This is a genomic window from Bacillus paramycoides, from assembly GCF_038971285.1.
Taxonomy (GTDB): Bacteria; Bacillota; Bacilli; order Bacillales; family Bacillaceae_G; genus Bacillus_A.
Genome location: NZ_CP152429.1, coordinates 1 through 115343, shown reverse-complemented (window position 1 = coordinate 115343; position 115343 = coordinate 1). Strand labels below are relative to the sequence as shown.

Sequence of the window (115343 nt, the reverse complement as noted above, 5' to 3'; positions counted from 1 at the left end):
AAACAACTCTTATACTCTTATTAATTTATTGTATTAATTATTTAATATCAATAGGTTATGAGTATTTATTTACTCGTGTACAACAAAATGTAGTTAATGAAATTCGATTATCTATGATAAGTAATATTATAGATGCGCCTCTTTCTTATATTAATCAGAAGGAGAAAGGTTACATTCTTAGCAGAATTGCTGAGTCTGGTAATGTAAGTGCATTATTTTCTCCAAATTTATTAAGGGTTTTTTCAGGTATATTCGATTTTTTCTTTGCTTTATTTATAATGTTTAATTTAAGTGTTAAACTTACAGGTATCATAGTAATTATTATTCCGATATATTTTTTGATATCCAAACATTCATCTAAAATGATATCGAAAAGTACCACAAAAGTATACGAGTCATCGGCAGTATTAAACGCAGAAATGTATGAAACCTTAAATGGAATAGAGGATATAAAATTATTAAACGGTAAAAATATACAAACTAATAAGATTAAAGGTAAATTAAATAATGTAATTAAAAGTGCCCTAAAACAAAGTTTACATTTTATTTTCTTTATGCAAAATTTAATATTAACAAATAACCTTGTTACAGTAATAGTATTACTAGTATCAGGTATTTTAATTTTACAAAATCAGCTTACTATAGGGGTGTATACTTCGTTTTCAATTTATATGGCTAAACTTCTTGCGACTACTCAAGCTTTAGGCAGCTTAGATATAACTCTAAAACCTGTGTGTATTAGTATTAAAAGAATTAAAGAATTCTTCAATTTAGATGGTGATAATACACTGGGTACAAATATAATGAAAGAATCAATTAATTCAATAGAATTTAAAGATGTTTGTTTTAAATATAATGAAAACAGTGATTTGATATTTGATCATTTAAATGTAAAAATTGAAAAGGGTGACAAGTTATTAATTGATGGTATAAATGGATCAGGAAAATCTACCTTTATAAAATTATTAACAGGTTTATATCAACCTAAAAGTGGAAAGATATTGATTAATAATATGGACTATAATCTAATACATAAAAAAAGTGTTAGAGATAGAATAGGTATAGTATCACAAAATATATTTTTGTTTAAAGGAACTATATTAGAAAACATATTATATGGCCAAACAAATAAAACGAAAGAAGATGTAGTTAAGTTAATGAAAAGATATCATTTAACATCACATCTTAATAGATTTGAGAATGGATTAGATACTATAATTGTACAAGATGGTTCCAGTGTTTCAGGAGGCCAAGCACAATTTATAGCCTTTTTAAGGGCTATCCTCACAAAAAGGGATATTATAATATTAGATGAAGCAGCTTCTAATTTACATATTGATACAAGAAATCTTATGTATGAGATACTTCAAAAATACAATCTTTGTAATATATTAATTATGATTTCACATCAGCAAGATGGCTTGTATTTTCTCAATAAAACATTAGAACTTACACATGAAAATAAAAAGAATGTTGCGAGTAGTAGTATACTTTAATCGTCATGCCTTCATAGAAGGGAGCATCCTACTTATGCCAAAAATGAAACTTATTAATTTTGATACATATAGAAATTCAATAGTTTTATTTGAGAACACTGGCGAGATTTTATCAGTGTCAGCTCATTTTCAATTTTTTGAAGGAAGTGAAAGCTATATTCAAGGTTTTATTGATAATGAACAAGTTATTCACTTTAAATCTAATAATCCTGGTCCGACTATCTCTATATATCGATTTACGCCTAAGAATATTACCAAATTAATTATATCAAGCGAAAATAGAACACATGGAATGGTCACATTGTATACTTCAGATGTATAGCTAATATTTAAATTTTATCATTTTAGCCAAGAAGATTTCTTCCTCAAGGAGCGTGAAGGGTCATAGGCCAGTGAGTAGGTGGGAGATGAATTGGCTTCGAACAAGGGATGGCAGGAAGCCATCTTAATTGTTCGACATACAGAAAGTGTAACTTCACTATCTATCGAGTGTGTGTTTGGTGCATAATAGTTATATACCGGAATGGAGGTGAATGAAATGATGATTAATAAAGCCTATAAGTTTCGTATTTATCCAAATCAAGCACAAGCAATTCTAATCAACAAAACGATTGGTTGTTCTCGCTTTGTATTCAATCATTTTCTATCCTTATGGGATTACGCATACAAAGAGACAGGAAAAGGCTTGACCTATGGTACATGCTCTGCCAAACTCCCTGCCATGAAGAAAGAGTTTGTTTGGCTAAAGGAAGTGGATAGTATTGCGATTCAGTCGTCTGTTCGCAACCTTGCCGATGCCTATACGCGCTTTTTCAAAAAACAAAATAGCGCACCGCGCTTTAAATCTAAGAAGAACAACGTACAATCTTATACCACAAAACAAATGAAAACATTGCCGTTGTAGGGAACAAAATAAAGTTGCCGAAACTAGGCATTGTTCGATTTGCCAAAAGTCGCGAAGTAGAGGGACGTATTGTAAATGCGACTGTTAGACGGAACCCTTCTGGCAGATATGTTGTGTCAATATTAGTTGAAGCAGAAGTACAAGAACTTCCGAAAACACATTCTTACATTGGAATAGATGTAGGACTAAAAGATTTCGCTATTTTGTCAGATGGAACACCCTATAAAAATCCGAAGTTTTTCCGATCATTAGAAGATAAGTTGGCGAAAGCACAGCATGTTCTTTCTAGAAGAATGAAAGGATCTTCTTGGTGGAATAAACAACGAGTCAAGGTAGCTAGAATTCATGAATACATATCAAATGCTAGAAAAGATTACTTGGACAAAATCTCAACCGAAATCATCAAAAACCACGATGGTATCGGTATAGAGGATTTGCAAGTATCGAATATGTTAAAGAATCATAAGTTAGCAAAAGCAATTAGTGAGGTATCTTGGTCACAGTTTCGAACCATGTTGGAATATAAAGCAAAATGGTATGGCAAACAAGTCATTGTCGTATCGAAAACATTTGCTTCCAGCCAATTATGTTCTTGTTGTGGATATCAAAATAAAGACGTTAAAAATCTAAACTTACGTGAATGGGAATGTCCTTCTTGTCGTACACACCATGATAGGGATATTAACGCAAGTATCAATTTAAAGAATGAAGCGGTAAGGCTTCTAACCGCAAGGACTGCGGGGTTAGCCTAATCAATTAGAGTTCGATAGAACTCTTTACTTAGGAATCCCTCACTTCTAAACGAAGTGAAAGTGGGGGTAGTTCAATTATCGTAAAACTTTGGGTTGCGAAGTATTTTTGCTCAAACCTTATTTCAAAGCTGCAATAATATCATAAAAATCTATAATTTATTATATAAAAATATTAAGAATAATGGTATGATGAAAATAACAAAATACTTCTAAAACTATCTTGCAAAAGGACACGCCTACGCATACATATGCCATAGGTGTGTCCTTTTTCGTTCCCTGTAAATTTCCGGAAAAGAGGAGTAAGGTAATTTGTCTATGAGTCACATACTAATAACAAATATATCTTTGTGGAAAATGGGGAGTCAAAAGAAGAATAAGGGGCGTAAAGTATCAACGTGTCTAAATGTAAAAAGTAATCATTTAGGGCTATGTTTAACGGATATTCAAGGGGGATTCAGATGTGATCATAAAGAAGTGAGCCCGGCAAATAGTTCATTTTATATTAAGTATAGATGTGCGATACAAGCTTGATTTAGGAGGAGAATATAGCATGAAATCTTGGTTTAAGGTTATTTGTATTGCATCATTCATACTTCAAATGACTGCATGCAACAGTTCGAAATTTGTAAATGGTTCGAAACCTGACCAAACGGTACAAAAGGGAGTACAACAGCACGTAGAAGGGAAATATATTGTTGATATTCCAGAAGTTTATATGAAGAAACTAAATGGTTTAGAAATGGTCAAAGGAAAGGTAGTGCACATAAAGGATGGAGATACGATAGACGTGAGCATAAATGGGCAGACACAGACGGTAAGATTGCACGTATTAGATACCCGAGAGTCCGTATCACAGAAGATTCCACCACAAAAGATGGGGAAGGAAGCATCATTATTTATAAAGAAACAATTAAAAGGAAAAAGCGTAACATTGGTCTATGATCGGGGACCAAAAGAGGACAAGTATGGCAGGAAATTGGCATATGTATTTTGTGAAGGGATACATATCAACGAATTAATGGTCAAATCAGTATATGGTATTGTAGCTTACAGTTCAAAACCTAGCACTTCACTGCCGCAAATGCTAGAAAGCGAAAAAGATGCAAAGGCGTCAAAAACTGGTTTGTGGAGCATAAAAGGGTTTGTGGATGAAGAGAAACATCATTATAACCGTAATGATGCGGCTTAGCCCCCTAATCCATTGCAATATAAATATTCGTACAAAATGGAGGTTTTTTGAATGAATGAAAACAAAAGAAATATGCTCTTATCCTTTATTATTTCAATTTTATTTATTTTCGCGAGTCTATTACCTTTTAGTAGTAATGAATATGTGTATGTTATCTTCAAAATTGGTGCTGCAGCTGGTGTAATAAATATTGTTATGATGAGCGTCTTCTTGTATTTTCAAATCAAAAAACGGGACATTTATTAAATTAGTAAAGTGAGATTTAATAGTTTTCCATACCTTTTCTTTTTAATAAGGGTATGGAAAACCAAAAAGGAGTGTGAAAGATGAGTCAAGTACCTGGATTTTTGAAGTTTGTTTTAACGAAAGAAAGACGGTATGTATATTTAGCGGTAGCAAAAATGAAAAACAAAAGGGTGAATACACATGTTGTATATAGATTTGGCCCGCTAGCAAAAGCGTTAGAAGCTATGTATGTAACGCGTGATGATTTTGAAAATCTTTTCCCTTTAGAATTAAAAGAGAAGGGTTATGACTGGGAAGGTATCAAAGATTGGATACTGCCTACTAAAACAGGGTAACCGAAACACGGAAATAAACCAGTCATATATTAGCAAATGTTTTGCATTTTTAAAAACAGGTGAGGTGAAAATAAGATGTCGATCATTCAAAAGTATCACATTGCAATTGCTTGGACGATAGCTACTAGTGCAATGCTTATAAGTTTAATTTTTAGTGAATGGATGAAGCTGCCTCCATGTGATTTGTGCTGGTATCAAAGGATGGCTATGTATCCATTAGTATTAATATTGGGTATAGGAATGTATAGAAAAGATTCTAATGTAAGCACGTATGCATTTCCATTTGCGTGTATCGGTTTAATGTTATCTGTATATCAAATTACAATTCAAGCGTTTCCTAATAGTGAGATGCAGATTTGTTCAGTAGGAGTTTCTTGCACAAAAGATTACTTAAATTTATTCGGTTTCATCTCGATACCTATGCTATCTTTTGTTGGGTTTTTAGCTATCATAATACTTCTATATATTAAATCTGATAGGGAGACAAAAGAACACACAATATAGTGGTTATGAACAATGTGCTCAAGCAAACACAACATATTTAAAAATAGATAATTAAAATAAAAAATAATTATAAAAGGAGAATTTAAAATGACAACAATGCAAGTAAGTGATGACATGTACAAAATCCCAGAGGCGGATGTAGAATTATTAAAGATTATGGCCCATCCAGTTAGATTACAGATCGTGAAAGAACTAGAACGTCGCAAAGTTTGTAATGTAACAGAGTTAACAGATCTATTAAAAGTACCGCAATCAACCGTATCTCAGCATTTATCTAAGATGCGTGGCAAGATTTTACACTCGGAAAGAAAAGGGTTAGAGATGTACTATCATGTTGCGAATTCCAAAGCATGCCAGATTGTTAGTGTACTAGATTTATAATTAGCTCAAACTAAATAGCAGATTATGAGATTAAAAATAAAATAAGGGCAGCCTGATCAGGCTGCCCTTATTTTATTTGTGATTTTGCATATATTTTTGCACATTTAGTATAGCAAACATTATTCTTTCCTATCAAACTTCAAACTTATTTTTTTCTCAATATGTTTCATTTACATTTATATTATAATAAAATTAATTCTTTTTATTTATATATATTTCCTGGGGTGAATCCTTTTACTGAGGATTCCTTTTTTATTTTTAACTACTTCTTGAACTACTCACCATTTAATGTCCTTACGGCCTGTTTGAAGTGGGAGATTCCTGCGAACACCGATGTATCCACCGGTTATCTTAGCAGGCTCTGTCCGTAGTCCCTACGGTGAAAACATAAGTATCTTGTACGTTGATTCACCACGCTTCCTACTTTAGCTTGGTTTTCGCAACTTCAGCAAACGTGGGGCGAAAGAACGTTGAAGATTTTATGGTTGCAACGTTTTTCTGCAACCAACCTCATATCTTCAGTTTTCAAAGAGCAATCTGTACAAGTATATGGTAGCAAACATGTTGGCTTATGCCAACTGACATTCATCGCCCACCTGAAATTGGTGTTTTACACCTTCACATTTTTGAGGAAGGAGTCTTCTGTCGGAAAACGATAAAATTGCATTTGACACATGTTGCATAAATAATATGTTACTGTAATCATTTTTAATTTGAAATATAAGAAGAACTTGTAGAATTCACTACAAGTTCTTCTTATATTATCTAATAAATAAAACCACGCTAGTCATTTAATAATTAAATTTTTACTTTTATTATATTATTTTAGATTTGTATTAGTTATATACCAAAAAGTTACCGTATACTTTTTCTTCTGAGTTATTTTTAATTTTTATTAAATATCTTCCTTCTTTGACATTAGTAAATTTAATTGTCTTAGAACTACTTTTATAAGTTCCATCTATACTTTTAGATATTTTTTCATCAGTATCAATATTTACTAGTGTATACTTTATATTTACATCTTTTGTTTTAGGTGAATATTGCACAGCTACTATTTCTACTGTTCCACTTAAGTTCATTTCTTTAGGGAATTCCTCAGTACGTCCTGCTCTTACTCCATCTTCTTCATACTCAAAATTTGTATAACCTGCTGCGGATGCGGGTGTGAAACCAAAAATAGAGAAACATAACAATAAACTCATAATGCTTACTAAAACTTTTTTTATAGTATAAATCCTCCTAAATAATGTATTTTAATTACCATGTAAATATTAACATAAATAGAAACAAATTGGTTTAAAATATGTTAATAATCAATATATTCAATATTGATAAATAATTATCTGAAATTCTAGCCATTATAATGTTTATCGGAGGTCATTACACATACGCAAAGGTTCCTCTTTTTTTCGAAATAAAAGAGTGTTTAGGAGGTGTTTTTAATGATTACGGATACTAAAACATATCCGAATAAAGCTGGATCAACTTTAATAATAAAGCCCGTAGAAATAGGAGATAAAAAAGGAAAGAAATTCGTTGTATCAATTCCGAAAGAATCATATGAAAACGGAAGGATAGTAATAGAGTGGGGGGAATTTATCGGTGAAGGATATGAACATTTGATTGATAATATCACAGATGTTTATATGGAGAAGGGTATCCTAAGAATTGAAGGATACGTTAAAGGATATATGGGATAAACCACACCAAAAACCAATCCTGTTTGAAGTGAAACCGAATAATAGTATATGAAAAAACACCTCCATTGAATTCGCATACTAAGTATGCGATTATACAAAGAAAACCTCCCTACAAATAATAGTTTATTAATTGTAGGGAGGATTTCTGCAGTTATTACATTCCTTCACCATGGGTATTTGTATATTGTATAATTTCCTGCTTTTGTACTGCAAACATTGCCTCGCCGTGAGTGTTACTTAAAGTGATTGGTGCTACTAGCATTAAACCAGAGAACAAAAGTCCTGCCGTACTAATTAGTATTTTTTTCATCATTTTAAAGCACTCCTTTTCTCCATTTCAATTTTAGCCTTGTACCCCACACGGAAGTATTCGCTTACTTTTGAGTGGTTACCTTCATCATAATACTTGTTTGCTAATTCATCAGCATATATTTCGACAAAGTGCCATAAATTTTCTTCTTGGAGATAATGGATTCCTTCAACAATAATCTTTTCGTATTCATCTATAGTTGTATGCTGTAATCTTGCATTTAGAATTGTTAAATGATGACAATATTCTTTATTATTTTGTGCATTACTAATTTGCAATCCTTTATCTATATAATTAGCAGCTTCATTTACATTGCCTAGTTTCTCATGTTCTTTAGCTAACAAATACATTGTTTTGCAGCTACCTTCTAGTGCCTTGGAGAGATAATTGATTGCTAGTTGAGGCATATTTTGATCTGAATATAGCAGTCCTATATTATGACGAATCATATGAGTAAGTTGTGTATGATCTTGTTTGGTTGCAATATCTAAAGCGGAAAGAAAATACTCTTCAGCTAACTCGAATTGCTTTAGGGAAGTACTTGCAAGTCCCAAAATATTATTACATGAAGCTACATTTATTTCATACCCAACTTCCTTAGAATAGATTTCTTTCGCTTTATTACTGTATGTTATTGTATTTAGTGGTTGGAACTGATAATAGTTGAAAAGGGCATACTGATAATTAAATTCCGCTTGTTCTAATTCATCCGGAATAAGAGATAGAAGTGTTTCAGCTTTGTGATAGAAGTGTTTGGCGTCACTATATTGTCCTATCTTCATTGCATGTATAGCATTGAACAGATAGTAGTAGTAATTGAGCATGTCTGTGGTAGACCCTTCAATATGTTCTCCAGGTTTTACTAAACCTGATGTATTATTTATCAAAAGATTATACCTAAACTCTAGTAACGAATAGTAAATAAGAAGCGTTTGATCTTGTTCCATTTCGTCGATAAGTTTTTCAACATCTGATCTTAGATTTTTTGCTTTCAATAACTTTTGAGAGCGTATAGCTTTGTACCAATCGTTCATTAATTTAGTAATCTTTTCGTTTCCTTTTGCTACAATCACATAGCTTCCCCCTTTGTATATTTATATCTATATGTTTTTATCATAGCAGTTAAATCCATATTATTACAGCTGATAGTAGTTTAAAAGAATATTTCTAAATAATTATCTGAAAATTATGTATTGTTTTGTAGACAATTTGGATTCCTCTTCATATTAGGCTAAAATAATTGATGAGTATAAATCTACCATAGCGACGAGGGGAAGACAGTGAAAAACCATACAAAAGGACCTAAAGGGCAATTGTTGCAAATCAATAAGAAATGGTCTCACCTAAAGCAAAACCAGCGTGAAATCATATCAAATTGGCTGAGAGAGGCTTATATAGAGAAGATTAAGGTTCATAACCGTAGATTGAAACTGAGAGAACATGAGGATGTTTTAGAAAGTGTTATGAGTAAAATCTATGATTGTGAAATTTGGATTCCGGATTACGAAGTCGAAAAGTATTACAAAGGAAAAATAAATAAATGGTATAACAAACCCATTTCATTGGAAGAAAAAAATGATAGGAATTCTTATAATTAGTTGTTGAGGTGTATGCAACAGCTGTGATGAGCTTTATTAAAGAAGGAGGTACTTTGTTATAAGGTAGCACCAACAAAACGCGAATTTCTTACGTTATCAAGGCTTAACTTTAAAGAAATCTAAAAGTGCATATCGGACAAAGTGCACTATATAATGCGGTTAAAGGAGAAAATAAAAAAAGAGATAAATATTAGAGGAGAAAAAAATGAGAATACTAAATTGTTCAAGTGTTGAAACAACAACAAAGTCACTTTCTACATTACTTAAAACTAAGGAAGAGATTTTAAATTCATTTATAGATAGTAACAAATATCGAATAACTAATAATGATGGCCTATGGAATTACAATGATCTTATTATTGAAGATATACTAAATTATTTTGATTTAAATGAAAATGAAATTATTCCTGATAAATTAGTGATGTTTCATTTAACCTCTGCTCTAGATGATAACAGTTTTCGAGAAAAAGGGATATTAAATTTAGAATCAGTTATTAAAGATGACATTTTTTCTGTTTTTTTAGAAGAATGCGGAATAAAAGTATGCTATCAGGATGATTCTCCTCCTTTACTTGAATTTAAGGGAAAAGAATATAAGGAAGAACTACTGTTTCACCGCTTTAAAAATGATAAATGCATAAATGGTTTTTTGATAAATGAAGATGCTGAGAATAATAATAATGTAAGGTATATTCGAGAATGTCCTGAGTTTATATGGGATATAGGTAAGCTAATTAAAATGCCAGAGATAGTTTATAAATGGAAAGAAAAGGCTAAACCATTAAAACTATCACTACTTGTAAACTATGGGGATATTAACTATTTTGAACCAACAAGCCATGTTCTAAAGGCAATTGAGTACATTCTATTCAAGCGAACGGGTTACTGGGGACCAGATGAAAACTATATGGTTTTCCTGAAAGAAGACATCTGTATTTCTCCTGAAAAAATCCTCAAAATAGAGAAAGTTAACTATATTTGATACTTAAATTGGATCTAGTTTGTATCTTATTATTTTTTACAAGAACCGAAAACGGTCGTTTCAGGGACTTTATTTATATCTTAGGAAGAATATCTTATCTAGTGAGGTTGAGAAATTTTCAGACAATTTGTTTGAATGAGATAAAAAGTGAAGAGATTTTATTAGGTACTTTGATGAAGAGGAGGAAGCTATAACAATGTAGCTTCCTCTAAATAATTGCACAAAATGTTGATTTTTGTGCAATTATTTGTGTTTTTCATTCAAATTGTCGCCGTTCTATAAGTTCAATAGCTTTCCGTTTTTCTCATTATTAATACCTTGTATAGATACTAGTATCTACTAGAAAAGTATGAATAAGTTGATCTTGAAGTAGTACAAGGCCTTTATTTTTCTTTTAATAATTTTAAGGAGCTTATAATATTATTTTATAACTTGGCTCATTTATCTCTTAAGGGTTTAAAGTATGTCTAGTGAGTAGATTCGAATCTCTTACATATCCATAATTCCCCTATACTTTTAGAGCGTTAAGTCACTTCCTTATTTTAAAAGCAAAAAAACTATGTTGCTACTATAGTCTATGACGGTTCGTTTTTTTATTTTTGGGGACACTTTAAAACACTAGCTTGATGGAAATAGGGGTTCTACAAAATGAGCGCCAACTATTAGCGACACTCTTTTTTATAGGAGTTCCCTAGCTGATAACAAAAAATATTATCAGTTATTTTTTTCTTCTATGCGTTTTAGTGGGGAGTAATATAGCTTTTTCCACTTTATATTTTTTAAGGAAAAACGCACCTCTTTTTTTGGGATAAATTCATAGTTTTTTATTAAATTTTTAGCCAAGTTTTCTAATCTTTCGGGATGATGCTTTTCGAAATAATGAGGATTATCAAGAATAACCTTTAATTGATTTAAAAGGTCAATAAGATCACCTATGTATTTATTTGTTGAAAAGAAATTAAAATCTTTAAATGCACTTTTAAATAGGGTAAGAAAGTATAGAGATATAAAAAGAATTAACATTAATCCTCCAAGACGCATCAATCCCTCAGTTAATGTTAGTTTATTATTTATAAAAATTTGACTGTTAAATGCTGCCCAAGCAGGAATAAAGAAAATAAGGGTTGTGCTAATATTTGAACCTAAAATTTCTAAAATACTCTGTTTTTTGTTGTTATCTAACCTAGTTTGAAGTAATTCAATTAAAGATTCTAGTTTTTTTATGTTTTCTTCCCCGTTCTTTTCTTGTAAAAGCTTACTTGAAAATATAAATTCTTTTAGCAATAATATCCGGAATAATTCCCACTGAGTGCTACGAAATTTAGTTTTATATTCATTTCTAGCAAAAATATTAGAAGGTCTCATAAAAAGTATATGTAATATTATAATGTTTATTATTACGGCTAATAGTATGAATGAAAAGACTGAGAACGGATCGTTTTCATTAGCTAAAGAAAGAAGATAAGAACTTGTTATAATAAAGAATATGAAACAAATGACGAGGTTAATGATTAATCGCTCAAACACTAAACTGAAATTACTTAATCTTTTTTTGTAGAAATGAATTAATTGTGTTTCAATCAATTTTTTCGCCCTTTCTATAATTATCAATAAAGAATACCTTATATAATCATTATTGTAACATATTGTAAGGGGAGGATACTTTGAATAACTAATTTTACATTAAATCCGTGTTTAACCTATAATTTATGAGGAACATCATTTATTGTATAATTTATATATAAAGAAAAATACAATAAAATTATAGTGTGTGAATTTACTTTTAATGAAGTTCAGTTTTCTAATAAAATAACCTTTTAGGAGTTATTGAAATTGAATACAAATAAAATAGATAAGTACTTATTTTGGTTTATTGCATGTTCCTATATCAGCATACATATCTTAGTGTATAGTATTTGGTCTAATGAAGGTTTATACTCAAGTAGTGAAAGTACTAAAATCATGCAAGAATACATAAAAACATTTGCGCAAACTAACTTATCTTTCATTTTTGGACTTGCTGCAATTTTAATAGGAGCCGCGGCATTAAATTATAAAAATGTAACCCAAGTATCAAATACAAAAGAAAGTTTTTTTACTGCTATAACTACTATGATGCTATTTATTTTAGTAAACGCATTTATAATTCCACTAAGCTTTACTAAGTTGCTTACTGAGAATAAAATTTTACAAATGTTTACTATTGTTTTTATTTGCGCTTTATTTGTAAAATTACTACATAATATTATTACCTTAATTGACAAAATTTTAGGGATATCTAAAAAGAAAAAGTAATTATCAATTAAAATTGTATTTAATGTAAAATCGTAAAATTTTTAGGCAAAACAGAAAATTTTACAGAAAGTAAATATAGTGCTGGAAATTTGATTTCGAATTAAACTATAGTCAAACTGAAATAGATGAAAACTTTTGAGTAACGTGATCAAATTGCCTTTAAATATGAGGTTTAGATTAGAGGGATACTTAGATCTTACTGAAAAAGGAAAAACATTCTTTAGATAAACAGTTCACATAATGCTGAATTAGATACGAAACCATAATTCGACTCTAAAATAAATCTTAACATAATCTGAACTGGAATAATATGTAATATTACATTTTTAGTTTTTATTGAATATAAAACAGCCGCGTAAATAAAAAGGGCATGCAGTCGTAACTGCCACCCTTTTAGGAGGAATTCAAGACACCAAAAGGACACACGTATTGGTAAACAGGTTCAAAAATAGTATATGTGATAAGAAAAAATCCTATACAAAAAGATTACTGTAAACAAAGCCAATGTATATGTGAAATAATGAAGAGCCGTCCTATTTGATGGCTCTTTTCGTTTAAAGAATTAATATTACTATTCAATAGTTTATTCATTAAATTTTGAATTTCACGTCTTCTTTTTATCAATTGTATACTAATTACCCTCAATTATTAATCGTAGGTAAGGAAGTAACTGTTGAGACTAAGTTTACTGCAAAAGAAAAGAATGGTTTTGTAACGTTAGCCATTATGAACAGTAAGGGAGAGAAGTAGTAGTGTTTGAAGACTTATTACATGAAGGCCAAGTAATTGTAACTTACGCTGACATTAATCAGGTTTGGAAAAAGAAAAACAAATCTGTACACCATACTGGGCATCTAGATGAGACTTATATCAAAGTCAAAGGAAAGTGGTGTTATCTTTATTGCAGAATGGAGCAAGAAGGAGTCAATGATGACTAGTTAATTTCATAATTAAGAAATAGTTAAGAAATAGTTAAGTCTGGTTTAAAATTTACTTTCTATACTAAAATCATAAGCATACAAGAAAGTTGGTGTTCTGACATGAGTGCAATAATAAAGACTACAAATTTAACAAAGATTTATGGCAATCAGAAATCAGTTGATAATCTTAATATAACTGTAAATCAAGGAGAAATTTACGGCTTTTTAGGTCGAAATGGTGCAGGGAAGACGACTACAATTAGAATGTTATTAGGATTGATAAAGCCCACCCATGGAAAGATTGAAATATTTGGAGAAGATTTATTTAAAAATCACAAGGAAATCCTTAAAAGAATTGGGTCTATTGTTGAAGTTCCTGGATTTTATGAGAACCTTACAGCACGGGAAAATCTACTAATTAATGCAAAAATTATTGGGATACACAAAAAAAATGCAATTGATGAAGCGTTAGAAATCGTAGGATTGCAACATGAAACTAAAAAGCTTGTGGGTAAATATTCTTTAGGGATGAAGCAAAGATTAGGGATTGCTAGATCTCTTCTTCATTACCCAGAATTATTAATATTAGATGAACCTACTAATGGTTTGGATCCAATAGGAATTAAGGAAATTAGAAGATTAATAAAAAATTTGGCCAAAGAAAGAAAAATTACTTTATTAATATCCAGCCACATTTTATCAGAAATAGAACAGTTAGTAGATCATATGGGGATTATTCATGAAGGCAAGCTCTTAGAGGAAATCGATTTTAACAGCCTTAGAAAAAAGAATCGTAAATATATTGAGTTTCAAGTATCGAATGACAATAAAGCTACAACAATCTTAGAGAAGAACTTTGATATTTTCGATTATGAAGTTCATGATGAGGGGATTATTCGTGTATATTCTAAACTTGGGCAACAAGGAGATATTAATAAAATATTTGTACAAAATGATATTCAGGTTTTGAAAATTTTGATGAGTGAAGACAGGTTAGAAGATTACTTCACAAAATTAGTTGGAGGTGGAACAATTGGTTAATCTGTTATATACAGAATTATTAAAGCTAAAACGATCCCATATGTTCTTAATAAGTATTCTCGGTGCATCGGTAGCACCTTTTATGGTAGTAGTAGCATCATTTGTAAGCTTAAAAACTAAACATCCTACTCCTACTATTGTATTTAGTCAATTGTTTGGTGAAGTAAATTTATATACTGTTCTAATAATTGGAGTACCACTATATGGGGTTGTAACCGCCTATCTATTTATTCGGGAATATACAGAAGATACATTAAAGAATTTATTAACTATACCTGTATCACGTATGAATTTTCTTATAAGTAAAATCATACTTCTATTTTCCTGGATTATGATGTTAACTTTTGTAGCATGGGTATTAACATTATTATTAGGGATAATATTTCAATTTGATGGACTAAGTTCATCCTTAATGAGGGAATCTTTCGTACAATTTTTGATAGGTGGATTATTGCTTTTTATTTTATCAACACCAATCATACTTTTAACAATTGTGCTTAAGAATTACGTACCGACCATTGTATTTACAGTTGTAATAACCATGATTAATCTAATGACAGCAAATTCAGAACATAGAGCATTGTTTCCATGGGCAGCAGCAGGTGATATTTCAAGAAATACGCTTCAGCCCACTTATCCTCCTGAGTACTCCTATATAGGTATATTCGGAACATCTATTATTGGATTAGTATTATTAATTTCACATTTTAAAAAGGTAGATATCCATTAAGAAAAATAACATGGGACCATCTAAAACTATTAGGTAGTAACAAAAAGTAGATTAAAAAATTATAATTAGCGTTTGATTTATATATATCGTAAGGAGGAGTTTAAAAATGTCTTTTTCTCAATTCAATATTGATGCTTTTCGAGCCGTCAATGATTTAGGTAAACAGTTCCCATTTCTCAATTCTACTATGACGTTCGTGGCAGAATATATGGTATATTTCTTAGCTTTAATTGTTGTAGTGTATTGGTTTACTCGATCTAACCAAAATCGAATGATGGTTGTTCAAGCGATGATTGCTTTTGTGATTGCTGAGGTTATCGGAAAAATAGCAGGAAAGTTTTATTCAAATTATCAACCATTTGCAGAGTTACCCAATGTTAATAAATTGGTAGAGCATGCTGTTGATAATTCATTTCCAAGTGACCATACAATTTTATTTTTTGCAATTTGTTTTTCATTTTGGCTTGTTCATAAAAAGATTGGTTGGCTATGGATCACACTTGCATTCTGTGTAGCTATTTCTCGTATCTGGGTGGGAGTTCATTATCCTTTCGATGTTATGACAGGTGCTATATTAGGGATTGTTTCAGCGATATTTGCTTATTGGTTAGTACCAAAAGTTACTTTCTTGAAAAGAATACTTTCTATATATGAAAAAGGGGAAAACTACATTTTACCTACAAAAGATAAATCAAAAAATTTTTAAGGAAAAAGCATTTGAATTATAAGTAGCTTTTTGCCTATAATGTTAGTTTGATGTTAGGTAAAGATGCAGCATTTTTAGGATAAGGAGTGGCTTAAACTTGCCACTTCAATTGTCCTAGAATAACTGAGTAAAAATATGGTTTATATATGTATTATAAATACGAACAACGTTTTCTTGGTAAGAAGCTACTCATTACAATTGTTTTTTGGAAGACTAAACCTCATAGACATACCCCACATCATTTTCACTTCAAAAATGAATTTCATACTTAAGTTAAAACAGTTACAGGGATAGGATAACATTGGTGTTTATTCCTTTTTGTAATAATTGTGGATATACATAATTATTTTTTGGAAAACAATTTACAGTAATATTACGTTTTTTAGAGAAGAAAACAAGTTATCAAAATTACAAAAAATATGATGTATTGGTGATTTGAAAACTTGAGAAAATAATTGGTTTGTTATTTTGATTACAATATAAGGTAGTATTAGAATGTAGCGTGGAAAGGTAGGAAAAATAAACTGTATATCAAAAGGAGGATGCTTTTGGATAGCTATGTTTGGATTATGAATATCAGAATAAAAAACTATAAACTTTAATGAGTGGTAGTGTACATTTGGTCGTGCAATTCGCGATAGAAATCTTAATGATAAACTATATCTTAAACCAGTGTGCTAAGGCTTCAACCCACAGGAACTGCAATGAACGACAAAAATTATTAGCGATTTAGATATTCTAAGTTTCAAACATAGCAAAGGCATTAAATGCTGAATAATTTAAATTAAGTCAAATTAAATGGGGAGTCCTTATGAAAAAACTTTTAGTTCTATTTCAAAATGGGAATTACTTGAGGCTATTTTTGGCATCTTTTACTTCACAAATGGGTAGCACAATTGGTTTAACTGCACTTATGTTTTATTTTTTAAATCGTTTTTCGCACCAACCTGCATATGCTACTATTACGGAGTTGATGTTGTCTTTGCCTACATTAGTAGTATTTTTTCTTGTTGGTGTAGTTACTGATAGGATTGATCGACAAAAAATAGCTCAAAACTGTGATTGGATTTGTTCTATATTATCGCTCTTATTATTGTGGTCTCTCTTTATAAACTGGATGCCAGTAGCATTTGCACTGTTATTTTTAAGAAGTATGGTAAAGAGCTTTTTTACACCTGCACAATCATCCCTTGTACAAGGTGTTTTAACAAGAGATGATTATACTACTGCAGTTGGTTTGAATCAGATGGTTACAAGTTTGTTTATGCTTTTTGGTAGTGGTATCGGGATTTATTGTTATTGGGTAATCGGTATTTATGGTGCAATCTTAATTGATGCAATTAGTTTTTTTATTAGTGGTCTTCTTATAAAATCTTGTAGAATGTCAGAAGAAATTCGTATGCCAAACGGAAAACATAATATCAAAGATTTGAACATTTCAATTGTAATGAAGGATTTTGTGAAGGGAATACGTTATATTTTGAATCACAACTTGTTACTTACGCTTATCTCCGGATTTATAGTTTTCGGAATTTTAAATGGAGGGCTCTCAGTGATGCAGGTATTTATTTTAAAATACAAACTAGCCCCAAGAAACTATGAAGAAGTTTCAATTATATTAAGTATAGTCTTTGGTATAGGAATTTTACTTGGTAGTGTTATAGCATCTATACTTTCCCAAAAAATAAAGCTTTATCATTTACTTATTTTAGCTTTGTTTATTGGAGGAGGAGCGACTATTTTGAGTTCATTGGTCAATACAGTTTGGCTGTATATTATCTGTACGGGCATAGTTGCCCTAGCGCTTCCGATGATTAATGTAGCTATTGGAGGTTGGATTCCGAAAATAGTGAATCCAAAAATGATGGGAAGAGTACAAGGGTGTATTAATCCTTTGATGATGCTTTCACAGTCACTAACCTTACTTTTTATTGCAGGATTTTATCCAGGTATTCTTGCAGTTGAAACTCTTTTTTGGATAGTAGGCGGATGTTTAATATTTGTAGGAGTTTTTTATATGATTAGTATTCCACGATTTATGGAAGTAGAAAAATCAGTTAGCATAACGCTCGAATAATTGTAGTTGATCAATTAACTTAACTAGGATTTGTGAGGGGTTTTATGGAGATTTATGTTGTCAAAATTAAAGATATAAATGATCGGAAATTAGAAAATATTTGTTCGTGGATAGATGAAGAGAAAAGATATAGAATAAAAAAATTTATTAATAAAAAAGATAAAATTAGAACCTTGATTGGTGAATTACTAGTAAGGACTCAGACAAATAGAAAGCTTAAAATCGGTAATGAAAGAATAGTATGGGAGAAAAATCATTATGGAAAACCTTACTTAAAGGGGTATCCGAATTATTACTTTAACATTTCACATTCGGGGGAATTTGTAGTATGTGCAATTAGCAATAACCCTGTTGGAATTGATATTGAACGAATAAAACACATTGAATACGAAGAAATAGCAAAAAGTTTTTTTTGTGATAGTGAATATGCTTATATACAAAAAGGTGATATTAATCAGCAATTGAGGAAGTTTTATGAGGTATGGACATTGAAAGAAAGTTATATTAAATGCTATGGAAGCGGATTATCAATGTCACTAAAATCATTTTCTATTAAAATAGATAGTTACAAAGCTGTTCGTATACTTTCCGATAATGGAGAAAAAAGTAATTCTTATTCAATGGCAATTTTTGATATAGAGTTAGAATACAAAATGGCTGTATGTTCATTAAATGAAGAAATTTCTAGTAATATAACAGTGATTGACCAAGATAGTATTATTAATGATTTTTACAAAATTTTATCAGATAGAGGTGCATTCTAATGTTGTTATTTTGTTTGCCTTATGCAGGAGGATCAGAGGCATTGTATTATAAATGGAGTGATTATTTAAGCCCATCTATAAAGCTATGTCCAGTACTGTTAAAGGGAAGAGGGAAAAGATTCAATGAACCATTTTATAATAGCTTAGAAGAAGCGGTAGATGACATCTTTAATAATATTCAGGGTAAAATAGGTGAAGAAGATTATGCAATTTATGGACATAGTATGGGGAGCCTATTAGCGTATGAATTATACTATAAAATAATAGGAATGGGCTTGAAGAAACCTAAGCATATCTTTTTTTCTGGATACAAAGCACCGAGTGAAAGGGAAAAGAAGGAGATAACTTATAATTTACCAAAGAACGAGTTTAAAAATAGAGTTATAGAATTAGGGGGAACACCAGAAGAATTAATTCGTAACGAAGAATTGTTCGAATTTTTCATTCCTTTACTAAAACATGATTTTAAAATAGTTGAAACATATGAATATAAAGAAAAAGCGGACAAAATCACATGCGATATTACTGTATTAAACGGAACAGAAGATTTAATTAGTCTAAAAGGCATAATAGGTTGGAAGAAGCATACTTGTGGAAATTTTAAGATTTATAATTTGGAAGGAAATCACTTCTTTATAAATAACAATGTGGAAAAAATTACAACAATAATAAATGATACGTTAACTGAGGTTTTAAATTAGATTCCTCTGATATGTATACCAATAGTTATTCTTATTTATTCATTCATTTTCTTAATTATGTGCTGTAGTAAAGTTATCTGTAACTTGATATGAGTTTTAATATGTGTCTTTAATTAAATTACAGCAAAAAAATCTGATTATTTTAATTATTCAATTAAATTTTTATCATGTGTTTTTTTTTGTGAAAATAAGGAAATTTTTCTCGGAGTAAGTTAAATTTTTTATAGAATTCCTTTTATTAACTTCTAAATAGGAGGGATTGTATACCTTGTTATGAACGATGAATTTTTTATTTAATTCATCCTCTATATTTTTAACAGTATTGAACTACTCACCACTTAATGTCCTTACGGATTGTTTGAAGTGGGAGATTCCTGCGAACACCGATGTATCCAACAGTTATCTTAGCAGGCTCTGCCCGTAGTCCCTACGGTGAAAACATAAGTATCTTGTACGTTGACTCACCACGCTTCCTACTTTAGCTTGGTTTTCGCAACTTCAGTAAACGTGGGGCGAAAGAACGTTGAAGATTTTACGGTTGCAACGTTTTTCTGCAACCAACCTCATATCTTCAGTTTTCAAAGAGCAATCTGTACAAGTATATGGTAGCAAACATGTTGGCTTATGCCAACCGACATTCATCTCCCACCTAAAATTGGTGTTTTACACCTTCACATTTTTGAGGAAGGAGTCTTCTGTCGGACAACGATAAAATAATAAATAATTTTGGTAATGGACAATTACTAAAAAAGGGGAAATCCAATATGTCTATTAAGAATTCTGGTGAAATAAACAAGGATAGTATAAGAACTTACGATGAGATTACAGTAGCAGAGCAAGATATGATATTAAATAAATTCAATTCCACAAAAACCGAATATCCAAGAATTAAGACCATAAACCAGCTATTTGAAGAACAAGTGGAGAGAACACCTGAAAATATTGCAGTTGTGTTTAAAGATAAACAACTCACATACAGGGAACTTAACGAGAAATCCAATCAATTAGCAAGGATGTTAAGGAATAAGGGCGTTAATACAGATGCTATTATAGGATTAATGGTTGATAGATCACTTGAAATGATAATTGGAATAATGGGTATTTTAAAATCTGGAGCAGCTTACCTCCCAATTGATCCTGATACTCCAAAAGCAAGAATTGATTATATGTTACGGGATAGTCATACCATGATTTTATTGACTCAAGAGAAATTCATTAAGAAAATTGAATATGATTTAGAAATAATCAATTTGGACGAGCTAGATTCAAGTGACTTAAGTATAGGTAATCTGAAACATGTAAATCGTTCTGATGATACAGCTTATATTATTTATACATCGGGTTCTACGGGAATACCAAAGGGAGTTATCATTTCGCATTATAGTGCTATCAGAGTCGTTCGAAATACAAATTACATAGAAATAAAAAATAATGATACCATTCTGCAGCTTTCGAATTATTCTTTTGATGGATCAATTTTTGATATATATGGTGCTCTGTTAAATGGGGCGAAATTAGTAGCGATAGAAAAAGATACAGTCACGGATATAAATAAGCTTGGAAATATAATTAAGCAAGAAAACATAAATGTGATGTTTATTACAACTGCTTTATTTAATGCGCTTGTAGATATGAAAATAGATTGTCTAATCAATATAAGAAAAATATTATTTGGTGGAGAAAGAATTTCAGTCTCCCATGCAAGAAAAGCATTAGAATTTCTGGGGAAAGATAAACTCATTCATGTATACGGACCAACGGAAAGTACTGTTTTTGCCACATATTACTTTATAAATGAAATAGATGAGGATGTTGACACTCTACCTATAGGTAAACCGTTAGCAAATACTTCAGTTTACATAGTAGATGAAAAGAAAAATTTACTTCCTATTGGTGAACCTGGAGAACTTTGTATTTCTGGTGATGGATTAACTAAAGGGTACTTAAATAATGAGCAGTTAACATTAGAGAAATTCGTTAAAAATCCATTTGCAGAAGGAGAGCGTTTATACCACACAGGAGATTTGGCTAGGTGGTTACCTGATGGGAATATTGAATTTATAGGAAGAATTGACCATCAAGTAAAGGTTCGGGGATTTAGGATTGAACTTGGAGAGATAGAGAGTCAGTTATTAAAGCATCAAAATGTAAAAGAAACTGTAGTTGTAGCAAGAGAAGAAAAGGACAAGAGCAATTATATTTGTGCATATCTAACATTAGTAGGAGAAGTTACTATTGAAGAATTAAGAAGATTTTTAGGTGAAAAGTTACCTGATTATATGATTCCTACTTATTTTCTTAAGTTAGATAAAATGCCGTTAACAGCAAATGGAAAAATAGATAAAAAGTCTTTACCTGAACCAGATAGAAGTTTTAATACCGAGGTTGAATATGAGGAACCAAGAAATGAGATTGAAAAACAGCTCGTTTTAATGTGGCAGGAAACTTTGAATATAAATAAAGTTGGTATTAATGACAGTTTTGCAGCTCTTGGTGGGCATTCGATAAACGCAATGGAGCTTTTATCTAAAATGAATGATAGGTTAAGTGTTGATTTACCATTAAAGGAACTGTTTAGATTATCTACAATAAAGAAAATAAGTGCTTACATCGAAACAAACAAGGGAGAAATTATAGAGAACCGACAATTTACAAAAACTACAGATTTAAAGAATTTACATGAACCTTTCCCACTGACAGGTATACAATTAGCCTATTTAATAGGTAGAGATCCGGCTTTTGAAATTGGTGGCGCAGCTACAAATTTAACGGTTGAATTTGAAATAGATATTAATATAGATAGGTTTAATAGTGCATTACAAAAATTAATTAATAGACATCCAATACTAAGAACAATAGTTTTGGAAAATGGAACACAAAGAATCTTAGAAGGAGAACTTCTTTATTCTGTAGACACAGTAGATGTAAGGAATTTAAATCAAGAAGATATAATGATACGTATATTGGAACAAAGACAAAAAATGATAGCTAAAATCATAGATCCAAGTACTTGGCCATTATTTGAGATAAAAGCATTTATATTACCCAATAACCAAAAATATTTTTGTTTAAATATAGATCCGCTAATTTGTGATGACAGTAGCATGAAAATATTAATCAAGGAATTTAAAATGTTTTACAATCAGCCAAGTCTGCAGCTGCCTGAGCTGGAGTATAATTTTAGAGACTATGTTTTAGCAACCAATGAATTTAGGCAATCTAATCGATATAAAAAAGATGAGAAGTACTGGTTAAATAAATTGGATAACTTCCCAAGTGCACCAGCATTGCCTTTAAAATGCAACCCATTAGAAATTGAGAAACCTACATTCAATAAATGTTCGGAATTTTTAGATCATGAAACGTGGAATAAATTAAAACAAAAAGCAAGAGAAAAAAATCTTACCCCTACATCGGTTTTATGTGCTGCATATGCTTATGTCTTAGCATATTGGAGTAATCAGAGTCAATTTGCGGTAAATTTAACTGTTTTTAATCGGATACCGTTTCATCAAGACGTAAAAAAAATCATTGGAGATTTCACAACTCTAATGTTATTAGATATTAATGCGAAAGATAGTATTGAGTCATTTTGGAAATTTGCTGCGAAGGTACAGGATACATTGTTAGAAGCCCTTGAACATAGACATTATGATGGTGTGGATTTTATAAGAGCTATTGGGAAAAAACATAGAATGGTTAATCAAGCTATAATGCCTATTGTATTTACAAGTGTATTGAGTGAGGACTCAGATGATTCATTTAATCATTTGATAGATTTTGAAAAAATTAAATTTTTTAGTACAAGAACATCCCAAGTTTATATAGATAACCAAGTTTATGAATTAAATGGAGGTTTATATATTACATGGGATTACGTTGAACAATTATTTGAGATCAATGTTATTAAATCAATGTTTGAACAATATATAAATGTATTAAATCAGGTTATATTTAATGATCAAGTGCCAGGTATTAACCTTAGTGAGAATAGCATAAAAGTTATTGAAACCTATAATGATACAAACAAAAAGTTTGATAAGTGTACTTTACATGAAATGTTTGTGAATCGAGCAAAACTAGTACCAGATAAGGTAGCTGTAATTCATCATGATGATTCGATAACTTATAAAGAACTAAATGAAAAATCGAATCAAATTGCAAGATACTTAATGGATAAGGGAGTTAGAAAAGGTGATTACATTGGTGTGATAGGTAAGCGATGTATAGATACCATTATAAATTTGTTTGCTGTTTTAAAGGCTGGAGCAGCATATATACCGCTTGATCCTGATTATCCTGAAGAAAGAAAAGAATATATAAAAAAGAAAAGTAATTGTAAGTTCTTTATAACACCTTCTACCTATAAAGATGAAAATATTAGGGGATATTCTGGTGATGAAGTCAATATAAAAGTAGATGAAACAGATATGGCATATGTTATTTTTACTTCTGGTAGTACAGGAAAACCTAAAGGAGTTCAAATAACTCATGGTGCAGCAACAAATACAATTATAGATATTAACGAAAAATTCTGTGTGACAGAAAATGATAAAATTATGGGGATTTCTTCACTGTGCTTTGATTTGTCAGTTTATGATGTTTTTGGTGCATTGAGCTGTGGAGCGGCCCTTGTAATTATAGATGATCAAAGGGATGTATATAACCTAAAAAAAGTTGTAAAGAAAGAAGGAATCACAATTTGGAACTCAGTTCCAGCAATTATGGAACTGACAGTGGACTTATATAATGATAGTGAACAGGATGATAGTCTAAGGCTTGTATTGCTTAGTGGGGACTGGATACCACTGGAACTTCCTCAGAAGATAAAGAAAACTTTCAAAAATGCGGAAGTTATTAGCTTAGGTGGAGCAACTGAGGGGTCAATATGGTCCATATATTATCCTATTAAGGAAATTAAGGATGATTGGAAAAGTATACCATACGGAATACCGTTGGCTAACCAGAAAATTTATGTATTAAATCAAACCAAGCAATTGTGTCCCGTAGATGTAGAGGGAGAATTGTACATTGGTGGAGTGGGAGTAGCAAGTGGGTATATAAATGATATTGAAAAAACTGAGATGTCATTTATTTTGCACGAAGAATTAGGATATATTTACAAAACTGGTGATTATGGCGTGTTAAAAGAGGACGGATATGTCGAATTTTTAGGAAGAAAAGACAGTCAAGTTAAGATAAGGGGATATAGGGTAGAATTAGGAGAAATTGAAAATTGTATAATCAAATATAAAGGTGTAAATAAAACAGTAGTAATTGACTATACAAATGATAATAAAATGAAAAGCCTATATGCTTTTGTAGTTTCAGATGAAGACATAAACCCAAATGAACTAAAACAATATTTGCAAAACCAGCTCCCGAATTATATGATTCCATCAAGATTTTTCAAAATAGATGAAATACCATTGACTGTAAATGGGAAAGTAAATAAGAGTATTTTGGGGGAATTAATAAAAAATCATGAACTAGATGAAGTTGCAGCAACAAAATGTGAAGAAGCAGAAAATGAAACTCAAGCCCAAATATTAGATATATGGAAAGATGTATTCGGAATAGAAAACATAGGAATAGATACTAATTACTATGAAATAGGCGGGGATTCATTAAAAGCGATATCGATTGTTACTGAAATTAAAAAGAGAATGAATATAGAGGTGCCGATAGGAGAAATATTTAAAAATGACACTATAAAGGTATTAGATCAATATTTGAAAAATAGCCAAGACAATCATAGGGGAAATATGATTGAAAGGGTATCGAAAAAGGATTATTATGCCACATCGCCTTCTCAAAAACGAATGTACATGCTTTCTATGATGGAAAATAATAGAGGAGCATATCATATTCCTATGGCGTTACTTGTCGAAGGTGAAATCGAATGTAATAGACTTGAAAATGCATTTAGAAAATTTATAGATAGACATGAAATCCTGAGAACAGGATTTGAAGTATTAGATAATGAATTAGTTCAAAGGGTTTATGATAAAGTTGATTTTGATTTGGAATACCAATGTTTAGATATAGTCGTAACAGATGATGAAGGTTTAAAAGATTTAACTAGCAAAATGTGTAAGGAATCAACAAAGCCTTTTGATTTAAGTAAACCATCATTAATGAGAGCTAAACTAATTAAAATCGGAGTAGAGAAGCATATATTGGTTGTTAACTTCCATCACATAATAGCAGATGGGGTATCACAAGGAATATTTATGAATGAAATACTCGATTTATATAACAATCTTGATCTACCTAAGATAAATATACAATACAAGGATTATGTAGAATGGAATAATACGTATAATCAATCTAATGCTATAAAAAAACAAGAGCAATATTGGCTGAATTTATACAGTCATTTGCCATCTAAATTAGAATTACCTTATGATTATAGAAAAGAAAATGTTGATACCTTTGCAGGAGAAAATGCATACTTTCATATAGGAAAAGAGTTATCTGAACAGATAAGAAGGGTAGCTAAGGATACAGGATCGACTTTATATATGCTTATGCTTAGTGCTTATCATATATTACTTCACAAATATACTGGAAAAACTGATATTGTTGTCGGAACAGCAGCATCAGGTAGGTTACATCAAGATTTACAAAATATTTTTGGTGTGTTCGTCAACACTATTGCTTTAAGAAACAATATAGATGCTACAAAAAGTTTTAAAGAAATTTTGGAACAGGTAAAAGAAAATACAATTACAGCATTTGAAAACTCAGAGTATCAATTTGACGAATTAATTCGCAGTATAGACTATGAAAGAGAATCTAATAGAAACCCTTTATTTGATACCATGTTTGTATTGGAAGACGCTAAATTATTTACTAAGAAGCAAGGTGACTTAAATCTTAGTCCAATAATATTTGAATTAGATAATGCAAAATTCGATATCACTTTTAGTATTTTAGATTATGATGATGAGATTGTGCTAAATGTCGAATATAGTACAGGATTATTCAAAAAAGACACAATATTAAGAATGACAGAAAATTATATTAATATTCTGAGGGAAATATCAAGGAATCTTTCGGTAAGTGTAAATAAAATAGATATGATTCCACAAGAAGAAAAGCGCTTTTTACTATATGAACATAACAATACAAATGTAGATTTCTCTAAAAACCAGTTAATACACAAATTATTTGAAGAACAAGTAGAACGGACGCCGGATAGCATTGCAGTTGTTTTTGAAGATAAGAAATTGACATATAGGGAGTTAAATGAAAAATCTAATCAACTGGCAAGAGCGTTAAGAGAAAATGGTGTTGGTTCTGATAAAATAGTAGGAATATTATTAGAACGTTCAGTTGATGTGATTGTTGGAATTATGGGGATTTTAAAAGCTGGAGGAGCTTATTTACCAATTGATCCTACATATCCTATAGATAGGATTAAATATATACTTCAAGATAGTCAAACTGAAATATTATTAACCCAGGATAAATTAATTAATTTAGTTGATTGTACAGAAGTTGATGATATTAGCGTTATTAATATTCATAATGAGCATTTGTTTAAATACGGAACCGAGAACTTATGTATTGATAGCAGCAGTAAAGATTTAGTCTATGTCATTTATACATCTGGTTCTACTGGAAAGCCAAAAGGAGTTATGGTGGAGCATCATTCATTGGTGAACTTATGTAACTGGCATAATTCCTTCAATGAAATAAGTGAAACTGATAAAAGTGCCAGTTATGCAAGTATAAGTTTTGATGCATTTGCTTGGGAAGTATTTCCTTATATTATAGCGGGTTCAGAGATTCATATTATAAATGATGATTTAAAATTAAACATTACAAAATTAAACAAATATTTTATTGAAAAAGAGATTTCAATAAGCTTTTTACCTACACAGGTATGTGAACAATTTTTAATGCTTGAGAATACATCTTTAAGGAGATTATTAACAGGTGGAGATAAGCTAAATTATTTTGAAAATAAAAGTTACCAGATTGTTAATAACTATGGTCCTACAGAGAATTCAGTAGTAACAACAAGTTTTATTATAGAAAATTCTTACGACAATATACCGATAGGAAAACCAATATGTAATACAAAAGTCTTTATTTTAAACGAATCTAATGGGCTTTGTCCATTGGGAGTGCCAGGCGAGCTTTGTATCAGTGGAGAAGGTTTGGCCCGTGGTTATTTAAATAGACCAGAGCTCACAGCGGAAAAATTCATTTCAAATCCGTTCATTCCAGGAGAGAGAATGTATCGAACAGGAGATCTTGTGAGAATGTTGCCTGATGGAAATATTGAGTTTTTAGGACGAATTGACCATCAAGTGAAAATTCGTGGTTTCAGGATTGAATTGGGTGAGATAGAGAGTCAACTTCTAAAACATAAGCAAGTAAAAGAAGCTGTTGTTATCGCGAGAGAAGATAATAATAATCATCAATATTTATGTGCGTACTTTACTTCTGAAACACCGAAGGACGAGACTAGAGTTCAAGAAATTCGAAAGTTTTTGGCAAAAGAGCTACCAGAGTATATGATTCCTGCTTTTCTTGTTCAGCTAGACAAGCTACCACTTACTACAAATGGAAAAGTAGACCGAAAGGCTTTACCAAGTCCTGATGGAAGTTCAGTTGCAGGAGTAGTAGAGTATGAGGCGCCAAGAAATGCAGTCGAAGAAAAGCTTGTATCCATTTGGCAGGATATTTTAGATATAGAAAACATAGGAATTCATCATAATTTCTTTGAAATTGGAGGTCATTCACTGAAAGCAACTACGATGGTTTCTAGAATCCATAAGGAACTTATGGTGGAGATACCTTTACGACAAATCTTCCAAACACCTACTATAAAAGGAATTGGAGAATTTATTGACTCTACAAAAGAAAGTGTGTATGCATCCATCAAAAAAGTAGAAGAACAAGATTATTATCCACTTTCATCTGCCCAAAGAAGACTCTACATTTTAAACAAAATAGAGGGTAGTGGAGTAACTTATAATATGCCTTTCGCTATGAAAATAGAGGGTGATTTGGATGTTCATCAGCTTGAGAAGGCATTCCATAAATTAATCGAAAGACATGAAGCTTTAAGAACTTCTTTTGTAATGGTAGATGGTGAACCAGTCCAAAAGATTGAAAAAGAGATAGATTTCCAAGTGACGTATAGAGAAATGGGTACCAATAAGCTAGATGATATGATTAATGGATTTGTTAAACCGTTTGATTTGGAGAAAGCTCCTCTTTTACGGGTTGAAATCATACATGTCACAGAAAATGAGCACGTGATGGTCCTAGATATGCACCATATCATTTCAGATGGTGTATCAATGGGGATTTTCATGCAGGAATTAGCTGAATTATATAATGGTCAAAAATTATCGCCATTAAGCATTCAATATAAAGATTATTCTGCGTGGCAAAGAAGCTTGTTTACTCAAGAAGACATGAAAAAACAAGAAAAGTATTGGATGAATGTGTTCAATGAAGAAGTACCAGTACTAAATATGCCAATAGACTATAAAAGGCCAAAAAGAAGAAGTTTTGCTGGAGATAGAATCAATTTAAAAATTAATAGTGAAACTTATAATCAGTTAAACAAGTTGGCTACAGAAAATGAAGTAACTTTGTATATGCTTATGTTAGCAGGATACACGACTTTGCTTTCTAAATATACAGGGCAAGAGGATATAGTAGTAGGATCACCAATTGCAGGAAGAAAACATGTAGATTTAAATAATGTAATGGGAATGTTTGTGAATACCCTTGCGATGAGAAATTATCCAAAGGGCAATACATCTTTTAGTGAGTATTTAAAAGAAGTAAAAGAAAATACATTGAAAGCATATGAAAATCAGGATTATCAATTTGAAGAATTGGTAGAAAAGGTAAATGTGAGAAGAGACATTTCACGCAATCCACTATTTGATACGATGCTTGCATTTCAACACACTGATAATATGCTATTAAATTTGGATGGATTAAAGGTTAGCGTGTTAGAGGATCAGCGGAAAATAGTTAAGTTTGATATTACTATACACGTAAGTGAGTTAGAGGACGGATTAGGATTAGAAATTGAATACTGTACGGCTCTCTATAAAAAGGAGACCATAGAGAGGTTTTTAGAGCATTTTATAAATATCTTAAGGGAAGTAGTAGAAAATCCAGAGCAGAAATTAAGTGAAATAGATATATTAACAGAGAAAGAAAAAAGTAAGTTATTAAACGAATTTAATAATACAAAAGGAAAATATGCTAAAGAAAAAACACTTCCAGAGCTTTTTGAAGAACAGGTAGAGAAGACACCTAATAATGTTGCACTTGTTTTTGAAAATCAAAGAATAACATATAAAGAGCTAAATGAAAGGGCAAATAGCCTTGCGCATATACTTCGCGAAAAAGGAGTTGGTCCTGACGTAGTAACGGGAATAATGGTGGAACGCTCTATTGAAATGATAGTAGGTATAATGGGGATTTTAAAAGCTGGAGGAGCTTATTTACCAATTGATCCAACTTATCCTAGGACAAGGAAAGAATATATGTTACGTAATAGCCATATAGAGATACTATGCGTAACGAATGATGTTCATAGCGATATATCTTTTCATGGACAAATTATACAATTAGATAAATTAAAATATAAAGAAAATAGAACGAACATCAGTAAAATAAATAATCCCCGAAATTTAGCTTATGTAATATATACATCAGGTTCTACAGGGAATCCTAAAGGGGTAATGATAGAACAAAATAGTGTAAATAACTTAGTCAATGGGTTAAATGATGTGATTTATAAAAAGTTCAATACTAATGTTAATGTCGCGTTGCTAGCACCATTTATATTTGATGCATCGGTGAAACAAATATTTGCAACATTACTTTTAGGACATACTTTATTTGTTGTGCCAAAGGAAGTAAGTTGGAATGCAATGAGTTTAATTGAGTATTATGCAACAAATAAAATACATGTATCCGATGCTACTCCGGCACATTTAACAATGCTTAGCTATGTAAATACAATAGAACAAGAACTAGAAATTAAAGAATTTATTGTAGGAGGAGAGGCATTAACGCCTTATTTAATCAAAGGTTTATTTGAAAAATTCGCCAATCTTAAACCTAATATCACAAATGTTTATGGGCCTACAGAGTGTTGTGTAGATTCCACAAGCTATAGAATTGAGTTTGATCAAATAAGCGGTGATAAGGTAATTCCGATTGGAAAACCAATTTTAAACACTAATATATATATATTAGACAAGGGGAATAACCTTCAGCCAATTGGAATAGCTGGGGAAATATGTGTATCAGGTGAGGGCATAGCAAGAGGATATTTGAATAATTTGGAATTAACAGCTGAGAGGTTTGTTAAAAATCCATTTAATATCGATAAAACTATGTATCGTACTGGAGATCTTGCAAGATGGTTACCTGATGGGAATATAGAGTTTTTAGGGCGGATAGATCATCAGGTGAAAATACGTGGTTATCGAATTGAACTTGGAGAAATAGAAAGTCAACTGTCAACTCATCAAGATATTGAAGAAGTAATTGTTATAGCTAGGGAAGATAAGGAAAATAATCAATATTTATGTGCGTATATCGTTTCAGAAAAAGAATTACATGCAAGGGAAATTCGGGAATATTTAGAACAGAAACTTCCGGATTATATGATTCCTGGATATTTTGTGAAATTAGATAAACTTCCCTTAACAACGAACGGTAAAGTAGACAGAAAAGCACTTCCTGAACCAGATGGAAGCATTGATACTGGAGTAGAGTATGAGGAACCGAGAAATGAAGTGGAAGAAAAGCTCGTTGAAATTTGGAGAAGTATTATTGGGATAGAGGATATAGGAATTAATCATAATTTCTTTGTATCTGGAGGAGATTCCATTAAGGCAATCCAAATTATATCTAGATTATCAAGAATAGGCCTTAAATTAGAAATGAAAGATTTATTTGCACATCCAAAAATTAAAAATCTTGGAAAATATATAAAACGAGAAAAGAAAGAACAAAAAGTTCATGAAATAGTAAAGGGGGAAGTAGAATTAACCCCGATACAAAGTTGGTATTTTGAGAAAAACCAAGAAGAGATAAATCATTTTAATCAATCGTTCATGCTATTTAGAGAAAATGGGTTTGATGAAAAACAGATAGAAGAAGTATTCAATAAAATTATGGAACATCATGATGCTTTACGCATGATATATAAAGAAAAAGAGGGAGAAATAATTCAATATAATAGAGGTTATGAAAAGAACCTATTTGATTTATATATTCATGATGTTAAGGGCGTTGAGAATAAGGAAGAGAAGGTATATGAAATTGCTACAAGTATTCAGAAAGAGATGGATATTAAAGAAGGTAAACTTGTAAAGCTTTGTATATTTAAATCAGATGAAGGAGATCATCTTCTGATTGCGATTCATCACCTTGTAGTGGATGGAGTATCATGGAGAATCCTACTTGAAGATTTGGAGACTTTATATTCACAACTAGAAAAGGGTGAAAAGCTAGAAATAGGATTCAAAACAAATTCTTATAAAGAATTTGCATCAAAGTTAAAAGCTTATAGCATGAGTAGGGAATTAATGAAAGAAAGGGAATATTGGACAAGTATATCAAAAGAGAATGTACAGTTTATCCCTAAAAAGAAAGAAATCACAAAAAACAACTTTGAAAATAGTAGTACAGTAAGTATTACATTAAATAAAGAACTCACTACATCTTTACTTAGAAAAACAAATAGGGCATATAATACAGAAATAAATGATATTTTATTAACAGCTTTAGCAGTTGGAATCAGAGAATTGACGGGGAAATACAAGCTAAAAGTAAATATGGAAGGACATGGAAGAGAAGACGTAATAGAGAATTTCGAAATCAATAGGACTGTTGGCTGGTTCACGACAATGTATCCAGTGCTTTTAGATATAGGGTACGAAAATAAACTTTCGACCAACATAAAGACAGTTAAAGAAACTTTAAGGAAAATACCAAATAAAGGAATAGGTTATGGGGTATTAAAACATTTAGCAAAAGATAAGGGATTTGTGAATGAAGAAAAGGCACCAATTTCATTTAACTATTTAGGTGAATTGGATCAAGATATTAACAGGAGAGAATTCTCTGCATCGAAATGGCCTATAGGTGAAACAGTCGGCAAGAAAATTACTAGGAATACATCTATAGAAATGAATTCAATGGTTTTAAATGGTGAATTGGTTATTCATACAACATTTAATGAATTAGAATACAGTGAAAAAATGATAAAGGATTTAAATCAGAAATATAAAGAAAGTCTTGAAATGATAATTAATCACTGTGCGAATAAAGTAGAACCAGATCAAACACCTTTTGATTATGGAGATATAAATATAACATTAGAAGAACTTGAAGAAATAAAAGAAAAATACAATGGTTTTACTATTGAGAAAATATATCCGTTAGCAAATATGCAAAAAGGGATGTTATTCCACGCATTAGAAGATAAAAATTCAAGTACGTATTTTGAACAAATTGTAATGGATATAACAGGGACTGTAGATGTAGATATTTTAGAAAAATCATTTAATACAATATTGAGGAGACACGAAATATTAAGAGCAGCATTTGAGTATGAACTAGTGGAGGAACCGAGACACGTCATACTTCAAGATAGAAAAGTAGGTTTCAACTATTATGATATTCAAGACGAAAGCATTGAGCAGAAAACAAAATTTATAAAGAATTATTTACAAAAAGATAAACAAAAAGGCTTTATTTTAAGTAAAGACACATTAATGAGAATTAGTTTAATTCAAATGAATCAGGATTCATATAAATTGGTATGGAGTCATCATCACATATTGTTAGATGGATGGTGTCTTGGGATTATATTAGGTGAGTTATTTGATGTTTATGGAAGAAAAATGAAAGGTGAAGAGAGCCATTTAGCAGAGCCAACACCCTATAGTGATTATGTAAGATGGTTGGAAGAACAGGATAAAGAAGAAGGATTAGCACATTGGAAGAGCTATTTGGATGGATATGAAGAACAAGCACAGGTTCCTAAAATCATGAATAAAGTTAATGAGTATAAAAGAAAAGAAAAAACGATAGAATTTTCAAAAGAAATGACTCGTAACATTATTCAACTTGCGAATAGAAATCAGTTTACTTTTAATACTGTGGTGCAGGCAATTTGGGGTATTCTTTTAGCGAGGTACAATAATGTAGAAGATGTTGTATTTGGAACAGTCGTATCAGGAAGAGAGGCACAAGTGGAAGGAATTGAAGGGATGGTAGGACTATTCATTAATACAATTCCGACTCGAGTTAGATTGGAAAAAGATAGTAGTTTTAAAGAAGTTTTAAGAAATGTCCAGGATGAATCAATAGAGAATAATAAATATAACTATATAAATCTAGCTGAAATTCAATCTTTACATGGTCTAAAAAGAAATCTAATTGATCATGTAATGGTATTTCAAAATTATTTATTAGATGATAGTAGTTTTAATCATGCAGAAAATGATACAGGTTTTATATGTCAAAATATAAGGGGAGAAGAGCAAACAAATTATGGATTCAACATTGTAGCAATTCCTGGAGAACAGTTAGTATTAAAATTAACTTATAACGAAAAGATTTATCCACAGAAAATAATAGACAATATAGAAATGCATCTTAAAAAAGTAACGGAACAAGTTGTTATAAATGAGAATAAGAAATTAAATAAGATAGACATAATCCCAGAGAAAGAGCGAGACGCATTATTATATAGATTTAATGATACAAAGACGAATTATCCGAAGGATAAGACTATACATCAGCTGTTTGAGGAACAGGTGGAGAAAACGCCTAATCATATTGCCGTTGAATTTGAAGGCACTAAAATGACGTATAAAGAATTAAATGAAAGGTCAAATCAAGTTGCTAGATGGTTACGAGATAAAGGGATTACTGCGGATACAATTGTGGGAATTATGGTTGAGAGATCACCTGAGATGATAATTGGAATAATGGGCATCTTAAAATCAGGTTCAGCTTATTTGCCGATAGATCCTAAATCTCCTCAGGATAGAATCAAATTTATGATACAAGATAGTGATATTCAAATTCTATTAACGCAGGAGAAGTTCATTAATGATCTTTCATTCGATGTAGATATGGTTAGTTTAGATAAGAGTGAGAATTTTCAATTGAGTAAAGAGAATTTAGTCCCTGTCAATGATTCTGGGAACAGAGCTTATATCATATATACATCGGGCTCTACAGGAGTACCAAAAGGTGTGGTTACATCACACTCTAATGCAGTAAGAGTGGTTCGCGACACAAACTATATTAAGATTGATGCAGATGATAGTATTTTACAGCTTTCAAATTATTCCTTTGATGGATCCATATTCGATATCTACGGTGCATTGTTAAATGGTGCGAAATTAGTGATGGTACCAATAGATACAGTATTGAATTTAAGTAAGCTAACAAAATTAATAAAAGAAGAAAAGATTAGTGTTATGTTTATAACTACAGCCTTATTTAATACGTTGGTTGATTTAGAAATAGAGTGTTTATCTAATATAAGAAAAATCCTTTTTGGTGGTGAAAGAATTTCAGTATCACATACAAAACGAGCATTGGAGTATTTAGGGAAAGATAAGTTGATTCATGTATACGGTCCGACAGAAAGTACTGTTTTTGCTACGTATTATTGTATAAATGAAATCAATGAAGAATTCGACACAATACCAATTGGGAAGCCATTAGCAAATACTTCAGCATTTATAGTAGATGGAAATCAGAGACTACTTCCAATCGGTGTAGCTGGAGAACTTTGTTTAAGTGGAGCAGGATTAGCTCATGGATATTTAAATCGACCAGATTTGACAGCAGAAAAGTTTGTTTCAAATCCATTTATACCAGAAGAAAAAATGTATCTAACAGGGGACCTTGTTAGGATGTTACCTGATGGAAATATTGAGTTTTTAGGTAGAATGGATCATCAAGTGAAAATTCGTGGTTTCAGGATTGAACTTGGTGAGATAGAGAGTCAACTTCTTAAATATAAAGAAGTGAAAGAAGCTATTGTTATCGTAAGAGATGATATTCATGGGGAAAAATATATATGCGCTTACTTTACTTCTGAAACATGGAAAAATGAATCAATGATTCAGGAAATTAGAAAGTATCTAACTAAAGAGCTTCCAGAGTATATGATTCCTGCATTTTTTGTTCAACTTGATAAGCTACCGCTAACTATAAACGGGAAAGTAGACCGAAAGTCATTACCAGAGCCGGATGGGAATGTAACAACTGAGATAGAGTATGTAGCACCAAGTAATTTTGTAGAAGAGACTATTATTTCAATTTGGGAAGAAATCCTAGGCATCAAATCTATTGGAATTTCTCATAACTTCTTTGAAATAGGAGGAAATTCACTGAAATTAATGAGTGCTGTTGCTGCTATTAATAAAGTTTTAAATACAAATATAAGCATTCACAATTTCTTTGAGAATCCAAGTGTAATAGGTTTAGCAAATTATATACTATCAACTGAACATGATCGTCAAAATAGTTCTTATGATTATGTTGAGGATGAGGTGTAACTGTTTAAAATGAAATTCATTTCTTTCGGAAGTAAAAGATATTAATAATGGGTGTAAAAGGCAGATTTTCTATAATGTTGATTGTTTTGAGATTAAAGATTTAATTATAAGAAAAGGGGATTTACCCTAGGAAAACTGTACAATCTATACTTCTTCTCAACAGAGAAAAAGCAATAGATTGTGCAGTTAAACTAGGCCCAATGATTTAAATTTCAAAGATGTATATGAAATTTGATAGTTGTTTTAGTTATTTACTAATAGTGTGAGAAAGTGAATGGGCAACGCGAAGGGAATGATTCTAGTTATGGATATTAAAGGGTTTATAAATGATTTAAAAAAATCAAACATTTTCTTATATCAGAATCAAGGGAAGATAAAAATTATTGGACCTCGTGAGCTAATAACAGCTGAATTAAAGGAGAAAATAAAGTTATATAAAGAAAAAATTATTATAGCTTTAAAAAATGAAGATATAGAAAAAAAGAATGAAATTCCAAAAGCGAAACAATCAGAAAATGATTGCTATACCTTATCAATGGCACAAAAAAGGATGTTTATTTTAAACAATCTGGAATCTGAAGGTACGACATATAATATTCCTTTAGTTATGAAAATAGTGGGCGATTTTCAATTGCATGTTTTTGAGAATGCCTTTAAGGCGCTAATTGATAGACATGAAGTATTAAGAACATCTTTTGTAATGATTGATGGGGAACCAGTTCAAAAGATAGAAAAAGAACTAAATTTTAAAATTAAATATGATGAATTAGGGAGAGATAGTGTATCAGAACGAATAGCAAGATTTATAAGACCTTTTGATTTAGAGGTAGCGCCTCTTCTAAGAGTAGAGATTTTACGTGTTAATCAAGATGAGCATATCATGATGCTTGATATGCATCATATTATTTCAGATGGAGTATCAATGGGCATTTTGATGAAGGAGTTAGCTGATTTAGTTAGAGAAAAAGACTTAGCACCATTAAAAGTCCAATATAAAGATTATTCAGAATGGCAAAAAGAGTACTATAAAGGAGATAACATAAAGCAGCAGGAGGAATACTGGCTCAAGGTATTTGAGGGAGACATTCCAGTTCTAAATATGCCAACTGATTTTCCAAGACCACAAATACAAAGTAGTGAGGGAGATAGGATTGGTTTTGAAATAGATTCTGAACTAACAAATAAGCTTAAACTTCTTGCAATGGAAAATGGAGTTACTATGTATATGCTTCTTTTAGCAGTATATAAAACGCTTCTTTCTAAATATACAGGGCAAGAAGACATAATAGTTGGTTCACCAATTGCTGGAAGATCACATGATGATTTAAAAAATACGATTGGCATGTTTGTCAATACTCTTGCAATGAGAAGTCATCCGAAAGCAGATACTAAATTCATTGATTATTTAAAACAAGTAAAAGAAAACACATTAAATGCTTATGAGAATCAAGAATATCAATTTGATACATTAGTAGAAAAACTAAATTTAAGAAAAGAAACAAGTAGAAGCGCATTGTTTGATACGATGTTTGATATACAAAATCAAAGTAATTTTGAGTTTAATATAAATGGAGTAACTACTGAGGTTTGCGATATTGATTTTAATGTGGCGAAATTTGATTTAAGTCTTACGGCGATAGAATATACAGATCATTTGAAATTTGATTTGCAATATTGCACAAAATTATTTAAAAAAGAAACAATCAAAAGAATTGCAGGTCATTTAGTAAATGTAATAAAGGAAATTACCAATAATCCGAGGCTTAAACTAGGAGAAATAAATTTACTTTCAGAAGAAGAAACAAAAATCATATTACACAAATTTAATGACACTATGACTGAATTTCCTAAAAATAAGACATTAAATCATGTATTTGAAGAGCAGGTTCTAAAAACACCAAATCATATTGCAATTATATTTGAAGAGGAACAATTAACATATACACAACTAAATGAAAAAGCAAATCGACTGGCACGGTTGCTTAGAAAAAATGGTGCAAAGCCGGATACTGTGATAGGAATTATGGCGGATAAATCCCCAGAAATGATAATTGGTATATTGGCGATTTTAAAAGCCGGTGCAGCATATTTACCAATTGACAATGAGTATCCGGAAGAAAGAATTGAATATATGCTAAAAGATAGTGAAGCAAAATTAGTCGTTACTCAAGAGCACTTACAATTCAAGGTAAGAACAGCTCCAATTATTTTATTTAATGATGAAGAAATTAGTTCTTTAAGTAAGGATAACCTAGAGAATTTAAATCATTCATCAGATTTAGCTTATTTAATATATACGTCAGGTTCTAGTGGAAAACCTAAAGGGGTTATGACTACACATCGTAACGTTATTAACTATATTTATGCATTTTCAAAACAAATTACTTTAAATGAAGAAGATTCTATATTGCAAATAGTTTCATTTTCATTTGATGCCTTTACGGAAGAGATATTTCCTATTTTAGCCAATTCAGGAAAATTAATTATTAGTAAAAAAATTGGTGATTTGAACATAGATGAGCTAGTTAAAAATATAGAAAAATATAATGTGACTTTAGTAAGCTGTTCACCATTGTTACTCAATGAAATTGATAAAAATAAGCATTTAATACTTAATAAAAATATGAAATTTATTAGTGGTGGAGATGTTTTAAAGTATGAATATATAAAAAATATTATCGAGATTGCCGATGTTTATAATTCATATGGTCCTACAGAAACAACGGTTTGCGCAACATATTATAAGGTCAGTTCCAATGATTGTATGGGAACGAGTGTACCTATAGGTAAACCACTAAGCAATTATAAATTGTATGTTTTGGATAATAACGCTCAATTACTGCCGATAGGAATACCTGGTGAATTATATATAGGTGGAGAAGGTGTAGCGCGAGGATACAAAAATAATAAAGAATTAACTGAAGAAAAATTCAAGTCAAATGCTTTTAGTTTAGGAGAACGATTGTATCGGACTGGAGATTTAGTAAGATGGCTACCTGATGGAAATATTGAATTTTTAGGTAGAATAGATAATCAAGTAAAAATTCACGGTTTTAGAATTGAACTGGAAGAAATTGAATATCACTTATTAAGACAACCGAACATAAAAGAAGCCAAAGTAATTGATAAAGAGGGGATAGATGGAAATAGATATCTTTGCGCATTTATTACAGTTAATGATTTGAATGAAGAACTGAACATAGATAAAGTGAGAGAGTTGCTTGCCAAAAAGCTTCCTGGTTACATGATTCCTTTGCATTTTATAGAGATGGAAAAATTGCCGATTACACTTAATGGAAAAGTGGATGTGAAAGCATTACCGGAACCAGATTTAAGTAAATTTATAGAAAGTCATTATGAAGCACCTCGAAATCTAGTAGAAGAGAAGTTGGCATTAGTGTGGAAGGATGTTTTGGGTATAGAGAAAATTGGAATAAATCATAACTTCTTTGAAGCTGGAGGACATTCACTAAAAGCTTTTTCATTGGTATCAAAAATACACAAAGAATTAAATGTTGAAATACCATTAAAACAAATATTTAATTTTCCTACTATTAAAGGCATTGGGGAATATATAAAAGGGAAAGAAACGAGTACCTACTCAAAAATAAGGAAAGCTGAGGAGAAGCAATTTTATAATCTTTCATCGGCTCAAAAAAGGTTATATATTTTAAATCAAATAGAGGATAGTGGAATTACTTACAACCTTCCAGTTGTTATACAAATGAAAGGTCACTTTCAATTGGATAGTTTTGAAAAAGCCTTTAAAGCATTAATTGATAGACATGAAGCATTAAGAACATCTTTTGTAATGATTGATGGAGAACCAGTTCAAAAGATAGAAAAAGAACTAAATTTTAAAATTGAATATAGTGAATTAGGAGAAGATAGCGTATCAGAACGAGTGGCACGATTCATAAGACCCTTTAATTTAGAGGTAGCTCCTCTTCTAAGGGTAGAAATTATACAAGTTAGTCAGGATGAGCATATCATGATGCTTGATATGCATCATATTATTTCAGACGGAGTATCAATGAGCATTTTGATGAAAGAGTTAACTGATATATTTGGAGAAAGAAAATTAGCGCCATTAGAAATTCAATATAAAGACTATTCAGAATGGAAAGAAGGGTTTTATAAAGGTGATAATATAAAGAAACAGGAGGAATATTGGCTTAAAGTATTTGAAGGTGAGATACCAGTTCTGAATATGCCAACTGATTTTCCAAGACCACAAATACAAAGTAGCGAGGGAGATCGATTAGGTTTTGAAATAGATTCTGAACTAACGAACAAGCTTAAAATGTTTGCAAGGGAAAATGGAGTTACTATGTATATACTACTTTTAGCAGCATATACAACGCTACTTTCAAAATATACGGGACAAGAAGACATCATAGTTGGCTCGCCAACTGCAGGAAGACAACACGATGATTTAAAAAATACTATTGGTATGTTTGTTAATACTCTTGTGATGAGAAATCATCCTAAAGCAGACAGTAGATTCATTGATTATTTGAAGAAAGTAAAAGAAAATACCTTAAATGCTTATGAAAATCAAGATTACCAATTTGATGAGTTAGTTGAAAAGCTAGCCTTAAAAAGGGATATTAGTAGAAATGCATTGTTTGATACGATGTTTTCTATTCAAAATTTAGATAATCTAGAGTTGAATATAAAAGGCTTAAAAATCGAACCTTATGACATTGATTTTAAAGCGGCAAAGTTTGATTTAAGTCTATCGGCAATTGAAAATACAGATCACATAGAATTTATTTTAGAGTATTGCACAAAATTATTTAAAAAAGAAACAATACAAAGAATTGGAAATCATGTAGTTAATATCTTAAAAGAAATTGTTAATAATCCTGAACAAAAACTAAGTGAAATAAATTTGCTTTCACAAGAAGAAAGGGAAATGATATTAAACAAGTTTAATGATACTGCAGCCGAATATCCAGTAGGTACTATACACGAACTCTTTGAAGCACAGGTTAAAAACACACCAAATCATGTAGCTGTAGTGTTCGAAGAAAAGCATTTGACATATGAAGAATTGAATAAAAAAGCAAATAAACTAGCTAGAATTTTGAGAGGAAAAGGTGTTGCACAAAATAGTATAGTTGGAATAATGATGGATAGATCAGTAGAAATGATTGTAGGAATATTGGGGATTCTAAAAGCTGGAGGAGCATATTTGCCGATAGATCCAGAGTATCCTACAGAGAGAATAGAATTTATGCTTGAGGATAGTAATGCGGATATTATTATTACTCAAGAACATCTAACGGATAAAAATGGTTCCTACGGTGAAGTAGTAAATGTAAATCATATAGATATATATGATATCGATGAAGATAATTTGAATCATATCAATTCACCGGATGATTTAGTGTATATCATATATACATCAGGAACAACTGGAAACCCTAAAGGTGTGCTAGTAGAGCATAAAAATTTGGTTAATGCTCATTACACTTGGAGGGATCACTATGAATTGTCAAAGTATAAAGTTAATTTACTACAAATGGCTAGTATGTCGTTTGATGTATTTGCAGGGGACTTATGTAGAAGTTTATTAAATGGTGGGACAATGTATATAGTACCAAGTCATATTAAGCTAGAACTGGATTTATTATATAAGACAATTAAAAAGTATAAAATTAATATTTTTGAATCGACCCCAAGTCTTATTATACCTTTTATGAATTATGTATATGAAAATAATTTTGAACTCACCACATTACGATTATTAATATTAGGTTCTGATACCTGTCCTATACATGAGTACAAAAATTTGGTTAAAAGATATGGGGAGAATATGAGAGTGATTAATAGCTATGGAGTCACAGAAGCAACTATTGATTCTAGCTATTATGAAGAAGAGTACGATTATATACCACAAATGGTAAATACTCCTATAGGAAAGCCGTTAAATAACACAAAATATTATGTTTTAAACTCTTTATTAGAACCACAACCTATAGGGGTGTATGGTGAATTGTACATTGGTGGAAAAGGTCTTGCAAAAGGATACTTAAACAAACCAGACCTTACTCATGAAAGGTTTGTTTCAAATGGCTTTATACCTGGTGAAAAAATGTATAAAACAGGAGATTTGGCAAGATGGCTTTCAGATGGAAATATTGAGTTCTTGGGAAGAATAGACAATCAAGTAAAGGTTCGAGGGTTTAGGGTAGAAATAGGAGAAATTGAAGCTAAACTATTAGGTAATCAAAATATAAATCAGGCGGTAGTAATTGATCATAAAGATAATGCTGGTTTTACCTATTTATGTGCATACATAGTAGCTAAAGAGGAGCTAACTACAAGTGAATTAAGAGACTACTTGTCAAATTATTTACCAGATTATATGATTCCTTCATTTTTTATTCAACTAGATAAAATGCCTCTTACACCGAATGGAAAAATAGATAGAAAAGCATTGCCTCTTGTACAAGAGGGGGACCTTTCTAAGGGAACAGATTATGAAGCTCCTCGAAATGAAGCGGAACAACATCTTGTATCAACTTGGCAGGATGTCTTGGGTATTAAAGAAATTGGAATTAACGATAGTTTTTTTGAGGTTGGTGGAGATTCTATAAAAGCGTTACAAATAGTTTCTAAACTATCGAAAGTGAATCTTAAACTCAAAATTAAAGATTTATTTGAAAACCCGAAAATTAAAAATCTTAGTAAGTATGTAAAAAATGAATCGAGAGTAAAGAAAAACTATGGAATAATTCAGGGAAGCGTTCCTTTAATCCCGATACAGCAAAGACATTTTGTATTAAACAAAGCATTAAATAATAAAGAGCTAAATCACTATAATCAATCATTTATGCTGTATAGAAAAAATGGATTTGAAGAACAGATTGTAGAAAAGGTGTTTCATAAAATTTGTGAAAAACACGATGCTTTACGAATGATTTATAAAGAGGAAAATGGTGAAATTCTTCAATATAATCGTGATTTGAATGGGGAATTCTTTGATTTATATGTCTATGATATTAAAAATCAAGATAATCAACAGGAGATAGTTGGTCAACTAGCAACAAATATACAAAAAGAAATTTCGATTACTGACGGTAAAATGTTAAAGCTTTGCATTTTTAAAACAAATGAGGGCGATCATTTGCTTATTACTATCCATCATCTTGTAATAGATGGAGTGTCATGGCGGATATTGTTCGAAGATTTCGAAACATTATATAAACAAGCCTATCTCAATGAAAAACTTGATATAGGTTTTAAAACGGATTCATTTAAGGAGTTTTCAGAAAAGTTAATGGATTATGCGAAAGGTAATAAACTTCTAAAAGAAAAAAAATATTGGGCAGACATATCTAATATGAAAGTAGATTTTTTAGCGAAAAATGAAGAAATAGATGTGACCGATTATAAAAATAGCAAGACCTTAACCATTTCACTAAATAAGGAGAACACTCAAAAGTTATTGGGAGAAACAAATAAAACATATAATACTCAAATAAATGATATCCTTTTAGCCGCTTTGTTAGTAACAGTAAGAGATTTAACAGGAGAAAACAGGTTAAAAATTCTTATGGAAGGTCATGGAAGAGAAGAAGTCATTGGAAACATAGATGTTAGTAGAACTATTGGGTGGTTTACTACAATATATCCTGTATATTTTGATTTAGGTAAAGAAAAAGAAATTTCTATGAGTATAAAATTGGTAAAAGAGACTTTAAGAAAAATTCCTAATAACGGAATAGGATATGGGGTTTTAAAATACCTGAAAAAGGATCAAGATTTGTTAAATGATGAAACGGCACCTATACTATTTAATTACTTGGGAGAAATGAGTAAAAAAGGGACCAATGAAGAATTTTCTGCATCATGGCTATCACCTGGCGAGAGTATAGGTGGCGAAAATGCAAGAGATGCTTCTATAGAAATTAATTCAGTAATTGTAGAGGATACATTAATAATGAACACTACCTTCAATGAGAGGGAATATTCCGAATCTTTAATTGCTGATTTTAACCAAAAGTATAAAGAGAACCTTGAAATGATAATCAAGCATTGTATTAATCAAACGGAATCAGAAAAAACAGCTTCCGATTATGGTTACAATAAAATGTCACTACAAGAGCTTGATGAGTTACTAGGTGAATATGAATACATCGATAATTAAAGCCTGGAGTCAAAACACAATCATAGCGACTACTTAATTGTATAAATCATAATTATAATTTTTGTGCCTTTTCCGACGGAAACTATTTAGGGGGATAAATTTATGAAAGTCAATAAAGTTGAGAAAATCTATCCATTGTCAAATATGCAAAAGGGGATACTGTTTCATGCTATTGAAGATAAAAATTCAGGTGCATATTTTGAACAGATTATATTAGATATAAAAGGTTATGTAGATGAAACTATTTTTGAGGAAAGTTTCAACGAGATTTTGAAACGGCACGAAGTGTTAAGAGCATCATTTAATTATAAATTGGACGAGCCATTACATGTAATATTAAGAGATAGAAAAATTAAGTTTAGCTATAATGATGTAAGTAATTTAGATTTAAGCACTAAAGATTTATATATGGAAAAATATATAGTAGATGATAAGCTGAAGGGCTTTGACTTAACGAAAGAAACCCTTATGAGAATTTGTTTGATGAAAACAAATGATAACTCATATAAAGTAATTTGGAGCTTTCATCATATATTACTTGATGGTTGGTGTATTGGAATTATATTAGATGAGTTATTTACTATCTATTCACATAAAATGAAAGGTGAAGAGCATCAATTAGAAGATCCTAGACCGTATAGTGATTATATAAATTGGCTAAATAATCAGGATAATGAAGAAGGATTGAAGTATTGGAGTGAGTATTTGGAGGGGTATGAGTTAAATGCTACCCTCCCTAAATTTAATAACTCTAGTACTAGAAAGTATCAGAGAAGAGAAAAAGTGATAGAGTTTTCAAAAGAGTTAACAGATAAGGTTACACAACTGGCAAATAAAAATAATGTCACCTTAAATACAGTGATGCAGAGTATTTGGGGACTTATTCTAGCGAAGTATAACAATAGTGATGATGTTGTTTTTGGAACAGTTGTCTCAGGAAGAGATGCAGCTGTAGAAGGTATAGAGAACATGTTAGGTTTATTTATAAATACAATACCAACTAGAATAAATCTGCAAAGTGAAAAGTTATTTAAAGAAGTTTTAAAAACAACTCAACATGATGCAATAGAGGGTAATAATTATAATTATATTAATTTAGCCGAAGTTCAAGCTCTTAGTAATTTAAAAAGCAATCTTATTGATCATATATTAGTATTTGAAAATTATGCTATTGATAAAAAAGGATTGGAAGAAAAGGAAAGTGGATTAGGGTTCGAAGTTGTATCTGTAACCGACGAAGAGAGAAGTAATTATAGCCTAAGTCTTACTGTCGGATTAGGGGAGAAATTGAAACTAACACTTGTATATGATGAAAATGTATATGAAGAAAGACTAATCAATAATCTAGAGTGTCATATTCAAAATGTAACGAAGCAAGTTATCGAAAATGATGATATGAAATTGAGCGATATAGATTTAATTTCAGAAGAGGAAAGAAACATCCTTCTCTATAAATTTAATGAAACAACAGCTGAATATCCTAAAGATAAGTTGATACATCAATTGTTTGAGGAACAGGTTGAGAAGACACCTGACCGCGTGGCAGTTAGCTTTAAAAGTAATAACCTAACTTATAGGGAGTTAAACGAAAAATCAAATCAAATAGCTAGACTACTGCGAGAAAAAGGTGTTCAATCAAACACAATTGTAGGAATCATGGTCGACCGTTCTTTAGAAATGATTATAGGAATTATGGGGATTCTAAAATCCGGAGCGGCATATTTACCAATTGATCCTGAGACTCCTAAAGAGAGAATTGGCTACATGTTACAAGATAGTAATGTGAAATTTGTATTGACTCAAGATAGATGTATAAGTCAACTTAATTTGAATGTGGAGTTAATTAATTTAGATCAAGAGAATTTTTTAAGGCTAAGTACAGATAATTTGAATTTGATAAATCATTCGAGTGATACAGCTTATATCATTTATACTTCAGGATCAACAGGAACACCAAAAGGAGTAGTTATTCCGCATTATAGTGCAATTAGAGTAGTTAAGAATACAAATTATATTGAAATCAATGAGAATGATACGATACTACAGCTTTCGAATTATGCTTTTGATGGGTCTATATTTGATATTTATGGTGCACTTCTAAATGGGGCAAAGTTAATAATGGTTGAGAAGGACACTGTATTAAGTCTTGTTAAACTAGCTAAGTTAATTAAGGAAGAACAGATAAGTATTATGTTTATTACCACAGCTTTATTTAATGCGCTTGTAGATTTAGAAATAGATTGTTTAGATAAAATAAGAAAAATATTATTCGGTGGTGAAAGAGTTTCAGTTCCACATGTGAAAAAAGCCCTTGAGAAATTGGGCAAAGATAAAATTATTCATGTTTATGGTCCAACTGAAAGTACAGTATATGCTACGTATTATTTTGTTAATGAAGTAACTGAGGTTATTCCAATAGGAAAACCGTTAGCAAATACTTCGATTTTTGTAGTAGATAAAAATTCTAACCTGCTTCCACTTGGTGTACCTGGAGAACTATGTATTTCTGGAGATGGATTAAGTAAAGGGTATTTAAATAACGAGAGATTAACAGTTCAGAAATTCGTTCCAAATCCGTTCATTCCAGGAGAGAGAATGTATCGAACAGGAGACCTTGTGAGAATGTTACCTGATGGAAATATTGAGTTTTTAGGACGAATTGACCATCAAGTGAAAATTCGTGGTTTCAGGATTGAATTGGGTGAGATAGAGAGTCAACTTCTAAAACATAAGCAAGTAAAAGAAGCTGTTGTTATCGCGAGAGAAGATAATAATAATCATCAATATTTATGTGCGTACTTTACTTCTGAAACACCGAAGGACGAGACTAGAGTTCAAGAAATTCGAAAGTTTTTGGCAAAAGGGCTACCAGAGTATATGATTCCTGCTTTTCTTGTTCAGCTAGACAAGCTACCACTTACTACAAATGGGAAAGTAGACCGAAAGGCTTTACCAAGTCCTGATGGGAGTTCAGTTGCAGGAGTAGTAGAGTATGAGGCGCCAAGAAATGCAGTGGAAGAAAAGCTCGTATCTATTTGGCAAGATATTTTAGATATAGAAAACATCGGAATTCATCATAATTTCTTTGAAATTGGAGGCCATTCACTGAAAGCAACTACGATGGTTTCTAGAATCCATAAGGAACTTATGGTGGAGATACCTTTACGACAAATCTTCCAAACACCTACTATAAAAGGAATTGGAGAATTTATTGAATCTACAAAAGAAAGTGTGTATGCATCCATCAAAAAAGTAGAAGAACAAGATTATTATCCACTTTCATCTGCCCAAAGAAGACTCTACATTTTAAACAAAATAGAGGGTAGTGGAGTATCTTATAATATGCCTTTCGCTATGAAAATAAAAGGTGATTTGGATGTTCATCAACTTGAGAAATCATTCTATAAACTAATCGAAAGACATGAGGCCTTAAGAACTTCTTTCTTAATGGTAGATGGTGAACCAGTTCAAAAGATTGAAAAAGAGATAGATTTCCAAGTGACGTATAGAGAAATGGGTACCAATAAGCTAGATGATATGATTAATGAGTTTGTTAAACCGTTTGATTTGGAGAAAGCTCCTCTTTTACGGGTTGAAATTATACATGTCACAGATGATGAGCACGTTATGGTCCTAGATATGCACCATATCATTTCAGATGGTGTTTCAATGAACATTTTAAATAGAGAGCTCTGTAAACTGTATGAAGGGAAAGAGTTATCCCCATTGGACCTACAGTATAAAGATTATTCAGTATGGCAAAAAGACTTGTTTACTCAAGAGGAAATGAAGAAACAAGAAGAATATTGGATAAATGTTTTTAAAGAAGAAGTACCTATTTTAAATATGCCAACAGATTATAAAAGGCCGCCGACACAAAGTGTTGAAGGGGCCCGAAGAAGTTTTGAAATAGATAGTGAGTTGACAAAGAAGCTTAATAGAATTGCAAAAGAAAATGGGGTTACCATGTATATGCTTCTGTTAGCTGGATATACAACTTTACTTTCAAGATATACGGGTCAAGATGATATTGTGGTAGGATCTCCAATTGCAGGACGAAGCCATCATGATTTTGAAAATATTGTCGGAATGTTTGTGAATACCCTTGCGATGAGAAATTATCCAAATGAAGATAAAACATTCCGTAATTATTTAAGAGAAGTAAAAGAAAATGCATTAAAGGCTTATGAAAATCAAGATTATCCTTTGGATGAATTGGTTGAAAAGCTGGACTTACAAAGAGATATGAGTAGAAGTGCATTATTTGATACGATGTTTGTGCTACAAAACTTAGATACTTCTAATGAAGAGATTAAAGGGTTAAGTTTTGAAACATATGATAGTGAACTTAATATAGCAAATTTTGATTTGACATTATCAGCAGTAGAAACTAATAACATCATAAAATTTGATTTAGAATATTGTACAAAATTGTTTAAGAAAGAGACAATAGCTAAAATATCAGAGCACTTTGTTAGTATTTTAAGAGAAATTACTAATAATCAGGAAGTTTGTTTAGGTCAAATAGATATGCTTTCGGGAGAAGAAAAGCACATTCTTTTGAATGAATTTAATGAAACTTATATGGATTATCCAAAGAATAAAACCATTTATCAATTATTTGAAGAGCAGGTAGAGAGAACTCCAAACAAGGTTGCCGTAGAATTTGAGGGACAACAGGTTACTTATAAGGAGCTCAATGAAAAATCCAATCAAGTAGCTAGATTACTTCATGATAAGGGTGTTCATCCAGAAATGATTGTAGGAATTATGGTGGAGCGTTCTTTAGATATGATTGTCGGTATCATGGGGATATTAAAATCAGGGGCAGCATATTTACCAATAGACCCTGAATATCCTGAAGAGCGAATTAAATATATGGTAGAAGATAGTAACACAAAGTTCGTATTAACGCAGACTCATTTATACGATAAACTTCATTTTACCAATAATGAATGTATAACTAAAATCTCAATTAATGATGAAACAATAAAAAATCAAGAGCAAATTAATATGGAAAGGCGTAATAATAGAAATGATTTAGCCTATGTCATTTATACGTCTGGTTCCACGGGTTTACCAAAAGGGGTATTAGTGGAACATCATTCCTTAGTCAATTTATGTAATTGGTATGTAGATTTTCATAAAATAACAGAAAGAGATCGAATTACAAACTATTTGAAAGTCTCATTTGATGCATCTATTGGAGAAATTTTCCCTTGTTTAATCACCGGAGCTACTTTACACGTTTTAGGCAAAGATATTAGGCTTGATCTAGATAAATTAAATGAATATATGAATAGTAAAGACATAACAGTTGCAACATTCCCATCTAAGGTAAGTGAACAATTTATATTACAAGATAATCATTCTTTAAGAATGTTAGTATCCGGTGGCGAAAAGTTAATTTTAAATAAGAATACTCGCTATCAGCTTGTAAATGCCTATGGTCCAACCGAAAATACAGTAGTAACTACAAGTTTCTTAATGAATAAAAATGATGATAATATTCCAATTGGAAAACCGGTGTATAATACTAAAGTTTATATAGTAAATAAGTATAATCAGCTTTGTCCAATTGGAGTAACAGGAGAGTTATGTATATCTGGAGTTGGATTGGCAAGAGGTTATTTAAATAATCTGGCCTTAACTGACGAAAAATTTGTGGAAAATCCTTTCGTCAGTGGGGAAAAAATGTATCGTACAGGTGATCTTGTAAGATGGATGCCTGATGGAAATGTTGAATTCATAGGAAGAATTGACCATCAAGTAAAAATACGTGGGTATAGAATAGAACTTGGTGAAATAGAGAGCCAGTTGTTAAAACATCAAGATATAAAAGAGGTCGTAGTAGTAGCAAAAGAGGATAAGGAAAATCATACGTATCTAAGTGCTTATATTGTGTCTGAAAAAGCAATATCTTCAGCCAAGATAAGAGAATTTTTAGAAAAGGAACTCCCTGATTACATGATTCCCTCTTATTTTGTTCAACTTGACCAGTTACCACTTACATCAAACGATAAAGTGGATCGAAAAGCACTTCCAGAACCAGATAGAAGTAGTCAATCAGGGGTAGAATATGAGGCACCAAGAAATGAAGTTGAAACACATCTTGTTGAGATTTGGAGGGATATCCTAGGCATAGAGGATATAGGGATAAATCATCATTTCTTTGTATCAGGTGGAGATTCTATTAAGGCTCTGCAAATTGTGTCCAGGTTGTCTAGAATAAATCTTAAGTTAGAAGTGAAAGATCTATTTGCAAACCCTAAAATTAAAGATCTTAGTAAGTATGTAAAAAAGCAAAACAAACGGTTAAAACCTTATGAAATAGTTACAGGAGAAGTAATATTATCTCCAATTCAAAAATGGTATTTTGAGAAAAATAAAGAAGAACTAGATCATTTTAATCAATCATTTATGCTGTTTAGGGAAGATGGATTTGATCAAAAGAGAATAGAGAGAGTCTTTAATAAGATATTAGAGCAGCATGATGCCCTTAGAATGATTTATAGAGAAAATGATGGAGAGATCATTCAGTATAATAGAGGCTATAAGGATAACCTCTTTGATTTATACGTTCATGATGTTGAGGAAGTAGAGAATAAGGAAGAGAAAATATATGAATTAGCGACAAATATCCAAAAGAAATCTTCCATCAAAAATGGTAAACTCGTTAATCTTTGTTTATTTAAAACGAATCAAGGTGATCATCTGCTTATTACCATTCATCATCTTGTAGTAGATGGAGTATCATGGAGAATAATATTAGAAGATTTTGAAACTCTATATTCTCAGGATTTAAGAGGTGAGAAGTTAGACGTTGGATTCAAAACTGAATCCTTTAAAGAATTTTCCTCTAAGCTGATGGAGTATGCTAGTAGCAATAAATTATTAAAGGAAAAAGAGTATTGGCAAGAGATAGCAAATACTGAGGTTGCATTTATACCTAGAAAAAAAGAGCTCAAAAGTGACACATTCGAAAATAGTAAAACAGTTAGTATTTCTTTAAATAAGGAAAAGACTATAAGTTTATTAAGAAAATCCAATAGAGCATACAATACAGAAATAAATGATATATTGTTAACTTCCTTATTATTAGGTGCTAGAGAGATAACAAGTGAAAATTGTATAAAAATAAATATGGAGGGACATGGAAGAGAAGATATCTTAGAAAATGTAGATATTAGTAGGACTGTAGGCTGGTTTACAACTATGTATCCAGTACTTATAGATTTAGGCAATGAGACCGATCTTGCTACTAATATAAAAATGGTAAAAGAAATTTTAAGGAAAATTCCTAACAAGGGAATTGGATTTGGTATACTAAAATATTTATCAAAAGAGAAGTATCTATTAAATGAACAAAAAGCACCAATTTCATTTAACTATTTAGGTGAAATGGATAATGATGTTAACAGAAATGCATTTTCTGAATCAAAATTTTCTTATGGAGAAACAATTGGAGGAAAGATTTCACGAAATAATTCAATAGAAATAAATTCAATAATTATTAATAATGAATTGGTTATAAATACTACCTTTAATGAGCTAGAGTTTGATGAACTAACAATTAGGAAATTAAATGATAAGTTTAAAGAAAGCCTTGAAACTATAATTGATCATTGTGTTAGTCAAATAGAGGTGGACAAAACGCCTTATGACTATGGGGATACTAAATTAACTCTAAGTGAACTTAAGGATATTAAAGAAAAGTATAAAGATTTCGAAATTGAAAAGATTTACCCGTTAGCAAATATGCAAAAGGGAATGCTGTTCCATGCCTTGGAAAACAAAAATTCAAAAGCATATTTTGAACAAACTGTTATGGATATAACCGGATACGTTGATGTAGAAACTTTAAAAACTAGTTTTAATAAAATTATGAAAAAATATGAAATACTAAGGGCCTCATTTGAGTATGAAATAGTTGAGGAGCCTAGACAAATAATAATAAAAGATAGAGAAATAGGTTTTCAATATAGGGATATACGTGAAGGAGACGCTATAGAGAAAGAGTTATTTATAAACAAATATAGAGAAGAAGATACAGAAAAGAGATTTAACTTAAGTAAAGATACTTTAATCAGAGTATGTTTGATTAGAACAGATGAAAAGGAATATAAATTGATTTGGAGTCATCATCATATTTTATTAGATGGTTGGTGTCTTGGAATCATATTGGGTGAGTTATTCACTGTATATGGAAAAATCATAAATGGTGAAGCATATGAGTTAGAAGAAACGAAACCTTATAGTGATTATATAAAATGGTTGGAAGAACAAGATAAAGAAGAAGGTAAGAGCTATTGGAAGCAATATTTAGATGGTTATGAAGAGAAAGTACAAATACCAAAATTAAACATTAATGAGAATAATGTTGAGTATTTAAGAAGAGAGAAAGTAATTGAGTTTTCAAGCGAATTGACAAATCAAATTACACAGCTTGCCAATAGGAATAGCGTAACCTTTAATACAGTTTTCCAGACCATTTGGGGTATTATTTTGGCGAAGTATAACAATACAGACAAAGTAATATTTGGAACAATTGTATCCGGAAGAGAGGCACCCGTAGATGGAATTGAAAATATGATAGGATTATTTATTAATGCTATTCCAACTAGAATAAACCTTGAAGAGAATAAAAAGTTTAAAGAGGTATTGGCAGTTGTACAGAGTGAAGCTATAGCCAGCAATAATTATAACTATATGAATTTAGCTGAAGTCCAAGCGATGAGTAAATTAAAGAATGAGCTTATTGATCATATCATTGTGTTTGAGAACTATGCTATTGATAAACGTATTGCCAGAAATGAAAAAATGGGTATAGGTTTTGAGGTTGAAGATATACATGCAGAAGAACAGAGCAATTATAATTTTAGTATTGCAGCAACTCCAGGTGAGAAGTTGAATTTAGTTTTAACTTATGATGGCAATGTTTATGATGACAAAATAATTGATAATATTGAAATGCACATTAAAACAGTAACTGAACAAGTGGTTGCAGATGAGAACAAAAAAATAAATGAAATAGACATAATTGCAGAGAAAGAAAGGTCAACTTTATTGTATGAATTTAATAATACAAAAGTAGAGTGTCTAAAAGAAAAGACAATACATCAATTGTTCCAAGAACAGGTTGAAAGGACACCTGAAAATATTGCTGTTACGTATGAAGAGAAGAAAATTACCTACAGGGATCTTAATGAACGCGCGAATCGATTAGCTCACAATCTACAGAAAAAAGGAATAGGACCTGATTCGTTGGTTGGTTTATGTGTTGAACGTTCTCTTGAAATGATTGTAGGTATTTTAGGGATTTTAAAAGCTGGTGGAGCTTATGTACCACTTGATCCAACATATCCAGAGCAACGACTTCAGTATATCTTAGAGGATGCTAATATTCAGTTAGTCGTAACGCAAGAAAAGTTCAAAGAATCGAAATGGTTACCAGAGAATATTAAATCAATTTGCTTTGATCGAGATCAGGTTGAGATTGAGAATGAAAGTACGACATTACCAATTTCTGATGTAAGCCCTCAACATCTCGCTTACGTAATTTATACTTCGGGATCGACAGGAAATCCGAAGGGGGTTATGGTGGAGCATCATAATGTAATTCGTTTATTTAAGTCAACGGACTGTTGGTATCAGTTTGATGAAAAAGATACTTGGACACTTTTCCACTCTTATGCATTTGATTTCTCGGTATGGGAGATTTGGGGAGCATTGCTCTATGGTGGGAAATTAGTTGTTGTTCCTTATTGGATTAGTCGATCACCAAATGATTTCTATCAACTGTTAGTAAGGGAAAAGGTTACGATTCTTAATCAGACACCATCTGCATTTCGACAGTTGATACAGGTATGTAAACAAGAAGATGCGAATAAAAACTTGCATCTACGTTATGTCATATTTGGCGGGGAAGCACTTGATCCTACCAGCTTGCTACCATGGTTCCAAATTTATGGGGAGCAGAAGCCACAGTTAATTAATATGTATGGGATTACAGAAACTACTGTTCATGTTACTTATCATCCAATTACTCAAGATGATGTGCAGCATGCTTCAAGAAGTAATATTGGAAAGCGGATACCAGATTTAGAAGTGTATGTACTAGACTCTAGTCAAAAGCCTGTGCCTGTGGGAGTAGCTGGCGAGCTATATATCGGGGGATCAGGACTCGCGCGTGGGTATTTAAACCGACCTGAACTGACTGCAGAACGTTTTATTCCTCATCTATTCAGTAGTGATTCAGAAGCGCGACTATATCGGACAGGAGACTTAGCGAGATACTTGCCAGATGGAAATCTGGATTATCTTGGGCGGATAGATCATCAGGTGAAAATTCGTGGTTTCCGAATTGAACTTGGTGAGGTAGAGAATCAACTTCTGAAACAAAAAGGGATTAAAGAAGCTGTTGTCATTGCAAGAGAGGATAATGATTGCCAACCATATTTATGTGCTTATTTTACGTCTGAAACACATAAGAAAAAATCCAAGGTACGAGAAATTCGCAAAATTTTGGCAAACGAGCTTCCGGATTATATGGTTCCTGCATTTTTTGTTCATTTGGATAGCATACCGCTTACCGAAAACGGAAAAGTAGACAGGAAGGCCTTACCGGAACCAAATGAAAGTGCATTTGTGGAAGTAGAGTATGAGGCGCCAAGGAATGCAGTCGAAGAAAAACTTGTATCTATTTGGCAGGATGTTTTGGAAGTAGATAAGGTTGGAATCAACCAGCACTTTTTTGAAATCGGAGGTCATTCTCTTAAAGCAACTACGCTGGCTTCTAAAATTCAAAAAGAATTTATGGTAGAAATACCTTTACGTCAAATTTTTCAAACGCCTACTATAAAAGGAATTGGGGAATTTATTGATTCTACAAAAGAAAGTGTATATGCATCTATTAATAAAGTAGAAGAACAAGACTATTATCCGCTATCATCTGCACAAAAAAGACTTTATATTTTAAATAAAATAGAAGGTAACGGAGTATCTTATAATATACCGTTCGCTATGAAGATAAAAGGTGATTTCGATATAAGGCAATTTGAGAAAGCTCTCCATAGGTTAATTGAAAGACATGAGGCTTTAAGAACTTCTTTTGTAATGGTAGATGGTGAACCAGTCCAAAAGATTGAAAAAGAGATAGATTTCCAAGTGACGTATAGAGAAATGGGTACTAATAAGCTAGATGATATGATTAATGGATTTGTTAAGCCGTTTGATTTGGAGAAAGCTCCTCTTTTACGGGTTGAAATCATACATGTCAAAGATAATGAGCACGTGATGGTCCTAGATATGCACCATATCATTTCAGATGGTGTATCAATGGGAATTTTCACACAGGAATTAGCTGAATTATATAATGGTCAAAAATTATCGCCATTAAGCATTCAATATAAAGATTATTCTGCGTGGCAAAGAAAATTATTTACACAAAAAGAAATGAAGAGACAAGAAGAATACTGGATGAATGTATTTAGAGACGAAGTACCAGTACTAAATATGCCGACAGATTATAAAAGACCAGCAATTCAAAGTACAGAAGGTGACCTTGTACATTTTGAAATCGATAGTGACATTTATGTCAATCTTAAGAAGATGGCAAAGATACATGGTGTAACGTTATACATGCTTCTGTTAGCAGGATATACAACACTGCTCTCAAAATATACAGGACAAGAGGAAATCGTAGTGGGCTCTCCAATCGCCGGAAGACCTCATGATGATTTGAAACAGGTAATGGGTGTTTTTGTGAATACTCTTGCGATGAGAAACTATCCAAAACAAGGAATTTCATTCCAAGATTATTTAAAAGAAGTTAAAGAGAATGCTTTACAAGCTTATGAAAATCAGGATTATCCATTTGATGAATTGGTTGAAAAATTAGATTTAAAAAGAGATATGAGTAGAAATGCTTTGTTTGATACAATGCTCGTTTTACAAAACTTTGACCATGATGATTTTGAAGTACAAGGTTTAACTTTCTCACCATATCAAATGAAGGCGCATGTTTCTAAATTTGATTTAACACTTACCGCTGTTGAAGAAGAGCGGAGTATCAAATGTGTATTAAATTACAGAACTAAATTATTTAAGAAGGAAACTGTCGAAAGATTAGCTAAACATTTCATCCAAGTTTTTAAAGAAGTTATTGAGAAGCCAGAACAAAGCATTCAGGATATTAGGTTACTTTCAGAAGAAGAAGTGCAGATGCTATTGCAGAATGATAAAGATACAAAAGCTGATTATCCGAAGGATAAAACAATTTCACAATTATTTGAGGAACAGGTGAATCGAACACCTCATCATGTAGCTGTGGTATTTGAAAATCAGAAACTTACGTATCTGGAACTAAATGAAAGAACGAATCAAATGGCAAGGTTGCTTCAAGAAAAAGGAGCAAAGCCAGGGACAACAGTAGGTATGTTAGTGGAAGAATCTCTTGAAATGATTATTGGAATTATGGCCGTATTAAAAGCAGGGGCGACCTACTTGCCAATCGATCCTGAACAATTGGATAAAAGAACGAATGTCATTTTAAAAGACAGTAATGTTAGCCTATTGATAGTGAAAGGAGAAAGGAAAGCAACTCTCCAATTTAATGGAGAAGTAATCTCCATGGAGGATGATTCAATAAAAGAGAGAGACACATCAAATTTATTAGTCAATTATAAATCGAATCATAATGCGTATATCATCTATACATCAGGTTCGACTGGTACACCTAAAGGTGTATGTGTTCAGCACTACAACGTTGTAAACTACATGACTTGGTTTACAAAGGAAGCGAATCTAAAAGTAACCGATAAGGCAATGTTAGTATCTTCCTATGCATTTGACTTGGGCTATACAAGTCTATATTCATCACTTTTAAATGGATGTGAACTGCATCTCGTTACAAAAGAAGTATATACTAATGCTCAGAAAGCATTACAGTATATAGAAGAACAAGGTATTTCTTATTTGAAATTGACACCGTCTCTCTTTAACGTCTTGGTGAATGATCCGAGTTTCTCAGATAATCAGAGCTGTAAAACATTGAGATTAGTCGTGCTAGGTGGAGAGAAAATCAATCCAATAGATGTTGAAACATTCTATACGCATTATCCAAATCATGTGGTAATGAATCACTATGGACCTACAGAAGCGACAATTGGTTCGGTATATCATGTTATTGAATATGATACAATGGCAGCTTTCAAAGAATGCCCTGTAATTGGAAGACCAATTCAGAACATGAAGGCTTACGTAGTGGATCAACAAATGAAACTTGTCCCAGAAGGTGTTTATGGTGAATTATGCTTATCAGGAGAAGGCGTAGCAAGTGGGTATTTAAATAGAATAGATTTAACAGAAGAAAAATTTGTTCAAAATCCATTTGAATCGAATAAAAAAATGTATCGGACGGGAGATCTCGCTCGAAGATTATTAGATGGTAGAATTGAGCTTGCAGGTAGAATTGATGGCCAAGTAAAAATAAGAGGATATCGAATTGAAACAGAAGAGATTAAGCGTCATTTAGTTAAACATGAACAAATTAAAGAAGCATACGTAATGGACAGAGAGGATCAGGACGGAAGAAGACATTTATGTGCATATATTACATCTCAGAGGGAATTATCATTTGAAGAGTTAAGAGCGTACTTAAAAGTAGAAATACCTGAATACATGATTCCGTCTTACTTCGTTCAGATGGAGCGTATTCCACTTACGGCAAATGGAAAAGTAAACGAAAAAGCCTTGCCAGAGCCAGATGTGAGTAAGGGAGTAGACTATGAAAAACCAAGAAATCAGGTAGAAGAGCAACTTGTGAAGGTATGGGAAGATATATTAGGAGTCAAGCCAATCGGGATTAATCATAACTTTTTTGCTTCGGGTGGAGATTCTATTAAGGCTTTACAAATTATCTCACGTTTATCACGAGAAGGTATCATATTAGAGATGAAAGATTTATTTACTTATCCCGAAATCAAGCTTTTAAGTAAATACGTCAATATTGAGGCGATACAAGAAGGCTCATATGAAATCGAAATAGGAGATGTGTTGCTCACTCCAATTCAACAAGCTTATTTTATGAGCGGAAAAGAAGATGTAAATCATTTTAATCATGCAGTTATGTTGTATAGGAAAGATGGATTCCGTGAGGAAATGATAAAAGAAGTTATGGAAGCAATTTTTGTACATCATGACGCTTTACGAATGATTTATAAAGAAAAGAATAATGAAGTACTTCAATTCAATCGAGAAGTGGAAAAGAATCAATTTGGTTTTTATGTTTATGACGTTTCGAGAGAAGGTAATCCAGATGAGAAGATTCAGGAACTTGCGACAATATTACAAAAGAAAATTGATATACAAGAAGGACCTCTTGTAAATGTAGCACAGTTTAAGACGAATGTTGGAGACCATCTGTTACTTATTATTCATCACCTTGTGGTGGATGGAATCTCTTGGAGAATCCTATTTGAAGATTTTGCACTTGGATATAGTCAGCTAATGAAAGGAGAACAAATAGCATTTTATCCAAAAACGACTTCTTATAAAGAGTATGCCACTCAGCTCAACGATTATGCTAAGAGTGCAAAAATCCTTAGAGAAAAGCAATATTGGGTGAACACATTAAAGGATAATGTTAACTTTTTAGAGAAAAAAGAGGAAGTTAGATTATTCCGATATGAGGATAGTGATACTTTCAGTACCACTCTTGGAATAGAGGAAACAAGCCGATTGATAAGAGAAACAAATCAAGCATATCATACTGAAATCAATGACTTACTGATTAGTGCTCTTTTAATAGCTACAAGGAAAGTAACTGGTGAAAATAAAATTAGAATTAGTCTAGAGGGGCATGGTAGAGAACAGATTATAAAAAATGTAGATATTAGCCGAACAGTTGGATGGTTTACAACCAAATATCCTGTATACATCAATTTAGGAGATGAAAAGGACCTTTCAATGACTATTAAAACAGTGAAAGAGTCTCTTAGAAGAATTCCGAATAAGGGAATAGGCTATGGAGTTTTAAAACATTTGAGTAGAGATTCAGATTTATGGAATATTGAACAGCCACCTCTTTTGTTTAATTACTTAGGTCAAATGGATGCAGATATCAATAATACAATCTTTTCTTCTTCTTGGATATCGGCAGGAGAGTCGATTGGAGGTAAACATACAAGAGAAACACCTATAGAAATGAATGCTGTTGTCTTAGATGGAAAGCTCACTATTGATACGACTTATAATACAAAAGTATATGCAGAGGATGTCGTAGTGGAGTTTACAGAAGCTTTCAAGGATGCTCTTTGTGATGTAATCCATCATTGCATTTCTAAGGAACAGGCTGAAAAAACGCCATTTGACTATGGAGACAAAGAGTTAAGCTTCGAACAACTAGAGGAAATCAAGGCGAAAAATAGGTGGGCTGAAATAGAAAAGATTTATCCATTAGCTAATATGCAGCAGGGTATGCTATTCCATGCATTAGAAGATCAACAATCAGGTGCATACTTTGAACAACTTGTCATTGATGTCAAAGGGTTTATTGATGTCAACTTATTCGAGGAAAGCTTGAACGATATTATGAAAAGACATGAAATCCTTCGGACAGCAATTGAATATGAAATTACAGAAAAACCTAAAAATGTAATTCTAAAAAATCGAAAGATTGGCTTTAAATACCGAGATATTAGACAGCAAGGAATAAATCAGCAAAAGGAAAGTATAGCAACATACATTGAACAAGATCGAGAAAAAGGTTTTGATTTTAGTAAAGATGTTTTAATTAGACTGGAACTTATTCAAACTGATGATAAGGCTTATACAATTATATGGAGCAATCATCACATCTTGTTTGATGGATGGGGCAGAGGTATTATTTTGGGAGAATTGTTCCATATCTATGGAAACAAACAAGTAGGACAGTATCCTAATTTAGAAGAGCCAAGACCATATAGTGATTATATTAGATGGTTAGGGGAACAGGAAAAAGAAGAGGGAATTCAATATTGGAAACAATATTTAGCAGGGTATCAAAAACCTGCGAAAATTCCATCGTTCAAAAGTGACAGTACAAGAGGGTACCATGGGCAAGAGACGCTCATTGAATTTTCAAGCGAATTTACGAAAAAAATGACTGAATTGGCTAATCAAAATAATGTTACGTTAAACACTGTGCTACAAACCTTATGGGGGATTATTTTAGCCAAGTATAATCATACAGACGATGTTGTATTTGGTTCTGTCGTTTCTGGTAGAGATGCCAAAGTAGCTGGTATTGAAAAAATGGTTGGATTATTCATTAATGCAATTCCAACGAGAATTAATATAAAAGAACATAAGAGCTTTAAAAATATATTAAAAGAGGTACAGCAGCAAGGGATAGAAAACCAAGCATACAACTATATGAATCTTTCAGATATACAGTCTCTTAGTGATTTAAAAAGGGATTTAATTGATCATGTAATGATTTTTGAGAATTATGCACTTGATGAACGTTTACTTCAGGAAGAAGAAAGTAAGATTGGTTTCGTGTTTAAGGATATTAAAGGGATTGAACAAACCAACTATGGATTTACAATAGTTGTAGTTCCAGGCGAACAGCTTGTACTCAAAATAGCATATGATGGAAATCTCTATTCAGAAAAAATCATCCGGAACATAGCAAATCATCTGAAAAGTGTTATGGACCAAGTTGTGCAGGATGAACATAAAAATGTGAATCAATTAGAAATCCTTTCAAAAGAAGAAAAGCATTATTTCTTGAATGAGTTTAATGAAACAAAAGCAGAGTATCCAAAAGAAAAAACAATTCATCGTTTATTTGAAGAACAGGTAGAACGAACTCCAAACAAGGTAGCTGTGGTACTTGATAAGCAGCAACTTACTTATAAAGAGCTGAATGAAAAATCTAACCAAATAGCTAGGATACTCCAGAATAAAGGAGTTCAACCAGACACAATTGTAGGTATCATGATTGAACGTTCTCTAGAGATGATTATAGGGATTATGGGGATTTTAAAATCTGGAGCAGCATATTTACCAATAGATCCTGAATATCCTGAAGAGCGAATTAAGTATATAGTAGAGGATAGTGGAACAAATATTATACTTACAAAAGGCAAAGATGCAGTGAGAATAAACAAAGAAATAGTATTTTTAGATGAAGAGTATAATCATTATTCTACTGAAAATATAAAAGTAACAAGTAATACTAACAACCTAGCTTATATGATTTATACTTCGGGTTCTACAGGTATGCCAAAGGGAACTATGCTTAAGCAAAAAGGCCTAGTTAATTATATAACATGGGCAAATAAGGAATATGTCAAAGGAGAGGCCTTAGATTTTGCCTTGTATTCATCATTCTCATTTGACCTTACAATTACATCAATATTTACACCATTAATTTCTGGAAATAAAATAGTTATTTACGATAATGATGGGGATGAACCAATTATAAGACAAATCTTTAAGGATAATAGAGTAGGTATAGTAAAATTAACACCATCTCATTTAAGTTTGATAAGAGATATTGATAACAGCAACTCAAGTATAAAACGATTAATAGTAGGTGGAGAAGATTTAAAGACAGATTTAGCAAGAGAGATTTCAAAAAGTTTCAATCATAATGTTGAGATCTATAATGAGTATGGTCCAACAGAAGCAACAATTGGCTGTATGATTTATAAATATAATCTCAATGATGATAAACACATATCGGTACCTATTGGAAAGCCAATTGATAATGTTCAAATTTATATATTGGATGATAATCAAAAGATATTACCAGTAGGAATAGAAGGAGAACTTTATATAAGTGGAGATGGTGTTGCTACAGGTTATTTAAATAGACCTGAATTGACAGCAGAAAAATTTATATCAAATCCATATATACCTGGGTCAAAGATGTATAGAACAGGGGATCTTGCAAGATGGTTGCCTAATGGAAATATCGAATTCATAGGGAGAACTGACCATCAAGTGAAAATTCGCGGTTATAGAATTGAATTAGGAGAAATAGAGAATCAAATTCTAAAATTAGATAATATAAAAGAAACAAAAGTTGTTGCAAGAATAGATGGCGAGAATAGTCAGTATCTTTGTGCATATGTTGTTTTAGAGAATAAAGAAAAACCAATTACTGTTACAGAGATGAAAAGATATTTATCAAAAGAACTCCCAAATTATATGATACCAGCGTTTTTTACACAGCTTAAGGAACTGCCGTTGACAACAAATGGTAAAATAGATGTAAAGTCATTACCAGCACCAGATGGAAATGTCAAATATGGATTAGAATACGAACCGCCAAGAAATGATTTAGAAGAAAAAATTGTTAGCATATGGGAAGAAATTTTAAATATCAAAAAAATAGGTATAAATACTAATTTATTTGATATCGGAGCGAACTCTTTAAACGTTATGACATTTGTTTCAAGAATAGTTACAGAGTTAAACTTTAGAGTACCGTTTAAAGATGTATTTGATAAACCTACAGTCCGAAGTTTTTCAGCGTTCTTAGAAGGTGCAAAAGAAATGTTAAAGGATTACACAGAGGATTGTATTCAACTTAGTAGCTCAACAAGCACCAATAAAAAGCTATTTTGTTTCCCACCAGCTGCTTCAATAGGAATAGCATATATGGGGCTAGCAAAGCATATTGAGTCATATTCAGTTTACAGTTTTAATTTTATTAAGTCTGAAAATAGGATTGCGCAATATGTTAAAATAATAAAAGATATTCAATCAGAAGGACCGTACACATTAGTGGGATATTCAGCCGGCGGTATTCTTGCATTCGATGTGGCAAAAGAATTAAATAGACAAGGTTTTGAAGTAGAAAATCTTATTCTTATTGATTCAAAATACCGTACGACTGTAGAACAGAATCTTTATACAGAGGAAGAGTGTAAGAGAGAACTTCATGAAAAATTCAATCTGAAAAAATATAAAGATTTAGAAAAATTAGCTAGTGATTATTTGATAGAATTAATTATGAAGTCGTATATGTATGTACAGAGTACAACAACAAATGGCAGTATTGATGGAAATATAAGTTATATAAAATCAGTAAAAGAAAAAGAAGATGAAAATAATTTAATGTGGGAAAATGCTACTACGAAGAATTTCAGGATAATTCAAGGGTACGGAACCCATATGGAAATGTTATCAAATTCAAACCTGGATATTCTTAAAAAGAATGCTAATATAATAAACGACATATTGGCGTTTGAAACAGTTTAATTTTTGAGAATTGGCATTTCTTCAAAGAAATGCCAATTTTCTTATTTTGATAACATGAAAATTAAAACGAATAAGCACAATAATTTTGGATATGTATAATAAAAATTATGAAAGCAGGTGTTATTTTGCGAGAAATTAGAATTCTTATAGCGGATGATGAAAAAGAAATTAGAGATTTATTAAAAAAATATATGGAGCGAGAATTATATAAGGTTGATGTAGCTATAGATGGCGAGCACGCTCTTTCTTTATTTAATAAAAACAAATATGATTTGTTTATATTAGATCTTATGATGCCAAAAATTGATGGGATTGAGGTCTGCAGAAAATTAAGAGAAAAAACGAATGTTCCTATTCTAATGCTAACTGCTAAAAATCATGAAACTGATAAGATATTAGGTTTAAGTATGGGCGCAGATGACTATATTACAAAACCTTTTAGTATAAATGAGGTAGTAGCTAGAGTTAAAGCTCTTATGAGGAGGTTTTTAGTTTTAGGAAGTGAAGCAGGGGATAGAGAACAAACACGTATAGAGTTTAAAGAAATCTCAATTGATATGAAAAAATATACTGTTTTCAAAGAGGGAGAAGAGATTCCTTTAACTGCAAAAGAGATGGAATTACTAAGGTTTTTCGCTTCAAATCCGGAGCAAGTGTTTACAAAATCTCAGTTGTTCCGTAATGTTTGGGGGGACAACTATTTAGAAGATGATAATACTGTCATGGTCCATATTCGAAAACTTAGAAAAAAAATAGAAGTAGATCCTTCTAATCCTCAATTAATACAAACAGTTTGGGGAATAGGATATAAGTTTGTAGGTGACCAAAATGTATAGCGACAAAATTATCTTGCTTAATATTCTTCAACTAATATGTATTATAGGACTTTTTTTTGTAGATTTAAATAACCAACTATTAGGAATAAATAAGCTTGCTTTGTACATAGTACTACTTTTCTTTACGACCTTTCTCTTAGTTACAAGGTTTCACTTTGTTAATCGTTTGAAAATAATGATTGAGGAGTTAAAACGTGTAATTAACGGAAATTTAACAACAAGGTTAATTGTAAATGAAGATAATGTATTTAATAAAATGATATTTTCTGTGAATGAATTAATTGAACAGCTAGAGAGAGTTCAAATCGAATCCATTAAATCTCAAAATGCGAGAAAAAGACTCTTATCAAGTATTTCTCATGATATCAGAACTCCTCTTACATCTATTATAGGATATATTGATGCTTTAAAAGATGATATAGCTGTTTCTCGAGAAGAAAAAAAAGAGTATCTTGAAATTATTTCAAGAAAATCTAGCAACTTAAAGCAATTAATCAATGAAATATTTAATATGGCAAAACTAGATGCAGATGAAGTTTTAATAAATCCTGAATTTCTAGAGTTAACTGAGATTACGAGAGAGGTACTAATTGAGTATTTACCTGAAATCAAGAAAAATAATTTGGAATTAAAGCTTAGTTTACCAAAAACAAAATGTTTTATCACGGCAGATTATCTAAGTATTATAAGAATTATAGATAACTTAATAAAAAATGCTATTATATATGGGAAAGAAGGAAAAGTACTTGGGATAGAACTCATTGAATCAAATCAAGAATTCCAATTGCTTATTTGGGATAAAGGACAGGGAATCGCGGAACATGATTTGAATCATATATTTGAACGAATGTATCGTAGTGACCAATCAAGAAATTCTATTAATGGAGGTAGCGGATTAGGGCTTGCTATTGCTAAATCCTTAGTAGAAAAAAACCAGGGCAAGATATGGGTTGAAAGTAGTCCATGGAATAAAACAGTTTTTGGTATCTCTTTCCCAAAAACAAAAAAAGTTTAATAAAATAGATAATAAATGGTTTAATTTAAAATTCATCCCGAACAATGTAATAAAACAGTTATACAATACAAATTTACGTATTAGTGACCTCTTAAAACTAAAGGTTGGAGGTTTGAAGGGAGTTATATCTCAATGCGTGAAATGAAGATTTATGTAAAAATTATCATAGAGCAGTTAGTTGTAGTAACTGCTCTATTTAATACAACCTGAATAAGAAGCAGATTGTATTCTGGTTTTTGTTAGGAGAATATTGGATTTTATTTAGTTCTTTAACAAAGTCCTTATTAGTTATAAATAATAAGCACCATAAAAGGTGCTTATTGACTACTCTGATTTGATTATAATTATTCTATGTATGTTTTCAATATATGTATAGTTTTATATAAAATTTATATTTAAATTAAATCAACCCCAAGATGCGCTCCAAGGGGTTGAAAATTGAGAAATATTATTTTGTTGGAAGTAAAGTTATTGCTATTGTCGATTCCATAATAATGACTGTTAGGAACTTTAATAGTATAACTTATTATTGATTATAAGTATATATAAATTTTAAGTAATAGAATCAAAATATGGGGAACTGGAGATTACCATTAATTTATCCAAGCCAGAGAAGGATCCTAAAGAAATCATAGCAGCTAGAAATATATCGAAGGGTGATTATCCAAAATGTTTACTTTGTATTGAAAATGAAGGGTATTTCGGTCGTTTGAACCATCCAGGTAGAAGTAATCACCGAATCATTGATATTGGGCTAGAGGGAGAGGAGTGGGGGTTTCAATATTCACCATATGCATACTTTAATGAACACTCCATCGTATTATCTAAAAAGCATTGTCCAATGAAAATTTCTTGTGAGACATTTACTCGTTTGTTCAGTTTTGTAGAAACAATGCCACATTACTTTATTGGTTCAAATGCGGATTTACCTATTGTAGGAGGTTCTATCTTAAGCCATGATCATTATCAATCCGGACGTCATAACTTTCCAATGGCAAAGGCTAACGTTCTTAAAACATTTGAATTACCTGCCTATCCAAATACTTCTTGTGGTATTGTCAACTGGCCAATGAGTGTGATTCGTCTCTCCATCAAATGTTTCTTTTTTCTTTTAAACTTTTATTGCTTCACTTAAATAAACTGTATTCCATACACTAATCGCATTAATTAAAAGGTTTAGTGTACTACTTCTTTGAAGCTGATCTTGTAGCGCTCGTTCTCATAATTCACTAAACGATTTATCACGAAAATGAACCGTATCAAAATAGTAATTTACCTTCTTCCTCTTTATGTATATTACGGAAATGCAAATTTAGTGTAGCGCGCTATATGAAAAAAAGAAGCTCTTTTTCGACAATTAATAACAAAAATTTTTATATACAAGCGATCTAAAAAAGCTTTTTCTTTTATTCTGTATATGAAAAATCAATTTTCATATATTGTCATATGAAGTTTCTATTCTTTTTATTGCTCAAGTATCAAATTATTTTAATGTAATAAAAAAGATGAGGTCCTTATAGGAACCTCATCTTTTTTTATAAAAATTAATTTCTTACTATTCAGTAGCTACCTTTACAACATTTGTTAAAAACTTCTCTTTTGAAAGTTTTGTACCATCATTTTCTTGTGGTGCCCAGAATTTTACTGCATGATGTACTGCAACTCCAGTTTCAACAACATATGATACCGCTACAGCTAACTGTGCTACAGCTGCTGCTGTTGTAAAAGCTACCGAAATCGCTGGGAACACAGCTACTCCTTGAACATTGTCAATAGCATTATTATCAATTTTCGATGCATTAAGTTTTTCTACAGATTCGTTCAATAACTTTCCACCTTTTGTGAAAAGTTCATCTGTTTTTATATAATCCTTATTATAAACAGCCTTTTCTAAATCTTCGAAATATGAAGGGTCTAATTTATCCATTTGTTTAATTAGCTCAGCATATATAATCTTATTTTCAGCTTTATTTACACCCTCTATCCCATTTACATCTACATCTTTATTTAATTCTTTAGCAAATTCACCTTGAACAAAGAAAATACCTGCAAAAATTTCTTTTCCTGTGTAATGCTTAGTATCCTTCGCACTAGCACTAAAAGGATTTGATATTACCAAAAACATTAAAGCTACAGCAGTAATCAAAGATGTAATAGAAAAAACTTTTTTCATGCCACTTCCTCCTCTTTCCTTTTATAAATTTTGTTTTTAATATGTATTGAAGAAAATTCTTTATCTAAAGGTCTTAAATAAAGAATCAATACACCCAGCATTACTAATGAAAAACTAATTAATCCAAGAATAACAGCAAATATCTCATGCATAAAAATAGCTACTAACAAAAAGTATTTCCAATATTTTTTGTTAACAAATAATGCACCAAATAATGATATTTGAATAATAAGTGTCCCCCATGTAGGAAGAATTATTAAGGGTGAAGTTAAAAAATAATCAAATATTTTATGTAAATATGGATTTAATCCAAAAATAGGATCTTCTAAAAAATAATATACCGCTGTTCCATTAATCCATTCTTCTTCAAACACCTTTGCTACAGTTGAATGCAAATACAAAATAGCTATTTGAACTCTGATAAACCAATATGAAATAATACATAAAGCTTTTTTATATATATTACATTGTTTATGTTCATCTTCTTTTAATGTAGTCCAATGCCACTTTCTATGATCTGTAAGAGTAATAGGTATTAATAAAAATGTTATAACAGAGCTTACCTGTTCTCCTCCATCCAAGGTAATAGCAGCAGTATTCCAACTATACATAATATACCAATGGAGGATACCTGTGAATTTAGGTCTCCAACCTATAACAACTAATAATAAAATAATAATAGATACAAATCTTATAACTTCTAAAATTATATAATTCCCCGTAGTAGGAATTATACAAAATAAACCGAAAGATACATTACTACAAACAGGAAATTCACTTAAATCTGAAGTCGGTCTAAAAAATACTTTTGTATCATTGATTAACAGGGTTAACAAAAAAGATAATGCTATAATACTTCTTGCTACCCCATATACATTAGTCCACACTTTTTCATTAATTATATATTCCAACAATTTATTTTCTATTTTTTGGAGCATGCAGATTTCACCCTAACTACCTTAGACGGCATTTCAATATTTTTATTTCTTCCCCATATCCATGGTACTGGTTTTTGTTTTCCAATACCTATATCACCGCATAAACTTGGATAAGGAGTTGTATTATTTATAACCTCTGAATCTAAGTTTTCCAAACATTCCACTGGTTTTTTATTACAAGTTGTCCACTTAGAAGTACCAATTTTAGAAAATAAAAGTCCAGCTTCAACACCCTTTCCTCGCCCTTCCCTAGATAAACCAAACAAATTTTTAACTTTATTATTGGGCCAATCAGACAAGATTTCTTTCTTTTCCATATCATAAATTAATATCATCTCATCCCTAGGATCTTTACTATAAAAACCCCATCCTTGTGGTATGATCGTTTTTATTAATCTAGAAGAATTTTTCGATAAAGAAAGTGGATTTTCAGGTATAGCTACTAAAATTGTTAACCCAAATATGGTAAAATAGATAACAAAAGTAAAAACAAAGAAAATAAATATTTTTCTGTCTTTTCTAATCATAAGATTCACACCCTTTTTAAAATAGGAGGTACATACAATGTTAAAAATTATTATTGCATCAGCTTGTTTAATTCTATTTGGTCTACTAGGTATACTAATCTGGAAAAGAAAGATGTTTTTTTTATTGGCTGGATATACACCTGAAGTGAAGTCTAAAATTATTAATGTGGAAAAGTTTGCGAGATTTAATGGTATGATGATTATTTTCATGGGAATTTGGTGTTTTATATGGATTTTATTTTTGATGGAAAAATCATATTCAAGTATTCTGTTTATTATTATACTTATATTTACAATTTTATTTCAAGCTATTTTTACAAATTTTTTCCTTATAGACCGAAAAAAGTAATATAAACTATATTTATGAAATTTTAAAGAGCGATTCTAAGCGTCATTATTTCGCCTAGAATCGCTCTTTATGTATTGAAATTAATAAGACTTTGAGGGAACTTACAGACTGTACTTCTTTTCGTTTTTTTAACTTATTATTTTACGTTTCATACATTCTTAAAGAATTATAAGTTCTTTAAGAATGGTTCATACTTTTTCCTTTGAAACCTTTCTTCGGACTTTAATTGATTTTTCAATACTTATTGTTTTAGATTACTTTCCATCTACCTCTTCCCAGCTAGTTATCTAATATTAACATCTATCCAATTTAAAAGTATAATTATTCTAAAAATATTGATTTATAGGATATTATGTTCTATATTTAGGTTATTATATGTAAAATCTTGTAAAAGAGAGGGTGGAGTTTAATGCTATGAAAAAGTATCCATTTAGTTTAATTCAAGATTGTTTTGCTAATTAATACAATCACAAACAAAAGAGGAAAATCATTTATCCTTATCAAAAGAATTGTTCATATTTCTCTACGAGATCATTTATATAATTCTAATGACTAGAGAACTGAATGTTAATTTGAAGCTTTTAGATTTAGAGAAATATTAAAGCAGATGAAATGATTAATGGGAATAATAAACAAGGGGTCTCTAAGGGTCGGCTAAAAAATAAATATCCTGTAAAGAGGGATTAATCATGACTAATATTGTATTATTTGATGGTGAGTGTAATTTTTGTAATCAAAGTATTCAATTTATTATAAAAAGGGATTATAACGCTTACTTTCAATATGCATCATTACAAGGACGCATCGGAAGACAATTACTAAAAAAATATCATATAGATGAAAATACTGATAGTATTGTATTAATTGAGAATGATACTGCTTACATAAAATCCGATGCTATAATAAATATCTGTCGAAAATTAAATGGATTTTGGAAAGTAACAATTCTTTTTCTAATAATACCAAAGTCCCTCCGTGATTTTTCTTATGAAAAATTCGCAAAAAATAGATATAAATTATTTGGAAAACAAACGAGCTGTTCACTACCTACCCCAGCAATCCGAAAAAGATTTCTCGATTGAAGATATAAAATCTAAGATCTTAGATGGGTCTAAATAATAAAAAAGAGACCTTTTAACAGGGTCTCTTTTCACAAATTATAGAAATACGCAGAAGAATAAAGGTAATTTATTACTAAAACCTCTTCAAATTCCTTTATATTAATTGGAGTATTAATTTTTTTATTATATGGATATAAATCTCTTTAATTTTATATTTCATTTATATTTTTTTACTGTTCCTTCATAATGAGCTACAATTGAAAACGTAGTACGTTCTTGAGAAACAAGATAGAGTGTTCCTTGATAAATATCGTCATCATATGTAAAAGTATTAGGGATTCTTACTATTGAACCAAAGAGGGGATTAGGAAATATTTTGAAACAGCTTTTTACATATTCGTTTACTTCTACATTTTTTATAATGTCTTTACATGTCCCATTATTGTTAGGAATATTCAATTCATCCGCTTGTGCAAAGCTTCCTCCTGTAACAAGAAATCCTAATGATAATACACTTACAACAAATTTTTTAAACATATAATCATCCCCTTTAAAATTTTTTATCTTGTAGGAAAACTAATAACTTTAAATTACATCCACTCGTTCAATTCTAGTCAATCTAAATAGTAAATTCGATTGAAACACTAATACAAGTTGGTCACTAGCTGCTAAAGCATGACTTTATAATAAAATTCCACTAAAATATACAATAACCTTCCTTTTTTAAAATAAATAACCATATTAACTTTCGAAATGTAATAAATTACAAAGAATATTCCAACAACATATTATCAATTGATATAAAATATGCTATTTAATCTGGACAAACCTGTTATTCTATTTTGTTTGAAAATTACACTTTCTATGTCAATCATCGTATTATTTCTACAATTTAAAATCAATAGCTACATAGCATTGGTATTATGTTTTTTCATTTATTTTCAAGTATAGAAAAAGTTTTTATATTACAAATAGGAGAGGGATGACATTAATGAAATTTAATAAATTTCTATTAGGACTTACACTAACTTTAGGCTTAGGAGCATTTTCTACACAATCTACTGAAGCAAGTACATTAGACAAAGGACAGGCATTAACTAAAGACCAAATTTCATTAAAAATTAGCAAGATTAATAGTAAATATGATATAAATGAAGCAATATCTGAAGAAGATCAACATTTTATTCAAACATATGGGAACAAGCTATTTTTAAATGAAATTCCTTTCGAAACTGCCACACCTATGTACACAAATCAAAAAACTGTAGCTGGAATTGATACTAAAATTTCTGGTGATATTTTTTATGGACCAACACCGATGATTTTAAAAATGTATGGTGGAAAATTTAAAACGGAAACGTTTTCTGGTAATGCCACAAAAATCACCAATAATCTTCATTATGGAACATATCGATTTGATTCCAAAGAAGGAATAGTAAAAATGACTGACGGAACAATATCCAATTCGTGCGATAACGGAAAATATTGCGAATTTTCAAAAACTGGATTGTATGCTGGAGATTTTGCTTTAGCCAAGGGAGAATCAATTATTGAGTATCCAGGAGGTTCATTTTCTATTAACTTAGTAGAGAATAAATAAGTCGTGAACAAAAAGAAAGAATAATGAAGCAAAATGAAAATAATAAGTCGAATCCCCTATACCAAAAGAGACCTCATTTAGGAGGTCTCTTTTGGTTACATCAATTAAAAATGGTCCGCATGCGAATACTGGATAATGTCTTCTTTTTTCAGAGCATGTTGTGTATCACCTGTATTACTTAAACCAATTGACAATGTTATTACTAACCCCAACGTACGGTAAAACCAAGTTTTAAAAAAAATTCCTTAGCATACGAAATTCGCGAAATGTTGGCGGGACCCCATCGCTATCAAGCTAAGATTATACAATGTCAAGTATAGTAGAGATTATTTCTTTTTTCTAAAAGCCAGGCTTAGAGAATTTAAAGGTTTGCATGCGAAATAAACCCTATCGGGTTTCATTTTTTGAATTAGGCCGCTTGATCTTCAGAAATGGTATAATTGTAAACGACACCTAATATATCAAAGACTGTTTTCTTCTCATATCTGTGAGATTTTCGCCCATTTTGCTGTAGGAGGTTGAACAGGCGAATGAGAATCTTTGATAATTCTTGGGTGTCTTTCTGTATGGCTTGATAAATAAGAAAAAAATAATCTCTAATCATATATATGGCCTTATATTCACTCAGCTCTCGTTTCTTTTTCATAAGAAGTAATTGACGCATTTGAAACATAGTAGAAGTACAGAGGAGAATAGCGATCAGTTTCCCATACAAATGGCATTCTAATCTTTCTCGTTTTATCTTTTTACAATGGTGAATATGAAAGAATGATTTCCATGTTTTAAATAAAATCTCGATTTGCCAACGTAAAGAGTACCAATCATGTACTTGTCCCATCGGGACAGTATCTGTAGAGGTATTTGTCATATATACATTGATACTACTGAGACGTTTACTACGAGGGGAATACTTTATTCCTTTCTTTTTCTCTCTTACAGCTTGATCTTGCAATCGTTTTTGTTGTTGTTCATCTGTAAGTCGATGAACAATCACACGAGTTGGTACTTTATCAGTCATTCCTACATAAGCATCGGATATTTCATAGGTTTGCCCTGGTTGGAGAGAGTTCATTAATGCCTCCATATCTATCTGTATATACTCTGTACCTTTCTTGATTTTTCCATCCTGAAAATAATCAGGTGTGAGATTTTTTTGATAAATACGTGTATTGGATTTAATACGAGAGATATAGTAAGCCTTTTTATCTTGTATATGTTGAAGATCTTTTAAATGAAAATACCCTAAATCACGGATACATAAATCATTTGGTGTTACAGTTGGAACACACAGAGAACCATAGGTTCGATCATGTTGTTTCCCTGGACCTGTATGGATATGTAGGAATTGTCCACTTAATAGGTCATATTCAAGTTGAATTTTCATCCCAGCAGTATGGCTACATCCTCCAGCCCCAGGATAAATGGTTGAAAATATATCTGGAAGCTGAAATGCAGTGGAATCTAAAATGCGAATACGCTTGAAAACAGAGGTGTATGGAGAAGAAAGTGGCATAGATGAAGTTAATTTTTTATTTAGAAGGTTAGTCAATATATGTTGTAAAAACTGAACGGCTGATGTATTAAACCGTTGATTCAGTCCTTCTGGACTGATGAGTACTTCTGTGGATGCTTCTAAACAGCTAGATAACTGAGCTAAAGAGGTTGTAGCGATATTTTGACTCATCCATTTACATAAAGCGACTAAATCTTTTGCTTAATATTTACTAGTTCGTTGTACAAAACCAACATCTCTAGCAAGATCCCGTAAGGTATTTGGAGATAAAAAGCTTTGAATCTCATGAGCAAATAGTTGTAATTCATCAGACACAGAAACAGACATAAAAAACGCCATCCTTTCCTATAATTCTACAGAAAGGATAACGCCTTTTTTGCTTTATGGATAGTGCAAAACCTTAGTTTTATAGCGATGTAGCGGTACCAAATAGCCGTTTAATAATTATTTATGCCACCTTTATATATCTATATAATCAAACGTTATTACTCATTTTTAATTGCTCTAAAAGATAATCACGGACATTCACAAAAATACATTGTTTTTTAAACTTAATAATAAGTATTTCAATTCAAATTCTTGATAAAAAATCTTAGTGATATATAGTTTAAACTCATCTAAATTAGGCTTTTCTGGGCTTTATAGCATATTTAAAGGAAGTTTAAATTTAGAAAATAAATGATCGTTTTGGGCAAAAATCGAAACTTCTTCTCTAGTTAATCGATCATGAAATGCAATTAAAATTTTTCTTAAGGCATTTACTTGTTCTTCTTCAGTTTCAGCTGAAGTTACAAAATAAAAAACAGGAAAGTTCGCAAAAAATAAAATAATCAAATTATTATAGAAATAATGATAGTGTGAAGCTTATAATTGAACTGGGTGATTAAAAGTGACTATACAAAATGAAAAGATAATTGATATCTGTGATAACCGCAGACTATTAAATAAATATTCACGTAACAGTATTCCAAGCGTAATCTTCATAGCAGGGTTAGGCGATAGCTATGAGACATGGAAAAAAGTCCAAGACCAAATATCGCAAAAAACATCAACCTTTTCCTATAACAGGTCGGGTATTGGCAGGAGTCAAGTCGCATCCGTCCCGACGACTTGCTATGATCTAGTCGAGGAGCTCAACGAATTGTTGCTAGCGCTTGAAGTGGAGAAGCCCTATATATTGGTGGGGCATTCTTTTGGTGGTTTGGTCGCTAGATTATATGCCAGCCTTTATCCACTGAACATCTGTGGTATGGTTTTGGTTGACGCTGCACCGGAATATAAAGAACTCGCCTATGAAAAGGTTCTACCCGAAAATCTGCTTGCAAGAAATAGGGAATATTACGAGAATCCTATGTTGAATAGTGAGAAGATTGATAAAATACAAAGTTATAAGCAAATCGTTGATCATTCAAATCAAAGTAACCTCCCTCTTGCAATTATTACAAGAGGTTTACCTGACAATGTTGAAGAGGGATGGCCATCTCAAGAAATATTGAAAATTGAGCAAAAACTCCAAGCAGAATTCCAATGGCTATCAACGTCAAGCAAGTACCGGATTGCTAGTCGAAGTGGACATTATATTCATCATGATGAGCCCGAAGTTGTTATAGAGGAGATTATGTTAATGTTGAAGGAGATGGGGAAATGAGCGATACAAGGATTAAATTGATGCTGGATTTACAAAGAATTGAGAAGGATGAGTATCAGTTACACGAAGGTGAGCAGCATCAAGATTTCTTACCTTTGTTACTTCAATATATTGGAGATCCTCAGCCAGAATTACGGGATAACCTGATTTATTCGATGTTTTATATGTGGATTAAGGAAGAAAATAGATTCAGTGAAGAGGAGTTACGAAGCCTCTTAACTGTTCTGACTGATGAGAACCATTTGTTCTATGGTATTGGTAGCGAGGATGATCAGTCAGTTTTTACAAGGACGTTCTCTGCCTTACCTATCGCTTTGATTGTGCAACGCCACAGACAGAATCCATTTTTTAATCAAGCGGAAATTGAGCAATTAATGCATGTGATGCTCCGTTATTATAAAGAGGAGAAGGATCTGCGAGGTTACCTTTCAGTAGGAGGCTGGGCTCACAGCGCGTCTCATGGTGCGGATGTTTTTGTTGAGCTGGTGCAGTGCGAGGAGAGCAGCGTCGCAATGCTGCGTGAGGTTCTTGTCGCTATTTCTGGCATGCTTCATAATGGTAGACACATTTTTAGCGATGAGGATGATGAGCGGTTGGTAAACATCGTGGATACGATGATTGACAAAGAGTTACTTCCACATCAAGAAATCGCTAATTGGATTAGCGACTTAGCGCAATGCTGCAATTTGCCGAGAAGTCGCAGTCAGGTGATTGCTCGCGTGAACAGCAAGAATTTTTTACGCAGTCTCTATTTCAGAAGGGGACAAGATAGCCGAGGGAATGAGCTTAGCACGGTCATACTTGGTACTGAGGCAATATTAAACAAGTTTTCTTTCAGTTAAAGGGTTAGAGGGGCCGTCCCCATCGCTATCAACTTAAGAAGAATAAACGCCACCAAAACAAAAAAAGCCCCAAATTTTTCTTAAAAATAAGTTGGGGCTTTTGAACCAGAAAAGTATGTTTTTAACTATGAAAACTACGATGAATTTTTCCTTTTTTCCTACTTGCTAAATTCAGCAAGTAAAATATTTTTAAAAGGATTAGGACTGTCAGTTCTACCCAAACTATTCCAATTGACGACCAACGTATGCTTGCCTCCAAGTTTACCTCCAACAAGAGTAGTAAACCCTAGAATGCCACCTGTGTGTCCCCATATCGAGACACCGCTTGGAAGCTTAGTTTCATAGATTCCAAGACCATATCCATCGATTCCTTCTTTTTCTGTAGGAACTGTAGTAAGCATTTGTTTTAGTTGCTGTTCTTTCAGTAATTTGCCACCGAGCAAGTAAGAGAAGAATTTGTTTAAGTCGTCAGCAGTAGAAATCATATCTCCAGCAGAGCTACCTGCACTTGGGTTATAATAAGTAACGTCTTTTAGCTCACTTGCTCCGTCTGGTTGGTCATATCCACGGGCATGGTTGGTGCCTGGAATAACGCTTGAATTGCCAGGTAGGAATGTATTCGACAATTCAAGTGGTTCAATAATCCGATTTTCAATCTCTTCCGCATAGCTGTTTCTGGTTACTTTTTCAATAAGAATACCCAGTAATACGTATCCTGTGTTTGAATAAGACCAGCCCTTTCCTGGGTCAAAGTCTGGGGGCAAAGAAATCCCCATCTTCACTAACTCTTCAGCCGTATACGATTTTTTTGTATCCGTAAAATCAGCGTCTTTTGACCTTGAGTATTCAGCGATACCACTTGTATGGTTCAATATGTGCCGGATAGTAATCTGGTTACCATCATATCCATTTCCTTGAATGACACCAGGCAACCATTTTTCGATGGAGTCGTTTAGATTCAGGCGGTTCTCTCCAGCTAATTGAAGTACAACTGTTGCGGTGAACGTCTTCGTCACACTGCCAATGCGAAAGCGAAAATCTGTTTTCATTGGTTTCTTGGTTCTCAGATCCGCTATTCCAGCGGCATAACCCCACGTTCTTCCACCCTCAGAAGTTTTAGCAAGTATTCCCGGGTATCCAAGTTGCAATGTATCCCGCATTGCTTGCTTGACGGAAGTACGATCTCGTTGAGTATTTGTTTGTAACGAACTAGATACATTTTGAGTGGGCTCTGCTTTTACAATTGAGGTTGGTGTTGTATATAACAGGGAACTTCCAGCTATTAAAAGGGCCAGACTTGCACAAGTAATTTGACTACGTATTTTCATAAGGCATTCCTCTCCTCTATTCATATTGTATAAGTGTTTGCTTACTGTTCCTTACTTCCTGACAAGACTTAGGGAAAGGCCCTCACGCATATAGATTAAAGCCCCAGTACAAAGGTATCTATCAATACCAACAATTTGAGCCATTTAAATCTCCATCCCTTCTATAACAAAATTAGTCAAAGGTATGAAAGCATATTATGTACCCGTAGTTATTGTTAGGATTAACACAACAGGAGACATAACCCCAACCCATATTTTACTTTATTTATCCATAATATGTATTGAGAAAGAATGTAAATTCGAATCCTTTCCGTACCCCAGCTATTGATCGTTTTTTTCACCTATTATAATTAGTTATTTAGAATTTCATAATAAAAAACTGTAAAAAATAACGAGTCCCTTAACGAACAGGAAGTGGTCGAAAAATATGTCTATAGCACAATTTTCTTTTTTGATATGGTGACCCCATCGCCATATCAAAAAAAGAAAAGCATATACCCCAAAACGAAAAAATGAGCTTTTTTGTTACAAGTTAGTACAAAATTTCGTTCTGGGGTACTATAAAATTTTAGCTTGATGGGCATGGGGTACCGCCACACGCCTATCAACTTAAGAACAGAATCAAAATGAACTTTCGTTCATATGGAAGAAAAAATTCTTAAAATGCCTTGTACCTTTAATAATGAGTATGCTAAATAAACCTTAATCTGGAAAAATCCAAAATTTATACAGATTTCTTTTGTCTTCTCAATTCAGTATATTCGTAGATAACACCCAAAATATCAAAGATTGTTTTTTTCTCATATCGTTGAGATTTCCGTCCATTTTTCTGTAGAAGGTGAAACAAACGGATAAGATTCTTTGTTATTTCTTGGGTGTTTTGTTGTATGGCTAGATACAGAATGTATAAATGATCTTAAATCATTCCAATAGCTTTATATTCGCTTAATTCCTTTTGTTTCTTTTCTAGAATCAATTGTCGCATTTTAAACATAGTAGAGATGCACAGGAAGATAGCATTAGCGACGGTGGAACTATAAGTGCTGATGTCGTAGTCGTAAGAGAGGTTGAACCTTATACCATAGTAGGTGGAAATCTTGGCAGGAAAATATGAAAGTTTTTCTCACAAGAGGTCATTCGGGAATTATTGGATATCAAATGGTGGAATTCCGATATCAAATGCATCAACCAGTATATTATCGCAATCGTAAGTGGAGATTTGGATACGTTGAGAAAAATGAAAAGGCAACCATAATGCTTTATTGGGAGGTAAATGATATGAGGATCACGATACAAGAATATTTGATCAATGAAATAGATTCAGGACCATATGGTATAATCACTGGAAAAGACGGGTCATTGTGGTTTACGGAACAGAAAGGGAATCGAATTGGTAGAATAAATGCTAATGGTGAAATAAATTCTTTTCCCATTCCAACAGCAAATGCAGGAGCTATGTCAATTATTTCGGACCAGACTGGTGACTTATGGTTTACGGAATATAACGCAAGCAAGGTCGGTAAAATGTCGATGAATGGTCTATTTGAAGAATATGTACTCCCTGCAACGAACACTGCACCTTTTGGCATAACGGAAGGTCCAGATGGAGCAATATGGTTTGTGCAAATCAAGGGCAATAAAATTGGTAGAATCACGTTCACAGGTGAGGTCAACGAATTTGTTATACCGACGCTGAACGTTCGCCCTCATGCTATAATCCTCGGGAAGAACGGAGATCTTTGATTCACGGAATGGGGAGGTAACCAAATCAGCCGAATTACAGTTGAAGTAGTTATTACGGAATATCCGATACCTACAAATAATGCAGAGCCACATGGCATCATGTTTTGTCCGAATGGCGATATTTGGTTCGCTGAAGAGTGTAATCAAATTGGACGTCTAACAATCATTACGTAATAGAGGTACCGCCCATCGCTATTAAGCTCAGAAAAGTGAATACCCAAAACAAAAGAATGTACATTCCTTTGTTTTGGGATGCTATAAAATTTTTAAGTTGATGGGCATGTATGGTGACTCCTAATATACATAATTATTTCAAGAGCTTGAACTACTCACCACTTAACGTCCTTACGGACTTTTTGAAGTGGGAGATTCTTGCGAACACCAATGTATCCACCGGTTATCTTACAAGCTCAATCCGTAGTCCCTACGGTGAGAACATAAGTATCTTGTACGTTGACGCACCACACTCCCTACTTTAGCTTGGTTTTCGCAACTTCGGCAAGCATGGGGCGATAGAACGTTGAAGATTTTATGGTTGCAGCGTTTTTCTGCAACCAACCTCATAACTTCAGTTTTCGAAGAGCAATCTGTACAAGTAAATGATAGCAAACATGTTGGCTTATGCCAACCGACATTCATCTTCCACCTAAAATTGGTGTTTCACACCTTCACATTTTTGAGGAAGGAGTCTTCTGTCGGAAAACGATAAAATAGTTTAAAGTTATGTATTTAACATCGACAACGATAATTTCTATATGTATTGAAAATCATTCTTCAGAAAGTAGATTATCATAGTTTTTGTAGCTTTAAAATAAAGTTTGATTAAAAATAACGTACAAACCTGTATTTTATAAAAAACTCAAAAATTGCATTTTGAAAGAAATAGATTAAAATAGATTCTACAGTTTTAGATTCAAAAGGAGTTTTCATAAAAATGCTTAATTATTCTAAAGGATGTTTTGTTGAGCCTTTACCACTCTAGAAATGAGAAGGGATATATTTATGCTAAACCATACAACAGGAGAAGAGGTTGTTGTTTTACAGGCTGAATTGGATGATCACAAACGTATAATAGCAAAAGTTCAAATTAATGAAGAAATAGGCTTAGTTAGACTTGGTTATTGGGAGCCGATAATTGTTCCTGAAAAGTATAGTTCTTATCGATTGGAAATACTAATTGAACTCAGTAACTACATCGAAATGGAAGAAAAATCATTTTGAAATAAATTTGAATATATGAGAATGAAAATATTGACGTTTGGTTAAGCCGATTAATCGTTTTAAGTAAATCCAGAGATACCTAAGCAGCCAAGTACCTTTTCAAAAAAACATTGGCTGCTCGTCATTAAATAATTTTTGCACCAGAACTTATGGATTGCACCATTTAATACATAATTTATAAAGTACATAATATAAAAGATATATTTTCTAATAACCAGGGGGTTTTCTTGATGGCATAATCATTAATTGCGAATATGATGAAGCTTCAATAATAGAAGGGAGGATTAAAAAAGAAAAACAAGTTCGCACGAAATACCAATTTTACGAACAATAAGGGGGTTAAATAAAAATCTAATAACAGTATCTAGGGATTTCGAGCTTAGTTGCATGAATCTTAGTATGTTGGTATGTACCTATATAATTCATACTTTATATAGAAATTATTAAATTTTGAGTAACTCATTACTAATTTTTATAGTAAATTACATTGTACTTTATAAGATTTTTTCTCACGTTGATCTAATTAAATCTCATAATTATGATTATATAAACCAATTTATATTTTTATAAAGACTTTTAAACTATATTCATGTATTGATCTTTTGTATGTATTTATATTTCAAATTTGTTTTATTTTACATACATTTATATGTAGTTTTTGTACTAATTTTTATAATTCAATACAAATTTCTCGCTTAATTATCTATAATTTTTACTTGAGTAAATACATTATTCCATTCACTATTGAGTATTTTTAGCATCTCGTAATTCAATTATATAAATAAATCTGTGTAAAAATTGAATTTAATGCGAACTTGTGTTCGCACCCCTTTTCTGTTATAGTATATATGAGGTGATTTTTATGGATTACAGCAAACAACGTCAAAAATCCGTACATCGTAAGAAATTATACGAGAATTTAAATGAAATGCCCTTTTACATAGAAGAATTTGTGGAGTACAAAGAATTGCATGATGCCTCTCCCTCTACCCTACTGAATTATGTATATGATTTTAGAGTCTTCTTTAATTGGCTATTATCTGAACAAATTATTGAAGTTAAGCCCATTAAAGACATATCCTTCTCCGATTTGGAGAATTTAAAGAAAAAAGATGTTGAAAACTTTATGAGGTTTCTAAAACTACAACAAAACATGCAGAATTCCTCTGTTAACAGAAAAATTTCGGCCTTAAAGTCTTTATTTAAGTACCTCACCTCCCTATCGGAGAATGAAGATGGAGAATGCTATTTTTATAGAAATGTAATGGCTAAAATTGAAATACATAAAGATAAAGAAACATTAAATGCTCGCGCAAAACGTATGAGATCTAAAATATTCCATAATGATGATGATCAAGAATTTCTGAATTATGTTAAGTACGAACATGAAAAATCTTTAACAAAACATCAGTTATTCTATTTCCTAAGAGATAAGGAGCGTGATGTAGCTATTCTTTCCCTCTTTCTTGGTAGTGGTATTCGTGTAAGTGAATTGGCCGATCTTCGCATGGAAGATATAAACTTAAAAGAAAGACTAATTGATGTAATCCGAAAAGGAAACAAAGAAGATTCCGTTTGGATTACCCCAATTGCATTAAATGATCTTGAAAAATATATAGAGATTAGAGATAACAAATATGCTCCAGGGAAACAATTACAAAATGTATTCTTATCGAAGTATAAACATATTGCACAGCCTCTTTCTGTTAGGGCTATCCAAGATATAGTAGAAAAATATACTAAAGCCTTTGGCAAAAAAATGTCTCCTCATAAATTAAGACATACATTGGCAAATAAGTTATATATGGAAGAAAAAGACTCGTTACAAGTGATGCAACAACTTGGACATACCAGCCAGGATACGGCCTTATTATATACACAGCTTGGAGAAACAACTATCAAAGATAGCTTAGGAAGAATAGGAAAGAATAAATAATAAAAGTTCAGCAATACAAAATTGCTGAACTTTTATTATTTTCATTGATATAGTGATAGTGATTTAAAATCTATATTAAAATCACTTCATTTTGAACTTTATTATGTAATAAATACATAGTTTATATTATACTTTAATTAGAATTTAAACTCTCTCTTGATAAGTTATAAACATAAGAGTTTTAAATTCCTACAATTTTTGTTCACGTTAAATAGGAATTTAACGTGAAGATTAAAAAGAGCAGTGTAATGTATTTTCCCCCCTCTTCGTAGATGTACAAAGACATGAAAATGGATACTTTTTAGACAAGAAGGTGGGTGCTTTTTTATAAAGGAGTTGCTTCTGTTATATATAACTACGTATATCATTATCATGATTTTCAATATCTGTATAACTAATCTAATATGTATAAGAAAAGAGGATATATGCTCATAAATCGAACATAATACCCTCTTCTTAGTTTAATCTATTTAAACGGAATTCTGAGACTCTATTTTTATTTTAGAAAGGACAGCATAATTTTCTCTATTTCTTCTTTACTTAAATCACCTGCAAGAATTATGACTTGATAAGCGCTATTCTTTCCTTTTGCAGGAACAATCATTTGCATTACTTTATAGGTTTCCTCTGTATCAAGACTTTCAACTAAGGTTATTTTTGTACCTTCTAATTCATAATTTGTTGCCTTTTCATTATTCTCCGCTACATTGCTCGAGAATTCTATTCCCTCAGCAGTAACTGCAGATTGGTGCACAATATATACATTATCTTTACTTTGATTTTGATATTCATAAATAAAATCGGGATTCATTTTTCCAGTAGTCTTCGGTGTTGTAACACCTTCTCCAGTTAATTTAACCCCTTTTACCACGTAACTTGGGGTCTTAATTGGAAAATCAACATATTTCTGTGCTTCCTTTTTAGTTAATCTAAATTCCGAAGTGATTTTCTGTCTAAATGGTCCAATTTCTTCACTGTTTTTCTGATATTTTTTTTGTTCTTCTGAATCTAACTTTTCAGGACTTCCTACTAACTTTACTTTTTTACCCAAAGTATATGCTTCTGTTTCTAAATCAATAAATCGTTCAAATTCTTCTTTTGTAAACAGATTTCGTGCCAAACCAACTTCTTTAAGTAAAGTATTATACTCTCCCTCTGAAACAAAAAATTCTGCATCTGCCCGTTCTTTTGTACCAATCATTTTTTCTACAATTTGCTGTATAGGAATATCAGTTTGTGTTTTTAATTCTTTCATATTATTTTTCACTTCTATTTGTTGTTTCTCAGGGTTAGTCGGCTTATCAGCACGGGCGTTTAATAAGGATACAGATGAAACTGCAATAACTGCCACAGCCCCTATCGCAGACCAACGATATGATTTTTTTTGGAATTTTTTAATCACTAGAATTCTCCTTTTTAACGCTCTCTTGTTTTTACTAAAATTTGCTATACTTGGTACTTGATAATAACTTGAGTAGTGTTCCAATAGACTAATAATAGTATGTCCATACGCAATTTGTTCCTCTGAATCTATACATGTAAGAGTTAATGCATCGCATGCTAGTTCTTGATCTTCCCGCATACATGAGTAGGCATACCATAGAATTGGATTAAACCAATTTAAAATTAGTAAGCCATGCATAAGCCAGTTCACCCCAACATCTCTTCGCTTGATGTGAGCTAATTCATGATGGAAAATATATCGTAACTGTTGCTCATCTAATATTTTCATATGTACAGTTGACAATAACAACTTTGGACGAATAAATCCAAACACTGTTGGACTGGAAACCTTTCCAGATACAAATAGAGGGATATTCCGTTGAATAGACATAGATTGCTTACACTTTTCAAAAATCTGGACAATCTTCTCGTCTGTAATAACAGGTTGTTTTTTTATGTAAAGTAATAAACGCCTGTTCATTATAAAAGTAGCAACACTTAGAAGGATAACACCAGTAAGCCAAATGTATATACAGATTGTATAGAATGGAATCGGCTTATCATCCTGCTTTTCATTCATGCCTGTTTGTGTCTTATTTGCCTGAACAGTTTTTGTTGAACTTGAGGTATAAGTATCTTCTTTTGTGAGAACCTTTGTATCGTCTATATCTTTTAATTCTTGTATACGCTCTTGTGTAAGAAAATTAGCTACAGGATTTCGGCTAGAAATGAATGCATCATCATTCTTGTAAGTAAGAACAGAATAGATACTATAGGAACTACCTGGCGACCAAGGTAATACAAGTCTTATAATTAATATGATCCATAGCATATATTGCCAGCGTGGAGTTAACTTATTTCTAAACAAGACCTTGATACACAAGATTAGACCCACTAATATACTAGCCATAATGGAAGTCTCAATCATCCAATCAAAAAAAGCAGGTAGATAGATATTTATAAATTTTTCTATCACTATAATCTATCCTTCCTCTGATTTTCCTCAGTTTTCTCATCCAGAATACGTTTAAGTTCGTTAATATCTTCTGAAGACAGCTTTTCTTCTTTTAAGAAATTTACAAGTAAAGGTTTAAATGCTGCACCATAGAAACGTTTAAGTAAAGATTTCGTTTCTACTTGTAAATAACTATCTTGCGATACCAAAGGATAATAAGAGTACAAACGCCCTTTATCTTGATGGTAAGCCACTGCTTCTTTGTGAACTAATCGATTAATCAGAGTTCGAATCGTTTTGGGTTTCCAATCCATTTTCACCTCTAACGCTTCAATCACCTCATTTGCCGTTTGTGGAGATTTTGACCAAAGTACTTTCATAACTTCTAACTCAGCTTCTGAAATTTTAGGTAATTCATTCATTGTTTAAAAATACACCCCTCGTATTACATTTGTAATCCACAACTGAATATTACACTTGTAATCTCTTGTTTTCAAGCTTGTTTGGTGTTTGTGGAATCCTTTCCTATACCCATCAACATAAGAACGGAAAAAATTAAAAGAAGTTTAGACTCTCATGTCCTGCTAATGAGACAAGGAAGTAAATCCTTCATTAATATTTTTGTTACTAATATAGAACTGAATTTTAACTTCACATCTATTTAATATTTGCTATTTTTACAAAGCACCCACTTTGGTGTCTTCGTTAAAAAAAATACCCATTTTCTTGTCTCGATATATGGACAAGAAAATGGGTACTAAATGAAATGTATCTGTAGATAATTCAGTATTGTACACTATAAAATAAGTTCCTACTTTCATGTCTTTGTACAGTAGAAAGACAACGTTATTTCATTCACGCTATCTTTCTACTTAATATTTACTATCTTTTATTATATTTATCATAGATTTTTTTATACACATCCAGATCCCATAAATAAGTATCCACGTAACAAGACAAGATTGATAGATAGGAATTGCAATTTCAGTTGTTGCAGCCTTTATAAAATTCCATACGGATATAAATATAGATTCTTGTAAATTAAAATAAAAATCTCCTAAAATCCTAGAGGGTTCTATGCTGGATATAGGTATTGTACTTATAATTAGAAATGTGATGAAAACGGTTATTGGTAGTGGTATTAAAAAAAAACCTACTATCTTTCGTAGTGAATAGATCATGGTAGTCTTTCCTTTCTATTTATAAAGTAAATCTCCAGTTTTTATTTTCCTTCTACTCCTAGCTTTTCTCTCACCCAACTCATAAATTCATCATTTCTCATTTCTTCACTATTTGCCCCTGTTTCTTTTATAAATAATTCAAAGTATTCTCTTTCAGTACTATTTTTAGCGTCTGATAGAGAAAAATAAAATGTAGTTTTTGTTGATATAACTTTTGCTTCATCTCCAAATTCATTTATTTCTATGAGTTTGAGGGACTTCCCTTCAATCCTGTTAATGAAGGAAATTAAATCTAACCATCTTTGTTTTTTTGCTTGAGTACCCAGTATGTTTGGTGAGAGCCACATAGGTATATCGATAGAGAAATTGTTTTTTAAATATCCTTGTTGGAAGCAAATGAAATTTGAATCTTCCTTAATAACCTTTACTTCTAGTGTATATTCGTTAATGGTACAAGAAAATACCACTTCATTATTTTGATGTTTGGGATCATTCGCGTATATATGTTTTTCCTTTGAGAAACCCTTACTTTTAATAGTCGTTTTTACCCACCTACGTTGAGTCATTTTTATCCTCCTATTTATATTTTTAAAAATTTATATATAAATGAAATGATTTAAAGGTCTTTCATTTAATAATTACTCTTTCCCTTCATATCTTTTACCCACTCTATGATTACCAGTATAATTTAAATTTATAAAGATTTCTTTTAAAAATTGTAAATTTTTTTTTGTTCCTAGTAATAGTTAATTTCCCCTAAACCAATCCTTGTTATAAAATTGATATGCAATCTTTGAATTGTGTATTATTTGTTAATATATATTCCCATAAAGTGTAGGATTTGTAGTCATTTGGATTTTATCAGAGTAAACCTTTCAGTTATTTTAGCCTATATAACGTATAAAGCAGCTATTGGCTAATCAAGTGTACATATTTGCTTATGACGCAATAGATGTTTAACCAAGAAGAAAAGCATTAGAGGAAACAAGAAATTGAATAATAAGATATCTTGCAATATATTTCTCTTTGTAAAAAGATAAGATCCTAATCTCCGATCTTATCTTTTTTATTTGTAAATTTGCAATAGGGCTACCGCCATATGCCCCTTTTCATGATTAGTTGGTTTTACTTTTAATACTCTCAGTTGCTTTTTTAAATAGTTTCATTGCCTGTTCTGCTTTGTTTTCTGCCTGTTCCAACTTATTATCATTTTGTTCTTCTAATGCTTCTGAAAGTAATTGCAGAGCATTCCAGTAATTATCCATTGCCTGTTTTATCTTTTTTTGTTCAACTTCTAACCCTTTAGGTGCCTCAAGGTATTTGATGTCTCTTACGTGTGTTTTGGCCATATCCAAATTCAATTGGATTTCACTTTTCTTTGACTCATAATCCTTTATATCCGAATGCCCTATATTTTGTATCAGTCTCATAATTTCATCCATCTTATTTGTATTTTCTACGATGGCTGCTTTGTATTTATCAACTTCTGAACCACTAACTTTGTCATTTAAATCTTCCTCACGATGACCCTCTTTGGCATGTTTCTGGTTCTCTTCTTTTACCTTTTGCTCTACATCAGGGTATTTCTCGTTTATCCCATTAAATACTGTCTCCCATTTAGAAACACCATCATCTATCCCAAACATACCGTTTTGTATGATTTTTTTTGCTTTATCCTTATTATATTCACCATCATACTTACGGGCATCATACTGTCTAACTGCATCTTCTACTTTTATTAGGTGTTTTCTAATCTCTTCTACCCCTTCTTGTATTAAGAATTGGTCGTCTTCATACTTTTTAGGTGGCTTGATTTTTTCAAAACGGTTTATATCCAAACTAATGTGACTAATTAAAGAATCTATCTCACCTATGTAGACACTCTCTTCTGTAAATAATTCATCAGTTTTCTTTTCTAGTTTTTTTAAATGATACTGGAATTCTAAGTGCAGTTCAGTCAAACGATAAGGGTAATCTTTTTCAGATACCTTTACCTTCTTTTCACCTTCCATGTCTGATACATTTGATTTACTTTCTTTACTACTTGATTCGTCTTCCTTACTTCCCTTTTCATACTCAATTCTAGACAATGCGTTTCTTAGTTGGTTTTCAATGTGCTCATCACTATAGTGCAATTTCTTTAGATCAGATACCATTTTATCTGCATCATAATACTTATCTACTTTTCTATACTCTGACTGTGTAAGTCCATATGTATTTAATGTACAACCTACTAGCATGAAACTAACACTTAACCCTGCTATTGCGATACCCTTAAATGATTTATTAATACTCATTTTAAACTTTCCCCTTTTACTTTTAGTAATTCTTTTCTTCAACAATAGACAGACCTTCATGAGTTTTTGCATTGTCTGCTGCGTTAGTTTAGTTTTCCTAACTTATTGTTTCAGTCTTAACTTAAATTTTTTCCTTATAATTACAAAAAGGATATACCTAAACATATAACTACTAGTAAAATATATCCTTATATTATTTTATAATGATAATAATTAATGAGTCAAAGTGATTTGCGAAAACTCTCAACTCAGATACCTACTTTTATAGAAATACAGTAGGCTTTTTTACATTAAAAAACTCACCATCCAACAGAAATGGCGAGATCCTTATATATTATTTAATATCTTGTTTTCTCTAATTCTTTTCTTCTTAATTAACAAATAACTGCACTATACGTTATATAAGCTAAAATACCTGAAAAGTTTACTCTGATAAAAGCCAAATGACTACAAATATTCCTGTAACTGCCGCACCTCCGAAAAATCCTACCAATATTTTCCCATGAGTGCCATTAACAACTTCTTTTAAATCTGCTTTTGCCTTTTTCTTGTCTTCTCCTGTTGAAAAGAGATAACTAATAAAATGTACGACTAGTGAAACTAATGCCGCGATTATTTCTATCATTACTTATGTACCTCCCTAATATATATGTACCTTTAATTAACCAATAATTGCCTTATACATTATATCAGCTAGGGTACATGGAAATATAATAAATTATTTATATAATATATTTTATTAATCGATATCGTATTATGATGGTTCATATCAAAAAAGACATCTAATAATTCCTTAACGTACAAAATTCGCGTTATGTTGGCGGGACCCCATGCCCATCAACTTAAGGAATGTAAACACCCCCAAAACAAAAAATGAGCTGACTTCTCAAAATAACTAACTGTAGAGAAAGAGAATTTTCATTTAGGGGGTACTTTTATGCTAGAAAAAAGGCTTATAAAGTTGGTAGCTCAAAATTTAAATTAGGATACTCAGGAAGTATATGCTAGACTTGGTTTACCATTTGATTTACTGTTTTCATGTCCTTTACGAGTCGGTGGTTCTTTGTTACACGGAAAAAAAGCAGACTCTCATAAAAGAGCCTGCCTTCCCTGGTTTGTAAAATTAAGAAGCTTTACGTACGTTTGAAGCTTGAGGTCCACGTTGACCTTGCTCCAAATCAAAAGTCACTGCTTGACCTTCTTCTAAAGTTTTGTAACCTTCGCCTTGAATCGCTGAGAAATGAACGAATACATCTTCTCCACCTTCACGTTCGATGAATCCGAAGCCTTTTTCGCCATTAAACCATTTTACATTACCTTTTTCCATTTGTATTGCCTCCTAGTGTGTAAACACACACAATGTAATACTATCCTTGCTCTCAGTGATCATAAAGGTGAAAAGTTACAAATCCTTTACACCGAACAAAAATAATTCATTTTAATAATAACATTTTTTGTAATAAATGTAAAGGTGAAGAAAAGACAGCTACTATGTTTATGCAAATGTTAGAGCTAAAGAAAAACACGTTTCATAAAATAATGACGGAATATGAGGAAATAAAGTAGGATCTTTCTTATTAGAAATCCTACTTTTTCTTTGGTTGTAAGAATCTTGATGTTTTTGTATCAGAATAGTATTGTGTATATCGAAAAAAATAAAAGACAACTCCAATTAAGAGTTGTCTTTTTGTGTAATAAAATCCCCAAAATATGAAAATATACAAACGAATATAATACGCTATGGTTGATATTATAACAAAACCGATGAGTATCGAAAATAAACCTTTTATGAAGGTTTCCTTTAAATATGATTATTGTATTTCGAGGGGTTCCTTATAAATCTTAGCTATATATTTTACAAAATCAATGACGGGATAGTATATGAGTGAACGGTGCTGCGTAAAACGAACCCCTGCTTTTTCCATTTTCGAAATGAGTTGTTCAACTTCCATCTCTTTTTGTTGTATTCTATCATAATTTTGATATACAATGTTTTTCCATTGATAGGAAGAGCCGTGAAAATAACTCTCCCCTTTTACCCTGTGACTAAATATAATTTCTATTTTTCTCTACGTTGTTTTTCCTTCATATGCGCTTCTGTTGACTGCATGTTTATCGCCTCTTCCCTTTTTTGTTGTATAACAAAATTTGGTCTAACTCACCATACATAGCCAATGTACATTGTTCTAGTTGGGATTTGTCGTTTAAGGCTATCTCATCCACTGTATTTGGTTTTCAAGTGCTTAATCTAATATATTGGATTTACATCTAAATAAGTTGTTAATGTGTATAAAACACTATCTATCTTTATTATAAAATGATTCTTTATAAGCATGCACCTTTTTACACTCACGAAGATTTATAACATGACGAGTATCTTCATCCATGAATGTTATTCTGAATTTACTGAGGTTAGTTTCTTTATTTAGGCTAACTAACATATTGTATGTCTCAGTATCTATTTTATAAAAAAAGAAAATAGATGTAACGGTCCCCCTTTTAATAAAAAAATCCTATAAAAATATAGCGCTCTTAAAAGGTTTTGTTAAAAATTTATTATGTTTGACTTAAAAAAAGGAACGTAATATTTATTTGTAGAAAATTTTAAGAGTAAAAACAGAATGACTATCTGTGATAAGAAATGGGGGGACTTTTATGCTAACAAATGATTTAGATTTCCGATTAGAACCACGTTTAAAAGAACTGTATGAACAACATAAAATTAGAGCGCAGAAGATAGACTGGGGTTATCATGAGTTTTTACCATGGGATAAGGGAATGGACTTTAAAAGAGTTCCTTGGGATGAAAGTCAAGTTACTCTTCCTACTGGTGTAATTACAGCCATTGAAACAGCTTTATTAACAGAAGTGAATTTACCTTGGTTTACAACGTATTTATCTGCGACTTTTAAAGGGTCCCTCTCTGTTATTACAGACTTTATTCATACTTGGACATCAGAAGAGGATCAACATTCCAATCTATTGGAGACATATTTACTACTCACTCGAAGTGTGAATCCTAAACGAATACATGAATTAAGAAAGTCAGTCGTTGAGGGGGGATTTGAGCCTGATTTTCATACACCAATCGAAGCTATGACGTATACGACGCTACAAGAACTTGCAACGATGGTGTTTTACAATAATGTAGCTAAGGTTGCAAGTAAGCACGATCCAGATCTTGCTACATTATTACGTCGTCTTGCAAAAGATGAAACGCTTCATTATGCTTTTTATCGAGACGTCATTCGAACACATTTGGAATTAGAACCTAATTATTGCTATCATATTGCCAATGTGATTAAGAATTTTAAAATGCCAGGTGCCGTCATGCCTGATTTTGAAAATAGAATGGCTGTAATTGCAAAAGAAGCAAACTATGGACCACTACAATATTTTGATCAAGTACTTGATGTAGTGATTGAGTATTGGGGGTTAAAAGCCTTACGACCAATTGCCCCTCTAGCTGAAAAAGCAAGAATTGAGATTTTGGAGTACCACACAAGATTGAAAAAAATAAGGGATCGATTTGGTCGTTTTCAAGGGAAAAACTGATCTACGTTAATGAGTAGAGGTTTCAGAATATACGTGGGGAAATTCCCCTTCCCTTTATGGGAAATCTGACACACTCCCTATGTTTTTTGTGCTATTTTTATTCGATTTGATTTATGAAGAAAAAGTAATTGACAACGAAAATATTTTTATGATATTATAAAATATTTGATAAAAAATAGCATATATGTTAAGGTTAAGAAGGTTACCATATATGGAGGTGGATTATATGTTTCAAATTGGCGATAACATTGTTTATCCAATGCACGGAGCAGGTATAATTGAAGCCATGGAAGAAAAAGAATTCTCAGGAAAAAAACAACAGTATTTTGTCATAAAAATGTCGATCAGTAATATGCAAGTCATGATTCCTACGGATAAAATATTGAATTCGAATATACGCCCAGTTATTGATATACTTGCATTAAAGCACATTATACACATTTTTCACAATGAAGAATCCTGTAAATTACTGCCGTGGAAACAAAGGCATAAAGTGAACACGGACAAAATAAAAACGGGTGAAATACAAGAAGGTGCTGAAGTTGTACGGGATTTAATGCGTATGAAGAAAGAAAAAGCACTCAATACAAGCGAAAAAAAATTGTTGGATGATGCATATAGATTTTTGGTCAGTGAACTAGAATTAATTAAAGGAATCACTGAAAATCAAATAAAAAGTTTCTGTTAAGGTTCATTAAAAATAATGAATTATATCCTCCGAAAACATCCTGAATTTTCGGGAATATGATGAGTATTAAAAGCAAATCATTTCAAAGACATTCAATTTCTTCAACTCACTTTTAGAGTAGGAACCTCTTTTGTTATTACTTCAATCTAATCCATTTTTATTTTTAAATTTCTTTTACGAACGTTCGAAGTTTCATTAAATAACTCGATCAAATAGTCACTTGAATTTTTGTAATCCTGATTCACACTGGCACGGACAAGGAGCCGTAAGGATGAAAGAGAGGTAGGGCTTTCATTGTTTTAGGTATATATATCTAAGTCATTATTTCTAAAAAAAAAATCAATCTCATCTCTATCTTTAAGAATTTTTACATTTACTGAGACAGTGAATAGTAATTGTTTATCTTCTTTTCATAAGAGAGATACGCGAGTTGGTAACATCTAAATATATGGTCAACGATATAAATTGATGGGATTTCTAGAACTAGAACCCATTTTTACAATTTATTTAGCATAATAAGATTAAATGAAACAATAAGAAGGAGTGAAGATATGAAACGCACGCCAACGCAAGAATTAAGTAACGAGTTAAAGAAGCGGAAAGGGATTACTTCTATTAAGATTGAGCCTTATGAAAAAATTGAAGTTGGTGGAATTGTTGTAGATGGACCGGCTGTTATTTTAATTAATCAAGAATACCTGAAAATTGTTGAATGAAGAAAAGGATGATCCTTTACGAAAAGGGATGATCCTTTTTGTTTGCTGCAACTTTCATTTGATGTGTTGGGATTAAAAGGAAGGAGAGGGGCGAGATTATCATGCTGGAAAGCTTAATATTGGTAGGATTTCTTTTTACGTTATATAAATTAGTTGATAAAAAACAAACTAATTTACATAACGATATATTATTTCCTTTTTAAGGGTGAGATTTATTTGATAGTGAAATGGATAATTTAAAGGAGGAATTTAGATGAATGCAAGGAAAGAACGCATAAAATACGAAAAGATGTCAAAGAATTATGACCGTATTTATTCAGTTTCGTTTATCCTACTAATTATACTTGTTTGTAGTAGTGTGATTATCATAGGTGCTACAGGAGGTAAATATGGAGTGTTTCTATTATTAGCAATTTTACTTAACGCACGTATTACGAAAGAATCTCAAAAAAAGTATGAGCACTATTCTAATAAAGGGCGTATTTAAAATGATACATATCCAGAAAGGAGCAACCTAGATGTATATTCAAAATATCCCTTTACCACCTCCTATTAACTGGTAAAAGTAACTTTATATAAATCATTTTTTTAGCAACATAGAAATAGAAACCGTACTCTATTAAAATGTTATTTTCGTTCCTATAATGAATTATCCTTCTAGCATATTTATAAGATTTATATCATATATTAGTAGAAAGAATGAAAGTTAGAAAGGAGTCTTATAGAATGAGTTATTCGAAAGGAAATGACTTGAGTGAACAACATATGGTAAGTACACCTAACCCCTATGTATATCAGACATTACAATCAGTAATTGGTAAGCATGTGGTTATTGAAACTGTAAGAGGCAATATAAGAGGTAAATTAAAGGATGTGAAACCAGATCATTTGCTCATTGAAGATACGGCGCCATATATTGTACGCATTCAACAAATTGTATGGATTATGCCAAAGCAATAATCAAATTTATAAAAAATTAATGTCATAGTCCACCAAGTAAAAACACAGGGTTTTATCTCTGTGTTTCTTCAAATTTCCGTTTTTGAATATATGCCTGAGCATGAATAAGTTCTTCTTGAAGCTCTTTTAATTCTTTTGTAGATTCTGATTCAATAGCCATGTAAGTAGTAACTAAACTGATCATCATATCCATCTTCTCTACTATATTTTGAATGACTTGTTCAGATTGCTCTTTTTTAGGGTGTTGTATTGCTATTAATACATTTTCTATATAATTGTTCTTTCTTTGCTGGATATCATAAATAAACTGTTTTGTGTTTGAGTTCATTTGTTATTCCTCCGTTTTGGATATACTTCTATTCTATCATATTTGAATAGAAAATATTGGATTCTCCTACATTTACACTTGTCTCGCACATCTCCTCAAATATACAAACTACTTCCTTAACATACAAGGAACTAAGCGAAATGTGTCAATTTTATGTCTAAACGTACAATTTTCTTTTATGGGTATGGTGACCCCATCGCCATCAAGCTAAAATTTCGTTCTGGGGTAATTCCGAATTCTTAAGTTGATGGCATGAGGGCGAGCCCCTAAAATACAATTCCGCTAGAAATATTTGCGCTATATTCTCTTTTATTTTATCTTTGCACCAGAACCTTACAATGATGATAGTTGATTAACCACACATTCTAAAAATTTTTCTACCTTTTCTTTTGATGTATCCGGCGCATGATAACCAATCGTAAATGTAAGTCTTCCATTATAAGAGCTTGCTCCCATTGAAAAGAATGGTGCATACATAATAGGTGATGTCATATACCCGTCCTCAGCTTGAATTTCACCAAACTGAATAGGTTCATCAGCAATCACTCCCAAATTTGTCAGTAATGGCAACGCCATCCCCATCTGTACAGCCTGTTCGTATTGCTGATTATACATTTCCTTCACTGTAGATAGCTTCATTTCTGCCAGTAGCTCCATTCCTGCTGCTGAAGAAAGACCTGGATTTTGAGACTTTATTTTATCCATTGATTGTTTAACTCGAACAAGAGTCTGATTAAATGTTTCATCGTCTTCCATTTTAATCACTGGCATTTCCATACCGGATAAGTTACAAATAGCACCAGTTGTATAGTTAGGCAGATATCGACGTAAATCAATTGTTAAACCGATCATTTTTTCTGCGGTGCGAGGTTCTGCATACACAGTGAAACGTGATAAAGCTTGGAAGTATGCAGTCATGATTGTATCATTCAAGGTAGCCTGTTGTGCTTTTGTCCATTGGATTAGACGTAGAGTTTGCTCATGGCTCAACCGCCGTACGGACATTTTTGGGTATGTATTTTTGTTCGGTTGAGATGGAAAAGACCATAACGATGCCTGTTGTTCTTGGTTAGGACGATACGCACTTTTTACGTCTGATATTCCGGCATATTTGAACACAGGTGATTGATCACGAAAACTCTCATTCCCCTCACCAAATTCCTTTATAATTTGATCCTTAGATTGTCCCAAGGAAAGTTGAGTATAAATTGCTCCCAACAAATTAATATATTCCTTGACTCCTGCACCATCTGAACATAGATGAGATAATTTCACAACTAACATATCTGTTGTATTGCCTCGTAATAATTTTGCTTGAACCATAGGCCCCTGAATACGATCTCCAGGTTCCTTAATAAAATCTATTGCCATCATTTCAAGTTCTTGATCATTTCCTTCTGCAAAAAGACAAATAGGTGTGTTAGTACCAGATGAATGTTCCTCCCAGTAAGGAATATCATTTTCTACAAAACGGCTGTTCAAAACCGGCTGCAATTGTAACGTTATCCTTATTGATTGTTCAAGTATTTTCTTTGATATACCTACAGGAAAATAAAGAACTGCATTAATTTGTTGATCTGCAGAATAAAGACCTAATAAATAATTCATTCGATCTTGAGGTGTTACTGAATACTTTCTTTTTTCCATAATTTTGTCCCCTTTTTAAGACTTTTTTTGGCTATATCTTCGTTCTCCATATGGTTGTAACTTTTCTAGCTATTTTTCTTCAAGAGCTAATAATGCTTATTTTTCGATTTTTCTCAAGAAAGCATCTTTTCCGTATTGGTTTCATTCTTTTTGCAGCTCTTTGTTGTTGGTGGTATACCCATTTTTTTATTGTTATTAACACTTCCTATCTCTTTCGAATATAAATAAACACAAGTTTATTTCGTTTGATAATATACAAACATATTACAATAATGTTTGTATATTATCAATGAAAAAACAAACGAATCATTTTTATGTCTGTTAGGAGTATCGCCACATCGCTATCAAGCTAAGTTTATGTAAAATCAATTTTAAGTGAGATTGTTTCTTTTTTCTAAAGGGCAAGTGTAGGTGATTGAAAGATTTGCATACGAAATAAACCCTAACGGGTTTCACTTTTTTGAATTAAGCGGCTTGATTATCAGAAAGGGTACAATTGTAAACGACACCTAATATATCAAAAACCGTTTTTTCTCATATCGATGAGATTTTCGCCCGTTTTGCTGTGGAAGGGGTACAGCCGAGATACGTGTAAAAATAGGCCATAGCCTTACTTTTTTCCAACTATGACCTATTGAGCTTATAGGGGTAGCACCATACATCCATCAACTTAAGAAAAATAAACACCCCAAAAACAAAAAATGAGCTGACTTCTCAAAATAACTAACTGTAGAGAAAGAAAAATTTCATTTAGTGGGTACTTCAAAACCTTAGCTTGATGGCGATGGGGTCACCATATCAAAAAAAATAATTGTGCGTTTAGACATATTTTTCAACCACTTCCTGTTCGTTAAGGAACTCGTTATTTTTTTACAGTTTTTTATTATGAAATTCTAAATAACTAATTATAATAGGTGAAAAAAACGATCAATAGTTGGGGTACGGAAAGGATTCGAATTTACATTCTTTCTCAATACATATCATGGATAAATAAAGTAAAATATGGGTTGGGGCTATGTCTCATGTTGTGTTAATCCTAACAATAACTAAGGGTACATAATATGCTTTCATACCTTTGAATAATTTTGTTATAGAAGGGATGGAGATTTAACTGGCTCAAATTGTTGGTATTAATAGATACCTTTGTACTGGGGCTTTAATCTATATGCGTGAGGGCCTTTCCCTAAGTCAACAGTAAGCAAACACTTATACAATATGAATAGAGGAGAGGAATGCCATATGAAAATACGTAGTCAAATTACATGTGCAAGTCTGGCCCTTTTAATAGCTGGAAGCTCCCTGTTATATACAACACCAACCTCAATTGTAAAAGCAGAGCCCACTCAAAATGTATCTAGTTCGTTACAAACAAATACTCAACGAGATCGTACTTCCGTCAAGCAAGCAATGCGGGATACATTGCAACTTGGATACCCGGGGATACTTGCTAAAACTTCTGAGGGTGGAAAAACGTGGGGGTATGCCGCTGGAATAGCGGATCTGAGAACCAAGAAACCAATGAAAACAGATTTTCGCTTTCGCATTGGGAGTGTGACGAAGACGTTCACCGCAACAGTTGTACTTCAATTAGTTGGAGAGAATCGCCTGAAGCTAGACGACTACATCGAAGACTGGTTGCCTGGTGTCATTCAAGGAAATGGATATGATGGTAACAAGATTACTATCCGGCACATATTGAACCATACAAGTGGTATCGCTGAATACTCAAGGTCAAAAGACGCTGATTTTACGGATACAAAAAAATCGTATACGGCTGAAGAGTTAGTGAAGATGGGGGTTTCTCTGCCTCCAGACTTTGACCCAGGAGATGGCTGGTCTTATTCAAACACAGGATACGTATTACTGGGCATTCTTATTGAAAAAGTAACTGGAAACAGCTATGCGGAAGAGGTTGAAAATCGAATTATTGAACCACTTGAATTGTCGAATACATTCCTACCAGGCAACTCAAGTGTTATTCCAGGCACTAACCATGCCCGTGGATATGTCCAACCAGACGGAGCAAGTGAGTTAAAAGACGTTACTTATTATAACCCAAGTGCAGGTAGCTCTGCTGGAGATATGATTTCTACTGCTGACGACTTAAACAAATTCTTCTCTTACTTGCTCGGTGGCAAATTACTGAAAGAACAGCAACTAAAACATATGCTTACTACAGTTCCTACAGGAAAAGAAGGAATCGATGGATATGGTCTTGGAATCTATGAAACTAAGCTTCCAAGCGGTGTCTCGATATGGGGACACACAGGTGGCGTTCTAGGGTTTACTACTCTTGTTGGAGGTAAACTTGGAGGCAAGCATACGTTGGTCGTCAATTGGAATAGTTTGGGTAGAACTGACAGTCCTAATCCTTTTAAAAAAATTTTACTTGCTGAATTTAGCAAGTAGGAAAAAAGGAAAAATTTATCGTAGTTTTCATAGTTAAAAATATACTTTTCTGTTTCAAAAGCCCCAACTTATTTTCAAAAAAAATAAGTTGGGGCTTTTTTTTGTTTTGGTGGCGTTTATTCTTCTTAAGTTGACGGCCATGTAAGGTGACCCCCTATTATAAATAGTATGACATTAATTTTTCTGTTTATTTACATAATGTATAATTGAATTATGTAAAAATTCAGCTAAGTCTTCATTACTAAATTGATTTATGTAATTTTTAAATCGATTATCAAATTTATACGCATTTGCAATACATGTCAACATTTCAGAATCACATACAATAGATTGTTCGAGATAACTTTTCCACTCTACAATTAATTGCTGTACTTCATCGGAAGTAGGTGATTGATTAATATAGGAAGCAATTTTTCTAAACACTCTTTCCATTTTTTGTTCGAATTCATGAAATAAGTTCGCTTTTTCATTAGGAGAGAGGTTTTTCAATTTCTCCTCAAATTCTTTGTATTTTTCTGTTTCCCCATAGATGTATTTCGCTTCATGAGTATATTGTTCTTGTAATGGTAAAATAGATGAATTATTAAAAATATTTAAGTTGTAGATATCCTTTCCTGATACATACTCATCTACCGCAGTAATAACTGCTTCTAAACGTTGGTTTTTTAACAATAAAGTTTGGTTATGCTTCTTTAATAATTGTTGCTGTTCTTCTCTCGTAAGCTTCAATACATCCGCAATTTCCTTTAGAGAAAATTCCATTTCCTTAAAAAATAGAATCGTTTGAAGCTGTGCTAAACTGTTCCTATCATAGAGTCAATAACCATTATCTGTTAAGTAAATTGGCTTTAATAGATTTATTTTATCATAATATTGTAAGGTTCTTTTGGTTATGCCTGTAATTTGGACAATATCTTTAACCGTTAATAATTGTTTCTTCATCCCAAAATCCTTTTATTTCATCTAGTATTAAATTGGCAGGAATTATTGTGGCTTCAAAGATGTTTTTTCCTGTTTTCTCTAAATAGTATTTGATTAAATAGTATCCACAGGCATAACCAGCAGCATAAGGCATATTGACTGGTATATAGTTTTGAAGTTTTGCTAATTCATCACCATAAAGATACGGTGCAATTTTATCAAATCCTGTTAATTGTAATTGTTCCTTGAGCACGGGTTTAATACGTCTATTAAGCATTTCCATAGTTGTTTTCGATACCCAAGGACCGAGTAGATCTTCCCCAAAAATAGAAGTAGCAAAGTTTTCTGCTAAACCCTCACTAACAATTAATTCACCTAAAGTAACCGTATGGTCCCACTGAATAAATTGATATCGAACATTATGATTACATTCATGTGCTAAAGCAGCCTTCATTCGAGGTATTGTGTATTCATTTGGCACAAATGTACACAAAATATAGCCAGGGATACCTCCATCACCACTATATCCTTCATTTAACATTAATGAAGGGCTATTTGGATCCCCTAATAGAATCGTGAATAAGTAATCAGATACACGAAGGTTCACACCATGCTCTCTAAATAAATGAAGGCTTTTCCTAACAGCTTCTTTACACTCAGACCAAAAAGAATCAGACGAAATCAATTCTAATTCTGGTGTAATCTCATTTATAATTTGATTAGGAGAAATGCTCATTATATTATTCAATGTAATAACATCAAAGCCATTTTGCTCCTCAGCTTTAAAAGGAACATATTGAATTTCCCATTTCCCCATAAACGGAGCCAACATTTCTTGTCTGTATAATTCAACCTTTTCCTCTTTTGAAGCTTGTAAAATTTTTCGATATATTTTATCTGACCGTAATGATTTTATATTCATTTCTTTCACTCCTTATTTAATATAGTTAAAATTATGCACTATGACGTTACGTTATAGTCAAGTCGGTTAACTAAAAATATAGCAAGAGAATGGGATTATATGTTTTTTGAAATATATTAATAGGACACTTTCATTTGTAATTACCTTAGCTTAGTTTGGATGTTGAACGTATTTGAAAATGTCTCCAAAGCCGAATTTTAAACAACCTTATTGGGGCCCACCACACATCCATTAAGCTATGCTATTGAAATACCCCCTTGCTATCAAGTTAAAAAATCTGTTGTTCTCCAAATCGATAAAAATAAACTTTGGTTCTATAAAAACACAAAATTTTCATTTAGAGGGTACTTAAAAATGTTAGCTTGATAGCCATGGGGTACCACCCCACATCCATCAACTTAAACTATATGTTTATATAAAAACTGATCTTTCCATGTAGTTTTTTATTATCTTTTATAGATATCATAAAAGTAGGCATATCAAATAAACCCTGACGGGTTTCAATTTTTTTACTATAACTATGCTACCTGATGGATTGAAGTGGTATACTCATAAACAACGCCCAAAATATCAAAGACCGTTTTTTTCTCATATCTGTGGGATTTTCGTCCGTTTCGCTGTAGGAGGTTAAACAGACGAAGAAGAATCTTTGATAATTCTTGGGTGTTCTTATGTAATGCTTGATAAAAAAGTAAGAAATAATCTTTAATCATGTACATCGCTTTATATTCACTTAGCTCTTTCTGTTTCTTACGTAACAGAAGTTCTCTCATTTTAAACATAGTAGAAGAACATAATAGGATACTAATGAGTTGTCCATAAAGGTGACATTCTAGTCGCTCTTGTTTAATAGATTTACAACGATGAATTTGAAACCAAGATTTCCATATTTTAAATAACAGCTCAATTTGCCAACGCAATGAATATAAATCATAGATTTTCTCTTTTGGCACCCATTCCGTAGGAATGTTTGTCATATATACCGTAATTCCTTGTAAGAGTTTCGTACGCTCTGTATATGTAATCCCTTTTTTCTTTTCGCGAATAGCTCGATCACGTAAGCGTTTCTGTTTTTGCTCCTCCGTACACCTATAAACCACAATGCGAGTAGGCAACTTGCCTTTACTCCCTACATATACATCATGTAACTCATACACTTGACCAGGTTGTAATTGTTTCATGATATCTTCTAAATGAATTTGTATATATACGGGTCTCAATTGAGCAGGTTTTGTTTTAAATACCACTGTTTCGAATTCTTTCCTATATATTTTAGTTGGTAATTTAAGACGTGATAAATAATATCCTTGCTTATCTTGGATAGACTTAAAGTCCTGTAAACGAAAGTATCCTAAGTCACGAATATATAGTTCATTCTTTTGTATCATGCCTGTTCGAGTTGCACCATATGCCTGATCACTTCGTTTTCCTGGTTCAATTTTCACATCAGAAACTTCTCCGCTCAACAAGTCATACTCTAATTGAATTTTTATACCAGCTTTATGACTACATCCTCCGGCACCAGGATAAGTAGATGCGAATCGATCTGGAACTTGAAAGGTTGTAGAATCAAGGATGCGAATGCGCTCAAAGTAAGCAGAAAGAGAATGAGAAATCTTAGATAACCCTCCAATCTTAGCTTGTAGAAGTGTAGTAAATACAGTTCGAAAGAAGGCTACCGAAGCTGAGTTAAAGCGTCGATTAAGTCCCTCTGGACTTAACAAAACCCCTGTTGAGGTTTCTAATTGACTACAAAGTTGAGTAAGAGAGGTAGTAGCGATTTGTTGATTTAACCATACACACAAAGATAGAAAATGGTGCCCATGGCACTTACGTTTTCGTTTCATTCCGCCAGCTTCTATAGCTAATCGATTAAGTGTAGCGGGAGACATATATCTATACAACTCTTCGGCAAATAAAGACAATTCTTGTTTTTGATGCATATTCATAAAAAGCACGTCACCCTTTCTCATTAATATAAGAAAATAGTAACGCACTTTCAATTTCAAGAATAGTCAAAATCCTTAAGTTGATGGATGTGGGGTAGCGTCACATGCCCATCAAGCTAAGATCTTGAAGGTACCCCCAAAACGAAAAATTTACTTATCTGCATCAGCTCATTTTATACATCTAGCGGTTTATTCTTTGGTAGTTGTTGTACTTCTGTTTGAATATAAATAAAGTAAGTCCCATTTATCCAAAAACACCCCTGATTTCCATTATGTATAGGAAATTAGGGGCATTTTTCAGTATATAAAACTTCAACATTATTAATAAGTCTTCTTTTTGTTGTATACAGACACAGTCGGTTACACAGAATAGATTTTTGGATTTATCCATTTATTAGGATTTAATTTTACGCCAAGAATAAGAGAGCTATCGGACTCAAAATCATTTACAATAGATAAAGCAAATGAGTATCCAAAACTAGAAGGAAGTCCCGCCTCATCCATATCAACCTAACAAAACAAAGTTCCCTCCTAAAATGAAAAAATTTGCTAATCTTTCTGTAGAATTATAGGAAGGGATGGTGTTTTTTATATGTCTATTTCTGTATCTGATGAATTGCAGCTATTTGCTCAAGAGATTCAACGCTTTTTATCTCCAAATATTTTACGAGACCTTGCTAGAGATGTTGGTTTCGTACAACGAACCAGTAAATACCAAGCTAAAGATTTAGTCGCTTTATGTATTTGGATGAGCCAAAATATCGCTACAACCTCTTTAGCTCAGTTATCTAGCTGTTTAGAAGCATCCACAGAAGTACTCACCAGTCCGGAAGGACTGAATCAACGGTTTAATAGATCAGCCGTTCAGTTTTTACAACATATATTGACTAACCTTCTAAATAAAAAATTAACTTCATCTATGCGAATTTCTTCTCCATACACCTCTGTTTTCAAGCGCATTCGTATTTTAGATTCAACTGCATTTCAGCTTCCAGATATATTTTCACTCATTTATCCTGGAGCGGAAGGATGTAGTCATACTGCTGGTATGAAAATTCAACTTGAATATGACCTATTAAGCGGACAATTCCTACATATCCATACAGGTCCAGGGAAACAACATGATCGAACCTACGGTGCTCTGTATGTCCCAACTGTAACACTGAATGATTTATGTATCCGTGATTTAGGGTATTTTCACTTAAAAGATCTTCAACATATACAAGATAAAAAGGCTTACTATATCTCTCGTATTAAATCCAATACACGTATTTATCAAAAAAATCCCATACCTGATTATTTTCAGGATGGAAGAATAAAGAAAGGTACAGAGTATATACAGATAGATATGGAGGTTTTAATAAACTCTCTTCAAACAGGACAAACATATGAAATATCCGACGCTTATGTAGGAATGACCGATAAAGTACCAACTCGTGTGATTGTTCATCGGCTAACAAAAGAACAACAACAAAAACGATTGCAGGGTCAAGCTGTAAGAGAGAAAAAGAAAGGAATCAAGTATTCTCCTCATAGCAAACGTCTTAGTGGCATCAATGTATATATGACAAACACACCTACAGATATTGTCCCGATGGGACAAGTACACGATTGGTACTCTTTACGCTGGCAAATCGAGATTTTATTTAAAACATGGAAATCATTCTTTCATATTCATCATTGTAAAAAGATAAAACGAGAAAGATTGGAATGCCATTTGTATGGGCAACTGATCGCCATTCTACTCTGTTCTTCTACTATGTTTCAAATGCGTCAATTACTTCTTATGAAAAAGAAACGAGAACTGAGTGAATATAAGGCCATATATATGATTAAAGATTACTTTCTTCTTATTTATCAAGTCATACAGAAAGACACCCAAGAACTATCAAAGATTCTCATTCGCCTGTTCAACGTCCTACAGCAAAACGGGCGAAAATCCCATAGGTATAAGAAGAAAACAGTCTTTGATATATTAGATGTCGTTTATAATTGTACCATGTCTGATAACCACGCAGCTTAATTCAAAAAAGGAAACCCGATAGGGTTTATTTCGTATGCAAATCTTTAAAGCATCTACGTATAGACTTTCGAAAAAAGAAACAAGCTTGCTTATCATTGACGTTACACGGGCTTAGCTTGATAGCGATGTGGCGCTCCCCACTAACACCATATTAGGCCTAGAAGGAGCACCTACACTGGGAAGTGTAAATCAAATTCCAAAACTATAAATACTGGATTTATACTAAAAAACAAGCATTTTGAAAAAACTCATCAAAATGCTTGTTTAAATTTTTACAATGATGTAAATAAAGCTTCCCGGATTATTCTTCCCCATGTTTATTTATTATACTTTTGAAGAAAGGCTTTTACTTTTTCATAAGCAAACTGAGTACTCAAGCTATCTGGTGCTCCATCAAAAACATGGTCAGCTCTTGGAAGAAGATAAAGTTCATGAGAAACGTTATTTTCTTTTAGTTTTCTATCCAAAATTTCAGCCTGTTCTTCTGGTACAATTCGGTCACTTGTTCCTAAAAGTGTAATAGTTGGAGGTGTTTTTTCCTGAATGTAACTGATCGGAGAAAGTATTTTATAACGATCAGGGAATTGTGAAGGTGTACCCCCAATATATTTTTTCATTACATCTTGCATATAATCAGGACTTGGACTATTCTTATAAATTCCCTCCATATCAGACAGACCGTATATATTAATCACAGAGTTAATAGTTACTGACGGTACATTTGTTGAAGGAGGTAACTTTGTATCTCCCATACTATATGCGGCTAGCATAGCTAGATTTCCACCTGCTGACTGTCCCATTACGTTTATTTTTTCAGGATCAATATTGTAAGCATCCGCATGTTCTGTTACCCATCCTATTGCTGATTTTACATCAGCTACTTCATCTTTCCATCCTGCATGAGGTGGCATACGATATTGTATAGCAAACACAGTATATCCTAATTCACTTAACCATTGACTCCAGTGAGGGGCCATTTCTTTATCACCCTCAACCCATCCACCTCCATGCACTTTTACAATAGCGGGATGTAGTGATTGTTTTGAGTCTCCATGGGCTCGCCATACATCAAGCTTTAATTCCACGCCATCAGGTGTTGTTTCGTATACGACGTCCTGTGTGAATTTTGATGTGATTTCTGTCTTACCAAAAAAATGAGAACTAAGTGAAACGGAAACATTCTCGTTTTTTGCATAGTTTAACATTTTAATGATTGGTTCGACAGTTAGAAAACTTAATAATAAAACTAAAGGGATCAAAATTGCACGAGCTAGTAAAGCTTTCCTCCAGACAGCTAATGCTAATAAAATGATTATCACAACAGTTATACCTAATAGCAACGTAGGTATTATCAATGCACCCGCTCCAAGGGCACTCATTATATTAGGAAAACCAACTGGATTCCAAATATAGTATGTCATAATGCTGATAATAGGAAATAAAATTACTGCAAGGATTGTCAGTAACCATTGAATAATACCTCTAGGCCGCCATGAGGTTGGTTGTTCTTGATGTTTTTTTTTCACTTTTCTAACTCCTTTCAAACAAATAAAATACCTTTTTAATAAAAATACCTCAAAAAATGATTTAACTCTAATTTAATGACGATCTAAGTACAAAGTCGTTATGTGAACCATTTATTCTCCTATTTCTGCATTCAACCATTATATATTTCACTAGCATTCACTTACTCTTGCAACGACCTGCTACCCTGAGGAAGAAATTATAGCATACGAAACCAGATATGATAATCTGCTTAGTTGGGTATGAAGAAAATATCCAAACTAAAGGGAAATATGCCAAGGAATCCGAAAAGACTCTCCTGAACAGATTAACGAAGTATAAATCGAATCATTTGCTATTTTTAAGGGATTTCAAGGTAGCATATAACAATAATCTTTCCGAGCGAGATTTACGAAAATACAAGATGAAACAGAAGGTATCAGGTTGCTTTAGAAAACAAAGCGGAAATGAATTGTATTGCACGGTTATGAGCTTTGTTGAGACTTGTAAAAGAAAAGGAAACAACTCTCTGTTCTAGAATCAATAGAAAAGGTATTTACAGGTAGACCAGTCCAACTATAGACTGGTCTATTTATTGTTTTTATTTAATCATTAAGGCTGAATAGTAACAATCAATCTGTAAATCCAAATGAAGGTAAGAGTAAATTTTTGACAAAGATTCGCTAAAACGCTAAAATAACGTTTTATGTGAAAATTTAAGATGAAATGATGGGTGAATATATGCTTGAATGAAATGATATTAATATAAATTAGGAGGAATCGTATGATACGTAATAGAGTTATAGCAGTATTATTTAGAATTGGTAGCCTTATTTTTGCATTATATGGTCTATTATCACGTATGGGCATCCAATCGGGCGAAATGAATTTTAAGATATTTATGTACTATACTATCCAAAGTAATTTTTTAGCACTGATCTTGTTTAGTATACTTACTATACGTACAGTTAAGGGATTGATAAATGATGGTAAGACGGGAAGTGCTGGCTATTTTCCACGCTTTGAAATGATATGTGTAATTGATTTACTTTTAACACTTATCGTTTATTGGGTGTTGCTTGCTCCTACTACCTTTACAATGGGTGGAAGTTTTTATCTTTGGAAATTTGATAATCTTGCAGTACATTTGATTACACCTATTCTTTGCCTTGTGGATTATTTTCTATTTACCGAATCTAATCATTTAAAATACCGAGATGTATATTATGTTTTGATATACCCGCTCTCATATGTGGCATTTGCTACTATCGCAGGTCTAATGGGATATGTGTACAATATATCGCCAATTGATGGGAAGCCAGTACATTATGCTTACTTTTTCTTTGACTATGACAGAATAGGAGCAAAATCCCTTGTCTACATCGGTGGCCTTATAGTATTTTTCTTGGTACTTAGCCATATTATGTATTTGTTTGACAAGAAAGTTTATAAACCTTTAGTTGTAAGCAAATAATGTTATCCATTGCAATGATCTTTTGGTTGGTTATTATGTTTTTGTAGTGATTACATCATAACAATAAAAAAGGGTCATTGCTTTTTTATTGGGTTCTTTCACATCTAGTGTGGGTGAACTTAAATCCGACTTTGTCTGACGCTACCCCATGCCCATCAAGTTAAGAAACACATTCCTCCCTAAAACGAATATTTTACAGTTATTTATGACAATTCAGTTCATTTTTCCGTTTTGAAGACCAACTAATTTCTTGATCTGATGGTGAACGGGATATGTTAACCTTGTTTTTATGCTATTGTATAATGTTTTATGGTATATGGGTTGTTTCAATAAATTTTATAAAGAGGTATCATGCTATGAAATTCGAAGACAAGCCTAAATTTCATCTTATTTTTTCAGTATATAAACTCTACTAATTTCTCTTTTCACTTAAAGGTTTCGTTTAAAATAAAAAATAGAGCCTCAGGAACAGGATCCTTAGACTCTATTTTTTATTTTATATAGGACAGCATAACTTTCTCTAATTCTTCTTTACTGACATCATTTGCAAGTAATATGACTTGATAAGCGCTATTCTTTCCTTTTACAGGAACAATTCCTTCCATATACTTCGTATTACTTTCAGACGATTCTGCAAAAGTAATGTTTGCACTTTCTAATTTATAATTTGTTATCTTTTCACTATCTTCCATTATCCCGTAAAATGGATTTTCTTCTTTATCTCTAACTACAGATTGATTCACAACATACCAAGACAACGAATCTCCTCTGTGATATTCAGAAACAATAACGGGATTCTTCCTACCAGGAAACAACGAAGTTTGAACTTCTTCACCAGCTAGTTTAAACCCATTTACTACAACAGGTGGTGTCTTAATTTGAAAATCAAGATACTTCTGTGCTTCCTTTTTAGTTAATCTAAAATCCGAATAAATTTTCCTTCTAAATGGTTCAATTTCTTTTTCATTTTCCTTAAATTTGTTCTGTTCCTCTGGGTCTAATTTGTCAGGATTCCCCACTAACCTTATTTTTTTACTCAAAGTATATGACTCTGTTTCTAATTCAATAAACCGTTTAAATTCTTCTTTCGTAAACAGGTTTCGCGCCACTCCAAGTTCTGTAAGGAAAATATTGTACTCTCCTTCGGTAATTAAAAATTCTGCTTCTGCCTGTTCTTTTGTACCAATTATTTTTTCAACTATTTGCTGCAAAGAGTTATCGGGTTGTGTTTTTAATTCTTTCATACTATTTTTCTCTTCTATTTGTTGTTTCTTAGAGTTAGTTGGCATATCAGCACGGGCATTTAATAAGGACACAGATGATACTGCAATAACTGCGACAACCCCTAGCGCAGACCAACGATATGAATTTTTTTGGAATTTTTTAATCATTAGTATTCTCCTTTTTAACGCTCTTTTATTTTTACTAAAATTCGCTATACTTGGTACATGATAATAACCTGAGTAATGTTCCAAAAGACTAATAATCGTATGTCCATATGCAATTTGTTCCTCTGCATCTATACATGTAAGAGCTAATGCATCACATGCAAGTTCTTGGTCTTCCCTCATACATGAGTAGGCATACCAAAGAATAGGATTAAACCAATTTAAAATGAGTAGGCCATGCATAAGCCAGTTCACACCAACATCTCTTCGTTTAATGTGAGCTAATTCATGATGGAAAATATAGCGTAGTTGTTGTTCATCTAATATGTTCATATGTATACTTGATAACAACAACTTAGGCCGAATAAATCCGAACACTGTTGGACTGGGAACCTTTCCAGCTACAAGTAGAGGAATATCCCGTTGTACAGACATAGATTTCTTACATTCTTCAAAAATCTGGACAATCTTCTCATCTGTAATAACAGGTTGTTTTTTTATGTATAGTAATAAACGCCTGTTCATTATTATAGTAGCAACGCTTAGAAGGATAACGCCCATAAGCCAAATGTAGATAATGATTGTATAAAATGAAACCTTCTTGTCATCCTGCTTTTCATAATTGTATGTCTGTACCTTGTTTCCCTCAGTAGCTAGCGCTGAACTAGGGGTATTTGTAACTTCTTTTGCAAGTGGCTTTGTATCTTCTGTATATTTGAATTCTATCATGTGTTCTTTTGTAAGAATACTAGTTACAGGGTTTCGGCTAGAAATGAATGCATCATCATTCTTGTAAGTAAGAACAGAATAAATACTATAGGAACTATCTGGCGACCAAGGTAAAACAAGTCTTATAATTAATATCATCCATAGCATGTATTGCCAACGTGGAGTTAATTTATTTCTAAACAAGACCTTGATGCATAAGATTAGGACCACTAATATACTAGCCATAATAGAGGTCTCTATCAACCAATCAAAAAAATGAGGCGGATAGACATTTATAAACATTTCTATCATTATGATCTATCCTTCCTCTGATTTTCCTCAGTTTTTTCATCCAGGATACGTTTAAGTTCGTTAATGTCTTCTGAAGACAGCTTTTCTTCTTTCAGGAAATTTACTAGCAATGGCTTAAATGCTGCGCCATAGAAACGTTTAAGTAAAGATTTCGTTTCTACTTGTAAATAACTATCTTGCGAAACTAAAGGATAATAAGCGTACATACGCCCTTTATCTTGATAGTAAGCCACTGCTTCTTTGTGAACTAATCGATTAATCAGCGTTCGAATCGTTTTGGGTTTCCAATCCATTTTCACCTCTAACGCTTCAATCATTTCATTTGCCGTTTGTGGAGATTTTGACCACAATACTTTCATGACTTCTAATTCAGCTTCTGAAATTTCAGGTAATTCTTTCATTAGTTTAAATTACACCTCCCTCGGATTACATTTGTAATCCGTAACTGAATATTACACTTGTAATCTTTCTATGTCAATCTTATTTTATATTTAATCCTTTCTATGCCCATCAACATAAAATGAAAAAAATTAGCAAAAGTTTAGACTTTCAGATCTTGTTACAGTACAAGGACTAATCAAAGAAAAAAGATAACTTTCCCTGAAAGCGGTAACGTTTTATATGAGTTATTATCTCCTAATTTAGATGGATCACTGGAATTGGTTCTAATGAACCTGTTACCTCAAACGGCTTCATCTATAGAGCCTGTGGCACATAAAAGAGAAGAAATAGCATTTATTATGGAAGGGCAAGTAAAGCTATCTCTAAATGATGAGGTTTTACTCCTTAATCCAGGTGATAGTGTTAAAATCTTGCTCTACGCAAAACATAAATGGAAAAACACTTCTTTAAACAATGTAACTGTTACATTTGGAGTAACTCCGCCATCTTTTTAATTTTTAAAAGCCTAATTTCTCAGTATTAATATTGAGAAATTAGGCTTTTTTCGTTATTCCAGACAAAAGCCCGATTGCGGAATAAGGAATACACTGTATTAATAATCTAAATAAAAAGTAATTAAGGGTTTACATTAATTCGAACATAATTTTTTGATTACATACTTAATTCACTTTTTAATGTCCAGTATTTTTTTCCATTAGCTTCAAAAGAAAATTCCACCCATCCATTTGGATCTTCACGATAAATAAAGATGTTTGTTCCAGAAGTTAATGTACCAACCTTATTTTCCTCCACTGCTACATCTGATCTACTTTTAATTTTCAAATTAAATGGATAAGGTACTTGGTAGTAATCAGCTGGTGATACAACATTTGAACTTGAACCATCTGCATACATTTTATATGGAATTTCATTTGATAACGCGTCGACATCTAATGTTTCAGGATTCTTTGCTATTTTTTTTGCATATGTATAGTCTTCTGCATGAAACGGTTTAATACGTTCCATAATCCCTGCAATTTTTTTAGCCCAGCCTTTATCTGATGCGTATTTCACATTCATACCAGCTAACGTTGGCCCGTTATAATACATACCACTTTCTTCCAAATATCTTTCTCGTACATAATTAGCGTTATAAGCGATACTGTCACCGTAGGTTGGCAAATATTTTGCATATTTAAACGGGTCTCCATCATAAGCACGTAATCCGAATAGATTATGTTTTTGATATGCAATTTCTGATTTTCCGTATCCAGATTCTAAAATTGCATGCGCCGCTAAATAATGAGCATTGACGCCATATTTATTTTGCGCATTTATAAAATCTTGCCCATGTCCAACTAAGGGACTATCTGAATGATATTTTGCAATAAAACTATCAATCTCTTGGGCTGTAATTTTCGAAGCTACTGTTAAATTTAAATCTTCATATGAGGTAGCAGTAATAATCTCTTTTTCTTCTAACACATCTTTTTGATTTAGTTGCAACATATCTGTTTTTGCTGTAAGTTGAGCAGCCTCAGCACGCGTTATAAATCTATTTGGTTGCCAGCCGTTATCAGTGCCATTGGAAATTTTTAAATCAATTAAAATATTGGCATACTTTTCCCCCCAATGCCCTTTTAAATCTCGAAATATACTCTGATTGTTATGATCTGTTGTACTTTTTAAGTTATAAGCATTTACTAGCATCGTTGCCATGGCAGCGCGAGTTACTTTACCGGATGGATTAAAAATGCCATTCCCTTCTCCTTTAACAATGCCAGCTTTTTCAGCAGCGGCAATATAAGGGGTGGCCCAATGGTTTTGTGAATCTGTAAAGGATGGTTTTGCATTAAAGTCAATTTGAATACCTAATACTTTTGTCATAATTTTCGTGGCGGAAGCTCTGTCTAATGAATCATGTGAACCAAAAGTTCCATCTGGATAACCAATTAAGACTTGTTTATCCACTAAATAGTTTACAGATTGCTCTGCCCAATTTGGAACATCAGGAAATTTGTGAGTATCTGCTAAAGTATTAGAAGAATAAGATAATATCGCTCCTGCAAGAATACTTGTTGCAATTAATTTATGTTTCATAAAAATATACACCTCTACCATTCTATCTGTATTTACCAAATTAAAATTTCTATTTTTATATTTACATGTTTGTAATATTGATGAAATTGTATTAACATGCATTCAATTTGATGTAACGATTATAGTTACTTGTATACACGAGTGTCAATGAATGTCTTTTACAAAAATGTATAATATTTACATAACTTTGAATTTCCGCGTTCTTACACTTGACTTATGTATAAGAGAGATTTAGCTTAGGCAAAATTGTTCATTTTTATCTTATAACTACCAGTACTACTAGCATAAATAACGTTAAATAAATGATAATAATACGTTAAAGTATCGTTAGAAGAAATTGCAAAAAATTCCTTTATATAAAGAAAAATCCCCCTTACGTAAGCAAAGGTGATTTTCTTTATATATTATTTTCCTAAAATGAACGCAGTCACTTCGTCTAAGGTCATTTCTCCTTTTTGTATATTGATTTCATTTCACGGATTTTATGATTTAATACATTCTACGGTTTTAAAAAAATTTTTTATTTATATAAGTAGCTCATACATGGGTTTAAATATTTGTACCTATATTATCTAATGTTTTAGGATTTACCTTTTCCCCATCTATTGTCATCTGTATTTTTTGCTTAGAATTTGCTGTTACCACCCAAGCATTCGGTAAATAACGATCTTCATGAGATAATGTGGAAGGCGAATTTATAACCTTTCCCTCTAAATATAGCGTAGCAGAAGAACCTCCATCCATAGCCATTGCATTTACTGCTCCTTTTTCATATAGAATATCTTGACACTCTTTTAACGTAGCCCCTATACTATGCGTCTGTCTACCGTCAATGACTAGAAACATAATTGTACCATCTTCTTTTTGGGCCATAATACTTCGCGGAGCAGAACCCCAACCACCGTCTCCTTCTGTAATCATTTTTTCTCCATTTACAATTAACTGTGGCATAAATCCTGCTGCGGAAACGACTTGTTTATCCAAAAGTTGTTGGGTAGAATAATTTCCTGTTATCATTTGTCCAAACTTTGTTAAACCCGAAATGATTGTAGGGGTATTTTTATCTATATTTGTATCAATAGCTTTCCCATTTTCTATTACAATACCAGTTGCAACATTTCCTCCACCCCTTCCTGTTTCATCAGCAAATCCACTTGCATTCACAGCAACAAGTGCATGATTACGTTTTGCCATTACACTAATTTTTTCTCCCCTGTTAGCGCCCTGTGTTCCTTGATGGCTAACAAGTTTAACATTGAAGGGATTGCTAATGGTAACTAACCTTCCTTCAAAAAGAAAACGACTATCTTTATTGCTTTTAATTGTTTCTACATCAATTTCTAATGGCTGATTTTTTAATTCTTCTAATCTTTTTCCTGCTATTTTTTTATAAATATGCTCATCACTGTTTGACCATTTCGGATGATTAATTCTATCTTGCAGTTTATCTAGTTCCTTTTGGGATAGGAATGTATATTTCGCATATTGTGGATGCTGAGAAGTTAGTATACTCCCAGCGATTGTTATACGAAGCTCTCGGCCATAGCTAGTACCAAATAATATTCCTATGCCAATAAGCATGAAAATAGAAAATAGAAGCAAAATTCGTTTGAAGATTTTTCTTAGATGTTTCATAGTTTTATCCTCCAGCATTCATTACATTCAATAAATCCATTAAAATATTATTTATCTAAAGACAAAAGTGTTTGATTTCCTCATGCCTGAATTCCCCACTATATTTTAGCAATTAAGGCAAAATACTTATTCCGAATTTCGTTTTTTCAGTATATATTTATAAATTTAATAACGTTTTTGCAACCATGAAATAAATTACTAATCCTGTTCCGTCAACAAATGTTGTAATAAATGGACCTGAAACAACTGCAGGATCTAGTTTTAATTTTCTTAGAATTAAAGGTAAAACAGCTGCTACAAGAGAAGCCCAAATAACAATAAATAATAAAGTTATTGCTACAACTTGTGCAACTTCTGTTCCAACACCTAACATATAAGCACGAGTGAGTCCAGCTACCGCAAGTGCAAGTCCAAGAAGCATACCAATTGCAAATTCCTTTTTCATTACACGGAAAATGTCTTTAAATTTCACCTCTCCAATACCAATTGCACGAGTAATTGTTGCTACAACCTGTGTTCCTGTATTCCCTCCAGTACCTACTAATAATGGAACAAAGAAAGCAAGGGCAACTACAGTTTCAATTTCGTCTTCAAAATACTTTAATACTGTACCTGTATATGCCTCAGCAACAAAAAGAAGTAATAACCATGGTAGACGTTTTAAGAAAATGCTCCAAATGCTAGCTTCAAAGTAAGATTGATTCAATGGTTCACTTCCGCCTAACTTTTGAATATCTTCTGTAGCTTCTGCTTCCATAACATTCATTACGTCATCAAATGTTATAATACCAATCATTTTATTATTTGCTGTTGTGACAGGTATTGCTGCTAAATTATAATTCAGTAGCTTTTTTACAACTTCTTGCTGATCAATTTCAGCGTGTACTGAAATTACCTCTTGAATCATAATAGTAGATAATATCTCTTCATCTGGTGCTAGTAACAACTCATGTATGGAAACGATTCCCTTAAGATAACCGTGATTATCAAGAACATAACTATAAGATATTGATTCTACATTTTTAGAATGGTCCCTAATGTACTTCAATGTCATTTTTACTGACCAATTTCCTCTAACTGCAACAAAATCACTTGTTACAAGACTTCCTGCCGTTTCAGGTTTGAAAGTCATCAATTTTTTTACGTTATGTTTTGTGATTTTATCTAGATACGCCATTAATTTAGCCTGTTTTTCCGGATGAACCGCTAGCAGTATATCTACTAATTCATCAATCGGTTGTAAATTTAGTAACTTTTTAGCTTTATTTTCAGATAAGTGAATTAAAATATTATATTTTTCTTCTACACTCATATATTGAAGAATTTTAGAGCTTTTTAATACAGGTATCGTATTTAGCAATATGACTTGATCTTCAATTGAAAACTGTTTTACTTCTTGCGCAATATCATACGACGGAAGACGTAAAACTTTCTCTGCATCCAAGTTATTTTGGGTTATAAGTAATTCCTTTAATAATTTCTTCAT

64 protein-coding genes and 14 pseudogenes (1 of these 78 running past the window's edge) are annotated in these 115343 nt (G+C 32.0%); 47 read left to right on the top strand and 31 right to left on the bottom strand.

Annotated features, from left to right (window positions below; translation table 11 throughout):
- From AAG068_RS28355 to AAG068_RS28320, 8 genes and pseudogenes are all read left to right on the top strand, one after another.
- Window positions 1–1496, top strand: partial view of an ABC transporter ATP-binding protein gene (locus AAG068_RS28355; RefSeq protein WP_342720083.1) — the 3' portion only. Its footprint begins 214 nt before the window's first position; the window shows 1496 of its 1710 coding nt (coding positions 215–1710); its start codon lies beyond the left edge, outside the window; its stop codon occupies window positions 1494–1496.
- Between the two features lie 34 nt (window positions 1497–1530).
- The gene (locus AAG068_RS28350; protein WP_342720082.1) at window positions 1531–1818 is read left to right on the top strand and encodes a hypothetical protein; all 288 of its coding nucleotides are present in this window, start codon (window positions 1531–1533) and stop codon (window positions 1816–1818) included.
- 216 nt (window positions 1819–2034) lie between these two features.
- A pseudogene (tnpB, locus tag AAG068_RS28345) lies at window positions 2035–3152 on the top strand (IS200/IS605 family element RNA-guided endonuclease TnpB).
- Between the two features lie 550 nt (window positions 3153–3702).
- Window positions 3703–4341, top strand: a complete 639-nt coding sequence (locus AAG068_RS28340; RefSeq protein ID WP_342720081.1) for a thermonuclease family protein — start codon at window positions 3703–3705, stop codon at window positions 4339–4341.
- 51 nt (window positions 4342–4392) lie between these two features.
- The gene (locus tag AAG068_RS28335; RefSeq protein ID WP_342720080.1) at window positions 4393–4587 is read left to right on the top strand and encodes a hypothetical protein; all 195 of its coding nucleotides are present in this window, start codon (window positions 4393–4395) and stop codon (window positions 4585–4587) included.
- An 80-nt stretch (window positions 4588–4667) separates the two neighbouring features.
- Window positions 4668–4922, top strand: a complete 255-nt coding sequence (locus AAG068_RS28330; RefSeq protein WP_342720079.1) for a hypothetical protein — start codon at window positions 4668–4670, stop codon at window positions 4920–4922.
- A 75-nt stretch (window positions 4923–4997) separates the two neighbouring features.
- Complete coding sequence (locus tag AAG068_RS28325; RefSeq protein WP_342720078.1) at window positions 4998–5426, top strand: disulfide oxidoreductase; 429 nt, start codon at window positions 4998–5000, stop codon at window positions 5424–5426.
- Between the two features lie 87 nt (window positions 5427–5513).
- Complete coding sequence (locus tag AAG068_RS28320) at window positions 5514–5807, top strand: ArsR/SmtB family transcription factor (RefSeq protein ID WP_342720077.1); 294 nt, start codon at window positions 5514–5516, stop codon at window positions 5805–5807.
- A gap of 836 nt (window positions 5808–6643) precedes the next feature.
- On the opposite strand, the gene AAG068_RS28315 is transcribed toward AAG068_RS28320, so the two are convergent.
- Entirely contained in the window at window positions 6644–7012 is a 369-nt protein-coding gene (locus tag AAG068_RS28315; RefSeq protein WP_342720076.1) for a hypothetical protein, read from the bottom strand.
- Between the two features lie 146 nt (window positions 7013–7158).
- Between AAG068_RS28315 and AAG068_RS30025 the strand changes: the two are divergent.
- A pseudogene (locus AAG068_RS30025) lies at window positions 7159–7233 on the top strand (DUF2238 domain-containing protein); the annotation flags it as partial.
- A 19-nt stretch (window positions 7234–7252) separates the two neighbouring features.
- Window positions 7253–7510, top strand: a complete 258-nt coding sequence (locus AAG068_RS28305; protein WP_342720074.1) for a hypothetical protein — start codon at window positions 7253–7255, stop codon at window positions 7508–7510.
- 154 nt (window positions 7511–7664) lie between these two features.
- On the opposite strand, the gene AAG068_RS28300 is transcribed toward AAG068_RS28305, so the two are convergent.
- Together AAG068_RS28300 and AAG068_RS28295 are read right to left on the bottom strand one after the other, a co-directional pair.
- Window positions 7665–7823 carry a hypothetical protein gene (locus AAG068_RS28300; protein ID WP_342720073.1) on the bottom strand — a complete coding sequence of 53 codons (159 nt, stop codon included), beginning with the start codon at window positions 7821–7823 and terminating at the stop codon, window positions 7665–7667.
- Window positions 7820–8893 carry a Rap family tetratricopeptide repeat protein gene (locus AAG068_RS28295; protein WP_342720072.1) on the bottom strand — a complete coding sequence of 358 codons (1074 nt, stop codon included), beginning with the start codon at window positions 8891–8893 and terminating at the stop codon, window positions 7820–7822. The genes AAG068_RS28300 and AAG068_RS28295 overlap by 4 nt, the downstream gene beginning before the upstream one ends.
- A 207-nt stretch (window positions 8894–9100) precedes the next feature.
- Here AAG068_RS28295 and AAG068_RS28290 point away from each other — a divergent pair, with 207 nt between their 5' ends.
- Together AAG068_RS28290 and AAG068_RS28285 are read left to right on the top strand one after the other, a co-directional pair.
- On the top strand, window positions 9101–9418 hold the full coding sequence (locus tag AAG068_RS28290; protein ID WP_342720071.1) for a transposase: 318 nt from the start codon (window positions 9101–9103) through the stop codon (window positions 9416–9418).
- Window positions 9419–9623: 205 nt separating this feature from the next.
- The gene (locus tag AAG068_RS28285; RefSeq protein ID WP_342720070.1) at window positions 9624–10400 is read left to right on the top strand and encodes a hypothetical protein; all 777 of its coding nucleotides are present in this window, start codon (window positions 9624–9626) and stop codon (window positions 10398–10400) included.
- A gap of 714 nt (window positions 10401–11114) precedes the next feature.
- Here the strand turns inward: AAG068_RS28285 and AAG068_RS28280 are convergent.
- Entirely contained in the window at window positions 11115–11765 is a 651-nt protein-coding gene (locus AAG068_RS28280) for a hypothetical protein (RefSeq protein WP_342720069.1), read from the bottom strand.
- A gap of 468 nt (window positions 11766–12233) precedes the next feature.
- Between AAG068_RS28280 and AAG068_RS28275 the strand changes: the two genes are divergently transcribed.
- From AAG068_RS28275 to AAG068_RS28205, 15 genes and pseudogenes are all read left to right on the top strand, one after another.
- A complete protein-coding gene (locus tag AAG068_RS28275) occupies window positions 12234–12695 on the top strand; it encodes a cytochrome b (protein WP_342720068.1) in 462 nt (153 codons plus the stop codon).
- 645 nt (window positions 12696–13340) lie between these two features.
- A pseudogene (locus AAG068_RS28270) lies at window positions 13341–13510 on the top strand (VaFE repeat-containing surface-anchored protein); the annotation flags it as partial.
- A pseudogene (locus AAG068_RS28265) lies at window positions 13499–13618 on the top strand (DDE-type integrase/transposase/recombinase); the annotation flags it as partial. The pseudogenes AAG068_RS28270 and AAG068_RS28265, both read left to right, overlap by 12 nt.
- Before the next feature lie 117 nt (window positions 13619–13735).
- Window positions 13736–14656: an ABC transporter ATP-binding protein gene (locus AAG068_RS28260; RefSeq protein ID WP_342720067.1), complete on the top strand. Its 921-nt coding sequence runs from the start codon at window positions 13736–13738 to the stop codon at window positions 14654–14656.
- Window positions 14649–15386 carry an ABC transporter permease gene (locus tag AAG068_RS28255; protein ID WP_000247699.1) on the top strand — a complete coding sequence of 246 codons (738 nt, stop codon included), beginning with the start codon at window positions 14649–14651 and terminating at the stop codon, window positions 15384–15386. The genes AAG068_RS28260 and AAG068_RS28255 overlap by 8 nt, the downstream gene beginning before the upstream one ends.
- A 106-nt stretch (window positions 15387–15492) precedes the next feature.
- The gene (locus tag AAG068_RS28250; RefSeq protein ID WP_342720066.1) at window positions 15493–16092 is read left to right on the top strand and encodes an undecaprenyl-diphosphatase; all 600 of its coding nucleotides are present in this window, start codon (window positions 15493–15495) and stop codon (window positions 16090–16092) included.
- Between the two features lie 811 nt (window positions 16093–16903).
- A complete protein-coding gene (locus AAG068_RS28245) occupies window positions 16904–18169 on the top strand; it encodes an MFS transporter (protein ID WP_000735634.1) in 1266 nt (421 codons plus the stop codon).
- A 44-nt stretch (window positions 18170–18213) separates the two neighbouring features.
- A complete protein-coding gene (locus AAG068_RS28240; protein ID WP_342720065.1) occupies window positions 18214–18933 on the top strand; it encodes a 4'-phosphopantetheinyl transferase family protein in 720 nt (239 codons plus the stop codon).
- Window positions 18933–19634, top strand: a complete 702-nt coding sequence (locus tag AAG068_RS28235; RefSeq protein ID WP_342720064.1) for a thioesterase II family protein — start codon at window positions 18933–18935, stop codon at window positions 19632–19634. The genes AAG068_RS28240 and AAG068_RS28235 overlap by 1 nt, the downstream gene beginning before the upstream one ends.
- Before the next feature lie 764 nt (window positions 19635–20398).
- Window positions 20399–36220: an amino acid adenylation domain-containing protein gene (locus tag AAG068_RS28230; protein ID WP_342720063.1), complete on the top strand. Its 15822-nt coding sequence runs from the start codon at window positions 20399–20401 to the stop codon at window positions 36218–36220.
- A 304-nt stretch (window positions 36221–36524) separates the two neighbouring features.
- Window positions 36525–44378 (top strand): amino acid adenylation domain-containing protein, encoded by a 7854-nt coding sequence (locus AAG068_RS28225; RefSeq protein WP_342720101.1) that lies wholly within the window; start codon window positions 36525–36527, stop codon window positions 44376–44378.
- Window positions 44379–44480: 102 nt separating this feature from the next.
- Window positions 44481–63632 carry a non-ribosomal peptide synthase/polyketide synthase gene (locus AAG068_RS28220; RefSeq protein WP_342720062.1) on the top strand — a complete coding sequence of 6384 codons (19152 nt, stop codon included), beginning with the start codon at window positions 44481–44483 and terminating at the stop codon, window positions 63630–63632.
- A gap of 125 nt (window positions 63633–63757) precedes the next feature.
- A complete protein-coding gene (locus tag AAG068_RS28215) occupies window positions 63758–64468 on the top strand; it encodes a response regulator transcription factor (protein ID WP_061655769.1) in 711 nt (236 codons plus the stop codon).
- Window positions 64461–65483, top strand: coding sequence for a sensor histidine kinase (locus tag AAG068_RS28210; RefSeq protein ID WP_342720061.1), 1023 nt, complete (start codon window positions 64461–64463; stop codon window positions 65481–65483). The genes AAG068_RS28215 and AAG068_RS28210 overlap by 8 nt, the downstream gene beginning before the upstream one ends.
- 562 nt (window positions 65484–66045) lie before the next feature.
- A pseudogene (locus tag AAG068_RS28205) lies at window positions 66046–66570 on the top strand (UDP-glucose--hexose-1-phosphate uridylyltransferase); the annotation flags it as partial.
- Between the two features lie 27 nt (window positions 66571–66597).
- Here the strand turns inward: AAG068_RS28205 and AAG068_RS30020 are convergent.
- The 4 genes and pseudogenes from AAG068_RS30020 to AAG068_RS28185 all read right to left on the bottom strand — a co-directional run.
- Window positions 66598–66702, bottom strand: a pseudogene (locus AAG068_RS30020) (Tn3 family transposase); the annotation flags it as partial.
- A gap of 336 nt (window positions 66703–67038) precedes the next feature.
- Window positions 67039–67656: a sporulation delaying protein family toxin gene (locus AAG068_RS28195; protein WP_171856744.1), complete on the bottom strand. Its 618-nt coding sequence runs from the start codon at window positions 67654–67656 to the stop codon at window positions 67039–67041.
- On the bottom strand, window positions 67653–68594 hold the full coding sequence (locus AAG068_RS28190) for a sporulation-delaying protein SdpB family protein (protein WP_342720060.1): 942 nt from the start codon (window positions 68592–68594) through the stop codon (window positions 67653–67655). Before AAG068_RS28190 ends, AAG068_RS28195 begins: the two co-directional genes overlap by 4 nt.
- Window positions 68579–69121, bottom strand: coding sequence for an SdpA family antimicrobial peptide system protein (locus AAG068_RS28185; RefSeq protein ID WP_342720059.1), 543 nt, complete (start codon window positions 69119–69121; stop codon window positions 68579–68581). Before AAG068_RS28185 ends, AAG068_RS28190 begins: the two co-directional genes overlap by 16 nt.
- Before the next feature lie 37 nt (window positions 69122–69158).
- Between AAG068_RS28185 and AAG068_RS28180 the strand changes: the two genes are divergently transcribed.
- Both AAG068_RS28180 and AAG068_RS28175 read left to right on the top strand, forming a co-directional pair.
- The gene (locus AAG068_RS28180) at window positions 69159–69470 is read left to right on the top strand and encodes a DUF3784 domain-containing protein (protein WP_342720058.1); all 312 of its coding nucleotides are present in this window, start codon (window positions 69159–69161) and stop codon (window positions 69468–69470) included.
- Window positions 69471–70159: 689 nt separating this feature from the next.
- Complete coding sequence (locus AAG068_RS28175; RefSeq protein WP_342720057.1) at window positions 70160–70552, top strand: thiol-disulfide oxidoreductase DCC family protein; 393 nt, start codon at window positions 70160–70162, stop codon at window positions 70550–70552.
- Window positions 70553–70747: 195 nt separating this feature from the next.
- Here the strand turns inward: AAG068_RS28175 and AAG068_RS28170 are convergent, their stop codons facing one another.
- The gene (locus AAG068_RS28170; RefSeq protein WP_342720056.1) at window positions 70748–71068 is read right to left on the bottom strand and encodes a hypothetical protein; all 321 of its coding nucleotides are present in this window, start codon (window positions 71066–71068) and stop codon (window positions 70748–70750) included.
- A 454-nt stretch (window positions 71069–71522) separates the two neighbouring features.
- Between AAG068_RS28170 and AAG068_RS28165 the strand changes: the two genes are divergently transcribed.
- Window positions 71523–72131 carry a hypothetical protein gene (locus tag AAG068_RS28165; RefSeq protein WP_342720055.1) on the top strand — a complete coding sequence of 203 codons (609 nt, stop codon included), beginning with the start codon at window positions 71523–71525 and terminating at the stop codon, window positions 72129–72131.
- A gap of 409 nt (window positions 72132–72540) precedes the next feature.
- Here the strand turns inward: AAG068_RS28165 and AAG068_RS28160 are convergent.
- Together AAG068_RS28160 and AAG068_RS28155 are read right to left on the bottom strand one after the other, a co-directional pair.
- Window positions 72541–73971: pseudogene (locus tag AAG068_RS28160) on the bottom strand (IS4 family transposase).
- Window positions 73972–74119: 148 nt separating this feature from the next.
- Window positions 74120–74478: pseudogene (locus AAG068_RS28155) on the bottom strand (DUF1878 family protein).
- A gap of 55 nt (window positions 74479–74533) precedes the next feature.
- Here AAG068_RS28155 and AAG068_RS28150 point away from each other — a divergent pair.
- Complete coding sequence (locus AAG068_RS28150) at window positions 74534–75292, top strand: alpha/beta fold hydrolase (protein WP_342720054.1); 759 nt, start codon at window positions 74534–74536, stop codon at window positions 75290–75292.
- Window positions 75289–76134, top strand: coding sequence for a DUF2785 domain-containing protein (locus AAG068_RS28145; RefSeq protein ID WP_342720053.1), 846 nt, complete (start codon window positions 75289–75291; stop codon window positions 76132–76134). Before AAG068_RS28150 ends, AAG068_RS28145 begins: the two co-directional genes overlap by 4 nt.
- A 158-nt stretch (window positions 76135–76292) precedes the next feature.
- On the opposite strand, the gene AAG068_RS28140 is transcribed toward AAG068_RS28145, so the two are convergent.
- On the bottom strand, window positions 76293–77462 hold the full coding sequence (locus tag AAG068_RS28140) for a serine hydrolase domain-containing protein (protein ID WP_342720052.1): 1170 nt from the start codon (window positions 77460–77462) through the stop codon (window positions 76293–76295).
- A 724-nt stretch (window positions 77463–78186) separates the two neighbouring features.
- Window positions 78187–78480, bottom strand: a pseudogene (locus tag AAG068_RS28135) (IS4 family transposase); the annotation flags it as partial.
- A gap of 260 nt (window positions 78481–78740) precedes the next feature.
- On the opposite strand from AAG068_RS28135, the pseudogene AAG068_RS28130 reads away from it, so the two are divergent.
- The 3 genes and pseudogenes from AAG068_RS28130 (at window position 78741) to xerS (ending at window position 82362) form a co-directional block, all read left to right on the top strand.
- A pseudogene (locus AAG068_RS28130) lies at window positions 78741–79379 on the top strand (virginiamycin B lyase family protein).
- An 828-nt stretch (window positions 79380–80207) separates the two neighbouring features.
- Complete coding sequence (locus AAG068_RS28125) at window positions 80208–80426, top strand: hypothetical protein (protein ID WP_342720051.1); 219 nt, start codon at window positions 80208–80210, stop codon at window positions 80424–80426.
- An 862-nt stretch (window positions 80427–81288) separates the two neighbouring features.
- The gene (gene xerS, locus AAG068_RS28120) at window positions 81289–82362 is read left to right on the top strand and encodes a tyrosine recombinase XerS (RefSeq protein ID WP_342720050.1); all 1074 of its coding nucleotides are present in this window, start codon (window positions 81289–81291) and stop codon (window positions 82360–82362) included.
- A 496-nt stretch (window positions 82363–82858) separates the two neighbouring features.
- On the opposite strand, the gene AAG068_RS28115 is transcribed toward xerS, so the two are convergent.
- The 6 genes from AAG068_RS28115 to AAG068_RS28090 all read right to left on the bottom strand — a co-directional run bounded on the left by AAG068_RS28115 (window position 82859) and on the right by AAG068_RS28090 (window position 89565).
- Window positions 82859–84781, bottom strand: a complete 1923-nt coding sequence (locus AAG068_RS28115) for a M56 family metallopeptidase (RefSeq protein WP_342720049.1) — start codon at window positions 84779–84781, stop codon at window positions 82859–82861.
- Entirely contained in the window at window positions 84781–85182 is a 402-nt protein-coding gene (locus AAG068_RS28110) for a BlaI/MecI/CopY family transcriptional regulator (RefSeq protein WP_001004322.1), read from the bottom strand. The genes AAG068_RS28115 and AAG068_RS28110 overlap by 1 nt, the downstream gene beginning before the upstream one ends.
- An 800-nt stretch (window positions 85183–85982) precedes the next feature.
- Entirely contained in the window at window positions 85983–86507 is a 525-nt protein-coding gene (locus tag AAG068_RS28105; RefSeq protein ID WP_342720048.1) for a hypothetical protein, read from the bottom strand.
- A gap of 549 nt (window positions 86508–87056) precedes the next feature.
- Window positions 87057–88238 (bottom strand): DUF7018 domain-containing (lipo)protein, encoded by a 1182-nt coding sequence (locus tag AAG068_RS28100; protein ID WP_342720047.1) that lies wholly within the window; start codon window positions 88236–88238, stop codon window positions 87057–87059.
- A 424-nt stretch (window positions 88239–88662) separates the two neighbouring features.
- Entirely contained in the window at window positions 88663–88863 is a 201-nt protein-coding gene (locus AAG068_RS28095; protein WP_000569753.1) for a hypothetical protein, read from the bottom strand.
- A 498-nt stretch (window positions 88864–89361) separates the two neighbouring features.
- Window positions 89362–89565, bottom strand: a complete 204-nt coding sequence (locus tag AAG068_RS28090; RefSeq protein WP_342720046.1) for a cold-shock protein — start codon at window positions 89563–89565, stop codon at window positions 89362–89364.
- A 131-nt stretch (window positions 89566–89696) separates the two neighbouring features.
- Here AAG068_RS28090 and AAG068_RS28085 point away from each other — a divergent pair.
- Window positions 89697–89804: pseudogene (locus tag AAG068_RS28085) on the top strand (integrase); the annotation flags it as partial.
- A gap of 245 nt (window positions 89805–90049) precedes the next feature.
- Here the strand turns inward: AAG068_RS28085 and AAG068_RS28080 are convergent.
- A pseudogene (locus AAG068_RS28080) lies at window positions 90050–90348 on the bottom strand (hypothetical protein).
- Window positions 90349–90893: 545 nt separating this feature from the next.
- Between AAG068_RS28080 and AAG068_RS28075 the strand changes: the two are divergent.
- From AAG068_RS28075 to AAG068_RS28055, 5 genes are all read left to right on the top strand, one after another.
- Window positions 90894–91793, top strand: coding sequence for an acyl-ACP desaturase (locus tag AAG068_RS28075; protein WP_000957109.1), 900 nt, complete (start codon window positions 90894–90896; stop codon window positions 91791–91793).
- 226 nt (window positions 91794–92019) lie between these two features.
- Entirely contained in the window at window positions 92020–92481 is a 462-nt protein-coding gene (locus tag AAG068_RS28070; RefSeq protein WP_342720045.1) for a CarD family transcriptional regulator, read from the top strand.
- 551 nt (window positions 92482–93032) lie between these two features.
- On the top strand, window positions 93033–93197 hold the full coding sequence (locus AAG068_RS28065) for a BC1881 family protein (protein ID WP_342720044.1): 165 nt from the start codon (window positions 93033–93035) through the stop codon (window positions 93195–93197).
- 253 nt (window positions 93198–93450) lie between these two features.
- Window positions 93451–93684 carry a hypothetical protein gene (locus tag AAG068_RS28060; protein ID WP_000993974.1) on the top strand — a complete coding sequence of 78 codons (234 nt, stop codon included), beginning with the start codon at window positions 93451–93453 and terminating at the stop codon, window positions 93682–93684.
- Window positions 93685–93923: 239 nt separating this feature from the next.
- Window positions 93924–94157 (top strand): YuzF family protein, encoded by a 234-nt coding sequence (locus AAG068_RS28055; protein WP_277544394.1) that lies wholly within the window; start codon window positions 93924–93926, stop codon window positions 94155–94157.
- 52 nt (window positions 94158–94209) lie between these two features.
- On the opposite strand, the gene AAG068_RS28050 is transcribed toward AAG068_RS28055, so the two are convergent.
- Both AAG068_RS28050 and AAG068_RS28045 read right to left on the bottom strand, forming a co-directional pair.
- Window positions 94210–94485, bottom strand: coding sequence for a hypothetical protein (locus AAG068_RS28050; RefSeq protein WP_059304073.1), 276 nt, complete (start codon window positions 94483–94485; stop codon window positions 94210–94212).
- Window positions 94486–94818: 333 nt separating this feature from the next.
- Entirely contained in the window at window positions 94819–96132 is a 1314-nt protein-coding gene (locus AAG068_RS28045) for a condensation domain-containing protein (protein WP_342720043.1), read from the bottom strand.
- A 1239-nt stretch (window positions 96133–97371) separates the two neighbouring features.
- Here AAG068_RS28045 and AAG068_RS28040 point away from each other — a divergent pair.
- Entirely contained in the window at window positions 97372–98541 is a 1170-nt protein-coding gene (locus tag AAG068_RS28040) for a serine hydrolase domain-containing protein (RefSeq protein ID WP_342720042.1), read from the top strand.
- Between the two features lie 174 nt (window positions 98542–98715).
- Here the strand turns inward: AAG068_RS28040 and AAG068_RS28035 are convergent.
- From AAG068_RS28035 to AAG068_RS28025, 3 genes and pseudogenes are all read right to left on the bottom strand, one after another.
- Window positions 98716–99483 (bottom strand): annotated as a pseudogene (locus tag AAG068_RS28035) (MerR family transcriptional regulator).
- Entirely contained in the window at window positions 99458–100384 is a 927-nt protein-coding gene (locus AAG068_RS28030; protein WP_342720040.1) for a DUF2268 domain-containing protein, read from the bottom strand. Before AAG068_RS28030 ends, AAG068_RS28035 begins: the two are co-directional and overlap by 26 nt.
- A 518-nt stretch (window positions 100385–100902) precedes the next feature.
- The gene (locus AAG068_RS28025; protein ID WP_342720039.1) at window positions 100903–102333 is read right to left on the bottom strand and encodes an IS4 family transposase; all 1431 of its coding nucleotides are present in this window, start codon (window positions 102331–102333) and stop codon (window positions 100903–100905) included.
- A gap of 373 nt (window positions 102334–102706) precedes the next feature.
- Here AAG068_RS28025 and AAG068_RS28020 point away from each other — a divergent pair, with 373 nt between their 5' ends.
- Complete coding sequence (locus AAG068_RS28020) at window positions 102707–102847, top strand: Tn3 family transposase (protein WP_428846015.1); 141 nt, start codon at window positions 102707–102709, stop codon at window positions 102845–102847.
- Window positions 102848–102925: 78 nt separating this feature from the next.
- Window positions 102926–104356 (top strand): IS4 family transposase, encoded by a 1431-nt coding sequence (locus AAG068_RS28015; RefSeq protein WP_342720038.1) that lies wholly within the window; start codon window positions 102926–102928, stop codon window positions 104354–104356.
- Window positions 104357–104673: 317 nt separating this feature from the next.
- On the opposite strand, the gene AAG068_RS28010 is transcribed toward AAG068_RS28015, so the two are convergent.
- On the bottom strand, window positions 104674–105882 hold the full coding sequence (locus AAG068_RS28010) for an alpha/beta hydrolase (protein ID WP_342720037.1): 1209 nt from the start codon (window positions 105880–105882) through the stop codon (window positions 104674–104676).
- A 218-nt stretch (window positions 105883–106100) separates the two neighbouring features.
- Between AAG068_RS28010 and AAG068_RS30015 the strand changes: the two genes are divergently transcribed.
- Both AAG068_RS30015 and AAG068_RS28005 read left to right on the top strand, forming a co-directional pair.
- On the top strand, window positions 106101–106397 hold the full coding sequence (locus tag AAG068_RS30015) for an IS66 family transposase (RefSeq protein ID WP_428846013.1): 297 nt from the start codon (window positions 106101–106103) through the stop codon (window positions 106395–106397).
- A 246-nt stretch (window positions 106398–106643) separates the two neighbouring features.
- Complete coding sequence (locus AAG068_RS28005) at window positions 106644–107333, top strand: Pr6Pr family membrane protein (RefSeq protein ID WP_063224289.1); 690 nt, start codon at window positions 106644–106646, stop codon at window positions 107331–107333.
- A 491-nt stretch (window positions 107334–107824) separates the two neighbouring features.
- Here the strand turns inward: AAG068_RS28005 and AAG068_RS28000 are convergent, their stop codons facing one another.
- Together AAG068_RS28000 and AAG068_RS27995 are read right to left on the bottom strand one after the other, a co-directional pair.
- Window positions 107825–109741: a M56 family metallopeptidase gene (locus AAG068_RS28000; protein WP_342720036.1), complete on the bottom strand. Its 1917-nt coding sequence runs from the start codon at window positions 109739–109741 to the stop codon at window positions 107825–107827.
- Window positions 109741–110142 carry a BlaI/MecI/CopY family transcriptional regulator gene (locus AAG068_RS27995; RefSeq protein ID WP_342720035.1) on the bottom strand — a complete coding sequence of 134 codons (402 nt, stop codon included), beginning with the start codon at window positions 110140–110142 and terminating at the stop codon, window positions 109741–109743. Before AAG068_RS27995 ends, AAG068_RS28000 begins: the two co-directional genes overlap by 1 nt.
- 168 nt (window positions 110143–110310) lie before the next feature.
- On the opposite strand from AAG068_RS27995, the pseudogene AAG068_RS27990 reads away from it, so the two are divergent.
- Window positions 110311–110637 (top strand): annotated as a pseudogene (locus tag AAG068_RS27990) (cupin domain-containing protein); the annotation flags it as partial.
- A gap of 157 nt (window positions 110638–110794) precedes the next feature.
- Here AAG068_RS27990 and AAG068_RS27985 read toward each other — a convergent pair.
- The 3 genes from AAG068_RS27985 to mgtE all read right to left on the bottom strand — a co-directional run bounded on the left by AAG068_RS27985 (window position 110795) and on the right by mgtE (window position 115343).
- Complete coding sequence (locus AAG068_RS27985; RefSeq protein ID WP_342720034.1) at window positions 110795–112222, bottom strand: S-layer homology domain-containing protein; 1428 nt, start codon at window positions 112220–112222, stop codon at window positions 110795–110797.
- A gap of 549 nt (window positions 112223–112771) precedes the next feature.
- Window positions 112772–113857 carry a phosphodiester glycosidase family protein gene (locus AAG068_RS27980; RefSeq protein WP_342720033.1) on the bottom strand — a complete coding sequence of 362 codons (1086 nt, stop codon included), beginning with the start codon at window positions 113855–113857 and terminating at the stop codon, window positions 112772–112774.
- Window positions 113858–114014: 157 nt separating this feature from the next.
- Window positions 114015–115343 (bottom strand): magnesium transporter, encoded by a 1329-nt coding sequence (mgtE, locus tag AAG068_RS27975; RefSeq protein WP_342720032.1) that lies wholly within the window; start codon window positions 115341–115343, stop codon window positions 114015–114017.

Excerpts from the sequence above, each read along its gene's own strand:
- AAG068_RS28350 (WP_342720082.1), top strand. The coding sequence starts at position 1,531 with ATGCCAAAAATGAAACTTATTAATTTTGATACATATAGAAATTCAATA.
- AAG068_RS28340 (WP_342720081.1), top strand. The coding sequence starts at position 3,703 with ATGAAATCTTGGTTTAAGGTTATTTGTATTGCATCATTCATACTTCAA.
- AAG068_RS28335 (WP_342720080.1), top strand. The coding sequence starts at position 4,393 with ATGAATGAAAACAAAAGAAATATGCTCTTATCCTTTATTATTTCAATT.
- AAG068_RS28330 (WP_342720079.1), top strand. The coding sequence starts at position 4,668 with ATGAGTCAAGTACCTGGATTTTTGAAGTTTGTTTTAACGAAAGAAAGA.
- AAG068_RS28325 (WP_342720078.1), top strand. The coding sequence starts at position 4,998 with ATGTCGATCATTCAAAAGTATCACATTGCAATTGCTTGGACGATAGCT.
- AAG068_RS28320 (WP_342720077.1), top strand. The coding sequence starts at position 5,514 with ATGACAACAATGCAAGTAAGTGATGACATGTACAAAATCCCAGAGGCG.
- AAG068_RS28315 (WP_342720076.1), bottom strand. The coding sequence starts at position 7,012 with ATGAGTTTATTGTTATGTTTCTCTATTTTTGGTTTCACACCCGCATCC.
- AAG068_RS28305 (WP_342720074.1), top strand. The coding sequence starts at position 7,253 with ATGATTACGGATACTAAAACATATCCGAATAAAGCTGGATCAACTTTA.
- AAG068_RS28300 (WP_342720073.1), bottom strand. The coding sequence starts at position 7,823 with ATGATGAAAAAAATACTAATTAGTACGGCAGGACTTTTGTTCTCTGGT.
- AAG068_RS28285 (WP_342720070.1), top strand. The coding sequence starts at position 9,624 with ATGAGAATACTAAATTGTTCAAGTGTTGAAACAACAACAAAGTCACTT.
- AAG068_RS28280 (WP_342720069.1), bottom strand. The coding sequence starts at position 11,765 with ATGAGACCTTCTAATATTTTTGCTAGAAATGAATATAAAACTAAATTT.
- AAG068_RS28260 (WP_342720067.1), top strand. The coding sequence starts at position 13,736 with ATGAGTGCAATAATAAAGACTACAAATTTAACAAAGATTTATGGCAAT.
- AAG068_RS28250 (WP_342720066.1), top strand. The coding sequence starts at position 15,493 with ATGTCTTTTTCTCAATTCAATATTGATGCTTTTCGAGCCGTCAATGAT.
- AAG068_RS28245 (WP_000735634.1), top strand. The coding sequence starts at position 16,904 with ATGAAAAAACTTTTAGTTCTATTTCAAAATGGGAATTACTTGAGGCTA.
- AAG068_RS28240 (WP_342720065.1), top strand. The coding sequence starts at position 18,214 with ATGGAGATTTATGTTGTCAAAATTAAAGATATAAATGATCGGAAATTA.
- AAG068_RS28235 (WP_342720064.1), top strand. The coding sequence starts at position 18,933 with ATGTTGTTATTTTGTTTGCCTTATGCAGGAGGATCAGAGGCATTGTAT.
- AAG068_RS28230 (WP_342720063.1), top strand. The coding sequence starts at position 20,399 with ATGTCTATTAAGAATTCTGGTGAAATAAACAAGGATAGTATAAGAACT.
- AAG068_RS28225 (WP_342720101.1), top strand. The coding sequence starts at position 36,525 with ATGGATATTAAAGGGTTTATAAATGATTTAAAAAAATCAAACATTTTC.
- AAG068_RS28220 (WP_342720062.1), top strand. The coding sequence starts at position 44,481 with ATGAAAGTCAATAAAGTTGAGAAAATCTATCCATTGTCAAATATGCAA.
- AAG068_RS28210 (WP_342720061.1), top strand. The coding sequence starts at position 64,461 with ATGTATAGCGACAAAATTATCTTGCTTAATATTCTTCAACTAATATGT.
- AAG068_RS28195 (WP_171856744.1), bottom strand. The coding sequence starts at position 67,656 with ATGAAAAAAGTTTTTTCTATTACATCTTTGATTACTGCTGTAGCTTTA.
- AAG068_RS28190 (WP_342720060.1), bottom strand. The coding sequence starts at position 68,594 with ATGCTCCAAAAAATAGAAAATAAATTGTTGGAATATATAATTAATGAA.
- AAG068_RS28185 (WP_342720059.1), bottom strand. The coding sequence starts at position 69,121 with ATGATTAGAAAAGACAGAAAAATATTTATTTTCTTTGTTTTTACTTTT.
- AAG068_RS28180 (WP_342720058.1), top strand. The coding sequence starts at position 69,159 with ATGTTAAAAATTATTATTGCATCAGCTTGTTTAATTCTATTTGGTCTA.
- AAG068_RS28175 (WP_342720057.1), top strand. The coding sequence starts at position 70,160 with ATGACTAATATTGTATTATTTGATGGTGAGTGTAATTTTTGTAATCAA.
- AAG068_RS28170 (WP_342720056.1), bottom strand. The coding sequence starts at position 71,068 with ATGTTTAAAAAATTTGTTGTAAGTGTATTATCATTAGGATTTCTTGTT.
- AAG068_RS28165 (WP_342720055.1), top strand. The coding sequence starts at position 71,523 with ATGAAATTTAATAAATTTCTATTAGGACTTACACTAACTTTAGGCTTA.
- AAG068_RS28145 (WP_342720053.1), top strand. The coding sequence starts at position 75,289 with ATGAGCGATACAAGGATTAAATTGATGCTGGATTTACAAAGAATTGAG.
- AAG068_RS28140 (WP_342720052.1), bottom strand. The coding sequence starts at position 77,462 with ATGAAAATACGTAGTCAAATTACTTGTGCAAGTCTGGCCCTTTTAATA.
- AAG068_RS28125 (WP_342720051.1), top strand. The coding sequence starts at position 80,208 with ATGCTAAACCATACAACAGGAGAAGAGGTTGTTGTTTTACAGGCTGAA.
- xerS (WP_342720050.1), top strand. The coding sequence starts at position 81,289 with ATGGATTACAGCAAACAACGTCAAAAATCCGTACATCGTAAGAAATTA.
- AAG068_RS28110 (WP_001004322.1), bottom strand. The coding sequence starts at position 85,182 with ATGAATGAATTACCTAAAATTTCAGAAGCTGAGTTAGAAGTTATGAAA.
- AAG068_RS28105 (WP_342720048.1), bottom strand. The coding sequence starts at position 86,507 with ATGACTCAACGTAGGTGGGTAAAAACGACTATTAAAAGTAAGGGTTTC.
- AAG068_RS28100 (WP_342720047.1), bottom strand. The coding sequence starts at position 88,238 with ATGAGTATTAATAAATCATTTAAGGGTATCGCAATAGCAGGGTTAAGT.
- AAG068_RS28095 (WP_000569753.1), bottom strand. The coding sequence starts at position 88,863 with ATGATAGAAATAATCGCGGCATTAGTTTCACTAGTCGTACATTTTATT.
- AAG068_RS28090 (WP_342720046.1), bottom strand. The coding sequence starts at position 89,565 with ATGGAAAAAGGTAATGTAAAATGGTTTAATGGCGAAAAAGGCTTCGGA.
- AAG068_RS28075 (WP_000957109.1), top strand. The coding sequence starts at position 90,894 with ATGCTAACAAATGATTTAGATTTCCGATTAGAACCACGTTTAAAAGAA.
- AAG068_RS28070 (WP_342720045.1), top strand. The coding sequence starts at position 92,020 with ATGTTTCAAATTGGCGATAACATTGTTTATCCAATGCACGGAGCAGGT.
- AAG068_RS28065 (WP_342720044.1), top strand. The coding sequence starts at position 93,033 with ATGAAACGCACGCCAACGCAAGAATTAAGTAACGAGTTAAAGAAGCGG.
- AAG068_RS28060 (WP_000993974.1), top strand. The coding sequence starts at position 93,451 with ATGAATGCAAGGAAAGAACGCATAAAATACGAAAAGATGTCAAAGAAT.
- AAG068_RS28055 (WP_277544394.1), top strand. The coding sequence starts at position 93,924 with ATGAGTTATTCGAAAGGAAATGACTTGAGTGAACAACATATGGTAAGT.
- AAG068_RS28050 (WP_059304073.1), bottom strand. The coding sequence starts at position 94,485 with ATGAACTCAAACACAAAACAGTTTATTTATGATATCCAGCAAAGAAAG.
- AAG068_RS28045 (WP_342720043.1), bottom strand. The coding sequence starts at position 96,132 with ATGGAAAAAAGAAAGTATTCAGTAACACCTCAAGATCGAATGAATTAT.
- AAG068_RS28040 (WP_342720042.1), top strand. The coding sequence starts at position 97,372 with ATGAAAATACGTAGTCAAATTACATGTGCAAGTCTGGCCCTTTTAATA.
- AAG068_RS28030 (WP_342720040.1), bottom strand. The coding sequence starts at position 100,384 with ATGAATATAAAATCATTACGGTCAGATAAAATATATCGAAAAATTTTA.
- AAG068_RS28025 (WP_342720039.1), bottom strand. The coding sequence starts at position 102,333 with ATGAATATGCATCAAAAACAAGAATTGTCTTTATTTGCCGAAGAGTTG.
- AAG068_RS28015 (WP_342720038.1), top strand. The coding sequence starts at position 102,926 with ATGTCTATTTCTGTATCTGATGAATTGCAGCTATTTGCTCAAGAGATT.
- AAG068_RS30015 (WP_428846013.1), top strand. The coding sequence starts at position 106,101 with ATGATAATCTGCTTAGTTGGGTATGAAGAAAATATCCAAACTAAAGGG.
- AAG068_RS28005 (WP_063224289.1), top strand. The coding sequence starts at position 106,644 with ATGATACGTAATAGAGTTATAGCAGTATTATTTAGAATTGGTAGCCTT.
- AAG068_RS28000 (WP_342720036.1), bottom strand. The coding sequence starts at position 109,741 with ATGATAGAAATGTTTATAAATGTCTATCCGCCTCATTTTTTTGATTGG.
- AAG068_RS27995 (WP_342720035.1), bottom strand. The coding sequence starts at position 110,142 with ATGAAAGAATTACCTGAAATTTCAGAAGCTGAATTAGAAGTCATGAAA.
- AAG068_RS27985 (WP_342720034.1), bottom strand. The coding sequence starts at position 112,222 with ATGAAACATAAATTAATTGCAACAAGTATTCTTGCAGGAGCGATATTA.
- AAG068_RS27980 (WP_342720033.1), bottom strand. The coding sequence starts at position 113,857 with ATGAAACATCTAAGAAAAATCTTCAAACGAATTTTGCTTCTATTTTCT.
- mgtE (WP_342720032.1), bottom strand. The coding sequence starts at position 115,343 with ATGAAGAAATTATTAAAGGAATTACTTATAACCCAAAATAACTTGGAT.